Consider the following 108022-nt stretch of genomic DNA (forward strand, 5'->3'; position numbering starts at 1 on the left):
CACCTCGGGCATCGGCCTGGCCATCGCCCATGCGCTCGCGGCGGACGGCTGCAACGTCGTCGTCAATTCCTTTTCCGATACTGCCGACGACCGTGCCATCACCGATGCGATCGCCAAACATCACGGCGTGAAGACCGTCTATATCAAGGCAGACATGTCGAAGCCGGCCGAATGCCGGGCTTTGATCGAGAAAGCAGCCGAGACGTTCGGCTCGGTCGACATCCTGGTCAACAATGCCGGCATCCAGCATGTCGCGCCGGTGGAAGAATTTCCCATCGAGAAATGGGACGCGATCATTGCCATCAATCTATCGTCGGCCTTCCACACCATCGCTGCCGCGATCCCGCGGATGAAACAAGCCGGCGGCGGCAGGATCGTCAACATCGCCTCGGCCCACGGGCTGGTCGCCTCGCCGTTCAAGTCGGCCTATGTCTCGGCCAAGCACGGCATCATGGGGCTGACCAAGACGGTCGCTTTGGAACTGGCGCGCGACAAGATCACCTGCAACGCCATCTGCCCCGGCTATGTGCTGACGCCGCTGGTCGAGGCGCAGATCCCCGACCAGATGAAGGCCAACATGATGGACCGCGACACTGTGGTCCGCGAGATCATGCTCGAAAAGCAGCCGACCAAGGAGTTCGTCACGGTCGAGCAGGTTGCCGCTGCCGCGGTGTTCCTGTGTTCGGATGCGGCAGCGCAGATCAACGGCACGCATATTTCGGTCGACGGCGGCTGGACCGCCCAGTGAATTTCGGCGCGCGAAGCAAAGCTGGCCGACAAATCAAGGACAACGCCATGACGACAAACGGCAAGGCGGAGGAGCCAAAGAAGATCAATGTCGCGCTGCAGGGCGGCGGCTCACACGGCGCCTTTTCTTGGGGCGTGCTCGACCAGCTGCTGGAGGATGGGCGGCTCGACATCGCGGCGGTTTCGGGCACCAGCGCCGGCGCCATGAACGCAGTGGCGCTGGCCGACGGCTTCGTCCGCGGCGGCGTCGAAGGTGCGCGGCGGAAGCTCGACGATTTCTGGCGCGCGGTGGCGCTGAAGGGCCGGTTCAGCCCGGTGCAGCGCATGCCGTGGGACGTGGCCTGGGGCAACTGGTCGATCGAGAATACGCCGGGCTATCTCTTTTTCGACACCATGTCGCGGGTGTTTTCGCCCTATGTCGCCAACCCGCTCGGCCTCAACCCGCTGCGTGAGGTGATCGAACAGGAGATCGATTTCGGCAATGTGCGCGCCTGCAAGGCGATGGAACTGTTCATCTCCGCGACCAATGTCGAGACCGGGCAATTGCGCGTCTTTTCCGATGGCGAGATCGACATCGACACGGTGATGGCGTCGGCTTGCCTGCCGCAGCTGTTCCGCGCCGTCGAGATTAAGGGCGTGCCCTACTGGGATGGCGGCTATGGCGGCAATCCGGCGCTGTTCCCGTTTTTCAAGACGGCTGCCACCGAGGACGTGCTGTTGGTGCAGATCAATCCGGTGGTCCGCGAAGGGACGCCGAAGAGCGCCAACGAAATCCAGAACCGCATCGACGAGATCACCTTCAACGCCGGACTCTTGCGCGAATTCCGCTCGATCGCCTTCATCAAGGAGCTGATTGCAGCCGGCCGGCTGCCGCATGGAGAATACCGCGACATCCGAATGCACCGCATCGATGCCGACGAGGCATTCAAGGACCTGTCGGCATCGTCCAAGGTCAATGCCGAATGGGCGTTCCTGACCTATCTGCGCGACCTTGGCCGCACCGCCGCCAGCGACTGGCTGGAGGAGAATTACGACGCCGTCGGCAAGCGGCCGACGCTTGATCTCTCAGGCGAACTCGACGACGGCTTCAAGCCGGTGCGTGGTCCGGCACCGGGCCGGCGGGTCAAGGAGTTCCTCGCGGCACGCAAGAAGCCCGAGGCAGCGCGTCGCCGAGCCTGAGGCGTTTTGTTTGTCAGCTTTTTTGCAAGGCTAGATCGATCACCTTGATCAGCGCGGCCGCAGCCCGACTCTGCTCGTCCGGATCGCTGATGCGCATCTTCATGCCTTCCAGCCCGTCGAGCAGCATGTCGGCCAGAAATTTTGCCGACAAGCCCTTGGCGGTGAGATCGACGCCATTGCGTCCGGCCTCGCTCTGGATCGCTGCGGCGACATGCTCGGCAAACCGGCTGCGCCAGCAGCCGATCAGGTCGGCGAGGCTCGACTTCATGTCAAGGAGCTCGGCGCCATGTGGCGAGGCGTGGACGGTGCGCGTCATCGAGATCAGCGCTTCGTCGATGGCCCGCATCGTGCGCTCGGCAAATGGTTCTTCGCCGGCGAGTGCCGTTTTCGCCTGCTCGAGCGAGCGGGAAAGCAGCATCAACGCGATGGCGCGATAAATACCGGTCTTGTTCTTGAACTGGAGATAAAGCGCCGGCCGCGACATGTCGGCGGTACGCGCAATGTCGTCCATGGTGGTGCGGGCGAAACCATAGGCCAGAAACACCTTCATCGCGCTGTCCAGAATGCGGGCGCGCTTGGGGTCGGTGGCGATGTCCTCGATCTCGATCATGGCGCAACTTTATCCTGTAAAAGCTCTGTTGACAAAATGACGTAATTTGTCAAGATGTATGAGGACGAAATGGCCGACCGGCCTTTTGCCTCGGGCTGTGGACGACAACAAAGGGTATCCCCATGCGCCTCACCGTCGACGGGCAGGCATTCGACGTCAATGCCGATCCCGAAATGCCGCTGCTGTGGGCGCTGCGCGATCTCATGGGCAAGACCGGGCCGAAGTTCGGCTGCGGCATCGCCGCCTGCGGCGCCTGCACCGTGCATGTCGACGGCCAGCCGGTGCGCTCCTGTTCATTGCCGGTCGGTGAGGTCACCGGCGCGGTCACCACGATCGAAGGGATCGGCACCGAAGGCAGACTGCATCCGGTACAGCAGGCTTGGCTGGAAGAGCAGGTCGCCCAATGCGGCTACTGCCAGGCCGGCCAGATCATGAGCGCGGTGGCGCTGCTCGACCAGGTTGCCGACCCGACCGATGCCGACATCGACGATGCTATGGGCGGCAATCTCTGCCGCTGCGGCACCTACCCGAAGATCCATGCGGCGATCAAACGAGCGGTCGTCCTCAAGACGGCGGGGATTTGACCATGGCCAGTGTCGGAAAGATCGCCCGCCGCACGTTTCTCATCGGCGCGGCTGCCATCGCGGGCGGTGTCGCCGTCGGCTACTATTACTACCGCAAACCCTATCCGAATCCGCTGGAAGGCGATCTCGCCGCTGACGAAGCGACCTTCAACCCCTATGTGAAGATCGGCGCCGACAACACCATCACCATCATCGCGCCGCGTGCCGAGATGGGCCAAGGCATCTCGACGACGCTTGCCGCCATGGTTGCCGAAGAACTCGATGTCGACCTCGGCCAGGTCAAGGTCGAGCACGGCCCGGCCTCCTACGCCTATTACAACTCAGCGATCCTGGAAGAGGGCGGTCCGTTCGCCTTCTTCGACGAAAGCATGACGGCGGAAGTAGTGCGCGCCGGCATGGGCGTCGTCGGAAAATTCCTCGCTCTCCAAGGCACCGGAGGCTCGGCCTCGACGCGCGACGGTTTCGACAAGATGCGGCAGGCAGGCGCCGCCGCGCGGGAGATGCTGATTGCAGCGGCCGCGCAAAAGCTCGGTATAGCTGCTGCCGATCTGGAAACGGCCAATGGCTCGATCCTGCACAAGGCGTCGGGCAAGTCGCTGACCTATGGCGCGGTCGCCGCGACCGCTGCGACGATGGCGCCGCCCGCGGAAATCAGGCTCAAAGACAAAGCCGACTGGAAACTGCTCGGCAAACCGCAAAAACGCATCGACATGCTGGCCAAGGTCACCGGGGCGCCGATCTTCGGCATCGACGTGACGCTGCCGGACATGCTGTACGGCACGGTCAAGATGAGCCCGCGCTTCTGGGCCAAGCCGGTCAAGGCGGATTTCTCCAACGCCGAGAAAATGCCTGGCGTGATCAAGATCGTGCCGATCGACACGAATTACGGCCACGGCTTCGGCATCATAGCCGAAAACACCTGGGCGGCGTTCAAGGCGGCGGAGGCGATCGACACCGAATGGGCCGATCCCGAATATCCGCTGGATAGCGCCGGCATTTCAGAGGTGCTGAAGCAGGCGCTCGGCGCCAAAGGGTCGGTGATGCGCGACGATGGCGATGTCGATACCGCCTTCGCCGACGCGCCGCGCGAAAAGATCGTCGAGGCCGACTACGCGGTGCCTTATCTGGCACATGCGACGATGGAGCCGATGAACGCCACGGCGCGGTTGAAGGACGGCGTCCTCGACATCTGGTGCGGCAACCAGGCGCCGACCTTGGTGCGGCAGCTTTGCGCCAATGCTGTCGGCATCGAGCAGGACAAAGTCAGCGTCCACACCACCTTCATGGGCGGCGGCTTCGGCCGACGTGTCGAGGTGGATTATGCGCTCTGTGCCGCGCTGATGGCGAAAGAAACGGCAGGCCGGCCGGTCAAGGTGATCTGGACGCGCGAGGAAGACATGCGCCACGACGCCTACCGGCCGGCTTCCGTCGGCAAATTCCAGGCGCGGCTTGGCAACGACGGCATCCCGGTTGCCATCGACATGACGATCGCCTCGCCATCGATGATAGCCAGCACCTTGCGCCGGCTGTTTCCTTCGATATCGCCGCTCGGGCCCGACAAGTCCATCGTCGACGGAGCCCATAACCAGCCCTATACGATCCCGAATTACCGGGTGGCCGGCGTCGCCGCACCCGTCTCGATCCCCGTCGGCTCCTGGCGATCGGTCGGCAGTTCGATCAACGGTTTCTTCCATGAAGGATTTCTGGACGAGATCGCCGTCGCTGGGAAAACCGATCCGGTCGAATTGCGCAAGAAGCTGATGGCTGCCTATCCGGCAGCGGTGAAGGTGGTCGAGAAGGTCGCCGATATGGCGAAATGGGGCGAGGCGCTGCCCGCCGGCAAGGCCAAGGGCATCGCGTTCACGCTCTCCTTCGGCAGTTGGGTCGGCGAGATCGTCCAGGTCGCCGACACGCCGTCCGGAATTCGCATTGAGAAAGTATGGATCGCCGCCGATGTCGGCACCGCACTCGATCCTGATATCATCGAGGCGCAACTCATCTCCGCCGCCATCTATGGCCTGTCGGCGGCGATGGGTCAGGAGATTACTTTCGCCGGCGGCATGGTCGAACAGTCGAATTTTCACGATTACGATGCCATGCGCATCTTCCAGTGCCCGGCGTTCGAAGTCGCTATCCTGGAGAATTTTCACAAAATGGGCGGCGTCGGCGAAGTCGGCACGCCGCCGGCGGCACCGGCACTCGCCAACGCCATCTTCGCACTGACAGGCAGGCGCATCCGGACACTGCCCTTGTCGAAGGAGGTGACGTTTGCATGAAATATTCCCATCATGCTGACAGCTGCTGCCATGCTGTTTCGATGGCGCCTTTCGCCGCCGCACAGGAAAGCCAGGCAACGGCACCGATGACGGTCGATGCAGCCAAGGGTTTGTCCGAGGGACGCGGTCTAGCGGTTACTTTCGCATCCGCGCTGCGCCGACCGCCATGTCGCAGACGAACGGCTGCGCTGGTCCGGCTCGCCTCATGGCGGCGGGCGCGTCCTGCCCAGCGAAGTATTACCCATCAACTTTTCTGACTATATTGCGGTGCAACTTTGATGTAGAAGCTCGTTCGCCGATCACGGCAAGTTGAACACGGCCTTGCGCGCACCCATATCGGCGACGCGCCGAGTTAGAAGACGCGGCCTGGCCGAACCCCGCGCAATGGAAAAACGACGATGCCGAAATACAGGTTTCACAAGCTTGCAGCCATTGTTGTGCTTGTCGGGTTCGCTGCATGGATGGTGACGGGCGAGTTCTCGTCCGTCGGCAGCGCGGCCGCCGACAACGAACCCAAGGCGGGGGAGGTCGAGCAGCCAAAGGCGGCTGACGCTGGCAAGGCCAAGCCCAGTGAGGCAGAGCAGCCCAAGGCGCCGTTGCGCACCGTCGCGATCATAACCCCGCCTAGGCGTACCTATGCGCGCGCCATCCGCATTTCCGGACTGACCGAAGCCGACAAGCGCGCGGTGCTGGCGACCCGGGTCGACGGCATCATCGACAAGCTGCCGGTCAAGCAAGGACAGCACGTCAAGACGGGCGACCTCGTGCTGATGCTTGCCACCGAGGAAAAGCTTTCGGCGCTCAGCAATGCCAAGCAGCTTGTCGCGCAGCGTCAGGCCGAACTTGATGCGGCCTCGCGGCTGGCGAAAACCGGCAATCTGCCCAAGCTGCAGCTCGACAACGCTCGCTCCACCCTAACCTTAGCGCAGTCGATGCTGGAAGCCATGCAAGCCCAGCTTGATCGCAATGAGGTGAGGGCTCCGTTCGACGGCGTCATCGACCGGGTGCCGGTGGAGCTTGGCAGTTCGGTGATGCAGGGCGGCGAGGTGGCAACCATTCTGAGCCTAGACCCTGTGATCGCCCGCGGCGAGGTCAGCGAGCGTGATCTCGGCTATCTGAAGATCGGCGACAAGGCGAATGTACGGCTGGTCAGCGGCCAGATCGTCGAGGGCACTGTGCGCTACATCAGCCGCGACGCGTCGTCCGCCACCCGCACCTTCCGGGTCGAGATCGCAATCCCTAATCCTGAGGGCACCATTCCCGCCGGGATGACGGCCGAGATCGGGCTGAGCGCGCAGCCGACCGACGCCGTCATGCTGCCGCGCTCGGTGGTGACGCTCGGCGACAAGGGCGATCTCGGTATTCGCGCCGTCGACAAGGACGACAAGGTCGTGTTCTTCCCGATCGACCTGGTCGACGACACGCCAAACGGCCTGGTGCTTGGCGGCATCCCGGCCGATGCACGTGTCATCGTCGCCGGCCAGGAACTGGTGACGGAAGGCGAAGTGGTCAAGCCGGTCGAGGCCGACCAGGCCACCATCCAGAAGCTCTTGGGCGAAGCGGCGGCCGGGACGCAGTAATCATGGATATCGTCAAGCTTGCAATCAACAATGCCCGCCTGACCATTTCGGTGCTGGTCTTCCTTCTGCTTGCTGGCTGGGTCGCCTATCAGTCGACGCCGAAGGAAGCGGAACCCGACGTTCCGATTCCGATGATGTATGTCAGCCTGATCTATCGGGGGATATCGCCTGAGGATTCGGAGCGCCTGCTGCTGCGGCCGATGGAAGCCAAGCTGAAGAGTCTCAAGGGCCTCAAGGAGATGCGCTCGGCCGCCTTCCAGGGCGGCGGCTATGTGCTGGTCGAATTCCACCCGCAGACGGATCTGGCGACGGCGCTGCAGGACACACGCAGCAAGGTCCAGGACGGCAAGGCCGACCTGCCGCAGGCAGCCGAGGAGCCTGTGGTCTCCGAAGTCAACGTCTCCGAGTTCCCCGTCCTTGTCGTGACGCTGTCGGGCGAGGTGCCCGAGCGCATGCTCACGGCGGCGGCGCGCGAGTTGCGCGACCGCATCGAGGAAGTGCCGGGCGTGCTGGAAGGCGCGCTGCAAGGTGCGCGCGACGATCTCGTCGAAGTCGTCATCGATCCGATGAAACTATCTTCCTACGGGCTGCAGCTCGAGCAGCTGATCGGTGCGGTCGGCGATTCCAACAGTCTTGTCGCCGCCGGCAACATCGAAGGGTCCGAGGGCAAATACGCGGTCAAGGTGCCGTCGCTGATCGAGACGCCGGAGGACGTGGCGGCGCTTCCGATCGTCGCCGGCCCCAATGCCGTGGTGCAGGCCAAGGATATCGCCACCGTCCGCTCCACCTTCAAGGACGCCGAGACGGTGACCCGTCTCGACGGCAAGCCGGCGATCGCCATCGAGGTGAAGAAGCGCATCGGCTCCAACCTGATCGACACGATCGCCCAGGTGAGGACCGTGTCCGATGCCTTCATAAAGACCATGCCGGAAGGCATGCACGTCACCTACACGCAGGACAAGTCGGTCTTCGTCAACCAATTGCTCGGCGATCTGCAGAACCACGTCATGATCGCCGTGATCCTGGTGTTCATCGTCATTCTCTACGCGCTGTCGGGCCGTGCCTCGCTGCTGATTGGCCTCGCCATTCCATCGTCCTTCCTGATCGGCATCCTGCTGTTGGCCATGATGGGCTACACGATCAACATGATCGTGCTGTTCAGCCTCATCCTGGCGGTCGGCATGCTCGTCGACGACGCCATCATCGTCACCGAATTGGCCGAGCGGCGGATGAGCGAAGGCATGCCGAAGGCAGAGGCCTTCGCGCTTGCCGCCAAGCGCATGGCGGGGCCGGTTATCGCCGCGACGATGACGCGCATCGCCGCCTTTTCGCCGCTGTTGTTCTGGCCAGGCATCATCGGCGATTTCATGAAATACATGCCGATCACGCTGATCGTCACGCTCTCGGCCTCGATGCTCTATGCGCTGGTCTTTGCGCCGGCGCTGGGCGCCTTGTTCGCCAAGGCGCCGCCGCATCACGAGAATGACAACCGCGACGGCTGGTATATGGCCGTGGTCAAGCAGGCGGTGCGCTTTCCCATTACCGTGCTTCTGCTCACCGTCGGCCTTTTGTTCGGTGTCGGCCTTGCCTATTCGAAATACGGCGCCGGCGTCGAGTTCTTCCCGAATGTCGAGCCTGACTACGGCCTGCTCTATGTGCACGCCCGCGGCAACCTTTCGCTCGCCGAAATGGATGCCGCCACGAAGACCGCGGAAAACCGGCTTCTCGGCTGGCCAGGCGTGAAGTCGGTCTATACCCGTGTCGGCAAGACGCAAGGCGGCGGCCAGGACATTCCTGAAGACGTGGTCGGCGTGATCCAGTACGAGTTCGTCGACTGGCGCGAGCGCAAATCGGCGAACGCGATCCTGGACGAACTGCGCGGCGTCATGGCCGGCATTCCCGGCGTCGACGTCGAGGTTCGCGTGCCTGAGGCCGGCCCGCCCACCGGCAAGCCGATCCAGATCAGGCTTTCGGCCGTCGACCCGCAAGGTCTCGACGACAAGGCGCGCGCCGTCGCCGCGCGCATTGCCAAGGTGCCCGGTGTTATCGATATTTCCGACGGCCTGCCGCCGCCCGGCGTCGACTGGGCGCTCGACGTCGATCGCGCCAAGGCGGCACAATACGGCATCAGCCCGACCTCGGTCGGAACGGTTGTGCAACTGGTGACGAACGGGCTGAAGCTCAGTGAATACCGGCCAGCCGGTGCTGACGACGCCGTCGACATCAGGCTGCGTCTGCCCGAGGACCGGCGCACGCTGTCGACACTCGACGACCTCAGGGTGCAGACTTCGCAAGGGTCGGTGCCGATCTCGAATTTCGTCGTGCGCAAGCCCGAGCCGACCGTCGGTATCCTCAACCGCATCGATGGCGCGCGCACGGTGGTCGTCCAGGCCAATGTCGCCGCCGGCGAGCAAGTCGCTTCTGTCCAGCAGCAGGTCAGCCAGGCTGTCGTCGATATGGATCTCGGCAGCGGCATACGCTGGAAGCTTGCCGGCTCGAACGAGGACAGCGCCGAGGCCAGCGCCTTCCTCAGCAAAGCCTTCGGTGCCGCGATCTTCCTGATCTTCCTCGTGCTTCTGATGCAGTTCAACAAGTTCACCAGCGTCTGGCTGGTGCTGTCCTGCGTGGTCATGGCGACGGTCGGGGTGTTCCTGGGATTGCTGTTGACAGGAGAGGCGTTCGGCATCGTCATGTCGGGCATCGGCGTGATCGCGCTGGCCGGCGTGGTGGTGAACAACAACATCGTGCTGATCGACACCTATGACCGGCTGCGCGAAGAAGGCTGGGACAAGATGGACGCGGTGCTGCAGACCTGTCGCGAACGTGCCCGACCGGTCGTGCTGACGGCGGTGTCGGCGATCCTCGGCGTGCTGCCGATCGCTTTCGGCCTCGGTCTCGAAATCTTCCATCACGAGACGACGATCAACGCGCCGTCGACGCAATGGTGGATATCGCTGTCGTCGGCGATCGTCTTCGGCCTGTCCTTCGCCACCTTGCTGACGCTGGTGGTGACACCGTCGATGCTGATGGTGTTCACGCGTAGTAAGAACAGCCGCTTCTATGCATTCTTCCGTCGGGTGTTCCGGCGCGGCAAGACAGTCGGTGCGACTGTAGAGACCTCCGCAAGACCGGGCTCGCTTGGCGAGCCGGCGATCGCCTTCCCGAAGGCCGCCGAATAGGCCAATTTTGCTTGGAGTGCCGCGCGTATTTTGACCGCGCAAAGAAAAGGCCGCCGGGAACAACCCAGCGGCCTTTTGCATTGTCCTGTCATGCGACACCTCAAAGCGGGGAGTTTCTCATGACGCTCAGCACCATTCTCGTCATAATTCTGATCCTCATTCTGATCGGCGCGGTGCCGACATGGCCTCATTCGCGTTCCTGGGGTTATGGTCCCTCCGGCATCGTCGGCGTCATCCTGATCGTACTGCTGGTGTTGCTGCTGATGGGCAGGATTTGACCGGAGTTTGGTCGACAAAGTGCAGCGCTGCGCGCCTTTTGAGGGCGTAGCGCTGTAGCATTTGATTTTGCGCAGGGCCTTTCCGAGCCTTCGGTTCGTATCATACGCTGGGTAACGGCCGTTTCAGGCAGCTTCCGAAACGCCATCAATCGTGGCGACACCGATGTCATCGAGAGCCTTTGCCACCGCCCTGTCCAGCCGCGTATGCGGGATCGTGCCGATGATGCCTTCCAGCCTAGCCGAGGCCAGCTGGTGTGGCTCGAAGCGAAGATAGGACATCGAGACGAGCTCGCGCCACATCGCCACGAACGGGCTGCCGGCGCGCAGCACCCACCACGGCATCGACGTCAGTTTCAGCGTGCGCCCGAGCGCCTGCTCCGCGGCGGCCTTGATCTCCAGATCGGTAACGGCGTGGCCGGGAAAGTTCAGCGCCTCGTAGGCGCCGAGCTTGTCGAGATTCTCAGTCAGTCCGACGAAAGCCTTGGCCAGGTCCGGCAGATAGGCCCATTCATGCACGAGATCGGCCGGCCCGGGGGCGGTATAGACGCCTTTGTTCATCTTGGCGGCCACCATCAGATCGAACCACGAGCCGGTGCCGGTGCCGCCGAAAAAATCGCCGGCCCGCAGCAGAATGGTGCGCACTCGGCCCGCTTCGGCTTCGCGGCGAAAGAGGCCTTCCATGGCGACGCGGATGCGGCCCTTTTCGGTCGTCGGGTGGAATGGCGTGTCTTCGGTGATGACCGCCGGCATCGGCGAGCCGTAATTGTAAACATTGCCTGGAGCGAGGTGCAATGCGTGGTTCGCCCGGCACGCGGCCATGACGTTCTCGGCCATCGGCAGGCACTTGCCCCAGTCGGTGTAGATCGGGTTGAGGCCGTTGAAGATGATGTCGACGCCTTCGGTGGCGCGGATAAGCGCTTCGCGATCGAGGCCGTCGCCGGCGACGGCGGTGGCGCCGGTGAGTTCTGCCGGTATCTTGCCGCTGCGGGTGATGGCGCGGACATCGTAGCCAGCGTCGATGAAGGCCTTGGCCACCACGCGGCCGAGCCGGCCATTGGCACCCAGAATTGCGATCTTGGTCATTTTTCGTCTCCGTGTTTGCGTTACGGTCACAATATGATCCGCCCGAACACGAATGGAAATTGACTGAGCTTGGCGATATGATATTCGATTTTGAATGGAAATTGACTGGAACCTGATCAAGAGCTTCGTCACCGTGGCGGAAACCGGCAGCCTGTCCGCCGCCGCGCGCAAGCTGGCCGCAAGCCAGCCGACGCTCGGCCGTCATATCGCCGAGCTGGAGCAGGCGCTCGGCGTCACTCTGTTCCGGCGCGGGCGGCGCGGCTATGCGCTGACGGAAGCCGGCAGCACGCTCTATGAACGCGGCCGGGCGGTGAGCGAGCAGGCGAGCGCCTTTTCGCTATTGGCGCTGGGATCGGTCGAGGCGATCGAGGGCACGGTGCGCATTGCCGCCAGCGAGGTGGTGGCGGCCTATGTCCTGCCCGAGATGACGGCTCGGCTGGGCGCCGAGGAACCCGGCATCGAGGTCGAGATCGTCGCGTCGAACCAGGTCGAGAACCTTTTGCGCCGCGATGCCGACATCGCCATCCGCATGGTCAAGCCGGCGCAGAACGAACTGGTGGCGCGCAAGGTGACAGACATTCCGCTCCGCGCCTGCGCGGCAAAATCCTATCTCGACCGGCGTGGCCGTCCGCGCGAACCCGGCGATCTTGCCGGCCACGATCTGATCGGCTTCGACCGCAGCGATGAGATCATTCGCGGCTTTGCCCAATTCGGTGTCCCGCTCACCCGCAATGCCTTCCGCTTCAGGACCGATAACCAAATCGTGCTGTGGGAGGCGGTGCGGGCGGGAAACGGCATCGGCTTTGGCCAGGAACCGCTGGTCGACCGCGATCCGCTGGTGGAGACAGTGCTGCCGGGCCTCGCGCTGCCGACGCTGCCGGTATGGCTGGCCATGCACCGCGACGTGCGCACCAGCGTGCGCATCCGCCGTGTCGCGGATTTCCTCTATGAGGAGTTGAAGCGCTATTCGGCTGGTGCGGCGTCGGGAGCGAATTCGGCGCGGTGAGCGAGCCCGGCCATCAAAAATACGACGACCAGCAGCCCCGACAAAGCGACGAAGATCGGACCGAAGCTTGAGTGCTCGGCGATGAAGCCGATTGCCGAGGGCGCCACCAGAATGCCGGAATAGCCCATGGTGGTGACGACGCTCATGCCGGTGCCGGACGACATGCCTTCCTGGTTGCCGCCGGCCGAAAACAGGATCGGCACCATATTGGCGATGCCGAAGCCGCAAAAGGCAAAAGCTGAGATGGCGAGCCAGGGCGAGGGTGCCAGCCCGGCCACCAGCATCCCGGCAGCGGCGACAAGGGCCGAGATGCGCAGGGTCGTCACGGCACCGAAACGGTTGCGGACCCCGTCGCCAGCGAAGCGCATGACGGCCATGACGCCGGAAAAAGCGGCGTACGCCAAACCAGCTATGGCAAGGTCGGTGCCGAGTTCCTGTTGCAGGTAAAGCGCCGCCCAGTCGAGCACCGCACCCTCGGAGATCATCGTCAGCAGCGCCATCAGTCCGACCAGATAGACCAGCGGATTTCCAGGCAGCGCGAATTTGTGATGCTCGGTCACCTGAGGCTTGTCCTCGGCGACCAGGTAGCGGACTGCCACTGCAATCACGGCGAAAGCGAGAGCCGTCACGACCATCGCATGGGCGAGATGACCGTAGTTCTGGATGGCGAAGCCGCCGAGAGCGCCGCCGGCGAAACCGCCAAGGCTCCAGAAGCCGTGCGAGGACGACATGATGGCGCGAGACAAGCGCCGTTCCACCGTGACCGCATTGGCGTTCATGGCGACATCCATGCCGCCGATCGAACCGCCGAAGATGAACATGGCGATGGCCGCCAGCGGCACGTTGGGGGCCAGCGCCACAACCAGCAAGCCGAAGCTGCCGATGAGGCCGAACCAGCGCAGCACGGTGCGCGAACCATGCCTGGAGATCAGGTGGCCGCACCAGGTCATGGCTGTGACCGCGCCGGCGCCGAACAGCAGGATCAGCAGGCCGAGCGTAAACTTGCTGATATCCAGCCGGGTCAGGACCACCGGGATCTGCGGCGCCCAGGCGCCGGTCAGAAAACCATTGGCCAGGAAGATGGCCGCCACGGCCCATCGTCCACGAATGGCGGTCTGCATGATTTTTAGCGTGTCCATCGTCTAGAGTCCGGTGCGAAAATAGCTTCGCGCGGCAAATTAGATCGATTCAATCTTCAGTCAAGCGCTCGCTCTTGGAAGTGCTTGGGCCAAGCGGCTCGCTTGAATCCGAGGTTGATGAGAGCCGATCGGGACAGGGCTTTTTGTTCGACCATGATCTTATCCGAAAACCGGATTCCACTTTTCGGGATCGTGGTCTTAATGATCCCTGGGGCGTCTTGCCTCGAACTCCGCCTTCTTGGCATCGGAGGCCTCGGTCTGGTTGAGCGCCTGCCATTCGGCATAAGGCATGCCATAGATGATCTCGCGCGACTGGTCCTTGCTGAGATCGACGCCCTCGGCCTCCGCGGCGTCGCGATACCAGTTGGAGAGGCAGTTGCGGCAGAAGCCGGCGAGGTTCATCAGGTCGATGTTCTGCACGTCCGTGCGTTCGCGCAGATGCGCAAGCAGTCGGCGGAAGGCGGCGGCTTCGAAATCGCGTTTTTGCTCGTCGCTGAGTTCGGTCATCGAAACCTCCTTACGGCGGCCCGGTGCGCGAGCCGAATCGTTTGACCTGATGTATATCGGGACGGCGGTTGATAGCGTCAACGACCGGCGCCAGCCGTTCGGCCCAGGCGACCGCATCTTTCCGACCGGCGATCAGGTCCTGACGGATTTCGATCAGCGCATGGGCAAAGCCGTTGATGATGGCATGCCTGAACATGGTGTCGCCGCGCAATGCGCCGTCATAGGGCTCGTTGTCGCCGACGATAAGGCTTTTGTCCTCGGCGAGCATGTCGATCAACGGTCGCGCCACCCGGTCGTCGCGATCCCACAGGATACCAACATGCCAAGGGCGCACGAATCCCTGCATGAAAGGGGTGAAGGAATGTATCGACAAGATGAAGGGTGCGCCTGCAGAAGCCTGCGCCACTGAGGCGATCATGGCGCCGACGGCATCGTGATAGGGCCGATAGAAGCGGTCGAGCCGCCTTTCACGTTCTTTCAAGGCAAGTGGATAATTTCCCGAAATGACGGTGCCGTCATAGAGTTGGCGGATCAGCGTCGGATCGTCTTCGCCGCGATTGGGATCGATCAGAAGTCGCGAAAAATTGGCGAGTACCGCCGGCACGCCGAGCAAAGCCGCCAATTCGCGCGTCACCGTCTCGACACCGATGTCGTAGGCGATATGGCGGTCGAATTCCGCCGCCGGCAAGCCGAGGCTGCCATACTCTTCCGGCACGTCGCGACGGGCGTGATCGGCCAAAAGCACGATGCCTCGCTTGCGGTCGCCCTCGACGACGTCGAAAGGCGCGAAAACTGTGGATCGGGTCATCGGCGGGAAATGGTCTGTTCGCTGGCTTCCAGGGAGGATGGTATCGTCTTTCCACGAAGGGGACGATTACGCAATGCCGTCGTTTGGCCACGGTTTCTGCGGAAATCTGGCAGAAGGCGACAGACCGTGCGCCGAAGCCTTTCTAAATCGATTGGAATTGAGCAAAAGGGCGCGTTGACATGCGCCCGGACTTTTCCGAAAAGGGGCGTTGAGAGATGCAAATGTGGTTCTTGAGGGATTTCAGGATGGGTTCCGCCGGCAGGCCGCGCGTGCGCTATGCCTTCGCTATACCGCTCCTGACCCTTGCTGTGGGCCTCGCCGCGATGCTTGCTGCCTCGCCGGCGCGCGCCGATTTCCGTGTCTGCAACGCCACGCAGAACCTGGTCGGCGTCGGCATCGGCTATCGCGCCAAGGCCGGCTGGATCACCGAAGGCTGGTGGCACATCGAAGGATCGAGCTGCAAGACGTTGATCGAAGGGCCGCTGTCATCAAGGTTTTACTATCTTTATGCAGAAGACGCCGAGCGCGGCGGGCGCTGGGATGGCCCGATCAACATGTGCGTGGCCGAAAAAGAGTTCAAGATCGCCGGCGTTGCCGATTGCGTCGCCCGGGGCTTCCAGCGCGCCGGATTCCAGGAATATGACACGGGCGAGCAGGCAAGCTGGATGGTCCAGCTGACCGATGACCCCGCAACGGGGGGCGTTCCAGCCGCCCCGGGAACAAACAGTCAATGAGACGCAGCCGCAAGGTCAAGATACTCGCCACCATCGGTCCGGCCTCCTCCTCCGAGGAGATGCTGAAGAAGCTCTTCGAAGCCGGCGCCGACGTGTTTCGCATCAATATGAGCCACACCGATCATGAATTGATGCACACACTTGTCGGTCGCATCCGCGCTGTCGAGAAAGCAGTCGGCCGGCCGATCGGTATTCTCGCCGACTTGCAGGGGCCTAAGCTGCGCGTTGGCAAATTCGTCAGCGGCAAGGAGGCGCTGACACTCGGCCAGACTTTCACGCTCGACGACAATCCCGAGCCCGGCAATTCGACCAGGGTCTATTTGCCCCACCCCGAAATCCTGAGATCGGTCGAGGCCGGTGACCGCCTTTTGATCGACGACGGCAAGCTCGAGCTGAAGGCGGTGAAGAGCGACGGCAAGGCGATCGTCTGCACCGTCGTCGCCGGCACCACCATCTCCGACAAGAAGGGCGTCAGCCTGCCCGACACCGACCTGCCGGTCGGCGCGCTGACCGAAAAGGACCGCAGGGACCTCGATGCGGTGCTGGCCACCGGTGTCGACTGGGTGGCGCTGTCGTTTGTGCAGCGGCCGGAGGATCTGGCGGAAGCGCGCAAGATCGCGCGCGGGCGGGCGCTCATCATGGCCAAGATCGAAAAGCCGCAAGCCGTCGCCCGGCTGGCCGAGATCATCGAACTTTCGGATGCCTTGATGGTCGCCCGCGGCGATCTCGGCGTCGAAATGCCGCTCGAAGCCGTGCCCGGCATCCAGAAGCAGATCACCCGCGCCGCGCGCCGCGCCGGCAAGCCGGTGGTGATCGCCACGCAGATGCTGGAATCGATGATCACAGCGCCGGTGCCGACCCGCGCCGAGGTGTCGGACGTCTCGATCGCCGTGTTCGAAGGCGCCGATGCCATCATGCTCTCGGCGGAGTCCGCGGCCGGCGCCTACCCGGTCGAAGCGGTGGCGATGATGGACCGCATCGCCAGCAAGGTCGAAACCGACCCGACCTATGCCGGCATCATCAATGCGCAGCGCTCGGAGCCGGAAGCGACCGGCGCCGACGCCATCTCGCTCGCCGCCCGCGAAATCGCCGAGACGCTGAAACTGTCGGCGATCATCACCTACACGGCGTCCGGCACGACCGGCCTGCGCGCCGCGCGCGAGCGGCCGCAGGTGCCGATCGTCGCGCTGTCGCCGATCGTCAACACGGCGCGGCGGCTGTCGCTTTTGTGGGGCACGCATTGCGTTGTCTCGCCCGATGCCATCGACCTCGACGATATGGTCGACCGCGCCTGCCGCATCGCTCTGGACGAGGGATTCGGCAAGCCGGGCGACCGGGTCATCATCACTGCCGGCGTGCCGCTGAGGACGCCGGGCTCCACCAACATGCTGCGCATCGCCTATGTCGGGTCGGAGGTGCAGGCCCGCCGCTAGGCCGCTCACACTGGGCGGATTCGCGGCAGGGAGAGGTCCTGTTCTCCGTGTCGCGACCATTGGAGGCCACATGAGCAAAGACCATGCGGGCGTCTGGACCCGCACGTCGAGGGTCATCGAAGTCCGGCCCGAAGACCCCTACGCGGCCTTCACGGATCCCGACCGCGCTCGTCGCCTGGCTGCCGCCGGCTGAGATGACGGGCGTCATCCACGAATTCGACGCGCCTCGGCGAGGTTGCTCTAAATCGGCGCGAGGTCGGCTTCCGGCGCTTTGATGTCGGCGCATTTGCCGGCGCCGTAGGTGTCGTTGGCGACCCTGACTTCCACGGCCTTCGCCATTGCCTGAAGGTCCACCTCCTTGCCGGCGACCTTTTCGATCGCGCCGACGACGAGATCGGGCGCGATCCAGTCCGGCTTGTGGCCGAGATTGTGGACCCAGACCAGCTCGGCGCCGGCGATGTCGCGGACGAGGCCGACCGAATGGATCGTTGCATAGACCACCTTGTCGCGGTCGCCGGAGATGACCACAGTCGGCGCCTTGATATCGCGGTAGTACGGCGCGGCATCGAGCGTGTGGCGATAAAGCCCGGCGACATCGGTGGCGTTGGCACGAAAGGCGTTCGGCCGAAGCACCAGCGGGATCGAGACCTCGGCGACATAGCCGTCCGGCACCTTGTTGGGGGCAAAGACGCAGGCGGTGGCGGTATTCATCTGCAGCGCTCCCGACGGATAGGCCAGCGTTTCGGAAAACAGCCGGCCGACAATCGGAATGGTCGTCAAATTGTAGTACCAAGCGGTCGCGCCGCCCGGCCAGGGATGGGTGGCGGGCGCCACGAACACCAGGCCGAGCGTCTTGTCGGGATGCTCGCGGCCGAAGGCGGTGGTCACCGAGCCGCCGAAGGAATGGCCGGCGATAATGGCTTTCCCGATGCCGAGATGGTCCATCAGAGCGGCGATGGTGCTGGCCTGTGCCGATGGGGTCTCGTTGTTGCCGGGGCCGCGCCCCGACCAGCCTGCACCCGGGCGGTCGAAGAACAGCATCTCGGCACGGCCTTCCAGCAAGGGCCTCAGCGGCAGCATCTGATCTCTGAGATTGGCACTGGCGCCGTGGATGAAGACGATCGGCGGCAGTTCGGCGTTTTTCCGCGCCGGAACGTGAACGTAGTGGATGCGGGCACCGTTTATATCCGCTAAGTCGCCGATCGGCGGATTGCGGCGCTCGATCAGCCATGAACCGGCGCGGGTGACACCTGTAAGGGTGAACACAAGCGCCATGAGGAAGGCGAGCGCGGCGTAGATCGGGTTCATGGGGAGAGATACGGACCAGAGCGAAATTAGTTCACAGTCTAGCTAAAAAGACTTTCACTCAAGTGGAATTGTCCGCCAACCTCAAATCCCTTCGCCGGCAAGTTCTTCCGAGAGCGAGCCGACCTGATCCTGGGCGCTGCGCATCATCGGATAGATGCTGAGCACGCGCTGCCAGGCTTCCAGCGCCGACTGCTTGTGGCCGGTTACCGCCATGATCTGCGCCAGGCCGGACAGTGCACCAAAATGGCGCGGCTCGAGCTGCAGCGTGCGGTCGATGTCCGCCATCGATTTCCCAAAGTTATTCATCATGAAATGTACGGTGGCGCGCCGGTTCCAGCCTTCGGCATAGGCCGGTTGCAACGTCACCACCTGGTCGAGGAAGTCGAGCGCCACGTCGAACTTCTTGTCTTCGGCCGCTTTTTGCGACCATTGCATCATCAGGTCGATCGAGGCGCTGCCGGATTGCGACCACTCGTGCGAGATGCGCGCCGCGATGCGCTCGGCGGCTTTTTCATTGCGCTCGCGCTTCAGGTCGACAAACAGCTGGTCGAGCCTTGCCTCCCTGGTCGTGGCAACCGGAGGGGTGACCGGGTCTTCCGCTTGAGCCGGAAGCGGGGCGAAACCGAAAAGAAAAAGCGCCGCGAAGAATGCAAAAAGAATCCGCATGACCGGAATCTAACCCCGGACAGCGGATCGTCAAACTGAATTTAGCGTGAGAGGGCCGGCAGGCCGGCAAATCATGCAAGCGCGGAGGCAGGCGCCCCCACGCGAAAAGACTCAGCCCTGGCGCGCCTTGTAGCGCGGAGCGGTCTTGTTGATGATGTACACACGGCCCTTGCGGCGAACCAGCTGGTTGTCGCGGTGACGCGCCTTGAGCGCCTTGAGCGAATTCTTGATCTTCATGGTCTTGCCCGTCGGTCTGGGCCCGCTTGGGCCGAATTATTAAGGCGCGCTCGGAAAGCGCGCCTCTCAACTTGTGCGTGGCTCATAAACGAGGAGCCTTGCCCGTGTCAACCAAGCATGTGGCGGAGTTTGAGTTTCTGCCCTATCGACGGCATTGGAGCGGCGCCGTCCAATAGCCTCAACGGTGGCGGCCCATTCGCGTAAAATGGCCCATCTTGCGGCCGGGGCGTGCCTCGGCCTTGCCATAGACATGCAGCATCAGATCGGGCTCGGCGAGCAGAGCCGGGATGCTTAGGACGTCGTCGCCGATCAGGTTTTCCATGACGCAGTCAAAATGGCGGCCGGGATTTCCCAGCGGCAGGCCGGCGACGGCGCGAATGTGCTGCTCGAACTGCGAGACGATGCAGGCGGCTTCCGTCCAGTGGCCGGAATTGTGAACGCGCGGCGCGATCTCATTGGCCAGCAACGCGCCGTCGGCAAGGACAAAGAACTCGATGCCGATGACGCCGACATAGTCGAGCGCGGCAAGTATCTTTGCCGCCGCCGCCTGCGCTGCAGCGGCGGTTTCGGACCCTATCCTGGCCGGCAGGGTCGAGCTGTGCAGGATGCCGTTGCGGTGGACGTTTTCTGCCGGATCGTAGGCGGCGAGCGAACCGTCCATGCCGCGCGCCGCGATCACCGAAATCTCGCGTTCGAAGGCGACGAAGGATTCGAGGATCAGCGGCACGTTGCCCATTGCCTCGCAGGTGCCGGCAAAGCCCCCTGTTTCCATGTTGCGGAACACGCGCTGGCCCTTGCCGTCATAGCCCATGCGCCGCGTCTTCAATATGCCGCTGCCGTCGAACTTTTTCAGCGCCGCCGTCAATTCGTCGTCATTGTCGACGGGGCAGAAATCCGCGGTGGGAATGCCGATGCCGTTGAGAAATTTCTTCTCCGCCACCCGGTCCTGCGCCACTTCAAGTGCGCGCGCCGGCGGATAGACCGGCACCGTGACGGCAAGCGCGCTGGCAGCCATGACCGGCACGTTCTCGAACTCGTAGGTGACGACGGCGCTGACTGCAGCCAGTTCGGCGAGCGCAGCCGTGTCGTCATAGGCGGCGGTGATCTGCCGGTTTGCGACCTGTGCCGCCGGGCAATCCGGCTGCGGTTCCAGCACGACCGTGCGGTAGCCGAGGCGGGCCGCGGCCATGGCCAGCATGCGGCCGAGCTGGCCGCCGCCGATGATGCCGATGGTCGATTCCGCGGGCAGGCTCATGGCGTGTCCGTGGGCTCGGCAGCGACCCTGGCGGTCTGGGCGGCGCGCCACGCATCGAGCCGGGTAGCGAGCTTTTCGTCGGTTAGCGCCAGCACGGCCGCAGCCAGAAGGGCGGCATTGGTGGCGCCCGCCTTGCCGATGGCCAGCGTGCCGACCGGAATGCCGGCCGGCATCTGCACGATGGAGAGCAGCGAGTCCTGTCCGGAAAGCGCCTTCGATTCCACCGGCACGCCAAAAACCGGGAGCGGCGTCATCGCCGCCGTCATGCCGGGCAGGTGCGCCGCACCGCCGGCGCCGGCGATGATCACCCGAAAGCCGGCCGCCTTGGCGCCCTTGGCAAAGTCATAGAGCCGGTCGGGAGTGCGATGAGCCGAGACGATCAGCCGCTTGTGCGGAATGCCCAGTGCCTCCAGCGTTTCGGCGGCGTGGCGCATCGTCGCCCAGTCGGACTGGCTGCCCATGATGACGGCGACGTCGGCGCGGTGATCGTCCAAGCTTCTGCTCCCGGCGGCAAAGGCGCGCATTAGCGGAATTCGGGATCGACGGCAAGGATGTGGTGCCTCTGCGCAGCATTCGGGCGCGAGGCACCATCATTACCTAATCCGGCCAGCGCAAGGCGCCGGCGCTATCCTTGCGGGCGGACTTCATCGCATCCGCCGGACGCTCGGCCGCGCTCAACACGGCCCGCAGGCGTTCGGCGACGATCTCCGCCTCGCCAGGATGAAGATTGCACGGGTCGAGGAAGAAGTGACCGCGCTCGACCTCGTGGTTGCGGACGATAATAGGGGGCGAACCGGCCGCCAGCGCCGACGCAAGGCCGGCGGCGGTGAACCTGCTTTCAGGCGTAACAAACACCTGCAGGCGGTCGAGCGGATTGCCGGTCGGATCGGGAATGATATGCGCGGCGATACCGGGCAGGCCTAGCAATGCGTCCTTCCACAGATGCAGAGCGGCTTCTTCCCGCTTGCGGATGCCGGCATGGTCGCGCCACTCCCAGGCCTCCAGCGCGGCCATGGTTCCGGCGATGCTTTCCTTGCCGACCTTCATCGCCCGCGCAACGCCACGATTCTGCAGATAGGCGGCCTGCACCAGATCCTTGCGCCCCGTCACGATGCCGCTTGTCGGTCCGCTGAGGAATTTGTGCCCACTATAGACGACGATGTCGGCGCCGCGTGCGAGAAAGCCGCGCAGATCGTATTCGGAGGCGGCGTCGACGATCACCGGGACACCCCTGGCGTGGCAGATCTCGCAGAATTCCTCGAGCGAGAGCATGCCGTATTGCACCGTGTGATGGGCAACGACATAGAGGCCTGCCGCGGTGCGGTCGCGGATCGCCTCGCGCACGTGATAATCCTGTGTCACGCTGACCGTGCCGGCCGGTATGGTCCTGGCCCCGGCAAGCCGGATCGACTGGTCGATCGGCGCGCCGTAGTTGACGATATGGCCGAGCTGGACGATGACCTCCGACTTGAGGCCCTCGGTGTCGTCCGGCAGCCGCTCGATCGCCAGAAGGTTGGTGCCGGTCATTGTGCCGGCAATCGCCATGGTGATGCCGCTGGCGCAGCAAGCCGTGACGAAACCGGCCTCGCCTCCTGTGAGGCGCGCGACGACCGTGCTTGCGGCGCGTTGCAGGTCGTCCATCTCCACCCACTGCGAAGCGATCTCCGACATCGCGGCGATCGCTTCCGGGACGATGATCGAGGCGCCGAGCGCCGTCATCGTGCCGGAAACATTGATGATCGGGCGAAGGCCGAGCCGTTCGCGGATTGTCGTGTTGGAGCCGTTTGCGGAATAGTTTTTCATCTCTAGAGATCCCATTGGTAGATGTCAGGCGGCGATCTCGACGACCGCCTCGATTTCGACCGTAATGTTTCCCGGCAAGGAACCAACACCGATCGCCGAGCGGGCGTGCCCGCCGATACCATCGAAGACTTCGGCGAAAAGATCGGAACAGCCATTCACCACCTGCGGATGGTCGCTGAAGGTCGGAATGGCGTTGACGAAGCCAAGCAGCTTGACGACGCGCACGATACGGCCGAGGTCGCCTGCCGCGGCGTGCATGACGGCGAGCAGGTTCAGGCCGGTGAGACGGGCATGCTTATAGGCCTCTTCAACCGTGACGTCCTCGCCCACCTTGCCGGTGCAAAGCGTGCCATCGGCGCGCAGCGGCCCTTGGCCGGAGAGGAAGATCAGCCGCCCGCTTTCGGCGTGGGTGACGAAATTGGCGATCGGCGTCGGCGGCTCGGGCAGCGTCAGGCCCAATTCGGCGAGCCGGATGTAAGGCGTCATGAAAAGGCTCCTTGCGACAGCTTTCGCCGCCCGGTGTCAGAAATGCGAGGCACGAAACCGCGCCAGGAAGCTGCGAAGACGCTCATTGTCGATCTCGGTGCCCAGAATCTCGGCAGGCGGACCCGCGGCGCTGACACCGCCATCCGCCATGAAGACGATGCGGCTCGACGCGTCGCGCGCAAAGGCCATCTCGTGCGTGACCATCACCATCGTCATGCCGTCCTCGGCCAGGCTGCGCACGACCTCGAGCACCTCGCCGACGAGTTCCGGGTCGAGCGCGGACGTTATCTCGTCGAGCAGCAGGATTTTCGGCTCCATCGCCACCGCCCGGGCGATGCCGACGCGCTGCTGCTGGCCACCGGAAAGCTCGGCGGGCAGGCTGTCGGCCTTGTGGGCAAGTCCGACCCGGCCCAGCCAGTGCTCGGCAATGGCACGGGCCTCGGCGCTGCTCTTGCCGCGCACCTTGCGCAGGCCAAGCATGATGTTGCCGGCCGCCGTCAGATGCGGAAACAGGTTGAAACTCTGGAACACCATTCCGGTTTCGGCGCGCATCTTCGCCAGGTCGCGCTCGCTGCGGCGCTGGCGTGTTCCCGTGTCGCGGAAGCCGACCTCCTTGCCGTCGATGCGGATGGAGCCGATGTCGTAGCTCTCCAGGAAGTTGACGCAGCGCAGCAGCGTGGTCTTGCCGCTGCCGGAAGGTCCGATGACAGTCACCACTTCGCCGCGTGTCACCTGCAGGCTGACGGAGCGCAGGACCTCGACGGATCCAAAGGATTTGGAAACGTCGGAGATGTCGAGAAGCGCCGGATTGGCGGGCGGGGAGATGGACATCTTGCTATTCCCGGATGAAGGAGAAACGCCGCTCCAACCGTCGGCTGGCTAGGGAGAGGGCGTAATTGACGACGAAGTAGATGACCGCACCGAGGATGTAGAGCGGCATCGCTTCGTAGGTGCGGCCGATGACCTGGTTGATGGCGTGCATCAGGTCGGTGATGCCGAGCAGCGAGACCAGCGCGCTGCCCTTCACCGCATCGGTGACGCCATTGATCCAAGGCGGCAGGAAGCGCCTGAACGCTTGCGGGAAGATGACGTAAGCCAGTCGCTGGCGAAAGGTCAGCCCGATCGCCATCGCCGCTTCGGACTGCCCCTTCGGTATGGAACCGACCGCACCGCGCAGATACTCGATGACCTGTGCCGTCTTGAACAGGGTGAGCGCCAGCACGGCTGCCCAGAAGGATTCCAGATGGACGCCGACGGCAGGCAGGCCGTAATAGACGAAGAAGATGAGCACCAGGATCGGAATGCCGCGAATGGTGTCGCTGAAAATGCGCACTGCCCAGCGCAGCGGAGCCGGGCCATAGACAAGGCCGACGCCCATCATCACACCGGCGATGAGCGACAATACCACGACCAGCAGCGACACCCACAGTGTCACGGCAAAACCCTGGGCCAGGAAGGGCAAGGCATAGGCGATCTGGCCAAGCATCCTAGTGCGCCGCCCTGAACCGGCGCTCGACAAGCCGAAGCGCATAAAGAAGCGCGTAGCCCGTCAAGAGGTACATCGCCGTCACCACAAGGTAGACCTCGACGATCCGGAAGGTGTTGAAGTTGATCCACTGGGCGCCGTAGGTGAGCTCGGGCACCGAAATGACCGAAGCAACGGACGTGTCCTTGAAGAGCGATAGGAACGTGTTGGAAAGCGCGGGCAGCGTTATGCGCAGCATCGTCGGCAGGCGCACATGGAGCAGCCTTTGCCATGGCGTCAGGCCAATCGCCTTGCCGGCGTCGAGCTGCCCGCGCGGAACCGCTTCGAGCCCCGAGCGGAACACCTCGACCAGATACGCGCCGCTATAGAGCGACAGCGTGGCAATGAATGAGGTCTGCGCGCTGTAGGCGATGTCGACCACCGTCGGCAGGCCGTAGAAGACGAGATAGACGAGCAGGATCAGCGGTACGTTGCGGATGAATTCGACATAGGCGGCGATGGCGGTCCGGACCAGCCGCCCGGCCGATACGTACCAGACCGCCAGAAGCAGCCCGATGACGATGCCGATCGCGATGGAGATCACGGCCAGCTCGAGGCTGAGCAGCAGCCCGCCCCAGAGCTTGTCGAAATGCCGCCAGATCAGGTTGAAGTTTAGTGTATAGCCCATGTGTCCCTGTCATATCGAGGGCTGTCGACGAGAAGGAGGCGGAAGGGCGCGGCCCTTCCGCCGGCTTGCATCAGATGACCGGGAAGCCGGGATGGCGCGCCGGCGGCTCCTGTCCGAAATAGTCCTTGAATGCAGCGTCATAGAGCGCCGTCTCATGGCCGAACATGGCGGTGGTGAAGGTCGTGTTAACGAAGGTCAGCCAGTCGGGGTCGCCTTGCCGAAGTGCGGCGCCGTAAAGCATCGAGAACCAGCTCTTGCCGGCATCGAAGTATTTGTCCGGATTACGTGAGGCGAGCCAGCGGACCGTCGACAGATCGACGGCGGCGGCGTCGACGCGCTTCGATTCCAGTGCCTGCAGCACGTTGGCCTGCGTGTCAATCTGCATCACCTGCGCTTCCGGCAGGACGATGTGCACATTTGCCTCGGCATCGACGTTTTGCAGGATGGAAATCCGTGTCGCCGAACCGCTGGCAAGCAGCTTGTCGAAGGTCTTGTTTTCGGCGTTCGGAAGGGTCAGCAAGGCGATGCCTTCGACGTAATAAGGCCGGGAGAAGTGGATCAGCTGCGAGCGCTGGGCGGTCATGGTCATGAACTGGATCGAGATGTCGACCTTGTTGGTGGTCACGTTCGGAATGCGCTGGGCCGGATCCTGCATGACGAATTCGACCTTGGTCGGATCGTCGAAAAGCCCCTTGGCAAGAATGCGCCCCATGGTGATGTCCATGCCGACCAGTTCGCCGGCATCGTTTTCGAAGTGCCATGGCGCGTTGGTGCTGCCGGTGCCGACGATCACCTTGCCGCGCTCGAGAACGGTGCGCAGCAGGCTGTCCGGTGCCGCTTGCGCCGCCGCCTTCTGAACATCGACCGTTGCTGCCGCGCCCACCACTCCGGCCGTTGCGAGCCCGGCCATTCCCAGTTTCAGAAATTCACGTCTTTTGGATGTGTCGTTCACGGCGACCTCCTTTTCGTGTTGTGTTCCCCTTTGCCGATACATGCATCAGTGATCTGCTGGATTGTCTCTTACAAAAGACACATGTATCCTGTACAAGACAGATACTAACATCAGGAACAAGTAATGCAAGATGGCAATGCCTTGGCAGTTCGGCCGGACGCTGGTCCGGACGAAGACAGGAATTCGGGCTCTCGCGAGAAGGGTCTCAACCGGGTGCTCCATATCCTGGAGTTTCTTCACGCGAACCAGCGTGCGATCGGGATTGGTGATCTCGCCAAGGGAGTGAATGCGCCGCGCTCGACGATCTATACGCTCGTGCGCTCGCTCGTGGATGCGGGCCTGCTGGAAATGGCCGGCGACGGTAATCGGGTCTATTTCGGGAAGAAGCTTTATCTCTACGGAATGGACTATGTGCGCGGCAACGACCTGCTCAGGCGAGGGCGTCAGGAAGTCGACAACCTGTCGCGCGAAACAGGCGAGACCTCCGAATTGTGCATGCTGCAAAGCGGCCGCTACACGATTGTCCATTCCAGTCCAGGCACTAGGCCGTTCCGGATCAGTTCGGCCACAGGTCTGCAGATCCCGCTTCCCTGGACCGCTTCCGGGCGGTTGCTTCTCGCCGGTTTCGAAAGGGCGGTGATCGAAGACATGGTGTCCGAAGATGATCTCGTCCTGCCAGACGGCCGCAGATTGCTGCTGGACGACTTCATAGCCGATATCGCTACGGCTGGGGCTGCCGGCTACTGTGTAACCTCAGGTCTTGTCGACGCCTATACAAAATGCCTTGCCGCGCCGGTCTTTTCAGCTGCCGGCAAGGTCGAGGCGACGATATGCCTGGTGGTTCCCATCGATACTTCCGAGGAGAAGACCGGCAATCTCATCGCCCTGCTGCGCGAACGCGCCGCGAGGCTTTCGATCACGGGATGAGCAGAATTTGTCGCGACGGTAAGTGGGATTCGCTCACGCGATGATGTCGGGAATGATCCGGTCTTCCAGCGCCATCAGCCGGTCCTTCAGGAAAAGTTTTTTCTTCTTCATGCGCTGGATCTGCAGAGGGTCGCAGTTCATGGCGATCATCGCGTTGATGGCCGCGTCGAAATCGGCGTGCTCCTGCTTCAGCCGAGAATATTCGAGGCGGATATCAGCCTGTTCCTGTTCGGACATTATCTACCGTCTGCACGTCTGCGGCGCCCAAAAATGGGCCTGATTGGGCGAGGCCGGAGGTATCTTGCACCGGCGCGCAGCCAATACCACATTTCGTATTGTCGTGGAATGCTACCACGCAGCATTCGACATCGATGCCCGATAGTGGCACACTGTCATTATGCCGTTACAGAAGCGAACTTGCGGTGGACGCGCCTTGACGGCTGCAATCGAGGAAACCATGAAAGGGAGAACCAATCATGTCTCTTGCATCCCATCTTGATGAGCTGCAGCGGAAACACGGCGACATCGAACGCGAAATCGATGATGCGATGAACCATCCATCGGTCGACGACCTCGAAATCGTGAATCTCAAGCGGCGCAAGCTGGCACTCAAGGACGAGATTGAAAAACTGAAGGCGAAACCGACCAAGCACTGACGCTCTTCTACAGCGCCGCGCGTCCTTTGGATGCGCAAAGGAAGTACTCCTGATTTGGCGCATGATCCCCAGCGAAAATCGATTCCGATTTTCGGGCATGCGCAGGGATAACTGCGACGCTTTGGCGCGCGAGCATCTTTTCCGGTGGCAACCAATGCCGCCGGAGCGTTCCTTTATTTTGTTGCAGCGACATGGACAGGAAAGATGGCTTGCCACCGTCTTCCTGTTACCGATTTGGCAGATCTGCCTGCCTGTCGCCATTGACAAGCCATCTTTGCTCCTCCACCTCATGCCCGGACCTTCTACAGCGCCGCGCGTCCTTTCGGACGCGTAAACGACGCTGTATTTTGATTTTTGCGCATCATTCTTTCCGGAATTCGGGGTGATGGGCTAACAAGGGGCAACCGGCCATGACCGGATATTTTTCCTCTCCCTTCCCGCGCCGCACGTCGGTCGGTGTCGATGTCGGCGGCGTGATGGTCGGCGGGGGTGCCCCTGTCGTCGTCCAGTCGATGACCAACACCGATACCGCCGATGTCGACCAGACAGTCGCTCAAGTTGCGGCGCTGCATCGCGCCGGCTCCGAGATCGTGCGCATCACCGTCGACCGCGACGAGAGTGCTGCCGCCGTGCCCGCCATCCGCGAGCGGCTCGAACGGCTCGGCATCAACGTGCCGCTGGTCGGCGATTTCCACTATATCGGCCACAAGCTGCTTGCCGACCATCCGGCTTGCGCCGAGGCGCTGGCCAAATACCGCATCAATCCCGGCAATGTCGGCTTCAAGGACAAGAAGGACCGGCAGTTCGCGGCGATCGTCGAGATGGCGATCCGGTACGACAAGCCGGTGCGAATCGGCGTCAACTGGGGGTCGCTCGACCAGGAGCTTCTGACCCGGCTGATGGACGACAACCAGCGGCAGGGCTTTCCGCTGACCGCGCAGGAAGTAACGCGCGAGGCGATCGTGCAGTCGGCGATCCTATCGGCCGAAATGGCCGAGGAGATCGGCCTTGGCCGCGAGAAGATCATCCTGTCGGCCAAGGTCAGTGGCGTGCAGGATCTGATCGCGGTCTACACCGAGCTTGCCACCCGCTCCAACCACGCGCTGCATCTCGGCCTCACCGAGGCCGGCATGGGTTCGAAAGGCATCGTCGCCTCGTCCGCGGCGATGGGCATCCTGCTCCAGCAAGGCATTGGCGACACGATCCGCATCTCGCTGACACCGGAGCCGAACGGCGACCGCACGCGCGAGGTGCAGGTATCGCAAGAACTCCTGCAGACCATGGGGTTCCGGCAGTTCGTGCCGATCGTCGCCGCCTGCCCCGGCTGTGGTCGCACGACCTCTACCGTGTTCCAGGAACTCGCCCAGAATATCCAGGCGGATCTGCGCAAGAACATGCCGGTGTGGCGTGAAAAATACCCCGGCGTCGAGAACCTCAAGGTCGCGGTGATGGGTTGCATCGTCAACGGTCCGGGTGAATCCAAGCATGCCGATATCGGCATTTCGCTGCCCGGTACCGGCGAGACGCCGACGGCGCCGGTGTTCGTCGACGGCAGCAAGGCGGCGACGCTGCGCGGCCCTTCGATTGCCGCCGACTTCGAAAAAATGGTCGCCGATTATATCGAGCAGCGGTTTGGGCAACCTGGCAAGGCTGCGGCGGAGTAGGTCGATGCGGCGCTTCCCCTGGGCGACGCCGATTTTGCTTGGTGGATTGGTTTTGCTTGGTGGGCTGGGCTGGGCGACAGCCGCCCACGCCGATCCGCCGCGCCCCGCTAAGCAGCGGCTGCTCGACCGTGTTTGCAACTTGATCGAGGCCCATGCGGATCAAAACGGCCTGCCCAAGGATTTCTTTGCCCGGCTGATCTGGAAGGAAAGCCGCTTCGATCCCAATGCGGTCAGTCCGGTGGGCGCCGAAGGCATAGCCCAGTTCATGCCGGGCACCGCCAAGATACGCGGTCTCGCCAATTCCTTCGATATCGGGCAGGCCATCCCCGCCTCGGCAAAATATCTCGCCGAAATGAAAACCGGCTTCGGCAATCTGGGCCTGGCGGCCGCCGCCTACAATGCCGGTGAAAGCCGGGTATCGCGCTGGCTGAGTTCCGGTGGCTTCCTGCCGATGGAGACCGAAAACTACGTTCTGGATATCATGGGCGAGCCGGCCGACAGGTTCACCGACACCGCCTATGCCGGCACCATCCAGCCGCTCGACAAGAAAGCGAGTTTCGCGGTCGCCTGCCGCAAGCTGCCGGTGATCAAGTCCCAAACCGTGGCCATGGCGTCGATCAACATCAAGCCGTGGGGCGTGCAGGTGGCCGGCAATTTCCGCCGCGTCGCCGCGCTCAATCAATGGAATGGTGTGAAGCGCCGGTTTCCGGCCTTGCTTGGCGGGCATAATCCGGTGGTCAGCCGGGTGCGCTCGCCGATCGGCAGGCGCGGCATCTATGCGGTCCGGATCGGCGCCGACTCCAAAGCCAAGGCCGACAACATCTGCCAGAAACTGCAAAGCGTCGGCGGTGCATGCATTGTGGTGCGGAATCGGTAGGGGCATCGACTGATTGGCCGCCAACCGCCGAAGCTGTGCTTTCATTTCACGAATTCTGCTGATCCATGGCTCGAGCTATAGGCCCACGATGACCGACCGTCTCTACAGCGATCCCGATCTCGTCCAGTTCTACGATATCGAGAACGAAGGCGGCGTGGACTTCTACTATTGCGTCGGCTTTGCCAAGCATGCGGGCTGCGTTCTCGACCTCGGCTGCGGCACCGGACAATTGGCCGCCGCGCTCGCCGACCGGCGCAGCGTGACCGGTGTCGATCCGGCGCCGGCGATGCTCGATATCGCCCGCCGCAGAGCCGGCGGGCAGAGGGTCGACTGGGTCGAGGCCGATGCGCGAAACGTCCGGCTCGGACGACGCTTCGATCTGGTGCTTTTGACCGGGCACGCCTTCCAGGTGTTCCTCACGCCAGAAGATCGAGAGGCGGTGCTTCGCACGATCGCTGCTCATCTGGCTCCCGATGGGCGCTTCATCTTCGACACGCGAAATCCAGCCGCGGAGGAATGGCTCGAGTGGACGCCGGAACGGTCCGAACGGGAACTGAGTCATCCCGGATTGGGCACGGTAAGAGCGTGGAACGATTTCCGGCACGATCCCGCTACCGGTGTCGTCACTTACTCCACCCATTACCAAATTCCCGACAGCGGACGGGTGCTCAGCGCCGAATCGAAAATCGCCTTCCCGACAAAGGAAAGCCTTGCGCAGATGCTGGACCAGACCGGGCTGGTCGTCGAAGAATGGCTCGGCAGCTGGCGTGGCGAGCCATACGCTCCGACATCGCCCGAAATCATTCCGATCGGCCGGCTGCGCTAGCCCGGACGTTGCTCCTTGAGCGGTTCCTCATCTTTGCCGTGACCGAATGAGCACGCGGACGATCCGAAGGCATAACCGGCCAATTGCGGCGCTGCGCTGGCGACGTACCCACCGATGCAGTTCGTGAGCATCGCGAAATGGAATAGATGACATGGACCGGCAAGAAACGATGGGTGTGTTCCTGTCGGTTGTCGAGGAAGGCGACTTCTCGGCGGCGGCGCGCCGGCTGCGGATGACCCCCTCGGCCGTCAGCAAAATCGTAGGTCGCCTTGAATCCCGTCTCGGCGTACGCTTGCTGCAACGCTCGACGCGGCGCATCAGCTTGACGGCGGAAGGCAGCACCTATGCCGACAGCGCTCGCCGTATCCTGAACGACATCAAAGAGGCTGAAATCGCGATTCAACCCGGCGCAGAGCCGCGCGGCCGGCTGCGCGTCAGTCTTCCGAGCGCCTTCGGCCATCGTTTGATCGTGCCGTTGTTGCCGGCTTTCATCGACCGTTATCCGGCCATTGAGCTCGAGCTGATGTTTACAGATGCGATTGTTGACCTACTGGCTGAGGAGACGGACGTCGCCGTGCGTGTTGCCGCCCAGAGCGATTCCAGGCTGGTGGTGCGGCGGCTGGCGCCCAATCACCGTGTCATTTGCGCGTCAGCTCGGTATCTCGAAAAACACGGCACACCGATGACGCCAGGCGACCTTCAACATCATACATGTCTCGGCATCACATCACGCGGCGGCCTCAACATCTGGGAATTCGATGGCCCGGAAGGTCCGCAAAGCATGCGTATCCGCAGCCCAATAGAGGCCAACAGCACCGAAGCCCTGCGCCGGCTGGCGCTCGCCGGTGTCGGCATCATCCGCATGTCGGAGATATTGGTCGGGCCGGATATCAGGGTAGGCAGGCTGACCGCATTGCTCACCGAATACAATCATCATGACGGACCGCCAATCTGCGCTGTTTATCCGCCTGGTCGAATTCTGTCGCCGCGTGTGCGCGTGTTCGTGGATTTTCTGGCCGAACAGTTCACCAACCCTCCTTGGCTACACGGCGCGCCGTAAGACGTCGGGAGTGCAGTTGGAACAGCGTCAGCTGTTGCGGGCCGCCACGAATTTCGCTGCCTGCTTCAGAAGCACGGCGTCTTCGCCATAGGGATGAAGCAAGGCGTGGGCCTGGTCGACGAGGCCTTGAAGCTGGTCCCGCGCCCAGTTGGCGCCGTGCAGTGCCACCAGCGTCGCCTTGCCGGCGGCGGCATCCTTGCCGGTCGCCTTGCCCATCTGGTGCGCATCCGCCGTCAGATCGAGCAGGTCGTCGGCAAGTTGAAAAGCAAGCCCGATCGCCGAGCCGAACTCCGCCAGTCTTTCACGGTCGGCCGCTGGTGCGCCGGCAAGGATTGCGCCCGCCTCGCAGGCGAAGCGGATCAACGCGCCGGTCTTCATCGCCTGAAGCCGGATGATGCCGGCTTCGTCCGGCCTGATACGCTCGGCTTCGAGATCGAGCATCTGGCCGCCGACCATGCCGCCGGCTCCGGCGGCGCGGGCCAGCGCCAGCACCAGCGCCGCCCGTCGCTCGGCCGGCAGCATCGTCGCTTCGTCGGCAATGATGTCGAAGGCGAGCGCCAGCAAGGCGTCGCCGGCGAGGATGGCGGTCGCCTCGTCGAAGGCCTTGTGCACGGTCGGCTGGCCGCGGCGCAAATCGTCGTCGTCCATGGCCGGCAGATCGTCATGGATCAGCGAATAGCAATGCACGCATTCGAGCGCGGCCGCCACGCGCAGCGCCGCCTCGCCGTCGGCGGAAAACAGCGCGGCGCTTTCCATGACCAGGAAAGGGCGCAGGCGCTTGCCGCCGTTCAGTACGCCGTGGCGCATCGCCTCCATCAGACGCTGCGGCCGCTCGATCTCGCCTGAAAGCGGGCGGTCGCCGAGCAGCCGCCTGAGCAGCGCCTCGATCGGCCCTGTGCGTGCGACAAGCGCTGCCTCGAACGGTATTTGATCGTCTTTCGTCATGCCGGGGACGGGTAGCCGACACTCAGACGTTGCGCAAGAAGCCAAGCGCCATTATGCCGGGGCAGGGAGCAGCATGGATTGAGCGGCTTGGCGGAACCGATCGTCGATCACGAAACCGAAGGGCTGGACATGGTGAGGCCGAAACGCGGCAACCGCATCGGTCTCAAACGTTGGCCCCGGCACTGGGTCCGGCGCGGTATCACCGTCGCCGTCGTGCTGGCGCTGATGCCGGTGGTGTTGACCTTTCTGTATCTGCCGCCGTTCGTGCATCCGGTATCGACACTGATGCTGAAGGATCTGGCGACGTTTTCCGGCTATGACCGGCGCTGGGTCTCGATCGACGATGTGGCGCCGGCGCTTGCGAATTCGGTCATCATGTCGGAGGACGGGCAGTTCTGTTTCCATCGCGGCATCGACCTTGGCGAGTTGAGGGGCGTCGTCGACGACGCGCTGGCCGGCGAGATGACGCGCGGCGCATCGACCATTACCATGCAGACCGTGAAGAACCTTTATCTGTGGTCGCGGCCGCTGGGCTCGGTCCGGAAAGTCGTCGAACTGCCGCTGGCCGTCTATGTCGACATGGTGATGTCGAAACGGCGCATCATGGAAATCTATCTCAATATCGCCGAATGGGGGCCGGGCATCTATGGCATCGAGGCCGCCGCCCAGCACCATTTCGGGGTTTCGGCAAAACGATTGTCGCGTCGCCAGGCGGCGCTGCTTGCCGTCACCTTGCCGAACCCGATCGCACGCAACCCGGCGAAGCCCGGACCGGGGCTGAGACGGCTGGCGGCGCTGATCGAGCGGCGCGCAGGCCGGTCCGGCGCCTATGTCGGCTGTCTGCGTTAGCTTAAAAAAATTTGCGGCAGCGCTGGCCAAAACGGCGCAGGGCGTGTATAGGCACCCGACTTTCTCAGATTCCGGCCCCTGACGCGGCCCTTTCACGAGGGCAGCCGGGGCATTTTGACCATGTAGCGGAGCATATCCATGGCCGTACCGAAACGAAAAACCTCTCCGTCGAAGCGCGGCATGCGCCGTTCGGCCGACGCCTTGAAGGCCCCGACCTATGTCGAGGACAAGAATTCCGGCGAGATGCGCCGCCCGCACCATATCGACATGAAGACCGGTATGTATCGCGGTCGCCAGGTTCTGGAGCCGAAGGAAAGCTGAGAACGCTTTCGACGGTTTTGTGACTCCCGAAGACCGGCCATTGCGCCGGTCTTTTTGCATTTGGCTCAGATGATCGCCCACCGAACCATTTCAGGCAGCCCAGCAGCCGTATCGGATGGCAGCCGGGCCGGCTGGCACTGTTATTTCGCACGGTCTTTGTCCGTGTTCGCGGTCACGTACGAAATTTCTTGACGGCGAACGCCGAGCGCATACTAGAGAAGGCTGTCCAACCGGAGCCGCCTGATGTTCGGTGCCATCCCGCTGCTGATCGTGCCCTTCGTCCTCTATAATCTCGGGCTTCTGGGAATATTCGGCGGCGGCGACGACCCCTGGGCAAGCGAAATGTTCTCGATCCGCATGATGTCGGGCGGGGTGTTCTCGATGACGCTCGGCGATCTGATCGTGCTGATCGGGCTGATCCTCTTTTTCATCGAAATCGTGAAATCGACGCGCACGTCAAACGCTTCGGTCATGGACCACCTGTTGTCGACCTTCGTCTTCGTGGCGTTCCTGGTCGAGTTCCTGCTGGTGAAGGGTGCGGCGCACTCGGTCTTCTTCACGCTGATGGTCATCGCACTGGTCGACGTCCTGGCCGGTTTCTCGGTGTCGATGCGGGCGGCCACTCGTGACATAAACGTGAACTAGAGGCCCGGCCTGAGCCCGGATCGGCGGTGAAGCCAGCCGTCTTGATGCCTGCGGTGGCGGCTGCGTTGAATCAGCGCGTGATCTTTTCCGGAAACCGATTCCGGTTTCCAGCGTCATGCGCAAGGAACCAGCTCTATTTTTTCTTGGCGCGCGGCTTCTTTGCCGGAGCAGCCGGCGCATTGGCGAGATCTTCCGCTTCCTTGGCGAGGCGCAGCGCCCTCAGTTTGCTGGTCTTTATCTGGCGGGCGTCGCTCTCGGCGACATATTCCGCCATCGCCTTCTGACGAACCGTGGCTGCCTCTTCCTGCTTCTTGAAACGCAAATCGGCCCGCGCGCGAGCAGTATCCTTAGAGTTCTCAACCAAGGGCTTTTTCCAATCCCGTAAATTATAGCTTTCAATCTCTTTAATAGCAGAGCCGGTCTGCGATGGGGAAAATAAGTTGGTCAGGCGTCAGGATCGCACCCGGCGCCCGGCGCCTTTCGGGCGACAACCGCCTCGTATCCAGCCTGCAAACTCGCACGCACGGTGGCATCCGGCGGCGTATCGGAAGGCGTGCCCAGATGTTCATGGCGCAGTTCGTCCATGAACTTTTCCCACATCGGCGGGCCGCCCTTTTCCAGAAGCTCGGAGCGGATCGAGAGTTCCTCGCTGACCGGCAGCCAGACGCGACCCCAGGCGCCGAGATGCGCCAGGATCGGCACCAGCGTTATCGCCATTTCGGTCAGGCTGTAGATCGCCTTCTGCTTGTGAGTGGGATCGTCGGCCCTGGTCAGCATGCCGAGCTCCATCAGCCGCTTCAGCCGATCGGCGAGGATGTTGGAAGCGATGCGTTCCAGCGATCCGTTGAGCAGGTCGCGAAAGTGGCGTTTGCCGCCGAAAATCATGTCGCGAAGAATGATCAGGCTCCACCGGTCGCCAAACACTTCAAGCGACAGGTTGATCGGGCACCCAGACCGGCGATCGATGCTCATGCGATTCTCCGAAAGAAACCGGTTGCATTATCATATCAGTTTTATTATCGTGCAACTGATTGCAAAATGCAATCAGTTTATAGAGAGGAGACTGCGATCATGATGAAGGCTGCGGAACCCGAAATCGCGTCCCAGACATTTGGCGACCCCGCGCACCCATCGGTGCTGCTGATCATGGGCGCCATGGCTTCTATGCTCTGGTGGCCGGAGGCGTTCTGCCGGACACTGGCCGGCAAGGGCCTGTTCGTGATCCGCTATGACAATCGCGATACCGGCCGTTCGATCAAATATGCGGCGGGCGAGCCGCCGTACAAATTCGACGACATGGCGGACGACGCCATCCGCGTTCTCGACGGCCATGGCGTCGCGAAAGCTCATGTGGTCGGCATGTCGATGGGCGGCATGATCGCGCAGCTTGTGGCGCTGAAATATCCATCGCGGGTCGCCTCGCTTACGGCGATCAGCACTTCTCCTGTAGGAATCGACACGTCGCATCTGCCTGGCACGACCGAGGCCTATACGAAGCATTCGGCCGAAGGCGCGAAGGTCGACTGGTCTGACCGAGCCCAGGTGGTCGACTTCATCGTCAAGGACGCGCATGCGATCGCAGGCACCGCGCATCCCTTCGACGAGAAGCGAACGAGGGCTTTCGTCGAACAGGACTACGACCGGTCCGGCGGTTTTCTAAGCGCGACCAATCATTTCATGCTCAAGGGCGGGGAGGACTGGAAGGGGCGGCTGGGTCAAATGACGGCGCCGCTCCTCGTTATCCACGGCACCGAGGATCCGATCTTTCCGGTCGAGCATGGCGCCGCTCTGGCCGAAGCAGTTGCCGGCGCGAGGCTTGTCCGCATTGAAGGCGGCGGCCACGAACTCCATCCCGACGATTGGGCCGCAATCGTTGATGCCATCGTCGCCCATAGCCAAGCCCAGATAAGCGCGGAGCCGGACCTTGACACACCATCGGCAATAGTTAAGTAATCGCTTCAGTGTTGAGCTCTGTAAACCATGCAGCGGCGAACCACCAAAGGAACGAGCAAAACAATGTCCTTGACGATGCATCTCCATCCGCTGGCCTCCTTCTGCTGGAAGCCGCTGATCGCGCTCTATGAGAACGGCACGCCGTTCACGTCGGTCGTCGTCGATCTCGGCAATGAACAGTCGCGCGCGGCTTTCCTGAAATTGTCGCCGGCGGGCAAGATGCCGGTGCTGCGCGATGAAGCGCTGGACCGGACGGTGCCGGAATCGACGATCGTCATCGAATATCTCAACGCGTATTATCCCGGACCGGTCGAGCTGATCCCTGCCGATATCGATCTCGCCCGCCAGACCCGCCTCGCCGACCGCTTCTATGACTTTTACGTGCAGCACCCGATGCAGAAGATCGTCGGCGACCGCCTGCGGCCGGAAGGCAAGACCGATCCGTTCGGCGTCGAGGAGGCGCGCGCCCAGCTGCGCAGCGCCTACGCCATCATCGAACAGGACATGCAGTCGAGGACATGGGCGATGGGCGAGGCCTTCACGATGGCCGATTGCGCCGCCGCCCCGGCATTGTTCTATGCCAACAAGGTCGAGCCGTTCGGCGACAAATATCCGGCGGTGAGACGCTACCACGACCGGTTGCTGCAACGCCCGTCTGTCGCCCGCGTGATCGAGGAAGCGCAGCCCTATTTCAAGCTCTTCCCCTACAACAACGGCTAAGCCCGATGCTGCAGGATACCGCCCAGCTCGACCTGATGTTCCAGGCGCTCGCCGACCCGGCGCGGCGGCACATGGTGGAGCGGCTGTCGTGCGGCCCCGCTTCGGTAAGCCAGTTGGCCGAGCCGCTGGCGATGTCGCTGTCGGCAGTCGTCCAGCACCTGAACGTGCTCGAGGCGAGCGGTCTCGTCCGCACCGAAAAGCTCGGCCGGGTGCGCACCTGCCAGATCGAGCCGAAGGCGCTGAGGACCGCCGAACACTGGATCAAGGAACGGCGCCTGGCTTGGGAACAGCGGCTCGACCGACTCGGCGCCTTTCTCGCGGAAACCAAGGACGAAACCGAAGGAAACTGAGGAGGCCAACATGAGCGAACGCTCCGTCGTCCATTCGACCATAGTGCTCGAACGCAGCTACGACGCTTCGCCGGCGCGGGTGTTCGCCGCCTGGTCCGATCCCGCCGCATTGCAGCGCTGGGGCTCGCCCGGCGAGGGGTGGGAAAGCAGCATTGACTGCTTCGAGTTCCAGGTGGGCGGCATTGCGCTCAGCGGACCCAAGGGTGGCGAGAGTTATGTGAACGAGACGCGCTACCTCGACATAGTGCGCGACCAGCGCATCGTCTCGGCTGGTGGCATGACCAGCAGCGGCCAGCGATTGTTTGTCGGCCTGCTGACGGTTGAATTCAGTCCAGAAGGCACAGGCTGCCGGCTGGTGATGACCGAGCAAGGCGCCTTTCTTGACGGCCATGATCAGCCCGAAAACCATCAGGCTGGCTTGAGCCAGATGCTCGACAACCTGCGGGTGGAATGCGCGTGAGCGCCGCAGCCTGAGCCAAAGACCAGCAGAATCGGGAGGATAGTATGAAACTCTACTGCGGCATTGGTCCGAATTCCTACCGCGTTCGCATCTTCATGGCTGAGAAAGGCATCGACGTTCCGCGGGTTGAAGTCGACCTGACAAAAGGCGAGCACAAGGCGCCGCAATTCCTTGAGCTCAACTCACTAGGCCAGATTCCCGTGCTCGTGCTCGATCACGGGACGGTGATCACCGAAAGCATCGCCATCTGCCGCTATCTGGAGGCGCTTCATCCAACGCCGGCACTGTTCGGCTCAGACGCGGTCAGGCAAGGCAAGGTCGAGATGTGGAACCGCCGCGCCGAGATCGAGATCTTCGGAACGATTGGCAGCATTGCCCAGCATTCCGATCCCATGTTTGCGGAGCGTCTCGTGCAGTTCCCGGCTTTCGCCGAAACGCAGCGCGAAGCCGTTCCGGCAAAGTGGGCGTGGCTTGACCGCGAGATCGCCGATGGCCGCCCGTTCATCGCCGGCGACCAGTACTCCGTCGCCGACATCACCGCCGCCGTCGCAGCGTGGCTTGGCGCCTTCTTCGGAGCCGACATCCCGGACTCGCTCGTCAACGTCCATCATTGGCTCGACCGTGTTCAGAAACGTCCAAGCTGGAACGCTTAGGCCGAGGCCCGAGACTGTTTCAATGGGACGATATGCGGCTCAACGCCAAGCAGCTGAATCCTAAGGAGCTTTCGCCATGCCTGTCAAAAGCAGATCGGACCTGATCCGCAGTTACTTCGCCGCCTACCGGGCCAACGACCGCAGCGTCATCGAGGCGGTGCTGACAGGCGATTTCACCTTCACCAGCCCCTATGACGACGCCATCGGCCGCGCGACCTACTTTGCGCGCTGCTGGCCGAACAGCACGCTGTTCAAGTCGATCGCCGTCGAGAGGATTTGCGAGGACGGCAACGGTGCTTTCGTTCTCTATCGCTGCGAAACGCTCGACGGCAAGGTCTTCCGCAACACCGAATTGCATTCGTTCCAGGACGGTAGGCTGCACAGCGTCGAGGTCTATTTCGGCGCTACCTACAAGGACGGCGTTTTCGTCCCGCAACAACCATTGAGCTAGCTCATCGGCCTGCCGAGGAGGTATGACGGAGCAGTGTGCCTTTCTCGACAGCCATGATGATCTCGGCACCCGCAAGCAGCATGGCACGGGCGAGCTGCTCGACGCGCCTGGTGCGCTACTGGCAAAGATGCGACGGCGCATCTCAGTTTCCGGGCGAGCCAAGCTGCTCTGCATCCCAGAACTGGTCGAGCCAGATGTTGAGCTTCAGGAAGCCGGCATTGCTGACCGTATAGACGCGCTTTGTCCCTTCCGGCTTGGCGTTGACCAGTCCGGCATCGAGCAGCACCTTTAGATGCTGCGAAACAGCCGGGCGCGAGACCGGCAACCCGGCGGCCAGTTCGTTGACGGTCTTCGGGCCGCGCCGGAGCTCTTCCAAAAGATGGCGCCGGTTGGGATCGGCAATCGCCATGAAGGCGTCAGAAAACATCATGCCTTATTTGTGGGGCAAAGTTTTCTAAATCTCAACCGTTGGTTTCAGGCTTTCTGCGCGGATCGAGCCGCAATGCTTCCGGCGTGATCGAGCGCTCGGCCGGTTGCGTCTTGAAGGCGTCGCGGTCTTCGATCGGCACCGGCGCGCGCCGGCTGATGCGCAGCAGCGTATAGCCCGCCAGGCAAAGATGCGCGAATGCCGTCGCAAGGAACAGGCCTTCCGGCCGCATCCAGCCCATCAGGCCGGCGGCCAGCAGCGGCCCGATCATCGTGCCGAAACCATAGAGCAGCAGCAGGCCGCCCGACACCTTGACGAAATCCTCCGCCCGGGCGTGGTCGTTGGCATGGGCAACGGCGATCGAATACAGCGTATAGGCAAAAGCGCCGTAGGCGGCGGTGCAGACGATGACGAAGACGCCGGAGCGCGGCTCGAACAGGAAGACCGCGACGGCGAACAGCGCCGCGCCGAAGGCCAGGCCCGCCAGCACAAAGCGGCGGTCGGTCTTGTCGGAGAGACGCCCGGCCGGAAGTTGCATGGCGGCGCCGGCGACGACCACCAGACTCATCATCAGCGCGATCTCGGCCGTGGAAATGCCGATACGGGCGCCATAGACGGCACCAAGCGTGCCCCAGGCGCCGTTAGCGATGCCGATCAAAACGCAGGCGATCGCCGACACCGGCGAATTGACATAGAGCCCCTTGACGTCGAGCGAGACGTCCTGCAGCGGCTTGGGGTGCGAAGCCGTCGATACTGCGGTCGGAATGAGCGACAGGCAGAACAGGATACCGGTGATCATGAACAGCGAGGCCGACTTCACGTCGCCGCCGGCAACGATCATCTGGCCGCCCATGATCGAGGCATAGGTGACCATCATGTAAAGGCCGAAGACGGTGCCGCGGTTCTCGTTGGTGGACTTCTCGTTCAGCCAGCTTTCGATGACCATGAAGGCGCCGGCCATGGTGAAGCCGGTGAAGGCGCGCAGCAGGATCCAGACATATTCGTCGATGATCAGGCCGGTGAGCAGTGCGACGATGGCTCCCGATGCCGCAAAGGCGCCGAAAGCGCGTACGTGACCGGCGCGACGCACGAGGCGCGGCGCAAAGAAGCAGCCGGTGACGAAGCCGCCGGCCCAGGCCGTGCCCATCAGGCCGAGCGATGCGGTGGAGAAGCCTTCCAACTGGCCGCGCAGCGGCAACAGCAGCCCGTGCAGTCCGGTTGCCGCTAGCAGGAAAGCGGTGCCGCGAAGCAGCGAGAGGATCGGTCGGTAGCTTGCAAACATTTAGCTGATCCGGCTGGAATTTAGGGAGGGGTCTGAAGACAGTCGCATTCGGGCTTTTCGGCGGCGGACGCTTCGGCTGGAAACTATCCGCGGCGGAACAGCGCCTCGGCCGCCGACTTGGTGGTGCCCTTGGCCTTGAGTTCGGCTTCTAGCCGAGCGATCTCGTCGCGCAAGATGCCGATCCGCTCGGACAGTTCGTCGACGGAAAGCAGCGACAGATCCTGCCCGATCTCATGCGGGCGCGCTTTCTTTTTGGGTTCGTCGTCGAAGATCGCCATCGTCGCTCCTCGCTCATGCGCAAAAATTAAACTGCTACAGCGTCCTTTGCGCGTCCAATCGGACGCCCGGCGCTGTAGTGGCCATTTGCCTGATTTGGCAATCAGCATACATAGGGCAAGGGCATGGATGCAAATAGCCGGCAAGAGACTGGCAGCCGGCAAGAAACTGGCGAAGCGAGACGGGAAAATTCATGGCGAGTGGACAGAATAAAATTCCGGCGAAGATGACGGCCATTGCGATCTCGGAACCCGGCGGACCGCGGGTGCTGAAACCGGAAACGCGCGACGTGCCCGTGCCGGGTCCCGGCGAAATCCTGATCCGGGTGCGCGCCGCCGGTATCAACCGGCCGGATGTGCAGCAGCGCAAGGGCGCCTATCCGCCGCCGCCCGGTGCGTCGGACCTGCCGGGTCTCGAAGTGTCGGGCGAAGTTGCGGCTCTTGGCGACGAGATCTCGCGCTGGCGCGTCGGCGACCGGGTCTGCGCGCTGACGCCCGGCGGCGGCTACGCCGAATATGTCAAGGTTCATGCCGGCAGCGTGTTGCCGCTGCCCGCCGGCTTTACCCACACCGAAGCGGCGGCGGTGCCAGAAAACTACTTCACCGTCTGGCACAATGTCTTCGAGCGCGGGGCCTTAAAGAGCGGCGAGACGCTGCTCGTGCATGGCGGCTCGTCCGGTATCGGCACCACGGCGATCCAGCTTGCCTCGGCCTTCGGCGCCTATGTCGTCACCACCGCCGGCAACCAGGAGAAATGCGACGCCTGCCTGAAGCTCGGCGCCGACCGGGCGATCAACTACCATGAGGAGGATTTCGTCGCAGCGGTCAAGGAAGCGACAGGTGGCAAGGGCGCCAACATCATCCTCGACATGGTCGGCGGCGACTATGTGGCGCGAAACTACGAGGCCGCGGCGGTGGAAGGCCGTATCGTCCAGATCGCCACGCAGAGCGGGGCGGTGGCAAGCGCCGATTTCTCGAAGATCATGGTCAAGCGACTCACCCACACCGGCTCGACGCTGCGGCCGCGCACCGTCGAATTCAAGGCGGCGATCGCCGCGGCGCTGGAGGCGCAGGTGTGGCCGCTGCTCGGCACCCGCAAGGTAGCACCCGTCATGGACATGATCTTCCCGCTCAAGGAAGCGTGGCGGGCGCATGAGCGGATGGAGGATGGCGAGCATATCGGCAAGATCGTGCTCGATGTCGGCTGACGCATCGGGCCGAAAATCGGAATCGATTTTGCTGCGCTGACCTCCGGTTCGGAAAGCACGATGCGCGGCTCAAAGCGTTGGAGCAAGCTTTGTGCGTTGGCGGGGACGCACGTCGCTCCAACAAGCTGAACAAATGCTTAATTGTGCAATGCAACAAACGCATTGCGGCCATGCAAAAGCGTCTGTTCAATTTTTCATCGACGATGCCTATTTGAGCGGCATCGAAACGATGGAGGACTACCATGAACCCGATCCGCGCTTTCCGTAACTGGCGCATGTACAATGAAACCGTGCGCGAACTGAACAAGCTGAACGCTCGTCAGCTCAACGATCTCGGCATCAACCGTGGCGACATCGAGAGGATCGCCCGCAAGGCGCTTTGATCTCGAACGTGATTTCGCCCGAAACCATCAAGCCGCTTTTTCGCGACGTGGCGCCTAGGTCCGAGATCATGCTTTAGAAGCCAGAGCCGCAGCAGACGGATTTCCCGTCGCCGGTTCCGAGCCCGCTGGACCCTGTCCGGCGGGTTTTGTCGTTTTGGAGTCTGGGCAACAGCGGCGGCTGCGACGATTGAACGGTTGCCGCGAAACGGCCGGCAAGATGCTAACTGCGAAAAAAGCTTCACGTCCCCGAGCCTACCATCCTTAACCAGGTTAGCCGGTCGGTGGAGCGCCGGGGTATCTTTCTCAATAACCAAGCGCGGCAAAGCCGAGCGCCACCAGGGCTCCTCCCAGCACGATGTCCGCATGCTTTCGGAAACGACTGTAAAATCGCCGCGTGGCCGGTTGGGAAATGGAAAGGCCGAGAAGACCAAACCAGGCGATCGCAATGGCAAACACCAATGCGACCACGGATAGGTGAGTTGCCCCGCGAGCATTTAAATTCAGCGTCGAGGATGCGAAAAACAGTGCGGTGGCAGGATTTGCCACTGCCGTGACAAAGCCCGGCCGGAAGTATCGAACGATTGGAACCGGCTTCGGCTCGTTGACGCCAGTCTTGATCGACAGCGCCCGCCGCATCGAATTCCAGCCAATGAAGACCAGCATTGCGCCGTAAAGGCTGGCGGCCATCTGGTGTGCAATGCCCCCCGGCCGCAGCGCGCCGGCTCCCGTCGCGACGACCGCCGCCAGCGAACTCGCGCCAAGGGCAATGCCGGCGGCAGCCGAAAGCGCCGTAGCACGCGAAGCGGTTAGCCCGGCCTGCGCGACGACAGCAAAATTGGCGCCCGGCAGCATTGCGACCAGCGCATAGGAAATGGCGAACGGAAACAACCCCGCAGCGACAGCGTGCCCGGTTTCCAACATCGATCAGCCCACATCGGCGGCGGGCTGCTCTCCCAAGGGCAGGTCGCCGCTGCCGAAGGCGAAATGTGGATGAAACACTTCCTCTCTAACAGTCGGCAAATGCCGACAGGAGGACGTTTTGTTGCCGGTTTACCGGCCGCGCCCGCTGAGCGGCTCACCGAAGGAGCGGTGCTGAATCCAAAAGGGCTGCTTTGACAGGTTCGATAATCTTCCGCCACCCTCGCGGCGCCTCCCAAAAACATTGCGAAATGGCGAGAGAGCGGTTATACAGACCGCGAATTTCCCATTTTGGTGGCTCTAAAACCACCGCCCGCGCGGGAACGCGGGCGAACGAGAAGGATATTTTGCAATGGCCAATACGCTGCTGATGCCCAAGGCGACCGCCGTCTGGCTGGTCGACAACACCGCGCTCTCCTTCGAGCAGATCGCGCAGTTCTGCGGGCTGCATCCGCTCGAGGTCAAGGCGATCGCCGATGGCGAGTCGGCGCAAGGCATCAAGGGCATGGACCCGATCATGACCGGCCAGCTGACCCGCGACGAGATCGCGCGCGCCGAGAAGGACCCGAACCATCGGCTGAAGCTGTCCGACCCTAAGGTGCGGGTGCCGGAATCCAAGCGCAAGGGTCCGCGCTACACGCCGCTGTCGAAGCGCCAGGACCGGCCCAACGCCATCCTCTGGCTGGTGCGCAACCATCCCGAGTTGAAGGACGCGCAGATCGCGCGCCTCGTCGGCACGACCAAGTCGACGATCGACCAGATCCGCGACAGAAAGCACTGGAACTCGGCCAATCTGCAGCCGATGGATCCGGTGACGCTGGGTCTCGCTTCCCAGATCGACCTCGACATGGAAGTCAACCGCGCCTCGCGTGGCCGCGAGCAGGCACAGCCGGCCGGCGACACGCTGCTGCCGGCGGCATTGACCGAGCGCCTGGTGCCGGCGCCGGAGAAGCCAAAGGACGAGGATGCGGAGCTCGACGCCAACGCCGTCTTCGCCAAGCTTTCGGCGCTGAAGTCGAAGGACGAGGATAAGGACGACGAGGAGTAGGTGAGGCGCCTGTCTTCTCCCCTTGTGGGAGAAGGTGGCCGAGCGAAGCTCGGTCGGATGAGGGGTGTTCCAGCTTGGCACCAACAGCGCTCAAGCTAGCACCCCTCAACCGTCTTGGCGCTGCGCGCCAATCCACCTTCTCCCACAAGGGGAGAAGGTAAGAGCGTCAGGTTCGCGCGGCCCGGTCCGGTGCCATGCCGTAATCCTCGCTGCGCTCAACCGCACGATAGAAATCGGCGAGCTGCTTGCCGCGCTCCGGCTTGAAAACGCGGCCGGCGATGACAACCGAAGCGATGCGGTCAATGCGGAAAGCGCGAAAATCGTCTCGCATCTCGCACCAGGCAACCAGCGTCCACACCTTGCCCCAGAACCACAGGCCCAATGGCCGGATGTCGCGCGCGGTGCTGCGGCCTGCTTCGTCGGAGTAGTCGATGGTCAGCACCTGGCGTTTTTCCACCGCGCGCTCGATCAAGTCGATTGCTTCGCGGGCGGCGTCGCTCACCACCCACATCGGCGTGTGGATTTCGGTGCGGGCGATGCGGTCCTTTTCGGCATCGGGCAGCACGGCGCCGATCTTGACCAGCGCCTCGTCGGCTGCCCGCGCCATGGCAGCGCCGCCAAACGCACGCACCATGCGGGCGCCGGCGACCAGCGCGACGATCTCGTCACGCGTGAACATCAGCGGCGGAAGGTCGAAACCCTCCCTCATCATGTAGCCGACGCCGGCCTCGCCGTCGATCGGCACACCGGTCGACTGCAGGTCGGCGATGTCGCGGTAGATGGTTCGCTCGGAAACCTCGAGCCACGTGCCCAGCTTCTGGGCGGTGACCAGACGGCCACCGCGCAGATGCTGCACGATCTGGAAGAGCCTGTCGGCGCGGCGCATCGTATGGTCCCTCGATGTTGTTTTTATGCATGTCGTTGTCCCAAAACCGGTTCCCACTTTTGGGCGACATGCATTATGGTTCGAGTCCTTCGCGCTTGCGCTGCACGGCGACGAATGCCGCGCCGAAGGACAACTTCCCTGTTGTCGGCGTCTTTGCATCCAGCACCCGCCAGAACGGCGCGATGTCGCTCAGCGTCATGCCGCGTTCCAGATCCTCGTTGGCTGCCTCGGCGACAGTGCGCAGATGATAGCCGATGGTGACCGGACATGTCACTTCGGCGCCGTGCTCGATGGCGAGCGCAGTGCGCAATGCGCGGACATCCATGGCCACGCCCTTTGGAATGGAGCGGATGAAATCATCAACCTGCCGTGCCGTCGGCACCAGCATCGGCTGGCCCTCGACGACGTCGCCAACAGTGCGCGGCGTCGCCTTGATACCGTTGATGCCTGGCGTGTTCAGCCTGTCGTTCCAGCTCTTTACCATGCGTCACCTAGACGAAGAGCCCAAAGCTGTTGCCGTCCGGGTCGAGGCAATAGGCGAATGTGCCCGCCGGAATGGAGATCACAGGCGAGACGACCTGACCGCCGTTCTGCCTCACCCGTTCGATGGCATCCTCGATCGGCGCGGCAACCGACAGATGGATGGTCGGGCCGGTTCCCGGTGCTGCGGGTTTCCCGGGGTAGACGTGCCCGGATGCCATTCGGTCCTGCGCGGCGAACATGGCCATCGGGTTCGGGCCGCTCTCCTCCAGGATGAGATCATTCTGAAGCACCGACCCATAGAAGGCGCGCGCCCGATCCATGTCGGTGACCGGGATCTCGAACCATGCCGAGGCTTTTGCCGGGACGAAGGCCATGTCTGTCTCCTGATACTGTCGCACTATTGCACGCCGCTCCTGACACCATACTGTCAGGAGGCTTCAGCATGTTCCCCTTCGGCATACTCCTTGGCGAACAGCGTACGCATCTGTGCGAGATCGCTGCTTCTCTGGGGATAGAGCGTCTTCAAATAGGCAAGAGCGAAGGTGCCGGGAGCCGAACCCGGCGCAGACACGATGCGGCCGTCGGCGACGGCGTAGGGCACATCCAGATAGTTCTGAGCGCCCGGATAGCCCGGTTCCTTTTCATTGATCCAGTCACGACCATTGCTGGTGTGTTTGGCTTTATCGAACAGGCCGGCACGCGCCAGTGCCAGCGTGCCGGCGCAGATGCCGCCGACCACGCCGCCGCGCGTCGCAATTGCCGTCAGCAGTCCGGAGATATCAGGCGGTGCATCGACCCACTGGTCGGAGCCGACGACCGCGACGGCGTCGAGATCGGTGTTTTCATCAACCTCGGCGGAGCGATCGGGCGTCAGCACAAATCCGCTGGCCGAGGTCACCGGCTTGCCGTTCGGCGTCAGCGACACCGCGCGCGCACCGAACCATTCGACCGCCGAAGCCGCCAGCAAGCCGTATTCCCAGTCGGCGAAGCGATTGATGAATAGGACGCCGATGGTCTTCTGTTCGGACATTTCCTGCTCCGTCTTTCGGCCCGCCGGACTTATTTATCTGGGCGCCGTGGCGTCCGCATCCAAACTGCTGCCGCGAAAAAATCGCCTCAATGGCCGCGGCCGTGGCGGCCTTCGTAATTATCCGGCCAACCGATGTCCTTGCGGATGCTCTGCGGCAAGCCATTCATGAAACGCCGGGTGCGGATCTCGTTGCGCATCGTCCTGATCTTGCCGACATAGTGCTGCACGCTGCGCAGAATGGTAAAACCGTTCATAGCTGGTCTCCTCTCTTTCGATGGAGACACTATCGCACACCCCTCCTGACAGCAGTCTGTCAGGAGGTTTGATGGCCTTGGTGATGCTGCCGGTTGTCTTCCCGATCTCGCCGGTGCGAGGCACGCCGGCCTGTTCATCGCATGTCCCTGTCAGGGTTGAGATCGTTCAGCTTGCGGCGACGGACTGTCGGAATTCGCATCCTTCTGCGATAGGGTCGGCGTTCTGATATTGAAGGAGAAAAATTTTCCAGAGATCAGGGAGGACGACCATGGGCCTGCAACTGACGGGAATTCACCATCTAACCGCTATCACCGCGAATGCGCCGGGAAACCTTCGTTTCTACACCGGTACTTTGGGGCTGCGGCTGGTCAAGAAGACGGTCAATCAGGACGACACGTCAGCCTATCACCTTTTCTATGCCGACGCCGAGGCGACGCCTGGCACCGATCTTACCTTCTTCGATTGGCCGGTCGGACGCGAACGGCGCGGCACCAACAGCATCGTGCGGACCAGCCTGAGGGTCGCCAGCCCCGAAAGCCTTGCCTGGTGGAAGGAGCGCCTGGCCGGCAAGACCGTCGCAACGGGAGAGATCGGCGATGTTGGCGGCTACCCGTCGCTGGATTTCGAAGACCCAGAAGGCCAGCGCCTGCGTCTCGTCAGCGATGGCGGCAAGGGCGACAGTCATCCCTGGGCTCAAAGCCCGGTCCCAGTCGAGCACCAGATACGCGGGCTCGGGCCTATCGTCATCAGCGTTCCCGACATCACCAACACTGAAACCGTGCTGACCAGAGTGATGAACATGCACAAGGCGCGGGACTATGCCTCGCCGGATGGTCAGGGCCAGGTCCATGTCTTCGAAATGGGAGCAGGCGGGCCGGCGGCGGAGCTTCATGTCGCGGTGCAGCCGGGCCTTGCGCCGGCAAGGCAGGGCGCCGGTGCGGTCCACCATGTGGCATTCAGGGCGCCGGATCAGGAGACCTTGCACCAATGGACCGCGCGGCTGGCCGAGTTTCGTCTGCCGTCAAGCGGCGAGGTCGAGCGATACTACTTCCGCTCGCTCTATTTCCGTGAGCCGAACGGCATATTGTTCGAGATTGCCACCGACGGCCCAGGGTTCACGGCCGACGAGCCGCTGGAGACGCTGGGCGAAAGGCTGGCCTTGCCACCATTCCTGGAACCGAACCGGGCGGCGATCGAGGCCGGCCTCAAGCCGCTGGCATAGCGCATCTCAGCGCTGTGGCGACCCGGCGCGAGCGGAGCGCTTTGACAGCCGACCGCGATGCTGGTCAAAGGCGGCATGTCGAAACTTCTCGCGCTCGTCATCGTCGCCATGATGGTCATTCAGCTGATCAAGCCGCTCGGCTGGCCGGGGCTGAAGCGGCGCAGCGATTTTTGGAAGCTGGCGGTATTGGCGATGGCGGCGATTTCGATAACAGCGGCGCTGGGGCATTGGACGTAGGGCTGGCGGCCCGCTATGCGAGGCGTGGTTCATTGGCCAGCACCAGGCCGACGAGATGTTCCGCCCAGGCCCGGTAGCCGGCTTCCGAGGCATGAAATCCGTCGGAGGCAAAACCGGCTTCGGCATCGGTGATCGGCAGGCGCGGCGCCGGCACCGCGCCGCGTTCGAGGCAGAGGCGCTCGCCCATCCGGTTCATCTCGGCGGCGCGGATCTCCAGGATTTTTCCGAGCAGCGGCGGCATTGCCGGTGCCCGGGTGAATTCCAGCACCGGCGACCACACCACGCGCGCCTCCGGCCATTTAGCGCGCAACGCGTAGAGCAGGCCGCCAAAATCGCTCTTGAAGCGTGGCACCGAGTGGAAGTTCTTGGTGTCGTTGGTGCCGATGGCAAGCACGATATGCGTCCAGGGATCGGCCGACAGGTTGGGCAGCACGTGGTCGCGGATCTGGCCCGAGGTCGCCGAGTTGAAGCCGGCTGCCCGCCAGCGCACCGCACGGCCAGTGCGTTTCGAGATTAGCTCGGCCAGTTGCGCGGCCAGCCCGTACTCGGAATTGCCGATGCCGACCGAGACCGCGGAAGAATCGCCAAGCATCAGAAGCGAGACCGCCGGAGCCTGGCCTGATATCTCGTGCATGACCGGACCTTGCGCCGGCAGCATGCGGGTGGTGCGGCGGCGCACGCCGAGCCCCTGCCAGACATAGACCGGAAAGGCGAGCCAGGTGAGGAGGGCAAGAAAGCGCTGCATCGCAAACCGTTAATGGGGCAAGTCCGTTAAAGGCATAGCGAGCAGCACTTAGCGCATATCGGGCTAGAGGCGAAAGACCTTGCGTCGACTGCCCGTCGTCAATGGCAACAGGCGTCCTGCATCTCGGGCATGTCTGCATATTCATCGTGCAGCCGCACCCAGTCCATCAGGCTGTGGTAGGGACCTGTCTCGTTGCGGCCCTTCGGCGTCAGGTCGAGATAGTGATAGGCACCGATCAGCGGATCACCGCCCCTCGATCGCGACATGAAGGTCAGGAAGATGTCGCCGTTCTCATCCCTGTAGAACACGCTGGTGCCGGGAAGGTCTTTCGATTTCAGCGCGCGCTGCTCGAAATTGTAGGTCGTGTAGCCGGATGCGATCTGCTTGTCGGTGAAGGAAACCTGCATGTCGAAGTTGAAGTCCGAGGCGTAGGACGACACCCAGTCGAATTTCCAGCCCATGCGCTGTTTGTAGGGCAGAAATTCAGCCAACGGCGCCCGCGAGATCACGATCAGCGACACATCGTGGTGCTTGAGGTGCTGGTTGGCGCCGTCGATGTGGTCGGCAAGTAAGGAACACCTTCGCAACGGTAGTCGGCGCCCGGCCCGAACATGAAGTGGTAGACGATCAGCTGGCTTGCGCCGGCGAATAGGTCAGCCAGGTTCTTCGGCCCTTGTTCGGTCTCGAAGACATAGTCCTTCCGGATCTTCAACCAAGGCAATTCCCGCCGTTCGGCGGCGATGCGGTCGCGAAATCGCGTCAATTCCTTCTCACGCGCCAGATGCGCCTTGTGCGCCTGGAACCAGTCTTCCCGTGAAACGATCTTGTTGTTTGGCATCAGCCTGCTCCTCTTTGAGCCCTAAGGACGTTTGGGCTCAACGCGAGCCGACACGGCCCTCGCTTTTTCTGGAGCAAGTGGAACCCGGGCAGATGGCCCGGGTTCGAAAAATCCGGTCAGGCGGCCTGTTCCAGTTCCGGCTGCCATTTTCCAAGCGCGGCCAGATGGTTCATGTGGGCGCGGTGGGCGAAGGCGGCCTGGGCAGCGGCGACGTTGGCCGCCTTGCCGCTCCACGCCTTCTGTGGCGCCGCCTGCAAGGCGCGGCCGTAGGAGAAAGTCAATTTCCATGGATGCGGGCCGATGGCATTGATGGCATTGAGGTTGGCGGTCGCCTCCTCGTCCGATTGCCCGCCGGAGAGAAAGGCGATCCCCCCAATCGCGGCCGGCACCGTTTCGCGGAACAGTTTTATGGTCTTTTCGGCGACTTCCTCGGGGCTGCTGGTCTTGCCCGACTTCTTGCCGGCGAGAACCATGTTCGGCTTCAGGATGGTGCCTTCGAGGACGACGCGGGCCGCGTAGAGCTCGGTGTAGAGTTTTGTCAGCGTTGCCTTGCTGATCTCGTAGCAGGTGCCGATGTCATGGGCGCCGTCCATCAGCACCTCCGGCTCGACGATCGGCACGATGCCGGCCTCCTGGCAAAGCGCCGCATAGCGGGCGAGCGCATGCGCGTTCGAGCCGATCGACGTGGCGGAAGGCACGCCTTTGGCGACGTCGATGTCGATCACCGCACGCCATTTGGCGAAACGGGCGCCGAGCTTGTAATAGTCGGCGAGCCGCTCGCGCAAGCCGTCGAGGCCTTCGGTGATCGTATCGCCGGGGTACCCAGCCAGGGGCTTGGCGCCGGCATCGACCTTGATGCCTGGGATGGCGCCGGTCGCCTTGATGATGTCGACGAGCGGCGTGCCGTCCGCGGCCTTCTGGCGGATGGTCTCGTCATAGAGGATGACGCCGGAAATGTATCTGGTCATCGCCTCCTTGGCGCGGAACATCATCTCGCGATAGTCGCGGCGGCTGTCGGCGGTCGATTCGACGCCGATCACGTCGAAGCGCTTCTTGATGGTGCCGGAGCTTTCGTCGGCGGCCAAAAGACCCTTGCCGTCGGCCACCATCGCGGCGGCAATGTCCTCGAGACGTTCGCTCATGATGCATCCTCCTGAAACGGTTGTTTCAAGCTAGCAGACCACTAGAGCAAGGCAGGTTCAAGTCGAACCATTGCAAGCGGAAAGCTCGAATCGATTGAAACGCGCCAACGCCCCTCGTTCGCCTGTCGCCTCAGGGCCTCAGCGCTTCAGCACATCGACACCGGGCAGCGGCTTGCCCTCCATCCATTCCAGAAAGGCGCCGCCGGCGGTCGAGACGTAGGTGAAATCGTCGGCGACGCCGGCATGGTTGAGTGCTGCAACCGTGTCACCGCCGCCAGCCACCGAGACCAGTTTGCCGGCCTTGGTGCGGGCCGCGGCGTGCCTGGCTGCCGCCACCGTCGCCCGGTCGAACGGCTCGATCTCGAAGGCGCCGAGCGGACCGTTCCAGACCAGGGTCGCGGCGCGGTCGATCCAGTCGGCAACGGTCTTCACCGTCTTTTCGCCGACATCGAGGATCATGGCGTCGGCCGGCATCTCTGATATGGCGACGGTTTCGCTGGCGGCGCCCGCCTTGAATTCCCTGGCGACGACACCGTCGATCGGCAGGATGACGGCGCAGCCGGCTTCGGCCGCCTCGATCATGATCTGCTTGGCGGTCTTGGCGAGGTCGTGCTCGCACAGTGATTTTCCGACATCGGTGCCGCGCGCGGCCAGGAAGGTGTTGGCCATGCCGCCGCCGATGACCAGCGCGTCGACCTTCTTCACCAGATTCATCAGCAGGTCGATCTTGCTCGAGACCTTGGCGCCGCCGACGATGGCGACGACAGGGCGCGCGGGATTGCCGAGGCCCTTTTCCAGCGCGTCAAGTTCGGCCTGCATGGTACGGCCGGCGAAAGCCGGCAGCAGGTGCGCAAGCCCTTCCGTCGACGAATGGGCACGGTGGGCGGCGGAAAAGGCGTCGTTGACGAAGATGTCGCCATTGGCGGCGAGCTTTTCGGTGAAGTCCGGGTCGTTCTTCTCCTCGCTCTTGTAGAAGCGGGTGTTTTCGAGCAGCAGCACGTCGCCGTTGCCCATCGCGGCGACGGCGCTCGCGGCCTTGTCGCCGATGCAATCGGCCGCGAAGCCGACAGGGCGGCTGAGCACCTCCGCGGTCGCCTTGGCGATCGGCTCAAGCGAGAATTCGGGCGACGGTCCATCCTTGGGCCGGCCGAAATGGGCAAGCAGGATGACCTTGGCGCCCTTGCCGGAAAGCTCGGCGATGGTCGGCGCGATGCGCTCGATGCGGGTGGCGTCGGTGACCTTGCCGTCGGCGACGGGAACGTTGAGGTCGACGCGCACCAGCACGCGCTTGCCGTCGATGTTGCCGATGTCGTCCAGTGTCTTGAAGCCGGCCATGCTGTTCCCTTTCGCGAAAAATCGCGGGGACCTTACCCCGCACCAACGACGATGCAAGACCTGCAATGGTGCTACGCGGAAAATACGACCACGGCCTGTGTCGGAAGCCGTCAGCCCCCGTCGGTTGCCTTTTCCACCAGCGGCTGTGGAGCGGGTTCCGCGTCCGCCGGCGGCTCGGCACTCCGCTTTTTGATCCGCTTGCGCCAATTGCGCACAAAGGCAACGATGCGGTCGGCGATTTCGCCGGCACTCAGGAACACCGGCACCCGTGCCACCGGCGCGGTCGGCTCGAGGGAAAGACCGAGACCAGTAATCTTGCCCTTGTCGTCGACGTCGCGGACGATCAGTTCGATCGGACCAATCAGCACGCGGTCGGCATATTCGGCATGGCCGCCGAGCCGCTCCGTCACCAGGTCACCGACGGTCAGCTTGCGTTCCTCCTCGGTCAGGCCCGGCGCGTAAGCGGCTTCCAGTTCCGCGGCGGAGCGCGCCGGATCGACGGCGAAGGCGCCGAAGAAGTCCGCATCCTCGGGATCGACCACGGCGCGGCTGGCGAACAGCTTGTCGAGCAAGGCCGGATAGCGATCCGGCACGAAGATGTAGACATGGTCGCCGGCGGCGAGCCTGCCCATGTCCTGGAAGCGCATCGAGCGCCCGTCGCGCAGCACCAGCGACGGCCGCGCCCAGCGCGGAATGCGCTCGCCGCGCGCCACCGGGCTGCCAGGTGCTACGCGATAGGCGAGAAGCTCGTGATGGGCGGAGCCAGGCAATTCGAGTTCGACCTTGTCCAGCGGACCCAGGCGGGCCGGCACGATCAGGCCGAGGCGGCGCGCCAGCGGTCCGACGGTCCATCCCTGGATGACCAGTGACACCAGCACGACGATGAAGGCGGTGTTGAAGATGAGGCGGCCGTTCTCAAGGCCGCCAAGCAGGGGCGTGATGGCGAGCAGGATCGACACGGCGCCACGCAGGCCCACCCATGAGACGAAGGCGACTTCCGGGCGCGGCAGACGGAACGGCATCAGGCAAAGCCAGACGGCGATCGGCCGTGCCACGAATATCAGGAACAGGCCCAGCAGCACCGCCGGCAGCAGGATCGCCGGAAATTGCGAGGGCGTCGCGAACAGGCCGAGGATCAGGAACATGATGATCTGTGCCAGCCACGACATGCCGTCCTGGAAGCGCTTGAGGATGGTGACGGCGCGGATGTCGGAATTGCCGGCGATGAGGCCGGCAAGATAGACCGCCAGAAACCCGGAGCCGCCAATGGCGCCGGCAGCGGCGAACACCATCAGCGACAGCGTCAGCACGAAGATCGGCAGCAGCCCGTGGTCGAGATTGAGCCGGTCGACAAGGCGCACGATGGCGAGGCCGCCGAAAATGCCGACAATGGCGCCAAGCCCCATGTTGAGAAGGAAGCCGAGTACGAGGTCGGTAACCAGCACCCTGGCCTCGGGATTGGCATTAGCGGCGATGATCTCGACCAGGCTGATGGTCAGAAAGATGGCGATCGGATCATTGGTGCCGGATTCCACCTCGAGCGTCGAACGCACGCGTTCGCGCAAATTGATCTCGCCGGCGCGCAACAGGAAGAACACGGCTGCCGCGTCGGTCGACGCGACAGCGGCCCCGAGCAGGAAGGATTCCAGCCAGCTGAGATCGAGCAGATAGTGGGCGACGACGCCGAACAGGCCAGTGGTCAAAAGGACGCCGATAGTCGCCAGCGACAGTGCCGGTCCGGCCGCCTGCCGCAAAGCGTTGAGCGGCGTTCCGAAACCGGAATCGAACAGGATGACCGCCAGGGCCAGTGAGCCGGCAAAATAAGCCAGCCGCGCATTGTCGAACTGGATGCCGAGGCCGTCGGTTCCCGTGGCCAGGCCAATGCAGAGAAACAGCAGCAAGAGAGGGGCGCCGAAGCGGAAGGCGATCAGGCTCGAAAACGCGGCGGCAACGACCAGTGCGGCGCCGACCAGTGTCACGAGATAGATCGCATGCTCCATCCGCCAATCGCCCCTCGAATTCGTGTTCCTCTCGCTTTACGAGAGAGTGAGGCGAAGACATGACCGGTGCAAGGCGGGAGGGTGGTTTTTTGCCCTATGCCGCTGATTATTGAGTGTTTTGGCGCTCAAGGCGCGGTCTTGCCAATCAAACCGTCAGAGCGCCGTTTGCGCATCCAAAGGGCGCTGGGCGCTCTCATGAAAACGCCCGGACAGAGCCTGGCGTTTTCAAGTCGCAATAACATGGTTCTGCGATCAGGCGATGGTCTTGCCGAACGCGACGGCGGTGTCGGCCATGCGGTTGGAAAAACCCCATTCATTGTCGTACCAGGACAGCACCGAAACGAAGTTGCCGTCCATGACCTTGGTCTGGTCGAGCGCCATGATCGAGGAATGCGGATCGTGGTTGAAGTCGATCGATACGTTCGGGTGATGGGTGACGGCGAGAATGCCCTTCAGCTTGCCGTTGGAGGCGGCGATCACCGCCTCGTTGATCTCCTGTACGGTCGTCGGCCGCTTGGCGATGAACTTGAAATCGACGACCGAGACGTTCGGCGTCGGTACGCGGATGGAGATGCCGTCGAGCTTGCCCTTGAGGTCGGGCAGCACCAGGCCGATCGCCTTGGCCGCGCCGGTCGAGGTCGGGATCTGCGACAGGGCCGCGGCGCGGGCGCGGTAGAGATCCTTATGCATGGTGTCCAGCGTCGGCTGGTCGCCGGTGTAGGAGTGGATCGTCGTCATCATGCCCTTCTCGATGCCGACGGCCTCATGCAGCACGGCTGCCAGCGGCGCCAGGCAGTTGGTGGTGCAGGAGGCGTTCGAGATGACGATGTGGTCCTTGGTCAGCTTGTCATGGTTGATGCCATAAACGACGGTGAGGTCGGCGCCCTCTGCAGGCGCCGAGACGAGCACGCGCTTGGCGCCGGCGGTCAGATGCGCGGCGGCCTTGTCGCGGGCGGTGAAGATGCCGGTGCATTCGAGCGCGATGTCGATGCCGAGTTCCTTCCACGGCAGCTGCGTCGGGTCCTTGATCGCGGTGACCTTGAATTTTTCGGTGCCGACGGTGATCTGGTCACCGTCAACCGTCACTTCATGCGGGAAGCGGCCATGCACGCTGTCGAAGCGCAGCAGATGCGCGTTGGTTTCGACCGGGCCGAGGTCGTTGACGGCGACGACGTCGATGTCCTTGCGGCCGGATTCGTGGATGGCGCGCAGGATGTTGCGGCCGATGCGGCCGAATCCGTTGATGGCAACTCTGACGGTCATTATTCTCTCCCTGGGAGTTGGAGGCCGAAGATCAAGTCCGCAGCTTCATAACGGCGGGCTGTCAAAGAATCCAGCCGTCGATGGGTTGGATTTAAGTCCACCAGACTGAGGCTGCCAGCAAAACCGCCATGCGCGGTCTCGCGGGTGTCTGGCTTTACTCGCCGTGCAGGCGGGCTTCCGCCGCCTTCACCGTCGCTTCCGCGGTGATGCCGAAATGCGGATAGAGCTGTTCGATCGTGCCAGAGGCGCCGAAGCCGGTCATGCCGATGAAGATGCCGTCGGTGCCGATGAAATGATCCCAGCCCTGGCGGATGCCGGCTTCGATGGCAATCTTGATCGGTGCGTTGCCGATCGTCTTGTTGCGATAATCGGCGCTCTGCTTGTCGAACAATTCGAAGCACGGCACCGAGACGACGCGGGTCGGATGGCCGTGCTTCTCCAGTGCCTCGCGCGCAGCCAGCGCGATCTCGACCTCGGAGCCCGAAGCGAAGATCGTCACCGCCGCATCGCCACTGGCGGCGGCCAGCTCATAGGCGCCCTGGCGGCTGAGGTTTTCCGCAACGAAGTCGTTGCGCACCGCCGGCAGGTTCTGCCGGGTCAGCGCCAGCGTCGAAGGCGTCTTTTCCTGTTCGATGGCCAGTTGCCAGCATTCGGCGGTCTCGACCGCGTCCGCCGGGCGGAAGACATTGTGGTTCGGAATGGCGCGCAGTGCGGCCAGATGCTCGACCGGCTGATGGGTCGGGCCGTCTTCGCCGAGACCGATGGAATCATGGGTCATGACGAAGATCGAGCGGATGCCCATCAGCGAGGCGAGCCGCATCGACGGACGGGCGTAGTCGGAAAAGCACATGAAGGTGCCGCCATAGGCGATGATGCCGCCATGCAGCGTCAGTCCGTTGAGCGCGGCCGCCATGCCGTGCTCGCGGACGCCGTAGTGAACGTAGCGCTGGCCATAGTCGTCGGCAGTGATGTTCTTGGTCTGGCTGGTCTTGGTGTTGTTGGAGCCGGTCAGGTCGGCTGAGCCGCCGATGGTCTCCGGCACCGCGCCGTTGATGATTTCGAGCGCCATTTCCGACGATTTGCGGGTGGCGACCTTCGGCTTGTCCGTGCTGAGCTTCTTCTTGTAGTCGGTGATGACGGCGTCGAAATTCGCCGGCAGCGTGCCACTGATGCGACGCTCGAATTCGCTGCGCAATTGGGCGTCGGCGTTGGCAAGGCGGCCTTCCCAGTCGGTGCGTGCCTTGACGCCCGTCTTGCCGGCGTCGCGCCAGGCATCGAGAATATCGGCAGGAACCTCGAAGGGCGGATAGTCCCAACCGAAGAACTTCCTGGCGCCGGCGATTTCATCCACGCCGAGCGGCGAACCGTGTGCCTTGTTGGTGCCGGCCTTGGTCGGCGCGCCGAAGCCGATCGTCGTCTTGCAGGCGATCATCGTCGGTTTGTCGGAATGGCGGGCAGCCTCGATGGCATAGGCGATCGCTTCCGGATCCTGGCCGTCGATGTGGCTGGCGTTCCAGCCGGACGCCTGGAAGCGAGCGACCTGATCGGTGTTGTCGGCCAGCGACACCGGGCCGTCGATCGAGATGTTGTTGTTGTCCCAAAAGACGATCAGCTTGTTCAACTTGAGATGTCCGGCAAGTGCGATGGCCTCCTGCGAGACGCCCTCCATCAGGCAGCCGTCACCGGCCAGTACATAGGTGTAATGGCCGACGAGGTCGTTGCCGAAGGCGGCATTCATGATGCGCTCGCCGAGTGCGAAGCCGACCGAGTTGGCAAGGCCCTGGCCGAGCGGGCCGGTTGTCGTCTCGATGCCGGCGGCATGGCCATATTCGGGATGGCCTGCCGTCCTCGACCCCACTTGGCGAAAATGCTTGATCTGGTCGAGAGTGATGTCCTCGTAGCCGGTCAGATAAAGCAGCGAATAAAGCAGCATCGAACCGTGGCCGGCCGACAGGATGAAACGGTCGCGATCGGGCCAATGCGGGTTCTTCGCATCGTATTTCAGGAAACGCGTGAACAGCACCGTAGCGATGTCGGCGCAGCCCATGGGCAGGCCGGGGTGGCCGGACTGGGCCTTCTCGACGGCGTCCATGGAAAGAAAACGGATCGCATTGGCCATCCGGTCATGTTGTTCACGCGAGGTCATGCTTCCTCCAGTGTGGGGGTTTGGGGCCTTGGGAGAGCCCTGGAAAAGGGTGCGCGACACATAGCAGGCGCGGCTTTTTAGTCAACAAACCGGCGCGCTTTTGCCGATCTTGTTAGTCAATAAACCGGCGCTTTTGCCGGTCCTGTGATGGTGCCAGAAGGGCCTTGGGGGCTCTACATTAGCGTTAGCAGGGGACAGTCGCGAGAGCTTTGTTGACGTTGGCTTCACACGGCGGGTAATGTTTCAGACATAACGCGTTCTGAACGTGGATGATTCGGTGATGGGCAGGGCGCAGGACGAAAGCCATGACCGGGGAAACGACACTCAAAGAAGTCATCGCCAGGCTGGGTAAGGCCATCGAGGGGCTGGAAAATGCCGTCGCGGCCAAGCTCGAGCACGAGCGCGACTATACGGAAGCCGAGGCGGAGGTGCAGCGCATGAACGCCGACCGCTCGCGGCTGGCGCAGGAACTCGACAATTCCGAAGCGCGCGCCGAACGGCTGGAAGACGCCAACAAGGAAGTGTCGCGTCGGCTGGTGACCGCCATGGAAACCATCCGCGCCGTGTTGGACAGGTAGGGGCTGGACAGGTAAGGCCAATGGCACAAGTCACGGTTTCCATCGACGGCAAGCAGTATCGCATGGCTTGCGACGAGGGCCAGGAAGAACATCTGATCGACCTTGCCGAGCGCTTCGACCGCTATGTCTCGCATCTGAAGGATTCGTTCGGCGAGATCGGCGACCAGCGGTTGACGGTGATGGCCGGCATCATGGTCATGGACGAGCTTTCGGAATTGCAAAAACGCGTCAAGGGCATGGAAAGCGAAGTGCTGACGCTGCGCAAGACGCGTGACGACGCGCTGACCAAGGCCGATAAGAACGATACCGTGCTGACCCATGCGCTTGGCGCGCTCGCCCAGCGCATGGAAGATCTGGCGACGACGCTGGCGGTGAACAAGGCCTGAGCCAGCGCAGCGGAAATTCCTGCTGCCTTTGCCGAGAAGCAATGAAAATATTTTCGCAGCCGGCCTTGATGCCGGCGCAACAGGCGTTTGAAGGATGACGCCGGAGTGGTAGAAAGGCAAAAGCAGCGCCGGTCAATGCCGGCTGCAATCTGCACTCACAGGGTAGGGACACGTCATGAGCCTCCGTATCAACGATACCGCGCCGGATTTCACGGCCGAAACCACGCAAGGGACGATCAGCTTCCACGACTGGATCGGTGACGGCTGGGCGGTGCTTTTCAGCCATCCGAAGAATTTCACGCCGGTCTGCACGACCGAACTCGGCACGATGGCCGGCCTGGAAGGCGAGTTCAAGAAGCGCAACGTCAAGATCATCGGCATTTCCGTCGACCCGGTCGAAAGCCATGGCAAATGGCAGGATGATATCAAGAAGGCGACCGGCCAATCGGTGAACTATCCGCTGATCGGCGACAAGGATCTCAAGGTCGCCAAGCTTTACGAGATGCTGCCGGCGGGTGCCGGCGAAACCTCGGAAGGGCGCACGCCCGCAGACAACGCGACGGTGCGTTCGGTCTACGTCATCGGCCCCGACAAGAAGATCAAGCTGGTTCTCACCTATCCGATGACCACCGGCCGCAACTTCGATGAGATCCTGCGCGCGATCGATTCCATACAGTTGACCGCCAAGCACCAGGTGGCGACGCCGGCGAACTGGAAGCAGGGCGAAGACGTCATCATCACCGCCGCTGTTTCCAATGAGGACGCGATCAAGCGTTTCGGCGCCTACGAGACGATCCTGCCGTATCTCCGGAAGACCAAGCAGCCCTCCGCCTGAGCGGCCAGGGCGGCACGGAAGGATTTTCGGCCTTTTTGCTTCGGCGAAGCATGGGGTGCTTGACGGCGTGGCGCTGGCGAATGACCATGCTCTTCTTTTACCCCGGCAGGGAAAACCATTCCTGCCGGGTGGGAGTTGAGGGAGCCGGGATTGGACGCGACATCGGCCAAGCTGCAGGTGGCAGGCTTTTACGACAAGCCGAGCGGGTCCATCCAGTATGTCGTTGCCGACCCGCAGACGCGACGATGCGCAATCATCGATCCGGTCCTAGATTTCGACGAGAAGTCCGGCGCCACTGCGACGAAAAATGCCGACGCCCTGCTCGATTTCATCAGGGAAAACGGGCTGGAGGTCGAGTGGATCCTCGATACGCACCCGCATGCCGACCATTTCTCGGCAGCACACTATCTCGGCACGAAGACAGGAGCGCCCACCGCGATCGGCGAGAAGGTGGTCGGCGTCCAGAAATTGTGGAAGGCGATCTACAACTGGCCGGATTTCCCTGCCGACGGCTCGCAATGGGACAAGCTATTCGCGGCCGGCGAGGTCTTTTCGGTTGGCAACATTCCAGCAAGAGTGCTTTTTTCGCCAGGCCACACGCTGGCCTCGATCACCTATGTGATCGGTGACGCCGCCTTCATCCATGATACGCTGTTCATGCCGGACAGCGGCACGGCGAGAGCGGATTTTCCCGGCGGCAGTGCCGCGCGGCTCTGGCGCTCGATCCAGGATATCCTCGCGCTGCCGGACGAGACACGTCTGTTCGTCGGTCATGACTACCAGACGGAAGGGCGCGAACCCCTGTGGGAGAGCACGGTCGCGGAACAGAAATCCAAGAACGCCCATGTTGCCGCCTGCAGGACAGAGGCCGATTTCGTGGCGTTGCGCGAGGCACGTGACAGAACGCTGCCGATGCCGAGGCTGATCCTGCACGCGCTGCAGGTCAACATGAATGGCGGGCGCCTGCCGGAACCGGAAGCCAACGGCCGCCGCTATCTGAAGTTTCCGCTCGATTGCCTTTGATGAGAGGGGTCGCTGGCACTACAACTCTATTGCAAACTCGGCGCCGCCCCTCATCGCCCTGCCGGGCACTTCTCCCCGTATAGTGACGGGGAGAAGGATGCTTTCGCTGACGATTTAGCCAATTTTCGACGTTGCAAGAGTGCCGGCGGTGCGATCTGCCTCTTCTCCCGTCACTATACGGGGAGAAGGTGGCGGGAGCCGGATGAGGAGCGGCGCAGACGCCAGCTAGTCTAGCTTCACGGTTTTGTTCGACGGGCTAAATGTTCATACGTGATTTGCCAAGGGTCGCTCTCGGAAGATCTTTCCTCGCCGATCCAATGGAAGCTGTTGGCAGTGATCTCAGTGAAACGCCATCGAGTTTTCAGACCGCGCGAGTCAGTGCCGAGCTGGACAATGTCCTTACCCTCGGCCCGCCCGATCTGGCGCGAGTGATCTCGGTTGAGCGGGTCGTTCCATATGATCTGCCAGCCATCGATCCCAGGATCGAAGATGCGCAAAGTCGTGCCATACATCGTGGACGGCGCAGGGCGCTTGGGCCGGATCCAAACGTCCTGAATCGCGCGGCCTTCGAGCACCCAGCCGAAATGGCATTCTCCATTCCACTTCTGGATTGTGCCGTCGTCGAGGTAGTGGACCGTGTCCATTTCCCAGCTTCCAATTAGCCATCCATAAAGGTCCATGTCTTTCGCTCGGTCGGCTGGGGGACCTTCGGATCCGAGAGCGGTGAGAAACGAAGAAATCGTCATCGTCATACTGCCTTTGGTTTCCAAACAGGCGAGCTCAACTGCCCAGCGCAGCCGCGGCGCTCATTGTCGCGGCCGCCTGCGGCAAGCGCCGCCTTGTGGAATTTCGCGACGGAAGCCCGTGTCGGCGCCGGAACATTGCCGCCACAATTTGCAGCGTTGCGGTTTCCAGGGCTTGGGGAAAATTGCTATAATGCCGCCATGAGCCGGCCAGGCTGATCACACCGATGATTGAGCGGTTTATGGCGACGGATCGGGCGTTCGCGAAGGCGCGGCGGAACCGGCAACCCTAGCTGGAATATGGCACCAAGCGACAGTTCTTCCGGCAGTCCGAGGACCCATAAAAAGGCGGCGCCAGTTGCCTGACGCCGCCGTTATTTGTTTCCGTCGGAAGCTTTACGCCGCCGGCTGCGCCTCGATGGTGCGCAGCGCCTGCATCTGGCGCTTGGCCGCGGCCTTGACCGCGTCCTGCACCTTCTCGAAGGCGCGCACCTCGATCTGGCGCACGCGCTCGCGGCTGATGTCGAACTCGGCCGACAGCTCTTCCAGCGTCAGCGGCTCCTCGGCCAGGCGGCGCGCCTCGAAGATGCGCCGCTCGCGCTCATTGAGCACGGCCAGAGCGCCCGACAGCATGCCGCGCCGGTTTTCCAGCTCGTCCTGCTCGATCAGCGCCTCTTCCTGGCTTTCGTGGTCGTCGACGAGCCAGTCCTGCCATTCACCGGATTCACCTTCGCTCGCCCGGATCGGTGCGTTGAGCGAGGCGTCGCCCGACAGGCGGCGGTTCATCGACACCACCTCCGCTTCGGACACGTTGAGGCGGGTGGCGATCTCGGTGATCTGGTCGGGCTTCAAATCGCCGTCGTCGAGCGCCTGGATCTTACCCTTCACCTTGCGCAGGTTGAAGAACAGGCGCTTCTGGTTGGCGGTCGTGCCCATCTTGACCAGGCTCCAGGAGCGCAGGATGTATTCCTGGATCGAGGCCTTGATCCACCACATGGCGTAGGTGGCTAGCCGGAAGCCGCGCTCCGGTTCGAATTTCTTGACGGCCTGCATCAGGCCGACATTGCCTTCTGAGATCACCTCGCCGATCGGCAGGCCGTAGCCGCGATAGCCCATGGCAATCTTGGCGACGAGCCGAAGGTGGCTGGTGACGAGCTTGTGCGCAGCCGTGGTGTCCTCATGCTCGGCGTAACGCTTGGCGAGCATGTACTCTTCCTGCGGCTGAAGCATCGGAAAGCGACGGATTTCTTCCAGGTAGCGGCTGAGGCCGCCTTCGCCGGAAACGATACTGGGTAATGACTGGGCCATGATAGCGCCCCTCTCTCTTGGAGTGGTGCCCCCGAAACGTGGCGGGCATATATCGCGAACGCCAAAGGCTCGTTCGCGACAACCGGTGTATATAGGAACAAAACCAGAAAGGACAGCATTGGTTCAACACGAAACAGTGTGTCACGCCAAAGTGAACAACGCCGGTCAGGTTTTTGCCGATCAGGTTTTGAATGGATGGAGGGCGGTTTAGAGTTTGCGAAAGCCGTCGACGAGTTCCTCCATATCCCTCGTTATAGGCGCCTCGAACCTCATCGTTAAATGGGTAGTCGGATGCCGAAATTCAAGCAGGCGGGCATGCAATGCCTGTCGCGGAAATGCCTTCACCCGGCCTTTCAGCGGCTCGGGCAGCCGGTTCGCCTTGGTGCGAAAGGCCTGGCCGTAATCGGGATCGCCGACGACCGGATGGCCGATATGAGCCATATGGACGCGGATCTGATGGGTGCGGCCGGTCTCGAGCCGGCATTCGACCAGGCTTGCCGTGGCAAATTCCTTTTGCTGCTCGCCAAAGCGCTCGACCACGGTGAAATGGGTGACGGCGTGGCGGGCATCGTCGCGGCCCTCCGGCACCACGGCGCGACGCACGCGGTCGGCGGCGCGGCCGAGCGGCTCGTCGACCGTGCCTGTCGGTCTCGTCGGTATGCCCCAGACCAGCGCCAGGTAGGCGCGTTTGAGATCGCCGGTCAGGCCATGGTCGGCAAAGGCCTCCGACAATGACTTGTGGGCGCGATCGGTCTTGGCGACGACCATGACGCCGCTGGTCTCCTTGTCAAGGCGGTGGACGATGCCCGGCCGCCGCACACCGCCGATGCCGGAAAGACTGTCGCCGCAATGGTGGATCAGCGCGTTGACCAGCGTGCCGGTCCAGTTGCCGGCGCCGGGATGGACGACCAGCCCCGGGGGCTTGTTGATGACGATCAATTCATTGTCTTCATAGAGGACGTCGAGCGCGATGTTCTCGCCTTGCGGCTCCGCCGGCTCCGGCTCCGGCATGTCGACCGATACGCGGTCACCGGCCGCCATCTTGCGCTTGGTCTCGTTGACCGGTTGGCCGCCGACCTTGACGGCGCCCTGTCTGATCAGCATCTGCACCCGGCTGCGCGACATGTCCGGGCCGAGCTTGCCCGCCAGCCATTGGTCGAGGCGCTGGCCGGCCGCATCGGGACCCGCTTCCAGCGCGATCGGTGCACCGTCTGGCGATCCGCCCTCCATCAATCCATCCCCTGTCAATCCATCCTCTATCAATATGGGGGCCTCTTCGTTATGAGCGCTCATCGAAAATCGTTCCGGAATGTTTTGCCATGGCTGCTGCCGACGAAGACGAGGAAAAGCCGCTCGACCCCGAAGTTGAAAAAGTGCGCAAGAAGCTCGTCCGCTTCGTCGCCATCAATCTCGGCCTGCTGTTCCTCGCCCTTATGGTGGTGATCGCGGCCCTTGTCTACAAAACGCGCACAGCGCCGCCGCCAGCGGGCTCGCCGCCCAATAGTCCATCCCTGGCCGGCGACATCCAGGTGCCGGCCGGCGAGCCGCTGACCGGCGACATCGTGCTGCCGGTCGGCGCCAAGGTGATGAGCCAGTCACTCTCCGGCAACCGCGTCTCCATCGATGCGGAGCTTGCCGACGGCAGCCGCGCCATCTTTGTCTACGACACCACTGAGCGGCGGATCATTGGCCGGTTTTCGATCCGCAACAAATGACTGGTTTCGCCGAAAATCGCCGCGTCGCCACCGTCGCGCTCGTCGTCAGAAACGATGACGAGGCGATCTCCTGGTATGTCGACAGGTTGGGCTTTTTGCTCACCGAGGACGTCGATCTTGGCGGCGGCAAACGCTGGGTTACGGTGGCGCCGGCGAACGGACAAGGCGCGAGGCTGCTGCTGGCCGAAGCGGCGGACGATATGCAAGCAAGCAGCATCGGCAACCAGACCGGCGGCCGCGTCTTTTTGTTCCTCGAAACCGACGATTTTGTCCGCGACCACGCGGCAATGCTCGAAAAGGGCGTCGAATTCCGAGAGGCGCCCCGCCACGAGGCCTATGCCACTGTGGCGGTTTTCGCCGATCTCCACGGAAATCTCTGGGACCTGATCGAACCAAAACGATAGGATTGCAACGGATATTTTCCCGGCACCATCGACTGTCCGAAGCCCAGTTGCTTTTTCCCAGCCGTCAGCCTATATCGCCGGTTCTTGAACGCGCCCATCGTCTAGCGGTCAGGACACCGCCCTCTCACGGCGGGAACAGGGGTTCGATTCCCCTTGGGCGTACCACTTAACTTACTGAAATAATTATATAATTTTTCGAGATGGTCACGGACCGTTTCGATGGAACAAATATCCAACCAAATATATAAATCGAGCGTGGCGCGCAGCTTTGATAGGGAATCAGGCCGATCCCAAGTCAACAGCCACTTTGGGTGGAAAGCGGAACATCAAGTCCGTTCATCCCGGAATGGGGGTACGAAATCCGTGCATATCACAAAGTGTTTTCGCGATGTCATCGACCTTTGGATTTTTATCCAAGGCCATTATCTGCATGGTTCCGTTGCGATTTTCGGCGAAAAATAGAACCGCCGACGAAAAAATTCCTCCGTCCGTTAACCCGCAGAGATAAATGGTGCCGCTTTCTCCAATACGAGCTTGGGCGATCCATACGATCGGACTAGCCTCGATCACGAGGTGCCGTTGGATAGCGAGCTTCAACGGAGGCAGATCATCCAAGGTGGTAGGGTGCGGCGTCGTGTGTTCTGCCGCATAGGTTGGCAAAGCGGACCCCGAGCATGCCACGACAACGACCGTTACTGGGAGTAAAGAAAGACGCATCATTAGCCACCAGTACCTTGCAAAGGAGGAGCTCCCTCAGCCTGAAGACGGATGCACCGAGCGTAGCACATGCCTCCCCTGCCGCTATTCCCACCACACACGTTTGCAGGAGCATGGCCGCGATGCGCAACCCGCGCGGACATTCCACGCACATCGCCGATAACCCTGACATTTGCCTTGACCGTCTATTGTTTGCGTCAATGTTGCTACGGCGGCTAGAGGATGCGGGCCGACGGTAGCTGCGGTCTAGCGTTATGCTACGCAAAGTCACTATTGAATACTATAATCGCCTGCGACAGAATTGGAGCGTCTTAATCGGAGATGGCCCATGGAATATGTGTCGATCCCATTCCCGCGCGATCTCTACAATCTCATCGTCCTGCGATCCGGTGGGAAGCTGGACCCTGCGAACCTTGCCACAGAACAGGTGGAACAGTTCATCGAGCGAACCCGCGACGAGGCCCTTGTCTGGACTGAGCAGGGCGTCGCCCAGTTTGCGAAAGAGGAGGCCGAGAAGAGCCAGGACTTCGGCGACCCGTCACGCGGCCATCAGTGGAGCTTCGTCTTTCTGCCTAATGGCACCGAGCTCCGTATGAAGTACCTAGGCAAAAAGCAGTATGCCACGATCAAGTCAGAAAACGTCGTTAGCGGCACGACCATCTTCTCTTCGGTATCGCAATGGGTCAGAAGCGTCGCGCGCGGCACCTCGAGGAACGCATGGCATGACGTCTGGATCCGTTTTCCAACAGAGACCGAGTTCCGCTACAGCGACACCGTCAGGGAAGCGAAGCGGAAGGACCTTATCCGGAAGTTTTAGAGCCTGCTTATATCCTGTACCTCAGCGCCCGAACTTGAATTCAACGTTGCTGGCGTGGATACGGCGCTTCTGGCGCAGCGCCGCCGATTGAATTAGCATTGCGTCATGAACCTTGCGCCAAAGGCGCAAGGTGGCGCCCGCGCGGTCGGCGCCATGGAAAGCGTCAATTGCAGCGAATGCGGGTCCGACTCGTCCAGAAGAGGCGAGGGGATCGAAGGGAGGAACCGATGCAGAAATTGCAATCGCAGGGCGTCCATCATATCACGCTGGTCGGCGCCGGGCGCCAGACTTCGATCGACTTCTGGGAAGGCGTGCTTGGCATGCCTTTCATCTTCGAGCAGCCCAACCTCGACAAGGCCAGCGAAAGCCACCTCTATTTCGATCCGGGCGACGGCCGGCTGATCACCATCTTCACCGACGAGAGCCGCACGCCGGTCATGCGGCGCACGCCGACAGATGCGGGCTGCGTCCATCACATCGCCTTTGCGGTGTCGCGCGTCACCTTCCTGCAGGCGGTCGCCCGGCTCGACGAGCGCGCCATCAAGCACAGCGGCGTTAAGGATCGCGGCTTTATGGATTCGATCTATTTCGAGGATCCGCTCGGCCTGCTGATCGAACTCGCTTCCTACCGTTTCGAGCCGCCGGCGGGCTTCACCCATGCCGACGTGCTGATGCAAGCGCACAAGCTTCGCGTCTCGCGCGGCGACTACGCAATCGCCGAAGTGCATCTTGCTGACGCAATTCAGGCGCTGGTCGAGCGCTCCCGCGCGACTTTGTCGGAGGACCGCGCGCCGAAAAATCCATACTGACGACAGCCAACCCCGAGGGAGGACCACAATGGCCAAGACGACAACGAAGAGTGCGAAGAAGCCGGCCGCCAAGGCCGCCACGAAACCGGCTGCCAAGGCCGCGACAAAGCCTGCCGCCAGCGCGTCCAAAGCTTCCGCCAAGTCGACAGTGAAAGCCGCCACAAAACCTGCGGGCAAGGCCTCCGCGAAGTCCGCGCGAAAGGCCGTAGCGAAGTCAGCGAAAAAACCGGCGCTGACGCTCAGCATGCTGAAGCCGAGCGTCAACAATATGAGCGTACGGGTGTTTGCGCGCGCGGCCGGGCTCGACCATTCCGAGACCGACGTATGGGGCCACACGCGCTCGCCCGAATATATGGCGCGAAACCCAGCCCATCTGACGCCGATGATCGAGGATAAGGGCCTGCCGCGAGGCGTCTTGTGGGAAAGCTGCGCCATCATGCAGTATCTCGCCAACAAGCATGGGCTGGAGAAATTATATCCCAAGGCGCCCGCCAAGCGGGCAATGATCGACAGCGCCATGTTCTACCTGATCGGAACGCTCTACCCCTATGTGGCGCGCGCCACCTATCCTGCGCTGAACTTCCCGCAATATGCCGGCGAGGTCGGTCACAGCGACGCCCATCCCGACAGGAAATCGGAAGCCCAGAAGGCCGCGGCGGCCGCGATTGCCGAACCGCTGGAGGTCTTTCACAGCTTCTTCAGGAACGGCAAGCCGTTCATCGGCGGCAAGAACCCATCGATCGCCGACATCCGCCTGGCGGCGACGCTCGAATTCCTCGCCGTCATCGACTACGCGCTGCCGCAATGGGCAAAGGAGTACATGGCGGCGATCGAGAAAAAGCTCGGCAAGGCCTATGCCGAGCCGGCCGCCGACGTGCGCGGCTATATCGCCTATGTGAAGTCGCAGGCTGCGGCGTGAGGCTTTCGCTCCCCGGTTGACTTCCCAGGCCGACTTAAACCGAGGCCGAAGGCCCGCCGCGGCGTGATTGATGTTGCGCTTGTCGTTCAGGGACCGAACATCACAAGCTCGGTGAACGTCAGATCTCCAAGCGAGGGTGGTCTGGGACCCCTAAAGTATTTCAGGCCCCTGTTGGGGCGGTACCACCCGAACAGGCCTGCAATCGGCTCCTTGGCGTCGACGACGCAAAGCAGGATGCCGCTTCGCAGGAGAAAGCGCCCCATGGCAGCGGCGCACCGGCTCAAATCCGCGAGAGAGCGGCAATAGACGACCTGATAGGATGGGATAAGACCGCGCAATATTCGGCGCGGCATCAACACGAAAGGAAACGCCACTCCGTCGCAAATGCAAATCAACGACAGGCAGCCCAGCGCGGCGTGTTCCGAGAGTATGTATCTCTCACTGTCGGGCAGCATCGCCATTTCCGCAAGATCGGGACGAGCTTCGAGCACACGACATGACCGCTGCACCGAGCTAAAAGCCGGCAAGAAGGCAAATTGTCCGCTGGAAAAGAGGCGAAAGCCGAGCGCCAAGTTGTGCTTTAATGTCGCGGGCGCCGGCGAAACGTTCGTGTAGGTCACGTCTCTTTGCTTGAGAACCGCCGCAATCAGCTTGATGGCATAGGGGCGGAATTCTGCGTCGACGGACCAGCTTGAAAGGTTGCAGCGGGTCTCGTCGCCTTCCTGCCGGCGATAACGGGTATAAAGGGTCAGCACAACGCCGACGATCCGACCAGCCTTCTCCAAAGCAAAGCCGTATTTTTGGAATTCGGCGACGGCAGGCCGCTGCGACAAACGGGTCAGCGCCTGTATCCAGTAACGCCGGTCACGCTCCGGAAAGCCCCTGCACAGGCAGTCGACCACTCCTTCCCAATCAGCTTCACGAATTGGTCGACAGCGAACGTCCGGTGGGAGAGCGCCAAGTACGGCCATAAATCGACTTCCGGAATACAATATTTACTTAGATATGCCACACGCCAACATGTTGGTGCACATCGATTAATAGTCCGTGCCGCTTTTAAAAACGACTTTCCGCATTCCTCACGAAAACACAGATCGGATTGGCCAAGACGCATCGACGGGCTTCTTCCCGTCAGCTAAGGAATCGTTAACCAAAGCCCTGTCTACTGATCGGCAATTCACCTCCAACCCGTGACCACGGATGTACTGGCGCGGTCGAGGTGGAAAGGAAAGGTCGGCCATGTGCCCGCCTTTTGCTTTCAAGGGATATTGTTCCCGGGAAACTGCGGCCTGACTTCGCAATTGTCGTCGGGCATCTAGCCTTTGCAAAACATCAGGGTGGCGTCATCTCAAGCGATTGGATCCGAATCCCGGTTCACGAGATGTCAGTGTTGCCCGCGTCTCGCATTGACATGGCGTGCCAATTCCGGCGTCTCAAAGACGTAGTCGTTCCACGCCGATTCCGGAATCTGACCGGCCAGATAGCATTCCAGCAAAAGACTTTGCTCAGGACTGAGAGGTCCCGGCGCGCGCTCATGATCCAGTCTCAGCGAGTGAAACAGATTTCTGGGCGAGTGAAACAGATTTCTGGTCAGGTCCGAGACGGTAAAGTGAATCGCCATTTGCGGTCTCCTTTGACTATCCACCGCATGACCTCAATATCGGGATCGATCGTTGCTACGCTGCCCTTCGGTTGGGATAGGCCCATGCGCCAAATCAAACGGCACAGCGTACTGCATCCAAACGGACGCCAGGCGCCGTAATGGCCGTTAACGCCGCAAGCAGCACAAGGTTTCAGCGTGGAGTTGGCGGTAACGCCGAATTGATCGTGGTCGCCGGATCGATCGAGCAGCCCGAAACCCACCGTTTGAGGACGGATATTTTGGCTGCCGTCGTTTGAATGCCGGCCGGCTATTCGCAGACCATGCGGACCCGTTTTCCGGGTTGGCTGACGTTCCTGCAGGTGAGCGGTTTTGCCGGTTCGGATGACGGCGTCGGCGGAGCTTTGGAAATCCTGGTGATTTGCCTTCTCGGCGCCACGGGGGCGTTGATTCTGCGGGCCGCCGCGCCGTTCGGCGTTTCGGGCGCCGCAGGAAAGACATCGGTCTGCAGCAGCTGCGGCTGTTCGGCTTGCGCCTGCTGCGGCGGCCTGTCCCAGAACCGCCGGACATCGAGCGGCCTTGGAATGACGACGGTACCGTCGTAGCTGCGCGAGCAGCCGCTCCCCAACAGCAGCATCGGGCACAGCAAAAAAGGCAGGATCCGTCCCAACATCGGCAACACCCTTGCGGGATTTATAACGCGGCTTCGGCTCTGCCGACAACCGTCGGAATACACCGCGGGCAAGGCTAGCGCATGACCCGGAGAATCGGAATCGATTTCGCTGGGGATCATGCGCAAAATCAAAGTGCCGCAATGTCCCTAGTGTTCCGTCTCTAACGAAAGGATTCCCTTTAGCTCTCTGATGTGCGAGTCAGAGGGCATGTCAACTGAATCGGGCATCCGGTTGTCTCCTGAGGATCGGGCGACGCTGGAAGGTTGGGTGGCGGACCGCAACTCGCCACAGAAATGGGTTTGGCGGGCGCGGATCGTGCTGATGTGGGCGGACGGCGACGGCGTCACCGCGATTGTACGGGCGACCGGCAAAACCAAGCGAACCGCCTATCGCTGGCGTGATCGTTACGTTGCGTGCGGCATTGAGGGGCTGAAGCGGGATGCCAGCCGGCCGAGCCGCAAGCCGCCGCTTTCGGCCGAGGTGATCAAGCGTGTGGTGGATATGACGCTGCATCAGAAGCCGCCGGCGAGCACCCATTGGTCGGTGCGCAAGCTCGCCAAGGTGGTGGGGCTCAGCCCGTCGAGCGTGCAGCGCATCTGGGCAGCGCACGGGCTGAAGCCGCATCTGATCAAAAAATTCAAGCTGTCCAATGACAAGGCGTTCGTCGAGAAGGTCCAGGACGTCGTCGGCCTTTATCTCAACCCGCCGGACAAAGCCCTGGTGCTTTGCGTCGACGAGAAGAGCCAAATCCAGGCGCTCGACCGCACGCAGCCGGGGCTGCCCATCAAGAAGGGGCGGGCCGGCACGATGACCCATGACTACAAGCGCAACGGCACCACGACACTGTTTGCCGCCCTCGACGTGGCCACCGGCAAGGTCATCGGCGAATGCATGCCGCGACACCGCCACCAGGAGTTCCTGCGCTTCCTGCGCACGATCGATCGCAACACGCCCAAGCACTTCGCCCTGGATTTGGTGGTCGACAACTACGCCACCCACAAGCATCCCAAGGTCAAAGCCTGGCTTGCCCGGCATAAGCGCTTCCGCCTCCACTTCACGCCGACCTCTGGCTCCTGGCTGAACCAGGTCGAGCGCTTCTTCGGGCTCATCACCGACGACGCCATCCGCCGCGGCGTCTTCCGCAGCGTGACCGACCTGACGATCGCGATCGAGGCCTACCTGGAGCATCACAATGCCGACCCCAAACCCTTCATCTGGGCCGCCAAGGCTGCTGACATCCTTGAAAAGGTCGCACGAGGGCGTCGAGTGTTAGAGTCACAACACTAGCGCATCCGAAAGAACGCGCCGCGCTGTGGCTCGGCGCGGACGGAAAATCCAGCGCAACGCGGGATTGGCATCAGCGTCAGGCTGTAGAGCTCAGCCGAGATTCGGCGACGTTGTTGCGGATAAGACTATGGTGCGATCGCACCATACCAAAGCGTGCGTCCGGTTGGGACAATAAGCGCATTCGAGTTCCGCTCCTCCAGTTACGGGCGGGAGCAGCGACCGCCGGCAAGAAGCAGGGTCAGATTTACCCCAACGGACCTGTTTCGGCGATGGCGCGGCCATGACCTCCTTTGGCCGCATGCAACGCGCTCCCGCCCGGATTTTCTTTTTCGGCGCCAATTGTCTCGCCTGTCGAGGGCAAATGCCGGCCGGAAATCGCGCAAGCTGCTGATTCCAGCGGCAAACCACGGCTGTGCCGGCGAGACCCGCGGCGCTTCCATTTCGACACGGCACTGCGGCGTTACCGGGCTGACATCAAACTGTCATGTGACTGTAATAATCGGGGGCTATTGGCCTCAGCGGGCGCCGCAGGAATGGCGCCGACAGACCATTTTCCGAACAGGAGCAGGCCACATGAAGAAATTCCTCCTTACGGCGTCGGCCGCGGCGCTTGCGCTCGCCGCGTCGGCTGGTTATGCCGCCGCGCGCGACCAGATTCAAATCGTCGGTTCGTCCACAGTGTTCCCCTTCACGACGGCTGTCGCCGAAAAGCTCGGCCAGGGCGGAAAGATCAAGACCCCGGTCGTCGAATCGACTGGCACCGGCGGCGGCATGAAGCTGTTTTGCCAGGGCGTCGGCGAAAATACCGCTGACTTCACCAATGCCTCGCGCGCCATCAAGGACAGCGAACTTGAAACCTGCAAGGCAAACGGCGTGACGCCGGTCGAGATCAAGGTCGGCTTCGACGGCATCGTACTGGCCAACTCGAAGGCAGGGGCTGTCGTTGATCTGACCAAGGAACAGGTTTTCAAGGCGCTCGCCAAGAACGTCGCTGTTGACGGCAAGGTCGTCCCCAATCCCTACAAGAACTGGTCGGATGTCGACGCGTCGCTTCCCGCGACAAAGATCGAGGTGCTTGGCCCACCGCCCACGTCTGGCACGCGCGATGCGTTCGTTGAACTCGTCATGGATGCGGCCTGCCAGGAAGAAGTGAAGGCGGCTAATGAAAAGGGCTGCGGCGAGATCCGCGAGGACGGCGCTTTTGTCGAGGCCGGCGAAAACGACAATCTGATCGTCCAGAAGCTGGAAGCCAACCCCAATGCCTTCGGCATCTTTGGTTTCTCGTTCCTTGACCAGAACGCCGACAAGCTGCAGGGCCACAAGGTCGACGGCGTCGAGCCGACCTTCGAGAACATCGCATCCGGCGATTACGGCGTTTCCCGCTCGCTCTATGTCTATGCCAAGAAAGAGCATGTCGGCGTCATCCCCGGCATGCAGGAGTTCATCGCCGAGTACACCTCGGAGGGTGCATGGGGTCCTGATGGTTATCTGGCCGACAAGGGCCTGATCCCGCTTCCGGACGCCGAGCGCGCCAAGTGGGCCGAAAACGCCAAGGCCCTGAAGGGCATGGGCTCTTGATGTTTCGGGGTCCGGGCGTATATCCGCTCTGACCCCTCATGCTCTAAAAGCCCAAAGCGCGGGACCAAAGGTCCCGTGCTTTGAGCCGGTGAATGACCGGCGGTCGAGGGGACGTCCTGAATGGTCGGTTATCTCGTTGTTCTACTGTTAGTTCTGGCCGCTGCGGCCTATTGGATCGGCCGGACACGCGCAATTGCCAGTGTCAATGGCGACGTCGCGCGATTGCATTCGCTGCCTGGCCAACATGGCATGTTTCTGACGCTTTTTGCTGCCGGTCCCGCGCTGCTTGCGATCGTGTTGTGGTCGCTGGTGACGCCGGGAATTGAATCGTCGATCATTGCCGACCGCTTCGCCTCCGAGTTGTCGGGAATGGGCGTTCCGCAGGTCGAAGCTTTCATCCGTGACGCTCGCGCGATGGCCTTTGGCGGGCTTGTCGGCTTCGCCGATCCGACGAAAGAGGCAGCCGCGGCCGTCTACAAATCGATCCATACGACCAGCACCTGGATCATCTGGGCCGTCGCGCTCGTGCTTTCCGCGTCCGGATTTTACTGGGCCTATTCGCGCATCGCCCGAGCCTACCGGGCGCGCCACGTGGTCGAGCGCGTTCTTCGCGCATTCTTGATCGCCTGTTCGGTGGTCGCAATCCTGACGACGATCGGTATCGTCCTGTCGCTTATCTTCGAATCCCTGCGGTTCTTCCAACAGGTGCCGTTCTATAAGTTCCTGTTCGGCACGCACTGGTCGCCGCAGAGCGCCTTCACCGGTGCGGGGACGGAAGCCGGGGCGGTCAACCAGGACATTTTTGGCGCGGTGCCGCTCTTTGCCGGCACGTTGCTCATCACCTTCATCGCTATGCTGGTGGCCGCACCTATCGGGCTGATGGCTGCGATCTACCTTTCGGATTACGCCTCCAAAAGCGTCCGCGCGGTGGCAAAGCCGGTACTGGAAATCCTCGCCGGCATTCCGACCGTCGTCTACGGCTTCTTCGCCGCGCTGACGGTTGCGCCCTACTTCCGCGGTATGGGCGAAAGCCTGGGCCTCAGCGTCGCGTCCGAATCCGCGCTCGCCGCAGGCGTGGTCATGGGTATCATGATCATTCCCTTCGTTTCCTCGCTTTCCGATGATGTGATCAATGCCGTTCCGCAATCCCTGCGAGACGGTTCCGCCGGCCTCGGCGCGACCAAGTCGGAAACCATCCGCAAGGTGGTGCTTCCTGCTGCCCTTCCGGGCATCGTTTCGGCGATGCTGCTCGCCGTCAGCCGCGCAATCGGCGAAACAATGATCGTGGTCATGGCGGCGGGGCTGGCGGCAAACCTCACGGCCAACCCGCTCGAAGCGGTCACGACAGTGACCGTGCAGATCGTGACGCTGCTTGTGGGCGATCAGGAGTTCGATAGCGCCAAGACGCTTGCAGCCTTCGCACTCGGCCTGGTGCTGTTCTGCATCACGCTTACCCTCAACATCGTCGCTTTGCGCGTCGTCCAGAAATACCGAGAGCAATATGACTGATGCGATCGCGTCATTCGGCGCCGGCGGACGGCCGGTCAGCATTCATACCGACGATGCCGCGAAGGTGCGGCTGAAGGGTCGTTACCGCACGGAAACATGGTTCAAATGGCTAGGCGCCGCAGCCGTCGCGTTGGCCGGCTTATTCCTTGTGCTGCTCCTGTCGACGATCGTCACGCAGGCGATCCCGGCGCTGCGGCAGAACTATCTGACGCTGCCGATCGATCTTTCGGCGGCCAAGGTCGACCCGGCGAAACTCGACGCCGCCAACTACGACGCCATCGCTCAGGAAGCGCTTACGGCAAAATTTCCTGATGTGACGAGCCGTCAGGACAAGCGCCTGCTGCGCGGACTGATTTCCACCGGCACAGGCGTCTTCCTGCGCAAAGATATTGCGGCTGATCCGGGGATGCTCGGAGGAACGGTGGACTATGCGGTTCCACTTGACGATTTTGCCGACCTTTATCTCAAGGGGTTGCTTGCCGACGTCGGTTCGGACGAAGCGATTTCGACAAGCGTCACGCCTTCGGAAACCAGCGGCGACATCGATCTTACCTTCGGCGACGACGCCATGCTGACGCTGGCGCGTGGCCATGGTGCGACCGAGGGCGAAAACGGTATGCTCACGCTGACGAGCGGCGCATCGTCGCTGCTGGTCGCGTTCAATGGCGGTACGGTCAAGCTGACCGCGCTGTCGCCTGGGGCCAACGGGACGGCGGTCGCAAAGGGCACGGTGATCGAGGCGCTGGACAGCACGGCGCCCGCAGCGAGCGGCCAGGCATTCCTGCGCGTCATCGACACGCCGGAAGCATCGCGAAAGATTTCCGACAAGATGATCGTCTGGCTCGACACGCTGAAGAGCGCCGGCCTGATCGAAAGCCGGTTCAACTCGATCTTCTTCTTCACCGGCGCAAGCCGCGAGCCGGAACTGGCCGGTGTCTGGGGCGCGGTCGTCGGATCGTTCCTGACCATGATCGTTACGCTCGCCATCGCCTTCCCGATCGGCGTTTCGGCGGCGATCTATCTTGAGGAATTTGCCCCCAAGAACCGGCTGACGACGATCATCGAAGTGAATATCAACAATCTGGCGGCGGTGCCTTCGATCGTCTTCGGCCTGCTTGGACTTGCCGTATTCCTGAATTTCTTCGGCATGCCGCGCTCAGCCCCGGTGGTCGGCGGCATGGTGCTGGCGCTGATGACCCTGCCGATCATCATTATCGCCTCGCGCGCTTCGTTGCGCGCCGTGCCACCGTCGATCCGGGAGGCGGCGCTTGGCATCGGAGCGTCCAAGGTCCAGACCGTATTCCATCACGTCCTGCCGCTGGCGATGCCGGGTATCATGACCGGCACCATCCTCGGAATGGCGCATGCGCTGGGTGAAACCGCGCCGCTGCTGATGATCGGCATGGTCGCCTTCATCGTCGACATTCCCGGCGGCTTCACCGATCCCGCGACGATCCTGCCGGTGCAGATATTCATGTGGGCCGATTTCCCGGAAGCCGGGTTCCAGCAGAAGACTTCGGCGGCGATTTTGATTTTGCTGCTGTTTTTGGTCATCATGAATGCCATCGCGGTGATACTGCGCAGGCGCTTCGAGCGGCGCTGGTAAGGAGTAGAGGATATGAACATCATGACGGAAGCCGGCGTCGAACAGAAACTGAGTAGCGGAACCAACGCCCCTTCGATCAAGATGAAGGGCGACAAGGTCTCTGTTCATTACGGCGAGAAGCGAGCTCTGTTCGACGTGGATCTCGATGTCCGCGAGAACCAGGTGACGGCGTTGATCGGCCCATCGGGCTGTGGCAAGTCGACCTTCCTGCGTTGCCTGAACCGAATGAACGACACCATCGATATCGCGCGAGTGAGCGGCAAGATCACACTCGACGGCGAGGATGTCTACGACCCGAAAATCGATGTCGTCGAGCTGCGAGCTCGCGTCGGCATGGTATTCCAGAAGCCGAACCCGTTTCCCAAGTCGATCTATGAAAACGTCGCTTACGGTCCGCGCATTCACGGCCTCGCCAGGAGCAAGGCCGAGTTGGACGGCATCGTTGAATCGAGCCTGAAGAACGCCGGTCTGTTCAACGAGGTCAAGGATCGCCTGCTCGAGTCGGGCACCGGTCTCTCCGGCGGACAGCAGCAGCGCCTGTGCATCGCGCGCGCCATCGCCGTGTCGCCGGAAGTGATCCTGATGGACGAGCCCTGTTCGGCGCTCGATCCGATCGCCACCGCCCGCGTCGAGGAACTGATTGACGAACTGCGCCAGAACTACACGATCGTCATCGTCACTCATTCGATGCAGCAGGCAGCGCGCGTGTCGCAACGCACGGCGATGTTCCATCTCGGCTATCTGGTCGAGGAGGGCGCGACCGACAAGATGTTCACCAACCCCGACGACAAGCGCACCCAGGACTACATCACCGGCCGGTTCGGCTGAGCGGTCCGGCGGCGAATTTCGAACACGAGGACAGTATCATGGGTGAACACACCGTCGCGTCTTTCGACGAGGAACTGGAGCACATCGACAGGCTGATCCGCGATATGGACGAGCTCGCCGCCGCGATGGTCGCAGCCTCGATCCGCGCGTTGCTTGCATCAGACAATGCGATGGCGCAGCGCGTCGTCTCGGACGACGCCATCATGGATGCCCGGCAGCGCGAACTCGACGATAGTGCGATCACGCTGATCGCCAAGCGGCAGCCGATGGCGCAAGATCTGCGCGCAGTGGTTGGCGCAATCCGCATGGCCGGCGATCTCGAGCGCATCGGCGACCTGGCCAAGAACATAGCCAAGCGGGTCAGCGCAGTCGGGCAGAGCGCCACGCCGCGTAATCTCTCGCACGGTATCGACGCGATGGCGGATCTCGTTCTTGTGCAGCTTCGCGGCGTGGTCGAGCACTATGTGTCGCGTAATGCCGGCGCGTTGAAAGAACTGCGCGCCGACGACCAGAAGATCGACGTGAAATACACGGCGGTTTTTCGCGAACTCCTGACCTACATGATGGAGGATCCGCGCAACATCACCGCCTGCACGCATCTTCTGTTCTGCGCCAAGAATCTCGAGCGTATCGGCGATCATGTCACCAACATCGCCGAAAACGCCTACTTTGTCGTGACCGGGCAGCAATTGCCGGCGGATCGCCCGAAGCTAGACGAAACGACGATGTCGGCGCCGGCGACATGACAGGAGTGACCGGCCGATGATCGCGCCGCGCATCATGGTGGTGGAGGATGAAGAGCCGCTGGGCGTCCTCCTCCGTTACAATCTGGAATCCGAAGGTTATCAGGTCGAGGTGGTGACGCGCGGCGACGAGGCCGAAATCCGGCTGCAGGAAAACGTGCCCGATCTCCTGGTGCTCGACTGGATGGTGCCGGCGGTTTCCGGCATCGAACTTTGCAGGCGCCTTCGGGTGCGTCCCGAAACTGAGCGGCTGCCGATCATCATGCTTACCGCGCGCGGTGAGGAGAGCGACCGGGTGCGCGGCCTTTCCACCGGAGCCGACGACTATCTGGTCAAGCCGTTCTCGACGCCGGAATTCATGGCCAGGGTCAAGGCGCTGCTGCGCCGCGCCAAGCCCGAAGTGCTGTCCAGCGTGCTTAAGGTCGGCGACATCGTGCTCGATCGCGAATCGCACAGGGTCTATCGCAAGAAGAGCGAGATCCGGCTCGGGCCGACCGAATTCCGGCTGCTCGAATTCATGATGCGGCACCCGGGTCGGGTCTTCTCGCGCAGCCAGTTGCTCGACAATGTCTGGGGCGAGACGATCTACATCGACGAGCGCACGGTGGACGTCCATGTCGGACGGTTGCGCAAGGCGGTCAACAATGGTCGCATGCCCGATGTCATCCGCACCATCCGCGGCGCGGGCTATGCGATCAGGGAAGACTAGGGATGTGCTGATATTCGGGTGATGCCGGCCTGCGAATGGCGATTTCCTGCGCTTCCGGTACTCACGTACCCAAAGTACGCTCCGTTCCGGTTTTCGGAACCCGCCCAGTCCGGTCGCTTCGCGCCCGTCTTCGAGCCCGGCGCGGACTGACCTGAATCTCAAGACATCCCCAAGTCGCAATCCGCCTTTGTTCCTTGCCTTTCGGACTCAGGCCACGTCCTTCCTGATCGTGCCGGACCTTCCTTGCGCGCCCGGCGCGAAAATCTCCTGGTCGACGAAGCTCAGCGCCCGCATCGCGCAGCCTTCGCGGATCAGCGGCAGCTCGTTTGGCTCGGTGTCGAAGGAAATCGAACCCGAATGCTGGCCGCCGGCGGTCTGGGCTATGGCCTCGCGCAGGGCCGGCTCGATCAGGTCGAAGGCGGCAGCGCTGGCGCCGACCATGGCGACCGGCGCCGGATCGATCAGCGCGAACAGGCTGCCGAGCCCGAAGCCGAGCGCTTCGCCGGCCTTGCGGTAGGCTTCGCGTTCCGGTCCGTCCGTCTCGCGCGCCCGGGCCGCCAGTGCCCGCATCTCGGCGTCGCTGACGTCGGCGACCGGCTCGGCGTTCTCGCTCAATTGCCTTGCGTTGCGCCAGATAGCATAGTTGCCGGCATAGGCCTCGACGCAGCCGCGCCGCCCGCAGCGACAGAGCGCGCCGCCCGGCCGATGGATCATGTGGCCGAATTCGCCGCCCGAGGAATGGGTGCCGGTGAACAGTTCGCCTTTCAGCACCAGCCCCATACCGATGCCGTGCGAGAGCAGGATGGCGATGAAATCGTCGCGGTAACGATCCGGGTCGCGCCAGCGCAGCGCCACGGCCATCATGTTGCAGTCGTTCTCCATGATGGCCGGAATGCCGAACTCGCGTTCCAGAATGTCGGCGAAGGCGATGTTCGTCTGCGGCGTGATCGGCGACCACAACATGGCGCGCGCATGGGAATCGGTGATCCCCTGGATCGCCAGCGCGATGCGGGCGACGCTTTGGACATCGAGGTCGGGGTCTTCGAGCCGGCGCCGGACAATGGCGACACATTCGTCGATCAGCTCGTCGCGCGACATGGTCAGCGTGTCCAGCCGGCGCTGTTCCTCGGCGACCACCTGTCCGGCATAATCGATGACGGCGACCGACAGGAAATTCAGCGACAACACGACGGCCAACACCGCAGCGGCTTCCGGATTGAGGCTGAGCCCGACCTGCGGCCGGCCGCGTTTCAGCGAAGTGGTCTCGCTGGCCTTGCTCTCGGTTAGGATGCCTTCTTGGATCAGGTCGGAAGAGATCGCCGATATGGTCGAATGGCTGAGGCCGGTGGTCGCGGCGATCTCGGTCCGCGACGGCTGGCCTGCGCGCCGTATGGCCGAAATCACCATCGCCCGGTTGCGCCGGCGCAAATCGTCATGACGAATTCCAACCGACATTCTTTTGCTTCCTCCCTATTGCCGCGGCCGCTCATGAATCGGAAGCCGTCGGTAATATCAGACAAATACTGGCAGAAGCAGAAGGCCCTGTCATTGTTTATTCCGAGGCTCGAAAAAATTCGGCAGGAGCATCAAAATCCATCAGAATTGATGTTGACAGCGCTTCGGCGTTGGACCAGTATTTTTTCGGGGCTCGAAAAAATAGGGCCTCTTGTGCCGGCCTTCGGGCCAGTGTGGGCGCGCCGTACGCGGCGCAGGGAGGAAAATCATGAAGAGATTCGCAGCCGCCATTCTGGCGGGGGTAGCCATGTCGCTGACGCTCGCATCGGCCGCGCAGGCCAAGGACAAGGTCATTGGCGTTTCGTGGTCGAACTTCCAGGAAGAGCGTTGGAAGACCGACGAAGCCGCCATGAGGACGGCGATCGAGGCCGCCGGCGACAAGTATATTTCCGCCGATGCACAGTCCAATCCCGGCAAGCAGCTGACCGATGTCGAGAGCCTGATCTCGCAGGGCGCCAACGCGCTGATCATCCTTGCGCAGGATGCCTCGGCCATTGGGCCGGCGGTGCAGAAAGCGCTGGACGAAGGCATTCCGGTCGTCGGCTATGACCGGCTGATCGAGAACAAGGACGTGTTCTATCTGACCTTCGACAACCAGGAAGTCGGCCGCATGCAGGCCCGTGAAGTGTTCAAGGTGGCGCCGGAAGGCAATTACGTCTTCATCAAGGGCTCGGGCGCCGATCCGAATGCCGATTTCCTGTTCGCCGGCTCGATGGAAGTGCTCAAGGATGCGATCGACAGCGGCAAGATCAAGAATGTCGGCGAGGCCTATACGGACGGCTGGCTTCCCGCCAACGCCCAGAAGAACATGGAACAGTTCCTGACCGCCAACGACAACAAGGTCGACGCGGTGGTTGCCGCCAATGACGGCACCGCCGGTGGCGTTGTCGCGGCGCTGACGGCGCAAGGCTTGGCCGGATCCGTCCCGGTGTCCGGCCAGGACGGCGACCATGCCGCGCTGAACCGCATCGCGCTCGGCACACAGACCGTCTCGGTATGGAAGGACGCGCGCGAGCTTGGCAAGAGCGCTGCCGAGATCGCCTCGCAGCTTGCCGACGGCAAGCCGATGGCCGACATTGCGGGCGTCAAGGACTTCACCACGCCGGGCGGCAATGTCGTCAAGTCGCTGTTCCTGACGCCGATTGCCATCACCAAGGACAATCTCAACGTCGTCATCGACGCCGGCTGGATCAAGAAGGAAGAGGTCTGCGCCGGCGTGGCGGCGGCGGGCACTGTCCCGGTCTGCAACTGATCCGACCTTCGCAAGAAGCCTGAAACGCCGCGGCTTCACGCCGCGGCGTTTTTTCAAAAAGAACTGTTTTTCCGCTTCTCGCGGAAAACTTCTAAGCTGCTTCCGGCATCCGCGGCAGACGGCAACCCGGTGGGAGGACATCATGACCGACACGACTTCCAACACGCCGGCCGCCGATACCGCTGCCGATCGGGCGCGTGAATCCGAGCTCAGCCCCGTCGGCCGCTTCCTCAAGGCAACCGAGCTCGACATACGCATGCTCGGCATGGTCGGCGCGCTGCTGGTCATCTGGGTTGGAATCCACATCCTGTCGGGCGGGCTCTTCCTTACGCCGCGCAATCTCTGGAACCTGTCGGTGCAGACCTCCTCGGTCGCGATCATGGCGACCGGCATGGTGCTGGTCATCGTGATGCGCAACATCGATCTTTCGGTCGGCTCCGTCGAAGGTGTGATCGGCATGGTGATGGGCGTCGCGCAGGCCGAATTCCTCATCCGGGTCATGGGCTTCCAGCTTGGAAATCCCTGGATATGGATCATCGCACTGGCTGCCGGCGTAGCGCTCGGCCTCATGATCGGCGCACTCCAGGGCTTCATCATCGCCTATCTCGAGGTTCCGGCCTTCATCGTGACGCTGGGCGGCCTGCTGATCTGGCGCGGCATGGCGTGGCTGATGACGAGCGGGCGCACCGTCGCGCCGCTCGACGCCACATTCCAGCTCATGGGTGGCGGGCCGCGTGGCTCGATCGGGGCAACCGCAAGCTGGATCGTCGGCATTCTCGCCTGTGTGGCCGTCGCCTTGATGCTGCTCAACGGCCGGTCACAGCGCAAGCGGTTCAAATTTCCGCTGCGCCCGGTCTGGGCGGAGAGCTTGCTTGGTGTTGTCGCCTGCGCCGCCATCCTTGGCGCCGTCTGGATCGCCAATTCCTATCCCTGGCCGATCGGCATCGTTCGCCAGTACGCTCAGCGGACCGGCATCACCGTTCCCGAAGGCGGCCTGTTCATCGCCCATGGCATCGCCATACCGGTGCTGATCGCGGTCGCAGTCGGCATCGTTATGACCTTCATCACCAGGCGCACCCGTTTCGGCCGCTATGTCTTCGCCATTGGCGGCAATCCGGAAGCGGCGGAACTCGCCGGCATCAACACGCGCTGGGTGACCATGAAGGTGTTCATGATCATGGGCGTGCTGGCCGCGATCAGCGCGGCGATTGCGTCGGCCCGCCTCAATGCGTCGACCAATGCGCTGGGTACGCTGGACGAGCTCTTGGTCATCGCGGCTGCGGTCATTGGAGGCACATCGCTGGCCGGCGGCTCCGGCACGGTGCTCGGCGCCATGCTGGGCGCACTTCTGATGCAGTCGTTGCAGTCGGGCATGGTGTTGCTCGGCATCGATTCACCACTTCAGAGCGTCGTTGTCGGCGCCGTGCTGGTCGTCGCCGTCTGGCTCGACACCGTCTACCGCAAGCGGGTCTGAGCATGATCCCGAGCCGAAGCTCCGCGTCAGCGAAAATTGGACGCCGGTTTCGACAAGACCATGCTCAAGCAAAAACCATAGGGAGGAACGATCATGGCTGACACAACTGCTCCCACGCCACTGATCGATATGCGCAACATCTCGATTGCCTTTGGCGGCATTCGCGCTGTCGACGATGCGTCGATCGACCTTTTCCCGGGCGAGGTCGTGGCACTGCTTGGCCACAACGGCGCCGGCAAGTCGACGCTGATCAAGATCCTGTCCGGCGCCTACAAGCGCGATTCGGGCCAGATCTTCGTCAATGGCGAAGAGGCTTCGATCTCCAATCCGCGCGACGCCAAGAAATACGGCATCGAGACGATCTACCAGACGCTGGCGCTCGCCGACAATGTCGACGCCGCCGCCAACCTCTTCCTCGGACGCGAGCTGATGACCGGCTGGGGCACGCTCGACGATGGCGCCATGGAGGCCGAGGCGCGCAAGGTGATGGGCAGGCTCAATCCCCGCTTCCAGCGCTTCAAGGAGCCGGTGGTCAAGCTTTCGGGCGGCCAGCGGCAGTCGGTGGCTATCGCGCGCGCCATCCTGTTCAACGCCCGCATCCTGATCATGGATGAGCCGACGGCGGCACTGGGACCGCAGGAAACGGCGCAGGTCGGCGAACTGGTCATGCAGCTCAAGGCCGACGGTATCGGCATCTTCCTGATCAGCCATGACATCCACGATGTGTTCGAGCTTGCCGACCGCGTCTGCGTGATGAAGAATGGTCGGGTCGTTGGCACGGCGCGCACCAGCGACGTGACCCAGGACGAGGTGCTCGGCATGATCATCCTGGGCAAGTGCCCGCCCGGTGCCATTCCGGGGCCAGGTGCGCTGAAAATCGCTGCCTGAAGCTTCAAATAAGCCGGCTAAATACCTGTCATGTGATAGGCCAGCCGTCATGATGGTTTGGCCGTGCCATTGTGTTGGCGCGGGGATTTGCCCATAAGATGGGGAACCATGGGCCGCAGCAGCAATTTGAAGAAGTTCTTTCCGATTGTCGCTTTCATCGCCGTCGCGCTGATCAGCCTGACGATGGCGGGATTCGCCTATTTCGCCACGCAGGAAGCGGCGCGCATCAAGTTCGAGGCGACGGCGGACGATGCGCTCAACCGGATCGATAGCCGCATCGACCTGCATCTGTCGCTGCTGCGATCGACCCATGCGCTGTTCGAGGCGCGCAATGGTGGCATTTCGCGGGGCGAGTTCAAGGCGTTCTTCGAAGCGCTTGGTATCAACGACAATTTTACCGGCCTGCGCGGTATCGGCTTTCTCCGGCTGGTGAGAGCCGGCGACGAGGCAGCTGTCGAGCGTGCCATCCTGCACGACTATGGCGCCAGCCATGCGATCTATCCGGCTACGACAACGCTGCCATGGCGTACGCCCATCACGCTGTTCGAGCCGCTGGATCCTTCCAATCAATCCAGCATCGGCTACGACATGTTCACCGAACCGGTGCGGCGCGAGGCGATCGAAAGGGCGATGGCCGACAACCAGCAGCACGCGAGCGGCCGCGTGCAGCTAGGCCAGGAAACAGGTGCTGCGCAGACCTTCACCGGCTTCCTGGTCTTCGTGCGGCTCAACGTCGAAACCGCCCAGGACGGCATCGATGGGTCCAGCTCCTCGACATCAGGCTTTCTTTATGCGGCCTTCCGCGCCCGCGATCTGTTCCAGACCGCGCTCAGCCGAACGCCGCTGCTGCCGGTCAACATCGAAATCTATGACGGCAAGGTGGATGCCGACCATCTTTTGTTCCAGTCGGAAACGCCGCCGGCGTCGACCTTGGGCGACAGGCTGCTGGTTTCTCGTGAGATCACCATCGCCGGACGTCCATGGACCGTCCTGTTCAGGCCGACAAGCGCCTTCTCGCAACCCTCCTCGCGCGCCATTCCGGTGATGCTCGGCCTGTTCGGGCTGCTGCTCGCAGGAACGATCGCGCTGGTGGCACGCTATCAGGAGCGGGCCTATGACGCGGTCTCGCTGCTTCACGAAACGACGGAAAAAAGCCTGCTCGAAAAAGACCTGATGCTGCAGGAGATGAAGCACCGCATCAAGAACTCGATCACGCGGGTGCTGGCGATCGCGCGCCAGACGGCGTCGCACGCCACCGACGTCCACGAGTTCTCGTCCTCTTTTTCGGCCCGGCTGCAAGCGATGGCGGCTTCCCAGGACATGCTGACGCGCTCGCGCTGGCAGAAGGCCGATCTCGGCGATCTCTTGCGCATCGAGCTTGGCCAGGTGTTCGGCAAGGAGCTTCCCGAGGGGATATTGTCGGGGCCAGAGGTGTTGCTCGACGAGACGACGACGCAAGCGCTCGGCCTGACCTTTCACGAACTGGCAACGAACGCGCTGAAATATGGCGAAACCGGCAATTCGGTGAATGCTAGAACGGGCGAGTGGTCACTCAAGGTCGACTGGTCGGTCGAGGGCCGCAGGAGCGACCGGACGCTGGTCCTCAACTGGCGCGAAGCCGGCCAGAAGAAGCTCGAACCACCTGTCAAAACCGGTTTTGGCACCAAGCTGATCGATCTGAACGTCACGCGCGAATTGCGCGGTACGATCAATCGCGATTTTCACGATGGCGGGTTGAGCGTGGAAATCAGGATCCCACTGTTGGACTGAAACGCTGCCGCAAACCGACCGTTTTCGAAGGCGCAAGTAAACAGAGACCGGCTCGTCCGGTCTCCGCTTCTATTGCTTCATGCGTTTGAAACGGATCAACAGCGAGCCGTAAAGAGACGGCCACGGTTGTCGCGGTACTGGCAATAGCCGTTGCGAAGGTTGCGCACCAGCAGGCCGGAACCGGCACCGATGGCTGCGCCCACCAGCGCACCCTTGCCGCCGTCAATCAGGCCGCCGGCCAGAGCGCCGACACCGGCGCCGACGGCGACATCCTTCTCAGTGGTGCTGCAACCGCTGACCGCGATCACGGCAACCATGGCAATAATCATCTTCCGCATAGGGTCACTCCTCGCCTTTTTGTCCCACTTGTAGCTCTACCCGTCATTTATCATGCGAAAAAGCGTTTTGCCTGCTCGATTTCATTGTTGGCTAAGAGAATCTTTTTTGGCGCGCGCGCCGTTCGAGGCAACCTCAAGGTTGGAAATCTCCACCGAAGCGTCGAGCGTGCCGTCCGGACGCACATTCCAGACGATCTGGTCGTAATCATCCTCAAGTGCCGGATCGACGGAAAGGCATTTGGCAATTATGCGCGGAGCCTGACCCTGCACATCGCTCAAGGCAAACGGCCGCGCGGCGGTGCATTCCTGAGCGGTTTCGAAAACGCTCACCGATACGGGCAGTTCGCGACACTCGGTCATCGCGTTCGAACAGCCAATGACCAGCAAGACGGCAGCGATGTGTTCCATGACGACGGTCCTCCCGCCATAAGAACGGGCCACATTCATCAAAGTTCCTGCGATGCAGGCTGGCGCGCGACTGATTGGAGAACAGGTCGACATGAGGCAAGCACAAGCCGCCGGCCACTTTGGGTCCGACGCTTTAAATTTTTATGCATGTCGTTATCGCAAAACCGCTGCACACCCTCGGGTCAGGCCCGAGGGCATGCTTTTGCGCTACATGCATTAGATCAACTGGAACGCGGCGGCCAGGACGACCACTGCGGCCAGCCCGATTGCGGCGAGGCCGGGGGTCGGGAGGGAAGCACGGGGCGACGGCATCGCGGATGCTTCGAGATCCTGAAACCCGCCCATCGAAACGCGTGCGGCCTGTTCCAGCCTGTTGATGTCGGCAACCGTCAAAGCCATTCCTCCCGTACTGCGCAGCAGACTGCGATCGAAAACGTCATGCTGTGCCTGGAAAAAACAGCATCGGACTTTATGGTGAACAGATGGTTAAGCCGGCGCGGCCGGTATCGATCCCCAGCCCTCTTGGCCCCTGCTCTCTTGGGCTCGGCTGCTGTCCGTTCAATCCGTCTCGAAATTGCCGCGAGGAACGACAAGACGATATTCGAGGCGGTCCCCGGTGATTTCAAGTGTCGCCGTACCGTTCAACGACGCAGGCACGACGCGCTCGAGCGCGACGCTGCCAAAACGCTTCTCACTGGGCTGATTGTCATTGGCTCCGATGGCTTCGGCCCATGTCAGCGATAGGGCGGTCTCGCCAGCGGAAGCGGCCGTCAGATCGGCCGTCACTTCGACGAATCCGTCGGCTCGCGACAGAGCGCCGTAGCTGACCGAATTGACGGCAAGCTCATGCATGGCCAAGCCGATATGCAGGGCGGCATTGGGGTTGAGGTACGGATTCGCACCCTGGAAACGCAAGCTGCGGACGGGGTCGGCTCCATAGCGGCCGACCTGGCCGGACACGAGTTCGCGCAGTGCCGCTCCCCGCCAGTTCGACGAGGTCACCAGGTCCTGGGATGAGGCAAGCGACTGCAGCCGGCCGCGAAAGCGTGTCAGGAAATCACCGAGCGTGTCCGAATAACGGCTGGTCTGGGTGGCGATGCTCTGGATGATTGCCAAAAGGTTCTTTGAGCGGTGGCTGACCTCGCGCAGCAGCGTCTTCAGGGTCTGCTCGCGACGTTTCTGCTCGGTCGTTTCGACCATGGTGGTGACGATGCCCTGTACGGCGCCGCCGCCGTCGCGATCCGCGTCTACCCATACCTGAAACCAGCGGACGCCATCGTCGGCGGGAATGCTGAGCTCAAGATGTTCCGGATTGCCGGATGCGACGACGTTGCGTTTGGCTGCACCAATACGCTCCGCCTGCGCCAGCGGCAGGATGCCGTTGCTGTCGGCCGTATCGGAAGCCCATGGCGGGCGCATGTTGCGGGCCCAGACGGTTTTCATCTCGCGATCCTGATAGAGAACCGAAATGCCGGCATTGTGCAGCGCATGGAGAAGGGCCCGGCCAAGCTGCATTCCACTCTCAGCGGACTGCAAAGCGATGATCTCATCGCTCCGTCCGCTGTCTTTCATGTCTCCGGCTCTGGATTGCATCGTTCACTTCACCCGCCCAATGCAGGCTGAACGGCTGACGGAAAAATGGGTTCCCAAAAGAGGTCCGCCGAGCGACGTCCCGTAAGGACTCCGCCCGGCGGTAGCTGGAAACCGCTTGAGGGGTGCGGCTCCCAGTGTTCGATCGCAGTTCACGACGCGCGTTTGAACAAGCCCGCGATAAGCGAAATGATCAGGAAAGCGAGAAAGATGAAAAACAGTATCTGCGCTATACCGGCCGAGGTGCCGGCGATACCGCCGAAACCAAGAGCGCCTGCAATGATCGCGACGACGAGAAATACGAGCGCCCAGTAAAGCATGATCCATCTCCTTCAAATGGTACGGCAAAAACGTCTTTCGCTACCGTTTGTTCCACCATTTCCCGAAAAAGACGATCCCTGGAAATCTTTCCGGCCCGAATTGAATCGTCATGCGCAGGGGGAAGTTCGAGGCGCAAGTGACGTTTGCCAGCCGCAAGCGGCCAGCATCATTCGATCAGTGGGAAAACGGGCGATCCGTGGAACGGGGCAGCGCGAGGCTGGGCCTGCCCGGTCCTATGCAGCGGCTTTCGCATGCCGGTCGAAGAACAGCGCCTGGCTGATCAGGGCCTTGACCATATCCGGATTGAACGGCTTGGTGACGAGGAAGGCCGGCTCCGGCCGCTCGCCGGTCAGGAGGCGCTCGGGAAAGGCGGTGATGAAGATCACCGGCACCGGCGTGGACGACAGGATCTCGTTCACCGCTTCGATGCCCGAGCTGCCGTCGGCAAGCTGGATGTCGGCCAGCACCATCTTCGGCCGCGTCTTTGTGAACATCGCCACCGCCTCGGCGTGGGTACGCGCAGTTCCGACAACGCGATGGCCCAGGCTTTCGACCATTTGCTCGATGTCCATGGCGATCAGCGGCTCGTCCTCGATGATCAGCACATCGGTTGCCACCTGGCGGGAAATCTCGTTGCTGGCCTCGGCGAGAAGTTCGGAGAACTCCTGATCGTCGACGTCGAGAATCTCCGCCGCCTCGTCTTCGCTGAAACCTTCGACGGCGACCAGCAGGAAGGCTTGGCGGGGACGGGGTGAGATCGCGTTCAGATTGGCGGCAGCGCGCTGTTCCCACGCCGACTGCGGGTGTTCTTGCGGAACGCGGATGGCGACCGAGGTGAACAGCCTGGCGAAGACCTTGTAGAGCGCGATGCGGTCGTTCGACGCGTCCGGAAAGATGTCGATGTCGGCGATGATTGCTTCGAGCATCGCGGCGACCAGCGCGTCGCCACTCTCCTGCGATCCGGAAACGGCCCGCGAGAAGCGGCGCAGGAACGGCAGGTGCGGAGCGATGGTTGCGGATAGGCTCATGATGGACGTCTCCCTCTGACGTGATTGCATAAATTGCAGGCCAAGCTAATCACACCCCCCGAAAATAAGCCCTGGAAACCTAAACGCCGGCTTTCCGAAAAAGTTCCGATGGTTTGGAACTAATATAAGAGGACGGCGTTTGAGGTCGGGACGGGCAACCAGACGAGGGGACCGCCTGCCTTGCGTCGTGTATTGAAGGGCGGCAGGGGTACTGGGAACAAAGGGCGAAATGAAGACATGACGAAAGATACCACGGCTGGTGCTGCAAACAGGCGCCGGGCTGCTTCCGGCGACCCGCTCGGGCCAAACTCGGAAATCGGCCGCAAACTCAAACAATATTACGACGAGCTGATCTCCGACAACGTGCCGGATCGCTTCGCCCAATTGCTTAGCCAGTTGGAACAGGCCCAACCTGCACGGAAAAAGGACTGAGGCATGGCCGCCGTCTCCCAGAGCTTCAAGACGGATCTGCTCGGCTCGATTCCGAGCCTGCGGGCCTTTGCCGTGTCATTGACGCAAAACGCCGACAAGGCCGACGATCTGGTGCAGGAAACGCTGGTGAAGGCCTGGGACAAGCATGAAAGCTTCGAGCCAGGCACCAATCTCAAGGCATGGCTGTTCACCATCCTGCGCAATGAATTCTATTCGCAGATGCGCAAGCGCGGCCGCGAGGTGCAGGACAGCGACGGCATCATGACGGCCAGGCTAGCCGTCCATCCGGCCCAGCACGGCCAGCTCGACCTCAAGGACTTTCGCAGCGCGCTCGAGCAATTGCCCGAGGACCAGCGCGAAGCCATCATCCTTATCGGTGCGTCGGGCTTTTCCTACGAGGAAGCCGCCGAGATCTGCGGCTGCGCGGTCGGAACGATCAAGAGCCGCGTCAGCCGCGCCCGCACGCGGCTGCAGGAAATCCTGAAGATTTCCGGCGATGACGAGTTTGGCCCGGATGCAATCTCGGCTCAGGTGACGGGGTCGAACGCCGCCTGAATACGGATCACCGGTAATATGGGCCCCGGTAGTACCGGCGCCGGTCTTCGGACATCAAACAAGAGGGCCGCGCCCGCACGCCGCCGCCACTGCCTGCACGAGATCGTCTCCCGAATAAGGCTTGGTGACCAATCTGATATCCGGAAAGGACACCTTGATTTCGTCCATGTCGGAATAGCCCGAGGCGAAGACGAAAGGCACGCCCGATTCGCGCAGCCGCGAAGCGAAATCGAGCGTCGAAGCGCCGCCCAGCATGAGGTCGACGATGGCTGCGTCGAATTGCGAGGCAACGCTCTTCCGATCGATCTCACCCAGATCGCGGGCGATGATCACGTCGCCGGCGCCATAGTCGCGGCAAAGCTGCTCGACATCCATGGCGATGAGGAATTCATCCTCCAAAACAAGAATCCGCAATCCGTCAAGCAAGGGTGGCACGTGGCAATGTCTCCGTGGAGCGCGGGGAAAGGGGAAGCGCAGGGAACAGAGGAGTCATGACCTCTATTTGGCTTCCTGTCATCTAAAGTTATTTGGCATCCTGTCATCTAAAAAAGACATGCCCGTCGCGGACGACGGAATTTCGATCCTTCAACGAGACGATCCGAAAGCTCAACCCGCTGGGAGGGTTGAGCGAGGGTCGCCGGCCGCTGATCTGGCGCCGGTCCCGGGATGTTTGGGTCGGGCTGGACTCATACGCGGAAACACCCTTTCATGGACCTCATTCCGATTTCGGAACCTTGGCGTGTATCGAGCGTTTGGAGCCAAGCAAGCAAGGAGTTGAGCAATGGCGACTGCCGCAGGAAAGGCCGCGAATGCAAGCCGGGCGGATTCGGATCTCGAGGCCGACATCAGGCAATTGAAAGCCGATATTGAAAAACTCACCAAGCAATTGGCCAAGACCGGTGAGCATGGTTACGGGACGGCCCGCCGCGCCGCGACCGAAGGTGTCGAGCAATTGCGCGCCCAGGGCGAAGCAGCCTTCGACACCCTGCGCAGCAACGCCAAGGACATCGAAGCGCAAGTGGCGGCGAGCGTGCGCGAAAAGCCGGTGACGTCGCTGGCAATCGCGGCAGGCGTCGGCTTTCTGTTCGCGCTTCTCGCGCGCCGCTAGCCTCAGCCCAGATGGGAATGCTGGCATCGTTGATCTCGGGCCTCGCCTCGGGTGAAGCCGTTGCAGCCGTGCGGCGCGCGCGCACGGCTGCAATCGTCTATGCGCTCGCAGCACTTGCCGCACTGTGCGGCGTCGGTTTCCTCGTCGGAGCCGCCTATGTCTGGGTGGCGGGTCACTACGGGCCGATAGCAGCCTGCCTTGGTTTCGGGCTCGGTTTCCTGGTGATCGCAGGGCTCCTCCTGCTCATCCATCAGCTGTCGGCCGGCGCGCGCGCCCGACGCCGGGCGCGGAGGCGCCAAGCAGATATGAAAGCGGTCGGCATCACGGCCGCGCTCGCCGTGCTGCCGGCGCTACTCAAGGGGAAAGGCGGCCTGGGCACCCTACTCGGCCCAGCGATCGCACTCGCTGCCTATGCCATCTACCGCGAGAACGTGAAGCCGGGCGCGGGCGATCCGGACGCGGGCGAATCGAAGTGAGTTGAAGCGAAATGAGCCTGGCGGCCGTCACTTCGGCAGATCCTCCAGCGGCATCGATATTTCGGCGAACACGCCTTCCGGCCGGAATTCGTGGGTCACTTCGCTGGAGATGACCTTGGCCAGGCTGCGGCGGATCAGGATCGAGCCGAAGCCGTGGCGTTCGGGCGAGGCAACTTCAGGCCCGCCGCTTTCGCGCCAGGTCAGCACCAGGCGCCGTGCGCCTTTCCCGCCCTGTGCCTTCCAGTCGAGATCGACCTTGCCCGAAGCCGCCGACAGCGCTCCGTATTGCAGCGCGTTGCTCCCCAGTTCATGCAAGATCAGGCCGAGCCCGACTGCCTGGTCGGGCGAAAGCAGCAGATCGGCGCCCGAGATCGTCATGCGCGGCTGTCCGGCGGTGTCGAACGGCTTGACTTCGATCTGCACGAGTTCGCGAATGCCGATGCCGCGCCACTCGCGGTCGGACAGCAGGCTGTGAGCGGCGCCCAACGCCTGAAGCCTGGCGCTGAAGGCTTCGAGGAAATCGCTCGGCTGGCGGGCATGGCGAACGGTCTGCGTCGCCAACGCCTGCACGGTCGCCAGCGTGTTCTTGACGCGATGGTTCAGCTCGCGCAGCAGGAGCCGTTGCCGCTCGTCGCCGAGCTTGCGTTCGGTGATGTCGTAATTGACGCCGAAGATCAGCGTCGGCTTGCCGTCGGCATCGCGCTCGATGACACGGCCGCGCGTAGCGAGCCAGCGCGGCGGACTGAAGCCCTTGACGCGGTATTCGCCAAAATAGTCGTCGCCGCCGGTCAGCGCGTCGCGAAAGCGCGTCTCGGTCTGGTAGACATCGCGCGGGTCGATGGCGGCAAGGATATCGCGCGCCCTCAGCCGGTTTGAGCGCGGCAGATCGAACAGCTCCGACAACCGGACATCGCATTCGATCGTGTCGGTGTGGATGTCCCATGCCCAACTGGCGAGCGAGGCGGCATCGAGCGCGATGCCGCGCCGCTTTTCCTCGCGCGCCAGCGCCGCTGCGGCGCTGGCGCCGTTGCGGGTGGCGTCCTTCAATGCGAACAGGCTGGCGGCGAGGATGGCGAGCGCCGTCAATTGTTCGAGCTGGGCGGCAGACGGGGACGCGCGCGGCTTCCGGTCGAGCACGCAGAGTGTGCCGATGCGGGCGCCGGCCACCACAATCGCCGCACCCGCATAGAAACGGACATGGTGCTGGCCAGTGACCAGGGGGCTGGCGCTGAAACGTGGATCCGCGATCGCATCGTTCACCACCATCGGCTCGTCGCCGGCGGCAATGGCGTGGGCGCAGAAAGACGTATCGGTCGCCGCCTCGGTCTCATCCAGGCCGACACTGGATTTGTACCATTGCCGCTCGACGTCGAGCAGCGTGACGAGCGCGATAGGCGCCTGCATCACCGCGGCGGCAAGAGCACTGATATGGTCGAAGTCGGGATCGGCTGCCGTGCCGAGTGCATCGAGACCGTGGAGTACGGCAAGCCGATCCTGCGCCCTTACCACGCCAAGGACATCGACCGGCAGATTCGGCTTTATCTCTACCCTGCTATCCACAAGCCCCCCAAAATGCATCGGCTTGCAGCCCTTCGCGCTAGGCCAGTTGCCTGGCTCCGAAACCGGAACCTTCGCCTTGAGGAACCGTTACCCAACCACGTTTTGCCAGCCGCGCCCGTCGGCGCCAAACGATATGGAGGCTGATCATGCCCAAGATCGTTCCTGAAAACAAAGCCCGCCAGGGACGCTGGGGGTGGCACACTTTCCGTATCTTGATCGCGGCGCTGCTGTTGGCGTTTATCGCCTGGGGCATCGCGGAGATTTACGGCAACATGATAGACAAGACGTCGACAACCGAACAGGGCGAGCTTCCCAGGAACGAACAGGGCGAGATTCCCAAAGGCTAAAGCCTTCCGATCGACTGTGCCGGGATGCATCAAGCGGCCTTTGCTTGGACAGCGCGCGCCGGGACGAGAACGTTCAGCGCGCCAGGGTGGATTTCAATTGTCGTTTCGCGGTCAAGCCCGACCAGTTCGCCATCCATGACGGCGCGGAATTTCTTCGCTGCCGAGTGGACTTTCAAAACGGCCCGGTCGGCCTGGTGAATTTCCACGTGCTCACTGTCGCGCCATTTGCCGCGTGCCATGTCGAAGAGGACCCTGACCAGTTCGCCACGCCGCCGCGCCACCGTGACATAGATGCCGAGCACGCCGCCGGCGGGATTGTCGGCATAGGGCAGATGACCCTCACCGAACAGATTGTTGGTGATGCCGATGCCGGTGGTGCGCGTCACGATCTCGGCTTCGCCGATGGTCAGCGTCACCTTCATTGCCGACGGGTTGTTGATCGCTGCCCAGGCAGCCTTCACTGAAGCCCGCATCTTTCCCAACCGCGAGCCAAATTCCATGGCCTGGCGAAGCTGAACCATCCTGGCATGCATGCCGATCGAGAACTGATGCACGAATGGCCTGCCGTTGGCGGTTGCCATATCGACTGCGATCACCTCGCCGTCGGCAAAGGATTCCACGGCCGCGTCCAGGGTCTGTGGGATGCCGAGCCCGCGCGCGAACAGGTTCATCGTGCCAGCCGGCAAAATGGCAAGTGCCTTCTTCCTGCCCATCAACCGAGCCGCTGCGGCCGAAATGGTGCCGTCGCCGCCGCCGGCCAGCACAATGTCGACGCTGTGCTTCGAAGCGATGCGGTCCAGCGTTGCGACGATGTCCTTGCCGGCAACGATGTCGATATCGATGGAGTGACCTGCTGCCTCCAACGTCTGGCGCATCCGGTCCGTGAAGGCGGAAAGATCAATCGTACGCAGGGTGCCGCCCTCCTGGTTCAGCACCGCCGCAAATCGCATCCCCCCGCTCCGTTTTTTCTTGCCAACCATTTGGATAATCATCGGCCAGGACAGACCCAGCCCGAGGCTGGAACGGGGCGGCTGAAAAAAAGTTCCGCAGCTCTGACGAAAATACAGGAGCGAATCTCACCGGCCGAACGCATGATTGAGCGCGATTCGGGTGGTTTTTTCACGATGCTCGCCGTGGTGTCGGAACAACGGCGCGGTCACGACGTTGTGAATATGTAACGCCGCGACCAATCTCCCACCCGGTGGCTCGTGGCGTGAACGAAATAACGCTCGAGGAGGATTATGATGATCCGCACCCTTTTAACCACCACCGCACTGGCAGCGTTGATTGCGACCGGTGCGTATGCGCAGGAGGCCACAACCCCGGCGCCGACGCAGGACCCGGCAGTTCAGGATACAGCTCCGGCAGCTCCCGTTGCGCGCGCCGAGGGCAGCTTGGTAACCAACATCGTCGGTGAATCTGTCTATAATGGCACAGGCGACGATGCCGAGAACATCGGTAATGTCAGTGATGTCGTCTTCGATGAAAACGGTCAGGCGAAATCCGTCGTTATCGGTGTCGGCGGCTTTCTTGGCGTCGGCGCCAAGAATGTCACTTTCGACTACAGCAAGTTGGAATGGGCCGAACGGAATGGCGACCGCTGGCTGATTGCCAAAACCACAAAGGATGAGTTGACGGCTCAGCCGGACTTCGACCGCAAGCCCTATGATCCGGCTCCTGCGGCCACCGACACCACGGCTACGGCTCCTCCAGCCCCTTCTGGCACGACCGATACCACCGCACAGAACGCTCCGGCGGCTCCGGTCGAACCGGTTCCGGCCGAACCCGTGAAGCGTGCCGACGGTAACCTTGCCACCAATATCATCGGCGAAAACGTCTACAACGGCACTGGCGACGACGCTCAAAACATCGGTGACGTGAACGACATCGTCCTGGCCAAGGATGGCAAGGCCGAGTCGCTGATCATTGGCGTCGGCGGCTTCCTTGAGATTGGCGAAAAGAATGTCGCCTATCAGTTCGACAAGGCCAAGTGGGCGGAGAGGGATGGCGATCGCTGGCTAGTGGCCGAGACCACGAGAGAGGATCTGGAGGCGCTGCCGGAGTTCGACCGCAGGCCCTATGATCCCGCCCCGGCGACTACCGCATCGACTGACGCGGCGACGCCGGCGCCGGTGACCACGACCCCTGCTGTCACTCCAACCCCGGCGGAGAAGACCGCGGAAGCTCCGGCGGCAACGCCTGAACCCGCTGCTCCGGCACCGGCGGACAAGACCGCGGAAGCCCCTGCGGCAACGCCTGACACCGCTGCTCCGGCTCCAATGGACAAGACAGCCGAGGCTCCGGCTGCAGCAACGCCTGACGCAACACCCGACCAGACACAGACCGCGGCGATCGACAAGTCGGCGCTGACCGAAATGCCGGTCGACAAAATCCGGTCCGAGGATTTGGTTGGAACCACCGTCTATGGCGCTAATGATGTCAACGTCGGTGAGATTGGTGACGTCGTGCTGACGGGCGACAAGAAGGTCGATGCCGTCATCATCGACGTCGGCGGTTTCCTTGGCGTTGGCGAGAAGGAGGTGGCGATCGGCATGGATAACCTGAAATTCATGACCGACAAGGATGGCAAGCGCTATCTCTACACGAGCTTCACCAAGGAGCAGTTCGAGGCGCAGGCGCCTTATGACAAGGGCACATATACGCAAAACCGCGACACACAGCGCATGATCATGCGGTAGTTTGCTCCAACGACGAAAGAGGCCCGTGCCGGCAAAGGCGCGGGCCTTTTTTCATGACTGGAAAGGTGGCAGGCCTGCGACGTGGCCGGCAACGCCATCCTCGGTCAGTTCGGCAAGCGCCAGCGACTGGTCGAGATGTTCGGCCCGCCAGGCAAGCAGCCTTTCGGCAAGCTCCAGCCGGATCGGCAGATAGGCCGGGTCGGCAGCGACATTGGTTAGTTCGTCTCGATCCTTCTCCAAGTCGAACAGCAGCGGCGGCAGGCCGCCGCCGAAATGTACATATTTGAATTGCTTCGTGCGGATGACGGCGAGATTGCATTGGCGCGGACCGATGCCGAAATGGCGCTCGGCATGACCGTCGGCAACCGAACGGAAATCGAACTCCCAATGCGCGGCCTCGCGCCAGTTGTCCGGCTCCCTGGCATCCAGGAACGGCTTCAGCGATTGTCCGTCGAGATGCGGCGGCGTTTTCTCGCCAAGCAGATCGAGCAAGGTCGGCGCTATGTCCACCGCCTCGGTGAAGCGGTCGACGCTGGCGCCGGCCGCTTTGTGGCGACGCGGGTCGCGGATGATCAGCGGAATATGATAACTGCCGTCGAAGAAGCCGCCCTTGCCCAGCATGTAATGGTCGCCCATCATTTCGGCATGGTCGGAGGTCAGCACGACGATGGTGTCATCCCAGGCATCCGCTGCCTTGACTGCCTGCCAGATGCGGCCAAGCTGCGCGTCGACTTCGGAGATCATGCCGTAATACAGCGCGCGGATGCGGCCAAAATCGTAGTCGCCCCAGTCGCGCACCTTGCCCTCGGCGCCGGGGCGGAAATTCGAACGCTCCTGCAGGTCAACGTTGTAGGCAAGGTAGGGATGGCTTTCTGCCTCGGCCTGCCAGCTCACGGCGCGGTGGAAAGCCGGTCCCTCGGTAGGATCATACATGCTGTTGTAGGGTTCCGGCACGATGAACGGCGGATGCGGGCTGAGGAAGGAAAGATGCGCGAACCACGGTGTATCGCGCTCCTGTTCGCCAAGCCAGCGGAGGAATTCGCCGGTCAGGAACGCGGCTGGGGTTTCGTCCTTCGAGTAGACGGGCGGCGCGTTGGTGACCGCGCCTTCCACCCTGCCGCCATCGATCTGGTCCGCTGGGCGATGGATGTCGGGAAAGCCGGCGCCGCTATCGATGCCGCGCGCCTTGAGCCACGACAGCCACGGTTTCTGGTGCTCCGGCAGGAGTTGGCGCACGGTGAAGCCCGGCAGCACGCCTTCGTAGCTTTTCAGCCGCGGGTCGCCCGGCGCCAGCGTGCGCGGATCGGGCGATACGTCGGTATAGCCGAACAGCGTCGGATCATAGCCGAGGCTGCGCGCCGAGAGCGCGATGTTGCCGTGGCGGGCGTCGAGCGGCGTGCCGTTGCGGCAAACGCGGTTGTTCATCTGGTAAAGGCCGGTGTAGAGGCAGGCGCGTGCCGGCGAGCACGGCGCCGCCCCGCCATAGTGCTGTCGAAACAGCACACCCTCGGCGGCGAGCGCGTCGGCATTCGGCGTTCGCACCACCTTGTGGCCTGCCGCCGACAGGCAGTCCCCCCGCCACTGGTCGCAGGTGATCAGGAGAACATTCGGGCGTCTGTCTTTTCTGACCAATGCTGTATCCTTCATTGAAAACGTGCCGCTCATGGAGCCGAATTTTTGTGGCGACGCAAGCCCGAGGTGTTCGCCGAATGGTGAACAAAAGTCGCCTTATTGTTCACTCATAGAGCACAGTCCATTCTGTGTTTGCGGCCTTTGCCGCCGGCTGGCGGGTCCTCATATTGGCGTAGACGCGGCATGGGCCGCACAGGACAAGGGAAGGAGCAGGAAAAATGCTCGACCAGATCAAAGGCCTGCATCACGTCACCTCGATGGCCAGGGATGCGCGCCAGAACAATGAGTTCTTCACCAAAAAGCTCGGCCTGCGCCGGGTCAAGAAAACCGTCAATTTCGACGCGCCGGATGTCTACCATCTCTATTATGCCGACGAGCTCGGCACGCCCGGTTCGGTGATGACCTATTTTCCGTTTCCCAATATCGGCAAGGGCCGCCACGGCGTTGGCGAGGTCGGCACTACGGTCTATTCGGTTCCCGAGGGCACGCTCGCCTATTGGGAAAGGCGTTTTGCCGATAAGGGCGTCGCCGGCCTGTCGCGCGAAGAGAGCTTCGGCGAGAAGCGCCTTGGCTTCGCCGGTCCCGATGGTGACGGGTTTGCGCTGGTCGAGAACAACGCCGACACCCGTACGCCGTGGGCGAAGGGCGATGTTCCCTCCGACGAGGCGACCCGCGGTTTTCACTCGGTGTCGCTCAGGCTGAAGGATGGCGGCGCCACAGAAGAGCTGCTGAAATTCATGGGCTATGAGGAAGTCGACACGTCCGGCACTGTAAAAAGGCTGGCGGTGAGGAACGGCAATGGCGCCAATATCGTCGATATCGAATCGCTGCCGGGCGCCGCTTTTGCCGATCTCGGCGCCGGCTCGGTCCACCACGTCGCCTTCGCTGTCGAAAACCGCGCCAAGCAGCTCGAAGTGCGCAAGGCGCTGATGGATACGGGTTACCAGGTGACGCCGGTGATCGATCGTGACTATTTCTGGGCGATCTATTTCCGCACGCCGGGCGGCGTGCTGTTCGAAGTCGCCACCAACGAGCCGGGCTTCGACCGCGACGAGGACGCCGCCCATCTCGGCGAGGCGCTGAAGCTGCCGTCGCAGCACCAGCATCTGAGGCTCTATCTCGAGCAACATCTGCAAAAGCTGGAAGACTGAGGACAAGGCCATGAGCAAGGACGCTTACATCTACAAGACACTGCCCGGTTCGCCTGGTGGATCGCTGCTCTTCGTCTTCCACGGGACCGGGGCCGACGAGAGCCAGCTTCTGTCGCTCGGGCGCGATCTCGCGCCGCAGGCGACTATCGTTTCGCCGCGCGGCGATGTCTCGGAACACGGTGCTGCGCGCTTCTTTCACCGCACCGGCGAAGGCGTCTACGACATGGACGACCTGGCGCGGGCGACGGACAAGATGGTTGGCTTCGTCAAGGCGCATGTCGAGGCGTCAAAGGCCTCGTCGGTGCTTGGCCTCGGCTATTCCAACGGCGCCAACATCCTGGCCTCGGTGGTGTTCGCGGCGCCCTCTCTGTTCGACGCGGCGGTGCTGATGCATCCGCTGATTCCGTTCGAGCCGGAGATCGAGGGAAGTCTCGCCGGCCGCCGCATCCTGGTCACAGCAGGCAGGCGCGATCCGATCTGTCCGCCCAACCTGACGTCGCGGCTGGAGGCCTATTTGCGCGCCGATGGCGCCGATGTCACAGTGGAGTGGCACGACGGCGGCCATGAGGTGCAGTCGAACGAGATCGAGGCGGCGCGGCGGTTCCTGTCCGCTACGCCGATAGAAGGAGCGTAGCAATGCTTGACCAATTGCCGGAGATCGAACTGGAAGATCGCGGTTCCAAGGGCCGTTATCTCTTGCGCGGGCCTGATGGCGCCGAGGCGGAGATGACCTTCACCAAGATCGGCGAGCACCAGATCATCATCGACCACACCGAAGTGCCGGATGCGTTTCGCGGCCAGGGCGCGGGGCTTCGCCTCGTTACCCGCGCCGTCGAGGACGCGCGCGCGGCGGGCAAGAAGATCATCCCGCTCTGCCCGTTCGCCAACGCCCAGTTCCGACGTCACCAGGAATGGGCCGACGTGCTGAAGCAATAGCGTTGATCCTAGCCGCAGGCCTCGGCGCACGATGACGGTTGAGGGGGGCAGCCACAAGCGCACGCATCGCTGTGGCATTTGCGCAGATCGCCTGTCTTGCCTAGTGGGTTGTCTTGCCTAGTGGGTATTGCCTTGCCTAAGTAGGTATATTGCCGCCCGACCAATCGAACCGAATGATCCCTTGATGACCGAAACCGATCTTGTTCCCGTCTTCGACGGCCACAACGATACGCTGCTCAGGCTCCATCAGTCGAAGGACGCGGATGTCAAAAAGCTGTTCATCGAGGGAACATCGGGTGGCCACATCGACCTGCCACGTGCGAAAAAGGGCGGCTTTGCCGGCGGTATGTTCGCGATCTTTCCGCCGCCGGTCGAGAAATCCAAGCGCAGTGCGGTTCCACCCGCGCCGAGCGATACCGAGCCCTTGCCGCCCGAGCTTCCGCGCGCTGACGCGCTCGCCTCCACCATCGCCATGGCCTCGATTCTGTTCCGGCTGGAGCGGGCTTCGGCGCTCACCGTCTGCCGCAGCGCCGTCGACGTGCGAAACGCGATGGCGCAAGGGTCGATCGCGGCGGTGTTCCATATAGAAGGCGTTGAGGCGATCGACCCCGAACTGACGATGCTCGACGTGCTGCATGCGGCCGGCTTGCGCTCGCTCGGCATCGTCTGGAGCCGCCCGAACGCTTTTGGCCACGGCGTGCCGTTCCGGTTCCCGTCGACGCCCGACACCGGACCTGGCCTGACCGATGCCGGCAAGGCACTGGTCAAGGCCTGTAACCAGCTCGGCATCATGGTCGATCTTTCGCACCTCAACGAAAAGGGGTTTCGCGACGTCGCCGAGATCAGCGACGCACCATTGGTCGCGACCCATTCCAATGTCCACACGATCTGCGGCCATTCCCGCAACCTCACCGACTGGCAGCTCGGCGCGATCCGCGAGTCGGGTGGCATGGTCGGGCTGAATTTCGCCACCGGGTTTTTGCGCGAGGACGGTAGGATGAATGCCGATACCAGTCTCGACATCATGGTGCGCCATGTCGATTCACTGCTGCAGGCGCTGGGCGAAGACGGCGTCGGCCTCGGGTCCGATTTCGACGGCGCCATGATCCCGGCTGTGATCGGCGACGTCACCGGCCTGCCGAAGCTGCTCGATGCGTTCGCCGAGCGCGGCTTCGGTCGCGCGCTGATCGAGAAAATCGCCTATCGCAACTGGATCAGTATGCTGGAAAAGACCATCGGCTAAAGCGTGTCGCCCGGCAGAGTAGCCAGCGACCTGCAATATATCGATCGAGCGGGGTTTTGATGATCTCGACAAGACCCTTGTCTCCGGAGCTCAAGCCGCGGATGATTGCGGACTTCGAGAACTTCAGGGCCGGCTCTTGAAGCGCCAGACCGATGTCGCCATCGTCGGCGCCGGCTTTACCGGCCTGTCAGCCGCGCATGAATTGAACAGGGCCGGCATTGATTTTGTGCTGCTCGAGGCGCGCGGCCGCGTCGGCGGGCGGGTCGAGTCCAAGTGGAATGGGCTTGCCGAGCTGATCGACAGCGGCGGTCAGTTCCTGTGCGAAGACATGCCGGAACTGATGGCCCTGGTGCGAACGCGCGGTAAGACGTTGGTCGAGACCTATGTTAAGGGCAAAGTCATTGCCCAGCCGCTGACGGGCGAAAAGGAAGCCGAGCGAATCTACTACGCCTCGATGGCGATCCGCGACCGCATGAACGCGATTGCACCGGCCGATCCGACTATTGCCGGCTTGACCGTCGCCGCATGGCTCGATCGCCAGAACGATCCCGGTGAGGCCAAGGCGGCTTTTCGCTCGATGATCGAGGGCCTGTGGTGCCAAGCGCTCGAAAAACTGCCGCTTTGGCACCTCATCGACAATGACCGCCGTATTACCAATGAGGTGTCGGAACTGCAGTATTTCGTGCACGAAACCATGCAGTCTCTGGCGGACGATCTGGCTGGCGATCTCGGCGACCGCCTGCGATTGAACACGCCGGTCAGAACGATCGAGCGCAGACTGGGAGGAGTTCGTCTCACGTCGACGACGGGCTCGATCACGGCGCGAACGGCGCTGATCGCCATGCCGCCGATGATGGCTTCGAAGCTGGATTTCGCGCCGCCGCTGCCGGTTGCCTTGGATAAGGCCCTCGGTGTCTGGCAAAGCGGCGCGGTGATCAAAATGCAGGTGCGCTACCCCACAGCCTTTTGGCGCGCCAAGGGCTTGAGCGGCATGGTGATGTGGCGCGATCCGCCGGCACTTTTTGCCTGTGACGTCAGCAAGGATGGCGGCCACCCTGCGTTGGTCGTCTTCGTCGGCGGGCCGCTTGCCCTACGCTGGCGGGAACTGGGAGATGCCGCGTTGCGCGCCGAGGTTACGGCGCGGCTGAAGGAGGCGCTCGGCACGGACGCAGACAACTTCACCGATTTCAGCTGTCGCGACTGGACCGATGATCGCTGGAGCGGCGGCGGCTACAGCGATCTCATCATCGATACGAGTGCCACCGACGCCGAACAAACCATCCTGGCCGGCGCGGCGCCAGTGTATTTCGCATCCTCGGAATTGTCGCCGTCATTTCCGGGCTATGTCGAAGGCGCAATCGTGGCTGGGCGCATTGCTGCACAGAAAATCCTCTCGGAATTTAATCCGCAATAGTCACAAGCGCCTCATGGTCGCAGGCGAGGCGTCTCAAGGTGGCGACCGGACGTCGCCGGGCCAGAGCGGCGGCGTGATTTGATCCCGTGAACACGCGGCTGCATGAAACAGTTCGGCAAACGAACTCCCTCGCCCTCGCATGACCGCATATGCCCGGTACTGCCCGAATTCCCGTTTCAAATCTGTTACACGGTCAGTTTGCGTGCGTCGTTCGTCCGTTACAAGGTGCGGCTAAGTTCGTTTCAACAGAAAAAGAAGATCAACGAAGGGAATGGCGATGTATGCGAAAATCCAGACTGCCTACGGTGGCCGCCTGCAGGCGGAGCGCAACGATCGGCGGCCGAAGCTGGCGCTGCGCCGGCGCGCCAACGATCATCCGATGGCGCTGTTCGTGGTGCTGGGCGCCGCCGCGTTCGTCGGCATGGCCTTCGCGCCGACGGTTGGTCCAGCCTTTGCTTCACTGAACCCGCCGGCAAACATCGTCGACGGCGCGCCGACCACGACAAAGACCGCGCGCCTGCCGATGCCGGAGATCGATTTTGTCTGCAAGGGGCAGGCCTGGGGCGCCGAAAGTGCGGACTGCCTGCGCGTCATCGCCGAGCAATCCGGCATTCACAAGGCTCGCGCGGTCCGCGTGATCGCCAATGCCGCGCCGCTGACCGATACGCCGAACGTTTTTTGATGCCCCCGAGCGACCCTCCAGCGCTCCAGGCAGGCTCCCGCCGCATCCTCGGCCGGGAGTCTTTTTTCTCTGGACTCTAGCCCTTTGTTTGAGCATCGGATTTTTCAAAAACCGATTTCCACCAGTCCGAAGTTCTAGCTGCCCAATGCGGCCTGCTCGGCAATGGCCGACAGCACGCCGCGCACGTCGAGCGTGCTGAACGGCTTTTCCAGGATCTGCGGACGCTGCGGCGCGGGCAACGCCTCGATTTCGGCCTTCGCGCCGATCAGGTCGCCGGTGACCAGAACGAAGCGCCGCGCCAGGTCAGGCTTTTCGGCGAGCAGTTCGCGATAGATTGATATGCCGCTGGTGCCGGGCATGCGCAGATCGGAAAAGACGATGTCCGGTGGCATATGGCCGGACAAAGTCGCGGCGGCCGATCCCCAGGCCGGCACGATCCGCGACTTGATGCCCATCAACTCCAGAATGTCGGACAGCGAGGCGGCGACATCCGGCTCGTCGTCGATGATCAGCGCGTGACGCAATCCGCTCGATCGCGCCGGGCTTTCGCCGGCGGCGGCCGCGCCGGCGGCGATCGCCGGCAACTGGACGACGAAACGGGCGCCCCTCGGCAGAACTTCCTCGAACCAGACATCGCCATTGTGCCGTTCGATGATCGATTTCGAGATCGACAGGCCGATGCCGGTGCCGACGCCGACCGGCTTGGTGGTGAAGTAGGATTCGAAGATGCGGGAGCGTATCGCTTCCGGCACGCCCAGCCCGTTGTCCTCGACCGAGAAACAGGGATTGCCGCGATCGCTGCGAAACGTACGGACCTTGATCAGCCGGTCGCCGCCGATGCCGGCCAGAGCGTGCTGGCTGTTGATGAGGAAGTTGGCAGCCACTTGCGTCACATGGTCGGCGTCGGCCATGGCCAGCAGCGGGCCGCTGGCGAAATCGGTATCGATAATGATGCCGGTCGACCTGGCGCCGTAGGCAGTCACTTCGAGTGCCGCGCGGACCACCTGGTTGAGGTCGGTCTCGGCCTGTGACGCCGGATGCAGGCGCACCATGGAGAGGAAGCTCTTGACGATGCGGCCGCAGCGCTCTGCGGCGGCGCGCACCTTTTCAGCGCGCACCTTGGTCTGCGGGTCTGAAGCGAACTCGTGCAACAGCGTCGATTGGGCGACGACTACGGCAAGCGGGTTGTTGAGCTCGTGTGACACGCCGGCAAGCAGTGAGCCCATCGCCGCCATCTTCTCGTTCTGGTGCAGCTTTTCGCGCTGGCGGCCGATCTCTTCCTCGGCGCGCAATTTGTCGCGCAGGTCGCGGATCGAGCCGAAGATCAGGCGGCGATCGGCGACCCGCATCTCGGTCGCCGTCAGTTCGATCGGAAAGACCTCACCGGCCGCATTCTGGGTGACGGTCTCGATCCGCTGGCCGACCATCGGCGCGCCGCGGCCCGACATGTATTCGGCGCCCGACACATAGCCCTTGCGATAATATTCCGGAACGACGGTGTCGAGCAGGTCCTTGCCGAGGATGTTGCTGCGCTGGTAGCCGAACATCTTTTCGGCGGCCGGATTGAATTCGATGATCGAACCGGTCTCGTCGATGACGATGATGGCGTCGAGCGAGGCCTGCAGCATGGTGCGGCGGATGACTTCGCTGGCATGGGCATCGGAAAGCGATCGTTCAATGGCGTCGCCGATGGCCAGCGCCACGATGTGCAGCGTTGCCTCTTCCTCGTCGGTCCATTCGCGCTCGTTCACGCAGTCGTTGACCGCCAGCGTGCCCCACAGATGGCCATGCGCAAAGACCGACACCGACAGGAACGACTTGATGTGCTGCTTTTCGAAGTCGGTTCTCAGAAAGCCTTCGAGGTCGCGCGTGTGTCCCGCGAAGATCTTGCCTTGCCGCTCGTCCTCCGCCAACCGTTCCAGCAGCGGGTCCGAATTGACAACCGACTGCATGATCACCGTTGGCGACGCCAGTTCGCCGCCAAAACGGGGGTTGATCCAGTAAGCCGAGACCGACTGGGCAAAGCCCTGGCCGGGCAGCTCGCGCAGCCGAAACAGGATGCCGCGCTGGCAATCCATGGCCGCGCAGAGCGTTTCAAGGATGCTGTCCATCTCGCGCTGCCAGTCGCCGGCTTCGCGAAGCCGGCGAACGACATGGACAGCCGCCATCGCCGCGCCCTGCCTGACGCCGTGCCTATCGCTGCGTGCTGCTTCAGCCGTCATGGTCAGCCGTCATTTTCACAGTCGTGCCACCGAGAGTGGTTACCAGTGGTCGCGCCGCTCAGTTGCCTTCGCCGGTCGGCAGCGAAAAGATATAGCCTTCGCCGCGGACTGTGCGCAGGAATTTCGGATTGGCCGGGTCCGCCTCGATCTTCTTTCTCAGCCGCATGATGCGGATATCGACGGCGCGTGAGGATTCAGGATCTTCCACGAAGCCGATCGCCTCGGAGATCGCCGCACGCGTCAGCAAACGGTTGGCACGCGTCAGGAAGACCTCCAGCACGTCGAACTCGCTCTTGGCCATGTCGATAACCGTCCCATTGGTGCCGGTGACGAACCGGCCGTCGAGATCGGCATGGAAAGGGCCGAAGCTCATGAAACGGCGGTTGGCAGTTGTTTCGGCCTTGGCGCCCTGTGGTTCGGCCGGCTGCGGCACGCGGCGCAGCACGCTGCGGACCCTCGCCAGCACCTCGCGCAATTCGTAAGGCTTGACGATGTAGTCGTCGGCGCCGAGTTCCAGCCCGACGATGCGATCGAGCGCGGTGCCGGCGGCAGTGGCGTAGATGATGCCGATAGGCATTTTCGAGCGCAGCCAGCGGCCGAGCGACAGGCCGTCCTCGCCTGGCATGGCGATGTCGAGGATGGCCAGATGAAACGACTGCGTTTCCAGCAAGGTTCGCGCGGCGCTGGCGCTCTCGGCCGTCGCGACATCGTAGCCGCTGGCGCCGAGATACTCGGCGACCGCGTCCCTCAGATCCGGCTCGTCCTCGACGATGACAATTCGTGCCCGCACTATGCTCTCGCTCCCGCTTTCAGCGGAAAGTAGATTGGGTATAAACATCATGTCCAGCACTCATCTTGGGTTGCCGGTTGCAGGGTGGAAAAAAATGGCTGCACGATCCGTCATCGCGCTTGTTTCGGTCGCCGAAGTGGTCGCGACCGATCTCGCCGACCATCTCGAACGGCGTGGCCATGACGTGCGCGCGGTGCGGCAGCCGTGGGAGGCCGAATCCTTGCTTTCCGGAAAGGGCATCGATGTCGTCGTCGTCGGCGACAGCCTCAGCCAGGCGGAAGGGCGTGATCTGCTCAGGCGCCATGGCGGCGAGGGCGGGCCGGATTTCATCCTGATCTGCCGGCCGGCCGATCTCGTCGACAAGGTGCTGGCGCTCGAACTCGGCGCCGCCGACGTCGTCGAGAGCCCGCTCAACGTCAGGGAACTCGCCGCCCGTATCGGCGGCCTGCTGGCACGGCGCGGCAGGAACGCCGGGGAATTGGTCGTGCTGGAGAACGCGACGGTCGACCTCCGGTCGGCCATGGTCATGCATCGGTCCGGCACGGAAGAACAATTGTCGCCAGGTCAGGTGGCGCTGCTCAGATTGTTCCTGGCCAGTCCGCGCAAGGTCTTGACGCGCGACGACATCATTGCCGCCGCGCCCGCCGAAAATGCCGATGCCTTCGATCGCTCGATCGATTCGCGCATCGTGCGGCTGCGCCGCAAGCTCGACACCGAAACCATCACCACCATAAGGGGTGCGGGCTACCGGTTCGATCCGCCGACGCAGTTCGCCGACTGAGGCCGGGGCCCTCACCGTACTGTCCACAGGCCCAGGCGCTCAGCGCACCACGAGAAGCGACGGACCTGACGGCATTTCGCTGGCCGCGACGAATTCGCTCGCATGGGCACGATCCCTAAGAAGCACGGTGGCGAGGCCG

General features: G+C 62.5%; 121 protein-coding genes, 1 tRNA gene and 2 pseudogenes (2 of these 124 only partly in view). 67 read left to right on the top strand and 57 right to left on the bottom strand.

All coding sequences use genetic code 11. The features are described 5' to 3' along the window. Together IHQ72_RS06260 and IHQ72_RS06265 are read left to right on the top strand one after the other, a co-directional pair. A protein-coding gene (locus IHQ72_RS06260) for a 3-hydroxybutyrate dehydrogenase (protein ID WP_258121640.1) crosses the window boundary here: on the top strand, positions 1-748 show its 3' portion. Its footprint begins 35 nt before the window's first position; the window shows 748 of its 783 coding nt (coding positions 36-783); the start codon falls outside the window, past its left edge; the stop codon is at positions 746-748. A 47-nt stretch (positions 749-795) separates the two neighbouring features. Beyond that, positions 796-1926 (top strand): patatin-like phospholipase family protein, encoded by a 1131-nt coding sequence (locus IHQ72_RS06265; protein ID WP_258121641.1) that lies wholly within the window; start codon positions 796-798, stop codon positions 1924-1926. Positions 1927-1939: 13 nt separating this feature from the next. Here IHQ72_RS06265 and IHQ72_RS06270 read toward each other — a convergent pair whose 3' ends face one another. Continuing rightward, positions 1940-2536 carry a TetR/AcrR family transcriptional regulator gene (locus IHQ72_RS06270; RefSeq protein ID WP_258121642.1) on the bottom strand — a complete coding sequence of 199 codons (597 nt, stop codon included), beginning with the start codon at positions 2534-2536 and terminating at the stop codon, positions 1940-1942. 122 nt (positions 2537-2658) lie between these two features. Between IHQ72_RS06270 and IHQ72_RS06275 the strand changes: the two genes are divergently transcribed. The 5 genes from IHQ72_RS06275 (at position 2659) to IHQ72_RS06295 (ending at position 10433) form a co-directional block, all read left to right on the top strand. After that, a complete protein-coding gene (locus tag IHQ72_RS06275; protein ID WP_258121643.1) occupies positions 2659-3120 on the top strand; it encodes a (2Fe-2S)-binding protein in 462 nt (153 codons plus the stop codon). Positions 3121-3122: 2 nt separating this feature from the next. Then, positions 3123-5396 (top strand): xanthine dehydrogenase family protein molybdopterin-binding subunit, encoded by a 2274-nt coding sequence (locus IHQ72_RS06280; protein ID WP_258121644.1) that lies wholly within the window; start codon positions 3123-3125, stop codon positions 5394-5396. 398 nt (positions 5397-5794) lie between these two features. Continuing rightward, positions 5795-6976 (top strand): efflux RND transporter periplasmic adaptor subunit, encoded by a 1182-nt coding sequence (locus IHQ72_RS06285; RefSeq protein WP_258121645.1) that lies wholly within the window; start codon positions 5795-5797, stop codon positions 6974-6976. A gap of 2 nt (positions 6977-6978) precedes the next feature. Beyond that, entirely contained in the window at positions 6979-10155 is a 3177-nt protein-coding gene (locus IHQ72_RS06290) for an efflux RND transporter permease subunit (protein WP_258121646.1), read from the top strand. A gap of 119 nt (positions 10156-10274) precedes the next feature. Further along, complete coding sequence (locus IHQ72_RS06295) at positions 10275-10433, top strand: DUF3309 family protein (RefSeq protein WP_258121647.1); 159 nt, start codon at positions 10275-10277, stop codon at positions 10431-10433. 123 nt (positions 10434-10556) lie between these two features. Here the strand turns inward: IHQ72_RS06295 and IHQ72_RS06300 are convergent, their stop codons facing one another. Next, on the bottom strand, positions 10557-11516 hold the full coding sequence (locus IHQ72_RS06300; RefSeq protein WP_258121648.1) for an NAD-dependent epimerase/dehydratase family protein: 960 nt from the start codon (positions 11514-11516) through the stop codon (positions 10557-10559). Positions 11517-11610: 94 nt separating this feature from the next. On the opposite strand from IHQ72_RS06300, the gene IHQ72_RS06305 reads away from it, so the two are divergent. After that, positions 11611-12522: a LysR family transcriptional regulator gene (locus IHQ72_RS06305; RefSeq protein WP_258121649.1), complete on the top strand. Its 912-nt coding sequence runs from the start codon at positions 11611-11613 to the stop codon at positions 12520-12522. Here the strand turns inward: IHQ72_RS06305 and IHQ72_RS06310 are convergent. The 3 genes from IHQ72_RS06310 to IHQ72_RS06320 form a co-directional block, all read right to left on the bottom strand. After that, positions 12480-13661 carry an MFS transporter gene (locus IHQ72_RS06310; RefSeq protein ID WP_258121650.1) on the bottom strand — a complete coding sequence of 394 codons (1182 nt, stop codon included), beginning with the start codon at positions 13659-13661 and terminating at the stop codon, positions 12480-12482. The genes IHQ72_RS06305 and IHQ72_RS06310 overlap by 43 nt on opposite strands. A gap of 198 nt (positions 13662-13859) precedes the next feature. Next, the gene (locus tag IHQ72_RS06315; RefSeq protein WP_258121651.1) at positions 13860-14168 is read right to left on the bottom strand and encodes a DUF1244 domain-containing protein; all 309 of its coding nucleotides are present in this window, start codon (positions 14166-14168) and stop codon (positions 13860-13862) included. Positions 14169-14178: 10 nt separating this feature from the next. Continuing rightward, positions 14179-14976, bottom strand: a complete 798-nt coding sequence (locus IHQ72_RS06320) for an N-formylglutamate amidohydrolase (protein ID WP_258121652.1) — start codon at positions 14974-14976, stop codon at positions 14179-14181. 323 nt (positions 14977-15299) lie between these two features. On the opposite strand from IHQ72_RS06320, the gene IHQ72_RS06325 reads away from it, so the two are divergent. The 3 genes from IHQ72_RS06325 to IHQ72_RS06335 all read left to right on the top strand — a co-directional run bounded on the left by IHQ72_RS06325 (position 15300) and on the right by IHQ72_RS06335 (position 17336). Then, a complete protein-coding gene (locus IHQ72_RS06325; protein WP_258123753.1) occupies positions 15300-15710 on the top strand; it encodes a DUF1036 domain-containing protein in 411 nt (136 codons plus the stop codon). Next, on the top strand, positions 15707-17143 hold the full coding sequence (pyk, locus tag IHQ72_RS06330) for a pyruvate kinase (RefSeq protein WP_258121653.1): 1437 nt from the start codon (positions 15707-15709) through the stop codon (positions 17141-17143). Before IHQ72_RS06325 ends, pyk begins: the two co-directional genes overlap by 4 nt. Before the next feature lie 70 nt (positions 17144-17213). After that, on the top strand, positions 17214-17336 hold the full coding sequence (locus IHQ72_RS06335) for a hypothetical protein (protein WP_258121654.1): 123 nt from the start codon (positions 17214-17216) through the stop codon (positions 17334-17336). A 47-nt stretch (positions 17337-17383) separates the two neighbouring features. On the opposite strand, the gene IHQ72_RS06340 is transcribed toward IHQ72_RS06335, so the two are convergent. The 11 genes from IHQ72_RS06340 to IHQ72_RS06390 all read right to left on the bottom strand — a co-directional run bounded on the left by IHQ72_RS06340 (position 17384) and on the right by IHQ72_RS06390 (position 26003). Continuing rightward, positions 17384-18451 (bottom strand): alpha/beta fold hydrolase, encoded by a 1068-nt coding sequence (locus IHQ72_RS06340; protein ID WP_258121655.1) that lies wholly within the window; start codon positions 18449-18451, stop codon positions 17384-17386. Positions 18452-18532: 81 nt separating this feature from the next. Further along, positions 18533-19117, bottom strand: a complete 585-nt coding sequence (locus tag IHQ72_RS06345) for a tetratricopeptide repeat protein (protein ID WP_258121656.1) — start codon at positions 19115-19117, stop codon at positions 18533-18535. A gap of 111 nt (positions 19118-19228) precedes the next feature. Then, positions 19229-19354, bottom strand: coding sequence for a type B 50S ribosomal protein L36 (gene ykgO, locus IHQ72_RS06350; RefSeq protein WP_006327841.1), 126 nt, complete (start codon positions 19352-19354; stop codon positions 19229-19231). Positions 19355-19532: 178 nt separating this feature from the next. Beyond that, a complete protein-coding gene (locus IHQ72_RS06355) occupies positions 19533-20609 on the bottom strand; it encodes a 5-(carboxyamino)imidazole ribonucleotide synthase (RefSeq protein ID WP_258121657.1) in 1077 nt (358 codons plus the stop codon). Further along, on the bottom strand, positions 20606-21103 hold the full coding sequence (gene purE, locus IHQ72_RS06360) for a 5-(carboxyamino)imidazole ribonucleotide mutase (protein WP_095495328.1): 498 nt from the start codon (positions 21101-21103) through the stop codon (positions 20606-20608). The genes IHQ72_RS06355 and purE overlap by 4 nt, the downstream gene beginning before the upstream one ends. 103 nt (positions 21104-21206) lie before the next feature. Continuing rightward, a complete protein-coding gene (locus IHQ72_RS06365; protein WP_258121658.1) occupies positions 21207-22412 on the bottom strand; it encodes an aminotransferase class V-fold PLP-dependent enzyme in 1206 nt (401 codons plus the stop codon). A gap of 24 nt (positions 22413-22436) precedes the next feature. Then, entirely contained in the window at positions 22437-22898 is a 462-nt protein-coding gene (locus IHQ72_RS06370; protein ID WP_258121659.1) for a RidA family protein, read from the bottom strand. A 36-nt stretch (positions 22899-22934) separates the two neighbouring features. Further along, positions 22935-23729 carry an amino acid ABC transporter ATP-binding protein gene (locus IHQ72_RS06375; RefSeq protein WP_258121660.1) on the bottom strand — a complete coding sequence of 265 codons (795 nt, stop codon included), beginning with the start codon at positions 23727-23729 and terminating at the stop codon, positions 22935-22937. 4 nt (positions 23730-23733) lie between these two features. Then, positions 23734-24384: an amino acid ABC transporter permease gene (locus IHQ72_RS06380; protein ID WP_258121661.1), complete on the bottom strand. Its 651-nt coding sequence runs from the start codon at positions 24382-24384 to the stop codon at positions 23734-23736. A 1-nt stretch (position 24385) separates the two neighbouring features. Continuing rightward, complete coding sequence (locus IHQ72_RS06385) at positions 24386-25051, bottom strand: amino acid ABC transporter permease (protein ID WP_258121662.1); 666 nt, start codon at positions 25049-25051, stop codon at positions 24386-24388. A gap of 70 nt (positions 25052-25121) precedes the next feature. Beyond that, positions 25122-26003: a transporter substrate-binding protein gene (locus IHQ72_RS06390; protein ID WP_258121663.1), complete on the bottom strand. Its 882-nt coding sequence runs from the start codon at positions 26001-26003 to the stop codon at positions 25122-25124. A gap of 123 nt (positions 26004-26126) precedes the next feature. Here IHQ72_RS06390 and IHQ72_RS06395 point away from each other — a divergent pair, with 123 nt between their 5' ends. Further along, positions 26127-26930, top strand: coding sequence for an IclR family transcriptional regulator (locus IHQ72_RS06395; protein WP_258121664.1), 804 nt, complete (start codon positions 26127-26129; stop codon positions 26928-26930). 33 nt (positions 26931-26963) lie between these two features. On the opposite strand, the gene IHQ72_RS06400 is transcribed toward IHQ72_RS06395, so the two are convergent. Next, positions 26964-27167 carry a YdcH family protein gene (locus tag IHQ72_RS06400; protein WP_077380473.1) on the bottom strand — a complete coding sequence of 68 codons (204 nt, stop codon included), beginning with the start codon at positions 27165-27167 and terminating at the stop codon, positions 26964-26966. A gap of 239 nt (positions 27168-27406) precedes the next feature. Between IHQ72_RS06400 and IHQ72_RS06405 the strand changes: the two genes are divergently transcribed. From IHQ72_RS06405 to IHQ72_RS06425, 5 genes are all read left to right on the top strand, one after another. Continuing rightward, positions 27407-27586 (top strand): YdcH family protein, encoded by a 180-nt coding sequence (locus IHQ72_RS06405; RefSeq protein WP_095495322.1) that lies wholly within the window; start codon positions 27407-27409, stop codon positions 27584-27586. Between the two features lie 410 nt (positions 27587-27996). Beyond that, a complete protein-coding gene (ispG, locus tag IHQ72_RS06410; protein WP_258121665.1) occupies positions 27997-29250 on the top strand; it encodes a flavodoxin-dependent (E)-4-hydroxy-3-methylbut-2-enyl-diphosphate synthase in 1254 nt (417 codons plus the stop codon). A gap of 4 nt (positions 29251-29254) precedes the next feature. Then, entirely contained in the window at positions 29255-30127 is an 873-nt protein-coding gene (locus tag IHQ72_RS06415; RefSeq protein WP_258121666.1) for a lytic transglycosylase domain-containing protein, read from the top strand. Positions 30128-30215: 88 nt separating this feature from the next. Further along, on the top strand, positions 30216-30953 hold the full coding sequence (locus IHQ72_RS06420; protein WP_258121667.1) for a class I SAM-dependent methyltransferase: 738 nt from the start codon (positions 30216-30218) through the stop codon (positions 30951-30953). Positions 30954-31122: 169 nt separating this feature from the next. Then, entirely contained in the window at positions 31123-32013 is an 891-nt protein-coding gene (locus IHQ72_RS06425) for a LysR family transcriptional regulator (protein ID WP_258121668.1), read from the top strand. 27 nt (positions 32014-32040) lie between these two features. Here the strand turns inward: IHQ72_RS06425 and IHQ72_RS06430 are convergent, their stop codons facing one another. Continuing rightward, positions 32041-32958 carry a polyprenyl synthetase family protein gene (locus IHQ72_RS06430; RefSeq protein WP_258121669.1) on the bottom strand — a complete coding sequence of 306 codons (918 nt, stop codon included), beginning with the start codon at positions 32956-32958 and terminating at the stop codon, positions 32041-32043. A gap of 78 nt (positions 32959-33036) precedes the next feature. On the opposite strand from IHQ72_RS06430, the gene IHQ72_RS06435 reads away from it, so the two are divergent. The 3 genes from IHQ72_RS06435 to IHQ72_RS06445 all read left to right on the top strand — a co-directional run bounded on the left by IHQ72_RS06435 (position 33037) and on the right by IHQ72_RS06445 (position 34773). Beyond that, positions 33037-33807: a biosynthetic peptidoglycan transglycosylase gene (locus IHQ72_RS06435; RefSeq protein WP_029348752.1), complete on the top strand. Its 771-nt coding sequence runs from the start codon at positions 33037-33039 to the stop codon at positions 33805-33807. 138 nt (positions 33808-33945) lie between these two features. After that, a complete protein-coding gene (gene rpmF, locus IHQ72_RS06440) occupies positions 33946-34128 on the top strand; it encodes a 50S ribosomal protein L32 (protein ID WP_029348751.1) in 183 nt (60 codons plus the stop codon). A 243-nt stretch (positions 34129-34371) separates the two neighbouring features. After that, a complete protein-coding gene (locus IHQ72_RS06445; RefSeq protein WP_095495317.1) occupies positions 34372-34773 on the top strand; it encodes a hypothetical protein in 402 nt (133 codons plus the stop codon). Between the two features lie 133 nt (positions 34774-34906). On the opposite strand, the gene IHQ72_RS06450 is transcribed toward IHQ72_RS06445, so the two are convergent. Both IHQ72_RS06450 and IHQ72_RS06455 read right to left on the bottom strand, forming a co-directional pair. Beyond that, on the bottom strand, positions 34907-35137 hold the full coding sequence (locus tag IHQ72_RS06450; RefSeq protein ID WP_258121670.1) for a hypothetical protein: 231 nt from the start codon (positions 35135-35137) through the stop codon (positions 34907-34909). An 80-nt stretch (positions 35138-35217) separates the two neighbouring features. Then, positions 35218-35745, bottom strand: coding sequence for a winged helix-turn-helix transcriptional regulator (locus IHQ72_RS06455; RefSeq protein ID WP_258121671.1), 528 nt, complete (start codon positions 35743-35745; stop codon positions 35218-35220). 99 nt (positions 35746-35844) lie between these two features. Between IHQ72_RS06455 and IHQ72_RS06460 the strand changes: the two genes are divergently transcribed. The 6 genes from IHQ72_RS06460 to IHQ72_RS06485 all read left to right on the top strand — a co-directional run bounded on the left by IHQ72_RS06460 (position 35845) and on the right by IHQ72_RS06485 (position 39360). Beyond that, positions 35845-36726, top strand: a complete 882-nt coding sequence (locus tag IHQ72_RS06460) for an alpha/beta fold hydrolase (protein WP_258121672.1) — start codon at positions 35845-35847, stop codon at positions 36724-36726. A gap of 63 nt (positions 36727-36789) precedes the next feature. Next, positions 36790-37446, top strand: a complete 657-nt coding sequence (locus IHQ72_RS06465) for a glutathione S-transferase family protein (protein ID WP_258121673.1) — start codon at positions 36790-36792, stop codon at positions 37444-37446. Between the two features lie 5 nt (positions 37447-37451). After that, complete coding sequence (locus IHQ72_RS06470; RefSeq protein ID WP_258121674.1) at positions 37452-37796, top strand: ArsR/SmtB family transcription factor; 345 nt, start codon at positions 37452-37454, stop codon at positions 37794-37796. 10 nt (positions 37797-37806) lie between these two features. After that, positions 37807-38256: an SRPBCC family protein gene (locus tag IHQ72_RS06475; RefSeq protein WP_258121675.1), complete on the top strand. Its 450-nt coding sequence runs from the start codon at positions 37807-37809 to the stop codon at positions 38254-38256. Between the two features lie 44 nt (positions 38257-38300). Next, positions 38301-38909 (top strand): glutathione S-transferase family protein, encoded by a 609-nt coding sequence (locus tag IHQ72_RS06480; protein WP_258121676.1) that lies wholly within the window; start codon positions 38301-38303, stop codon positions 38907-38909. 76 nt (positions 38910-38985) lie between these two features. Beyond that, a complete protein-coding gene (locus tag IHQ72_RS06485; RefSeq protein ID WP_258121677.1) occupies positions 38986-39360 on the top strand; it encodes a nuclear transport factor 2 family protein in 375 nt (124 codons plus the stop codon). 142 nt (positions 39361-39502) lie between these two features. Here IHQ72_RS06485 and IHQ72_RS06490 read toward each other — a convergent pair whose 3' ends face one another. The 3 genes from IHQ72_RS06490 to IHQ72_RS06500 form a co-directional block, all read right to left on the bottom strand. After that, positions 39503-39790: an ArsR/SmtB family transcription factor gene (locus IHQ72_RS06490; RefSeq protein WP_258121679.1), complete on the bottom strand. Its 288-nt coding sequence runs from the start codon at positions 39788-39790 to the stop codon at positions 39503-39505. Positions 39791-39821: 31 nt separating this feature from the next. After that, on the bottom strand, positions 39822-41069 hold the full coding sequence (locus tag IHQ72_RS06495) for an MFS transporter (protein WP_095495307.1): 1248 nt from the start codon (positions 41067-41069) through the stop codon (positions 39822-39824). 83 nt (positions 41070-41152) lie between these two features. Next, the gene (locus tag IHQ72_RS06500) at positions 41153-41347 is read right to left on the bottom strand and encodes a DUF1192 domain-containing protein (RefSeq protein ID WP_145711298.1); all 195 of its coding nucleotides are present in this window, start codon (positions 41345-41347) and stop codon (positions 41153-41155) included. Between the two features lie 191 nt (positions 41348-41538). Here IHQ72_RS06500 and IHQ72_RS06505 point away from each other — a divergent pair, with 191 nt between their 5' ends. Then, positions 41539-42552, top strand: coding sequence for an NAD(P)H-quinone oxidoreductase (locus IHQ72_RS06505; RefSeq protein WP_258121683.1), 1014 nt, complete (start codon positions 41539-41541; stop codon positions 42550-42552). A 242-nt stretch (positions 42553-42794) separates the two neighbouring features. Further along, complete coding sequence (locus IHQ72_RS06510; protein ID WP_258121684.1) at positions 42795-42935, top strand: DUF1127 domain-containing protein; 141 nt, start codon at positions 42795-42797, stop codon at positions 42933-42935. Between the two features lie 303 nt (positions 42936-43238). Here the strand turns inward: IHQ72_RS06510 and IHQ72_RS06515 are convergent, their stop codons facing one another. Then, entirely contained in the window at positions 43239-43856 is a 618-nt protein-coding gene (locus tag IHQ72_RS06515; protein ID WP_258121685.1) for a LysE family transporter, read from the bottom strand. A 69-nt stretch (positions 43857-43925) separates the two neighbouring features. Between IHQ72_RS06515 and IHQ72_RS06520 the strand changes: the two genes are divergently transcribed. Next, complete coding sequence (locus tag IHQ72_RS06520) at positions 43926-44051, top strand: hypothetical protein (RefSeq protein WP_258121686.1); 126 nt, start codon at positions 43926-43928, stop codon at positions 44049-44051. Between the two features lie 154 nt (positions 44052-44205). Continuing rightward, positions 44206-44901, top strand: coding sequence for a DUF1013 domain-containing protein (locus tag IHQ72_RS06525; protein ID WP_095495304.1), 696 nt, complete (start codon positions 44206-44208; stop codon positions 44899-44901). A gap of 166 nt (positions 44902-45067) precedes the next feature. On the opposite strand, the gene IHQ72_RS06530 is transcribed toward IHQ72_RS06525, so the two are convergent. From IHQ72_RS06530 to IHQ72_RS06550, 5 genes are all read right to left on the bottom strand, one after another. Continuing rightward, positions 45068-45787 (bottom strand): helix-turn-helix transcriptional regulator, encoded by a 720-nt coding sequence (locus IHQ72_RS06530; RefSeq protein WP_095487267.1) that lies wholly within the window; start codon positions 45785-45787, stop codon positions 45068-45070. Positions 45788-45860: 73 nt separating this feature from the next. Further along, positions 45861-46271, bottom strand: coding sequence for a hypothetical protein (locus tag IHQ72_RS06535; RefSeq protein ID WP_258121687.1), 411 nt, complete (start codon positions 46269-46271; stop codon positions 45861-45863). Positions 46272-46278: 7 nt separating this feature from the next. Further along, positions 46279-46644, bottom strand: coding sequence for a VOC family protein (locus IHQ72_RS06540; RefSeq protein WP_258121688.1), 366 nt, complete (start codon positions 46642-46644; stop codon positions 46279-46281). A 53-nt stretch (positions 46645-46697) separates the two neighbouring features. Beyond that, a complete protein-coding gene (locus tag IHQ72_RS06545; protein WP_258121689.1) occupies positions 46698-47300 on the bottom strand; it encodes a DJ-1/PfpI family protein in 603 nt (200 codons plus the stop codon). Positions 47301-47386: 86 nt separating this feature from the next. Then, positions 47387-47554 carry a hypothetical protein gene (locus IHQ72_RS06550; RefSeq protein WP_082982284.1) on the bottom strand — a complete coding sequence of 56 codons (168 nt, stop codon included), beginning with the start codon at positions 47552-47554 and terminating at the stop codon, positions 47387-47389. 269 nt (positions 47555-47823) lie between these two features. Between IHQ72_RS06550 and IHQ72_RS06555 the strand changes: the two genes are divergently transcribed. After that, positions 47824-48777 carry a ring-cleaving dioxygenase gene (locus IHQ72_RS06555; RefSeq protein WP_258121690.1) on the top strand — a complete coding sequence of 318 codons (954 nt, stop codon included), beginning with the start codon at positions 47824-47826 and terminating at the stop codon, positions 48775-48777. Between the two features lie 75 nt (positions 48778-48852). After that, complete coding sequence (locus IHQ72_RS06560) at positions 48853-49014, top strand: hypothetical protein (RefSeq protein ID WP_023797063.1); 162 nt, start codon at positions 48853-48855, stop codon at positions 49012-49014. A 13-nt stretch (positions 49015-49027) separates the two neighbouring features. Here IHQ72_RS06560 and IHQ72_RS06565 read toward each other — a convergent pair whose 3' ends face one another. From IHQ72_RS06565 to tkt, 7 genes and pseudogenes are all read right to left on the bottom strand, one after another. Beyond that, complete coding sequence (locus IHQ72_RS06565; protein ID WP_258121691.1) at positions 49028-49759, bottom strand: SGNH/GDSL hydrolase family protein; 732 nt, start codon at positions 49757-49759, stop codon at positions 49028-49030. A 98-nt stretch (positions 49760-49857) separates the two neighbouring features. Continuing rightward, positions 49858-50597, bottom strand: a pseudogene (locus tag IHQ72_RS06570) (DUF899 domain-containing protein). A gap of 116 nt (positions 50598-50713) precedes the next feature. After that, positions 50714-51739, bottom strand: a complete 1026-nt coding sequence (locus tag IHQ72_RS06575) for a class I fructose-bisphosphate aldolase (RefSeq protein WP_095495297.1) — start codon at positions 51737-51739, stop codon at positions 50714-50716. Between the two features lie 138 nt (positions 51740-51877). After that, complete coding sequence (locus IHQ72_RS06580) at positions 51878-53074, bottom strand: phosphoglycerate kinase (RefSeq protein WP_258121692.1); 1197 nt, start codon at positions 53072-53074, stop codon at positions 51878-51880. A gap of 110 nt (positions 53075-53184) precedes the next feature. Beyond that, positions 53185-55074 (bottom strand): potassium/proton antiporter, encoded by a 1890-nt coding sequence (locus IHQ72_RS06585; protein ID WP_258121693.1) that lies wholly within the window; start codon positions 55072-55074, stop codon positions 53185-53187. A gap of 252 nt (positions 55075-55326) precedes the next feature. After that, positions 55327-56337 (bottom strand): type I glyceraldehyde-3-phosphate dehydrogenase, encoded by a 1011-nt coding sequence (gap, locus tag IHQ72_RS06590; RefSeq protein ID WP_127208478.1) that lies wholly within the window; start codon positions 56335-56337, stop codon positions 55327-55329. 154 nt (positions 56338-56491) lie between these two features. Beyond that, the gene (gene tkt, locus IHQ72_RS06595) at positions 56492-58483 is read right to left on the bottom strand and encodes a transketolase (protein ID WP_258121694.1); all 1992 of its coding nucleotides are present in this window, start codon (positions 58481-58483) and stop codon (positions 56492-56494) included. A 305-nt stretch (positions 58484-58788) separates the two neighbouring features. Here tkt and IHQ72_RS06600 point away from each other — a divergent pair, with 305 nt between their 5' ends. The 4 genes from IHQ72_RS06600 to IHQ72_RS06615 all read left to right on the top strand — a co-directional run bounded on the left by IHQ72_RS06600 (position 58789) and on the right by IHQ72_RS06615 (position 61305). Further along, entirely contained in the window at positions 58789-59061 is a 273-nt protein-coding gene (locus tag IHQ72_RS06600; protein ID WP_023797069.1) for a DUF4164 domain-containing protein, read from the top strand. Positions 59062-59081: 20 nt separating this feature from the next. After that, the gene (locus IHQ72_RS06605) at positions 59082-59447 is read left to right on the top strand and encodes a cell division protein ZapA (protein WP_258121695.1); all 366 of its coding nucleotides are present in this window, start codon (positions 59082-59084) and stop codon (positions 59445-59447) included. 175 nt (positions 59448-59622) lie between these two features. Further along, entirely contained in the window at positions 59623-60282 is a 660-nt protein-coding gene (locus IHQ72_RS06610) for a peroxiredoxin (protein WP_258121696.1), read from the top strand. A gap of 150 nt (positions 60283-60432) precedes the next feature. After that, complete coding sequence (locus IHQ72_RS06615) at positions 60433-61305, top strand: MBL fold metallo-hydrolase (protein WP_258121697.1); 873 nt, start codon at positions 60433-60435, stop codon at positions 61303-61305. A 236-nt stretch (positions 61306-61541) separates the two neighbouring features. On the opposite strand, the gene IHQ72_RS06620 is transcribed toward IHQ72_RS06615, so the two are convergent. Then, positions 61542-61949 (bottom strand): hypothetical protein, encoded by a 408-nt coding sequence (locus tag IHQ72_RS06620; RefSeq protein ID WP_258121698.1) that lies wholly within the window; start codon positions 61947-61949, stop codon positions 61542-61544. Between the two features lie 302 nt (positions 61950-62251). On the opposite strand from IHQ72_RS06620, the pseudogene IHQ72_RS06625 reads away from it, so the two are divergent. After that, positions 62252-62341: pseudogene (locus IHQ72_RS06625) on the top strand (DUF2274 domain-containing protein); the annotation flags it as partial. A gap of 103 nt (positions 62342-62444) precedes the next feature. On the opposite strand, the gene rpoH reads toward IHQ72_RS06625, so the two are convergent. Beyond that, on the bottom strand, positions 62445-63356 hold the full coding sequence (rpoH, locus tag IHQ72_RS06630; RefSeq protein WP_029348727.1) for an RNA polymerase sigma factor RpoH: 912 nt from the start codon (positions 63354-63356) through the stop codon (positions 62445-62447). A 207-nt stretch (positions 63357-63563) separates the two neighbouring features. Continuing rightward, on the bottom strand, positions 63564-64649 hold the full coding sequence (locus tag IHQ72_RS06635) for an RluA family pseudouridine synthase (protein WP_258121700.1): 1086 nt from the start codon (positions 64647-64649) through the stop codon (positions 63564-63566). A 26-nt stretch (positions 64650-64675) separates the two neighbouring features. Between IHQ72_RS06635 and IHQ72_RS06640 the strand changes: the two genes are divergently transcribed. The 3 genes from IHQ72_RS06640 (at position 64676) to IHQ72_RS06650 (ending at position 65640) form a co-directional block, all read left to right on the top strand. After that, the gene (locus tag IHQ72_RS06640; protein WP_258121701.1) at positions 64676-65071 is read left to right on the top strand and encodes a fimbrial protein; all 396 of its coding nucleotides are present in this window, start codon (positions 64676-64678) and stop codon (positions 65069-65071) included. Beyond that, positions 65068-65475 carry a VOC family protein gene (locus IHQ72_RS06645; protein WP_258121702.1) on the top strand — a complete coding sequence of 136 codons (408 nt, stop codon included), beginning with the start codon at positions 65068-65070 and terminating at the stop codon, positions 65473-65475. The genes IHQ72_RS06640 and IHQ72_RS06645 overlap by 4 nt, the downstream gene beginning before the upstream one ends. A 90-nt stretch (positions 65476-65565) precedes the next feature. Beyond that, positions 65566-65640: transfer RNA gene (locus IHQ72_RS06650), tRNA-Glu, on the top strand. Positions 65641-65811: 171 nt separating this feature from the next. On the opposite strand, the gene IHQ72_RS06655 is transcribed toward IHQ72_RS06650, so the two are convergent. After that, complete coding sequence (locus tag IHQ72_RS06655) at positions 65812-66135, bottom strand: hypothetical protein (RefSeq protein ID WP_258121703.1); 324 nt, start codon at positions 66133-66135, stop codon at positions 65812-65814. Between the two features lie 385 nt (positions 66136-66520). Between IHQ72_RS06655 and IHQ72_RS06660 the strand changes: the two genes are divergently transcribed. The 3 genes from IHQ72_RS06660 (at position 66521) to IHQ72_RS06670 (ending at position 68737) form a co-directional block, all read left to right on the top strand. Then, entirely contained in the window at positions 66521-67009 is a 489-nt protein-coding gene (locus IHQ72_RS06660) for a hypothetical protein (protein ID WP_258121704.1), read from the top strand. A gap of 227 nt (positions 67010-67236) precedes the next feature. After that, complete coding sequence (locus IHQ72_RS06665) at positions 67237-67818, top strand: VOC family protein (protein ID WP_258121705.1); 582 nt, start codon at positions 67237-67239, stop codon at positions 67816-67818. Positions 67819-67846: 28 nt separating this feature from the next. Further along, positions 67847-68737 (top strand): glutathione S-transferase family protein, encoded by an 891-nt coding sequence (locus IHQ72_RS06670; RefSeq protein WP_258121706.1) that lies wholly within the window; start codon positions 67847-67849, stop codon positions 68735-68737. Between the two features lie 86 nt (positions 68738-68823). On the opposite strand, the gene IHQ72_RS06675 is transcribed toward IHQ72_RS06670, so the two are convergent. The 3 genes from IHQ72_RS06675 to IHQ72_RS06685 all read right to left on the bottom strand — a co-directional run bounded on the left by IHQ72_RS06675 (position 68824) and on the right by IHQ72_RS06685 (position 71130). Further along, entirely contained in the window at positions 68824-69708 is an 885-nt protein-coding gene (locus IHQ72_RS06675; protein ID WP_258121708.1) for a hypothetical protein, read from the bottom strand. A gap of 413 nt (positions 69709-70121) precedes the next feature. After that, positions 70122-70358 (bottom strand): hypothetical protein, encoded by a 237-nt coding sequence (locus IHQ72_RS06680; RefSeq protein WP_258121709.1) that lies wholly within the window; start codon positions 70356-70358, stop codon positions 70122-70124. A 289-nt stretch (positions 70359-70647) separates the two neighbouring features. Next, the gene (locus IHQ72_RS06685; RefSeq protein WP_258121711.1) at positions 70648-71130 is read right to left on the bottom strand and encodes a hypothetical protein; all 483 of its coding nucleotides are present in this window, start codon (positions 71128-71130) and stop codon (positions 70648-70650) included. A gap of 88 nt (positions 71131-71218) precedes the next feature. Here IHQ72_RS06685 and IHQ72_RS06690 point away from each other — a divergent pair, with 88 nt between their 5' ends. From IHQ72_RS06690 to phoB, 7 genes are all read left to right on the top strand, one after another. After that, positions 71219-72298 (top strand): IS630 family transposase, encoded by a 1080-nt coding sequence (locus IHQ72_RS06690; RefSeq protein WP_258116586.1) that lies wholly within the window; start codon positions 71219-71221, stop codon positions 72296-72298. Positions 72299-72871: 573 nt separating this feature from the next. Further along, entirely contained in the window at positions 72872-73876 is a 1005-nt protein-coding gene (locus IHQ72_RS06695) for a PstS family phosphate ABC transporter substrate-binding protein (protein WP_258121712.1), read from the top strand. Between the two features lie 120 nt (positions 73877-73996). Beyond that, positions 73997-75385 (top strand): phosphate ABC transporter permease subunit PstC, encoded by a 1389-nt coding sequence (gene pstC / locus IHQ72_RS06700; RefSeq protein ID WP_258121713.1) that lies wholly within the window; start codon positions 73997-73999, stop codon positions 75383-75385. Continuing rightward, the gene (pstA, locus tag IHQ72_RS06705) at positions 75378-76991 is read left to right on the top strand and encodes a phosphate ABC transporter permease PstA (protein WP_258121714.1); all 1614 of its coding nucleotides are present in this window, start codon (positions 75378-75380) and stop codon (positions 76989-76991) included. Before pstC ends, pstA begins: the two co-directional genes overlap by 8 nt. A 12-nt stretch (positions 76992-77003) precedes the next feature. After that, positions 77004-77819 carry a phosphate ABC transporter ATP-binding protein PstB gene (pstB, locus tag IHQ72_RS06710; RefSeq protein WP_258121715.1) on the top strand — a complete coding sequence of 272 codons (816 nt, stop codon included), beginning with the start codon at positions 77004-77006 and terminating at the stop codon, positions 77817-77819. 38 nt (positions 77820-77857) lie between these two features. Further along, positions 77858-78565: a phosphate signaling complex protein PhoU gene (gene phoU / locus IHQ72_RS06715; protein WP_029348715.1), complete on the top strand. Its 708-nt coding sequence runs from the start codon at positions 77858-77860 to the stop codon at positions 78563-78565. 16 nt (positions 78566-78581) lie between these two features. After that, positions 78582-79271: a phosphate regulon transcriptional regulator PhoB gene (gene phoB / locus IHQ72_RS06720; RefSeq protein WP_023822590.1), complete on the top strand. Its 690-nt coding sequence runs from the start codon at positions 78582-78584 to the stop codon at positions 79269-79271. 207 nt (positions 79272-79478) lie between these two features. Here phoB and IHQ72_RS06725 read toward each other — a convergent pair whose 3' ends face one another. Beyond that, positions 79479-80726, bottom strand: coding sequence for an ROK family protein (locus tag IHQ72_RS06725; protein WP_258121716.1), 1248 nt, complete (start codon positions 80724-80726; stop codon positions 79479-79481). A 268-nt stretch (positions 80727-80994) separates the two neighbouring features. On the opposite strand from IHQ72_RS06725, the gene xylF reads away from it, so the two are divergent. From xylF to IHQ72_RS06745, 4 genes are all read left to right on the top strand, one after another. After that, positions 80995-82038 carry a D-xylose ABC transporter substrate-binding protein gene (gene xylF / locus IHQ72_RS06730; protein WP_258121717.1) on the top strand — a complete coding sequence of 348 codons (1044 nt, stop codon included), beginning with the start codon at positions 80995-80997 and terminating at the stop codon, positions 82036-82038. A gap of 142 nt (positions 82039-82180) precedes the next feature. Then, positions 82181-83512 (top strand): sugar ABC transporter permease, encoded by a 1332-nt coding sequence (locus IHQ72_RS06735; RefSeq protein ID WP_258121718.1) that lies wholly within the window; start codon positions 82181-82183, stop codon positions 83510-83512. 93 nt (positions 83513-83605) lie between these two features. After that, positions 83606-84400: an ATP-binding cassette domain-containing protein gene (locus IHQ72_RS06740; RefSeq protein WP_065007457.1), complete on the top strand. Its 795-nt coding sequence runs from the start codon at positions 83606-83608 to the stop codon at positions 84398-84400. Between the two features lie 126 nt (positions 84401-84526). After that, positions 84527-86170 (top strand): CHASE domain-containing protein, encoded by a 1644-nt coding sequence (locus IHQ72_RS06745; RefSeq protein ID WP_258123755.1) that lies wholly within the window; start codon positions 84527-84529, stop codon positions 86168-86170. Between the two features lie 95 nt (positions 86171-86265). On the opposite strand, the gene IHQ72_RS06750 is transcribed toward IHQ72_RS06745, so the two are convergent. From IHQ72_RS06750 to IHQ72_RS06775, 6 genes are all read right to left on the bottom strand, one after another. After that, positions 86266-86508, bottom strand: coding sequence for a YMGG-like glycine zipper-containing protein (locus tag IHQ72_RS06750; RefSeq protein ID WP_258121719.1), 243 nt, complete (start codon positions 86506-86508; stop codon positions 86266-86268). A gap of 81 nt (positions 86509-86589) precedes the next feature. Then, positions 86590-86916 carry a hypothetical protein gene (locus IHQ72_RS06755; RefSeq protein WP_258121720.1) on the bottom strand — a complete coding sequence of 109 codons (327 nt, stop codon included), beginning with the start codon at positions 86914-86916 and terminating at the stop codon, positions 86590-86592. A 216-nt stretch (positions 86917-87132) separates the two neighbouring features. Beyond that, on the bottom strand, positions 87133-87315 hold the full coding sequence (locus IHQ72_RS06760) for a hypothetical protein (RefSeq protein ID WP_095494382.1): 183 nt from the start codon (positions 87313-87315) through the stop codon (positions 87133-87135). Between the two features lie 159 nt (positions 87316-87474). Next, positions 87475-88509 carry a sensor histidine kinase gene (locus IHQ72_RS06765; RefSeq protein ID WP_258121721.1) on the bottom strand — a complete coding sequence of 345 codons (1035 nt, stop codon included), beginning with the start codon at positions 88507-88509 and terminating at the stop codon, positions 87475-87477. A gap of 149 nt (positions 88510-88658) precedes the next feature. Continuing rightward, positions 88659-88826 carry a DUF1328 domain-containing protein gene (locus IHQ72_RS06770; protein WP_023797107.1) on the bottom strand — a complete coding sequence of 56 codons (168 nt, stop codon included), beginning with the start codon at positions 88824-88826 and terminating at the stop codon, positions 88659-88661. A gap of 234 nt (positions 88827-89060) precedes the next feature. Beyond that, positions 89061-89855, bottom strand: a complete 795-nt coding sequence (locus tag IHQ72_RS06775; protein WP_258121726.1) for a response regulator — start codon at positions 89853-89855, stop codon at positions 89061-89063. Between the two features lie 237 nt (positions 89856-90092). On the opposite strand from IHQ72_RS06775, the gene IHQ72_RS06780 reads away from it, so the two are divergent. Both IHQ72_RS06780 and IHQ72_RS06785 read left to right on the top strand, forming a co-directional pair. Beyond that, positions 90093-90287 carry a NepR family anti-sigma factor gene (locus IHQ72_RS06780; protein WP_258123757.1) on the top strand — a complete coding sequence of 65 codons (195 nt, stop codon included), beginning with the start codon at positions 90093-90095 and terminating at the stop codon, positions 90285-90287. 3 nt (positions 90288-90290) lie between these two features. Further along, entirely contained in the window at positions 90291-90842 is a 552-nt protein-coding gene (locus tag IHQ72_RS06785) for an RNA polymerase sigma factor (RefSeq protein ID WP_029348707.1), read from the top strand. A gap of 54 nt (positions 90843-90896) precedes the next feature. Here the strand turns inward: IHQ72_RS06785 and IHQ72_RS06790 are convergent, their stop codons facing one another. Beyond that, positions 90897-91217 carry a response regulator gene (locus tag IHQ72_RS06790; RefSeq protein ID WP_374120384.1) on the bottom strand — a complete coding sequence of 107 codons (321 nt, stop codon included), beginning with the start codon at positions 91215-91217 and terminating at the stop codon, positions 90897-90899. Positions 91218-91623: 406 nt separating this feature from the next. Here IHQ72_RS06790 and IHQ72_RS06795 point away from each other — a divergent pair, with 406 nt between their 5' ends. Next, complete coding sequence (locus IHQ72_RS06795) at positions 91624-91950, top strand: ElaB/YgaM/YqjD family protein (protein WP_258121730.1); 327 nt, start codon at positions 91624-91626, stop codon at positions 91948-91950. Between the two features lie 11 nt (positions 91951-91961). After that, complete coding sequence (locus IHQ72_RS06800) at positions 91962-92426, top strand: hypothetical protein (protein ID WP_258121731.1); 465 nt, start codon at positions 91962-91964, stop codon at positions 92424-92426. Positions 92427-92453: 27 nt separating this feature from the next. Here IHQ72_RS06800 and IHQ72_RS06805 read toward each other — a convergent pair whose 3' ends face one another. Next, positions 92454-93986: a sensor histidine kinase gene (locus tag IHQ72_RS06805; RefSeq protein WP_258121732.1), complete on the bottom strand. Its 1533-nt coding sequence runs from the start codon at positions 93984-93986 to the stop codon at positions 92454-92456. Between the two features lie 146 nt (positions 93987-94132). Here IHQ72_RS06805 and IHQ72_RS06810 point away from each other — a divergent pair, with 146 nt between their 5' ends. Further along, positions 94133-94333: a hypothetical protein gene (locus tag IHQ72_RS06810; protein ID WP_258121733.1), complete on the top strand. Its 201-nt coding sequence runs from the start codon at positions 94133-94135 to the stop codon at positions 94331-94333. Positions 94334-94362: 29 nt separating this feature from the next. Here the strand turns inward: IHQ72_RS06810 and IHQ72_RS06815 are convergent, their stop codons facing one another. Then, on the bottom strand, positions 94363-95283 hold the full coding sequence (locus IHQ72_RS06815) for a diacylglycerol/lipid kinase family protein (protein WP_258121734.1): 921 nt from the start codon (positions 95281-95283) through the stop codon (positions 94363-94365). A gap of 294 nt (positions 95284-95577) precedes the next feature. Here IHQ72_RS06815 and IHQ72_RS06820 point away from each other — a divergent pair, with 294 nt between their 5' ends. Further along, positions 95578-97032, top strand: coding sequence for a PRC-barrel domain-containing protein (locus tag IHQ72_RS06820; protein WP_258121735.1), 1455 nt, complete (start codon positions 95578-95580; stop codon positions 97030-97032). 51 nt (positions 97033-97083) lie between these two features. On the opposite strand, the gene IHQ72_RS06825 is transcribed toward IHQ72_RS06820, so the two are convergent. Next, positions 97084-98664: an alkaline phosphatase family protein gene (locus IHQ72_RS06825; protein ID WP_258121736.1), complete on the bottom strand. Its 1581-nt coding sequence runs from the start codon at positions 98662-98664 to the stop codon at positions 97084-97086. Between the two features lie 218 nt (positions 98665-98882). On the opposite strand from IHQ72_RS06825, the gene IHQ72_RS06830 reads away from it, so the two are divergent. The 6 genes from IHQ72_RS06830 to IHQ72_RS06855 all read left to right on the top strand — a co-directional run bounded on the left by IHQ72_RS06830 (position 98883) and on the right by IHQ72_RS06855 (position 104090). Continuing rightward, on the top strand, positions 98883-99815 hold the full coding sequence (locus tag IHQ72_RS06830; RefSeq protein WP_258121737.1) for a VOC family protein: 933 nt from the start codon (positions 98883-98885) through the stop codon (positions 99813-99815). Positions 99816-99825: 10 nt separating this feature from the next. Further along, positions 99826-100449: an alpha/beta hydrolase gene (locus IHQ72_RS06835; protein ID WP_258121738.1), complete on the top strand. Its 624-nt coding sequence runs from the start codon at positions 99826-99828 to the stop codon at positions 100447-100449. Between the two features lie 2 nt (positions 100450-100451). Beyond that, positions 100452-100751, top strand: a complete 300-nt coding sequence (locus tag IHQ72_RS06840) for a GNAT family N-acetyltransferase (RefSeq protein ID WP_258121739.1) — start codon at positions 100452-100454, stop codon at positions 100749-100751. A 184-nt stretch (positions 100752-100935) separates the two neighbouring features. Further along, on the top strand, positions 100936-101994 hold the full coding sequence (locus tag IHQ72_RS06845) for a dipeptidase (protein ID WP_258121740.1): 1059 nt from the start codon (positions 100936-100938) through the stop codon (positions 101992-101994). A 136-nt stretch (positions 101995-102130) separates the two neighbouring features. After that, positions 102131-103408, top strand: coding sequence for a flavin monoamine oxidase family protein (locus IHQ72_RS06850; RefSeq protein ID WP_258121741.1), 1278 nt, complete (start codon positions 102131-102133; stop codon positions 103406-103408). A gap of 277 nt (positions 103409-103685) precedes the next feature. Continuing rightward, positions 103686-104090 (top strand): hypothetical protein, encoded by a 405-nt coding sequence (locus IHQ72_RS06855; protein ID WP_258121742.1) that lies wholly within the window; start codon positions 103686-103688, stop codon positions 104088-104090. A 134-nt stretch (positions 104091-104224) separates the two neighbouring features. On the opposite strand, the gene IHQ72_RS06860 is transcribed toward IHQ72_RS06855, so the two are convergent. Both IHQ72_RS06860 and IHQ72_RS06865 read right to left on the bottom strand, forming a co-directional pair. Further along, entirely contained in the window at positions 104225-106312 is a 2088-nt protein-coding gene (locus IHQ72_RS06860) for a PAS domain S-box protein (RefSeq protein ID WP_258121743.1), read from the bottom strand. A 58-nt stretch (positions 106313-106370) separates the two neighbouring features. Next, a complete protein-coding gene (locus IHQ72_RS06865) occupies positions 106371-107150 on the bottom strand; it encodes a response regulator (protein ID WP_192362246.1) in 780 nt (259 codons plus the stop codon). A gap of 46 nt (positions 107151-107196) precedes the next feature. Here IHQ72_RS06865 and IHQ72_RS06870 point away from each other — a divergent pair, with 46 nt between their 5' ends. Continuing rightward, the gene (locus IHQ72_RS06870) at positions 107197-107883 is read left to right on the top strand and encodes a response regulator transcription factor (RefSeq protein ID WP_065007437.1); all 687 of its coding nucleotides are present in this window, start codon (positions 107197-107199) and stop codon (positions 107881-107883) included. A gap of 39 nt (positions 107884-107922) precedes the next feature. Here IHQ72_RS06870 and IHQ72_RS06875 read toward each other — a convergent pair whose 3' ends face one another. Further along, on the bottom strand, positions 107923-108022 hold the 3' portion of the coding sequence (locus tag IHQ72_RS06875; RefSeq protein ID WP_023797130.1) for a hypothetical protein. The gene runs 68 nt beyond the window's last position; only the last 100 of its 168 coding nucleotides appear in the window; its start codon lies off the right edge, out of view — the gene reads right to left on this strand; it ends in the stop codon at positions 107923-107925.

Origin of the sequence: Mesorhizobium onobrychidis (assembly GCF_024707545.1) — a bacterium.
GTDB lineage: Bacteria > Pseudomonadota > Alphaproteobacteria > Rhizobiales > Rhizobiaceae > Mesorhizobium > Mesorhizobium onobrychidis.

Excerpts from the sequence above, each read along its gene's own strand:
- IHQ72_RS06575 (WP_095495297.1), bottom strand. The coding sequence starts at position 51,739 with ATGAGCGAACGTCTCGAGGACATTGCCGCCGCGATGGTGGCCGACGGC.
- IHQ72_RS06800 (WP_258121731.1), top strand. The coding sequence starts at position 91,962 with ATGGGAATGCTGGCATCGTTGATCTCGGGCCTCGCCTCGGGTGAAGCC.
- IHQ72_RS06560 (WP_023797063.1), top strand. The coding sequence starts at position 48,853 with ATGTCGAAACTTCTCGCGCTCGTCATCGTCGCCATGATGGTCATTCAG.
- IHQ72_RS06795 (WP_258121730.1), top strand. The coding sequence starts at position 91,624 with ATGGCGACTGCCGCAGGAAAGGCCGCGAATGCAAGCCGGGCGGATTCG.
- ispG (WP_258121665.1), top strand. The coding sequence starts at position 27,997 with ATGACCGGATATTTTTCCTCTCCCTTCCCGCGCCGCACGTCGGTCGGT.
- IHQ72_RS06315 (WP_258121651.1), bottom strand. The coding sequence starts at position 14,168 with ATGACCGAACTCAGCGACGAGCAAAAACGCGATTTCGAAGCCGCCGCC.
- IHQ72_RS06300 (WP_258121648.1), bottom strand. The coding sequence starts at position 11,516 with ATGACCAAGATCGCAATTCTGGGTGCCAATGGCCGGCTCGGCCGCGTG.
- IHQ72_RS06505 (WP_258121683.1), top strand. The coding sequence starts at position 41,539 with ATGGCGAGTGGACAGAATAAAATTCCGGCGAAGATGACGGCCATTGCG.
- IHQ72_RS06400 (WP_077380473.1), bottom strand. The coding sequence starts at position 27,167 with ATGTCCGAACAGGAACAGGCTGATATCCGCCTCGAATATTCTCGGCTG.
- pstB (WP_258121715.1), top strand. The coding sequence starts at position 77,004 with ATGAACATCATGACGGAAGCCGGCGTCGAACAGAAACTGAGTAGCGGA.
- IHQ72_RS06480 (WP_258121676.1), top strand. The coding sequence starts at position 38,301 with ATGAAACTCTACTGCGGCATTGGTCCGAATTCCTACCGCGTTCGCATC.
- IHQ72_RS06335 (WP_258121654.1), top strand. The coding sequence starts at position 17,214 with ATGAGCAAAGACCATGCGGGCGTCTGGACCCGCACGTCGAGGGTCATC.
- IHQ72_RS06640 (WP_258121701.1), top strand. The coding sequence starts at position 64,676 with ATGGCTGCTGCCGACGAAGACGAGGAAAAGCCGCTCGACCCCGAAGTT.
- IHQ72_RS06565 (WP_258121691.1), bottom strand. The coding sequence starts at position 49,759 with ATGCAGCGCTTTCTTGCCCTCCTCACCTGGCTCGCCTTTCCGGTCTAT.
- IHQ72_RS06545 (WP_258121689.1), bottom strand. The coding sequence starts at position 47,300 with ATGTCCGAACAGAAGACCATCGGCGTCCTATTCATCAATCGCTTCGCC.
- IHQ72_RS06675 (WP_258121708.1), bottom strand. The coding sequence starts at position 69,708 with ATGGCCGTACTTGGCGCTCTCCCACCGGACGTTCGCTGTCGACCAATT.
- IHQ72_RS06645 (WP_258121702.1), top strand. The coding sequence starts at position 65,068 with ATGACTGGTTTCGCCGAAAATCGCCGCGTCGCCACCGTCGCGCTCGTC.
- IHQ72_RS06340 (WP_258121655.1), bottom strand. The coding sequence starts at position 18,451 with ATGAACCCGATCTACGCCGCGCTCGCCTTCCTCATGGCGCTTGTGTTC.
- IHQ72_RS06555 (WP_258121690.1), top strand. The coding sequence starts at position 47,824 with ATGGGCCTGCAACTGACGGGAATTCACCATCTAACCGCTATCACCGCG.
- IHQ72_RS06525 (WP_095495304.1), top strand. The coding sequence starts at position 44,206 with ATGGCCAATACGCTGCTGATGCCCAAGGCGACCGCCGTCTGGCTGGTC.
- IHQ72_RS06695 (WP_258121712.1), top strand. The coding sequence starts at position 72,872 with ATGAAGAAATTCCTCCTTACGGCGTCGGCCGCGGCGCTTGCGCTCGCC.
- IHQ72_RS06530 (WP_095487267.1), bottom strand. The coding sequence starts at position 45,787 with ATGCGCCGCGCCGACAGGCTCTTCCAGATCGTGCAGCATCTGCGCGGT.
- IHQ72_RS06855 (WP_258121742.1), top strand. The coding sequence starts at position 103,686 with ATGTATGCGAAAATCCAGACTGCCTACGGTGGCCGCCTGCAGGCGGAG.
- IHQ72_RS06865 (WP_192362246.1), bottom strand. The coding sequence starts at position 107,150 with ATGTTTATACCCAATCTACTTTCCGCTGAAAGCGGGAGCGAGAGCATA.
- IHQ72_RS06760 (WP_095494382.1), bottom strand. The coding sequence starts at position 87,315 with ATGGCTTTGACGGTTGCCGACATCAACAGGCTGGAACAGGCCGCACGC.
- IHQ72_RS06840 (WP_258121739.1), top strand. The coding sequence starts at position 100,452 with ATGCTTGACCAATTGCCGGAGATCGAACTGGAAGATCGCGGTTCCAAG.
- IHQ72_RS06765 (WP_258121721.1), bottom strand. The coding sequence starts at position 88,509 with ATGCAATCCAGAGCCGGAGACATGAAAGACAGCGGACGGAGCGATGAG.
- IHQ72_RS06605 (WP_258121695.1), top strand. The coding sequence starts at position 59,082 with ATGGCACAAGTCACGGTTTCCATCGACGGCAAGCAGTATCGCATGGCT.
- IHQ72_RS06365 (WP_258121658.1), bottom strand. The coding sequence starts at position 22,412 with ATGAAAAACTATTCCGCAAACGGCTCCAACACGACAATCCGCGAACGG.
- IHQ72_RS06275 (WP_258121643.1), top strand. The coding sequence starts at position 2,659 with ATGCGCCTCACCGTCGACGGGCAGGCATTCGACGTCAATGCCGATCCC.
- IHQ72_RS06670 (WP_258121706.1), top strand. The coding sequence starts at position 67,847 with ATGGCCAAGACGACAACGAAGAGTGCGAAGAAGCCGGCCGCCAAGGCC.
- IHQ72_RS06820 (WP_258121735.1), top strand. The coding sequence starts at position 95,578 with ATGATCCGCACCCTTTTAACCACCACCGCACTGGCAGCGTTGATTGCG.
- IHQ72_RS06320 (WP_258121652.1), bottom strand. The coding sequence starts at position 14,976 with ATGACCCGATCCACAGTTTTCGCGCCTTTCGACGTCGTCGAGGGCGAC.
- pstA (WP_258121714.1), top strand. The coding sequence starts at position 75,378 with ATGACTGATGCGATCGCGTCATTCGGCGCCGGCGGACGGCCGGTCAGC.
- IHQ72_RS06520 (WP_258121686.1), top strand. The coding sequence starts at position 43,926 with ATGAAACACTTCCTCTCTAACAGTCGGCAAATGCCGACAGGAGGACGT.
- IHQ72_RS06295 (WP_258121647.1), top strand. The coding sequence starts at position 10,275 with ATGACGCTCAGCACCATTCTCGTCATAATTCTGATCCTCATTCTGATC.
- IHQ72_RS06285 (WP_258121645.1), top strand. The coding sequence starts at position 5,795 with ATGCCGAAATACAGGTTTCACAAGCTTGCAGCCATTGTTGTGCTTGTC.
- IHQ72_RS06685 (WP_258121711.1), bottom strand. The coding sequence starts at position 71,130 with ATGATCCCCAGCGAAATCGATTCCGATTCTCCGGGTCATGCGCTAGCC.
- IHQ72_RS06515 (WP_258121685.1), bottom strand. The coding sequence starts at position 43,856 with ATGTTGGAAACCGGGCACGCTGTCGCTGCGGGGTTGTTTCCGTTCGCC.
- IHQ72_RS06780 (WP_258123757.1), top strand. The coding sequence starts at position 90,093 with ATGACGAAAGATACCACGGCTGGTGCTGCAAACAGGCGCCGGGCTGCT.
- rpmF (WP_029348751.1), top strand. The coding sequence starts at position 33,946 with ATGGCCGTACCGAAACGAAAAACCTCTCCGTCGAAGCGCGGCATGCGC.
- IHQ72_RS06845 (WP_258121740.1), top strand. The coding sequence starts at position 100,936 with ATGACCGAAACCGATCTTGTTCCCGTCTTCGACGGCCACAACGATACG.
- IHQ72_RS06775 (WP_258121726.1), bottom strand. The coding sequence starts at position 89,855 with ATGAGCCTATCCGCAACCATCGCTCCGCACCTGCCGTTCCTGCGCCGC.
- IHQ72_RS06510 (WP_258121684.1), top strand. The coding sequence starts at position 42,795 with ATGAACCCGATCCGCGCTTTCCGTAACTGGCGCATGTACAATGAAACC.
- IHQ72_RS06660 (WP_258121704.1), top strand. The coding sequence starts at position 66,521 with ATGGAATATGTGTCGATCCCATTCCCGCGCGATCTCTACAATCTCATC.
- IHQ72_RS06690 (WP_258116586.1), top strand. The coding sequence starts at position 71,219 with ATGTCAACTGAATCGGGCATCCGGTTGTCTCCTGAGGATCGGGCGACG.
- IHQ72_RS06355 (WP_258121657.1), bottom strand. The coding sequence starts at position 20,609 with ATGAGCCTGCCCGCGGAATCGACCATCGGCATCATCGGCGGCGGCCAG.
- IHQ72_RS06460 (WP_258121672.1), top strand. The coding sequence starts at position 35,845 with ATGATGAAGGCTGCGGAACCCGAAATCGCGTCCCAGACATTTGGCGAC.
- IHQ72_RS06535 (WP_258121687.1), bottom strand. The coding sequence starts at position 46,271 with ATGGTAAAGAGCTGGAACGACAGGCTGAACACGCCAGGCATCAACGGT.
- IHQ72_RS06585 (WP_258121693.1), bottom strand. The coding sequence starts at position 55,074 with ATGGAGCATGCGATCTATCTCGTGACACTGGTCGGCGCCGCACTGGTC.
- IHQ72_RS06455 (WP_258121671.1), bottom strand. The coding sequence starts at position 35,745 with ATGAGCATCGATCGCCGGTCTGGGTGCCCGATCAACCTGTCGCTTGAA.
- tkt (WP_258121694.1), bottom strand. The coding sequence starts at position 58,483 with ATGACCTCGCGTGAACAACATGACCGGATGGCCAATGCGATCCGTTTT.
- IHQ72_RS06620 (WP_258121698.1), bottom strand. The coding sequence starts at position 61,949 with ATGGACACGGTCCACTACCTCGACGACGGCACAATCCAGAAGTGGAAT.
- IHQ72_RS06290 (WP_258121646.1), top strand. The coding sequence starts at position 6,979 with ATGGATATCGTCAAGCTTGCAATCAACAATGCCCGCCTGACCATTTCG.
- IHQ72_RS06375 (WP_258121660.1), bottom strand. The coding sequence starts at position 23,729 with ATGTCCATCTCCCCGCCCGCCAATCCGGCGCTTCTCGACATCTCCGAC.
- IHQ72_RS06770 (WP_023797107.1), bottom strand. The coding sequence starts at position 88,826 with ATGCTTTACTGGGCGCTCGTATTTCTCGTCGTCGCGATCATTGCAGGC.
- IHQ72_RS06345 (WP_258121656.1), bottom strand. The coding sequence starts at position 19,117 with ATGCGGATTCTTTTTGCATTCTTCGCGGCGCTTTTTCTTTTCGGTTTC.
- IHQ72_RS06470 (WP_258121674.1), top strand. The coding sequence starts at position 37,452 with ATGCTGCAGGATACCGCCCAGCTCGACCTGATGTTCCAGGCGCTCGCC.
- phoB (WP_023822590.1), top strand. The coding sequence starts at position 78,582 with ATGATCGCGCCGCGCATCATGGTGGTGGAGGATGAAGAGCCGCTGGGC.
- IHQ72_RS06415 (WP_258121666.1), top strand. The coding sequence starts at position 29,255 with ATGCGGCGCTTCCCCTGGGCGACGCCGATTTTGCTTGGTGGATTGGTT.
- IHQ72_RS06325 (WP_258123753.1), top strand. The coding sequence starts at position 15,300 with ATGCTTGCTGCCTCGCCGGCGCGCGCCGATTTCCGTGTCTGCAACGCC.
- IHQ72_RS06790 (WP_374120384.1), bottom strand. The coding sequence starts at position 91,217 with ATGGATGTCGAGCAGCTTTGCCGCGACTATGGCGCCGGCGACGTGATC.
- IHQ72_RS06725 (WP_258121716.1), bottom strand. The coding sequence starts at position 80,726 with ATGTCGGTTGGAATTCGTCATGACGATTTGCGCCGGCGCAACCGGGCG.
- IHQ72_RS06830 (WP_258121737.1), top strand. The coding sequence starts at position 98,883 with ATGCTCGACCAGATCAAAGGCCTGCATCACGTCACCTCGATGGCCAGG.
- pyk (WP_258121653.1), top strand. The coding sequence starts at position 15,707 with ATGAGACGCAGCCGCAAGGTCAAGATACTCGCCACCATCGGTCCGGCC.
- gap (WP_127208478.1), bottom strand. The coding sequence starts at position 56,337 with ATGACCGTCAGAGTTGCCATCAACGGATTCGGCCGCATCGGCCGCAAC.
- phoU (WP_029348715.1), top strand. The coding sequence starts at position 77,858 with ATGGGTGAACACACCGTCGCGTCTTTCGACGAGGAACTGGAGCACATC.
- IHQ72_RS06405 (WP_095495322.1), top strand. The coding sequence starts at position 27,407 with ATGTCTCTTGCATCCCATCTTGATGAGCTGCAGCGGAAACACGGCGAC.
- ykgO (WP_006327841.1), bottom strand. The coding sequence starts at position 19,354 with ATGAAGATCAAGAATTCGCTCAAGGCGCTCAAGGCGCGTCACCGCGAC.
- IHQ72_RS06420 (WP_258121667.1), top strand. The coding sequence starts at position 30,216 with ATGACCGACCGTCTCTACAGCGATCCCGATCTCGTCCAGTTCTACGAT.
- IHQ72_RS06495 (WP_095495307.1), bottom strand. The coding sequence starts at position 41,069 with ATGTTTGCAAGCTACCGACCGATCCTCTCGCTGCTTCGCGGCACCGCT.
- pstC (WP_258121713.1), top strand. The coding sequence starts at position 73,997 with ATGGTCGGTTATCTCGTTGTTCTACTGTTAGTTCTGGCCGCTGCGGCC.
- IHQ72_RS06500 (WP_145711298.1), bottom strand. The coding sequence starts at position 41,347 with ATGGCGATCTTCGACGACGAACCCAAAAAGAAAGCGCGCCCGCATGAG.
- IHQ72_RS06265 (WP_258121641.1), top strand. The coding sequence starts at position 796 with ATGACGACAAACGGCAAGGCGGAGGAGCCAAAGAAGATCAATGTCGCG.
- IHQ72_RS06860 (WP_258121743.1), bottom strand. The coding sequence starts at position 106,312 with ATGACGGCTGAAGCAGCACGCAGCGATAGGCACGGCGTCAGGCAGGGC.
- IHQ72_RS06485 (WP_258121677.1), top strand. The coding sequence starts at position 38,986 with ATGCCTGTCAAAAGCAGATCGGACCTGATCCGCAGTTACTTCGCCGCC.
- IHQ72_RS06755 (WP_258121720.1), bottom strand. The coding sequence starts at position 86,916 with ATGGAACACATCGCTGCCGTCTTGCTGGTCATTGGCTGTTCGAACGCG.
- IHQ72_RS06835 (WP_258121738.1), top strand. The coding sequence starts at position 99,826 with ATGAGCAAGGACGCTTACATCTACAAGACACTGCCCGGTTCGCCTGGT.
- IHQ72_RS06740 (WP_065007457.1), top strand. The coding sequence starts at position 83,606 with ATGGCTGACACAACTGCTCCCACGCCACTGATCGATATGCGCAACATC.
- IHQ72_RS06465 (WP_258121673.1), top strand. The coding sequence starts at position 36,790 with ATGTCCTTGACGATGCATCTCCATCCGCTGGCCTCCTTCTGCTGGAAG.
- IHQ72_RS06310 (WP_258121650.1), bottom strand. The coding sequence starts at position 13,661 with ATGGACACGCTAAAAATCATGCAGACCGCCATTCGTGGACGATGGGCC.
- IHQ72_RS06425 (WP_258121668.1), top strand. The coding sequence starts at position 31,123 with ATGGGTGTGTTCCTGTCGGTTGTCGAGGAAGGCGACTTCTCGGCGGCG.
- IHQ72_RS06305 (WP_258121649.1), top strand. The coding sequence starts at position 11,611 with ATGGAAATTGACTGGAACCTGATCAAGAGCTTCGTCACCGTGGCGGAA.
- IHQ72_RS06445 (WP_095495317.1), top strand. The coding sequence starts at position 34,372 with ATGTTCGGTGCCATCCCGCTGCTGATCGTGCCCTTCGTCCTCTATAAT.
- IHQ72_RS06385 (WP_258121662.1), bottom strand. The coding sequence starts at position 25,051 with ATGGGCTATACACTAAACTTCAACCTGATCTGGCGGCATTTCGACAAG.
- IHQ72_RS06380 (WP_258121661.1), bottom strand. The coding sequence starts at position 24,384 with ATGCTTGGCCAGATCGCCTATGCCTTGCCCTTCCTGGCCCAGGGTTTT.
- rpoH (WP_029348727.1), bottom strand. The coding sequence starts at position 63,356 with ATGGCCCAGTCATTACCCAGTATCGTTTCCGGCGAAGGCGGCCTCAGC.
- IHQ72_RS06785 (WP_029348707.1), top strand. The coding sequence starts at position 90,291 with ATGGCCGCCGTCTCCCAGAGCTTCAAGACGGATCTGCTCGGCTCGATT.
- IHQ72_RS06580 (WP_258121692.1), bottom strand. The coding sequence starts at position 53,074 with ATGGCCGGCTTCAAGACACTGGACGACATCGGCAACATCGACGGCAAG.
- IHQ72_RS06870 (WP_065007437.1), top strand. The coding sequence starts at position 107,197 with ATGGCTGCACGATCCGTCATCGCGCTTGTTTCGGTCGCCGAAGTGGTC.
- IHQ72_RS06750 (WP_258121719.1), bottom strand. The coding sequence starts at position 86,508 with ATGCGGAAGATGATTATTGCCATGGTTGCCGTGATCGCGGTCAGCGGT.
- IHQ72_RS06370 (WP_258121659.1), bottom strand. The coding sequence starts at position 22,898 with ATGACGCCTTACATCCGGCTCGCCGAATTGGGCCTGACGCTGCCCGAG.
- IHQ72_RS06395 (WP_258121664.1), top strand. The coding sequence starts at position 26,127 with ATGCAAGATGGCAATGCCTTGGCAGTTCGGCCGGACGCTGGTCCGGAC.
- IHQ72_RS06270 (WP_258121642.1), bottom strand. The coding sequence starts at position 2,536 with ATGATCGAGATCGAGGACATCGCCACCGACCCCAAGCGCGCCCGCATT.
- IHQ72_RS06540 (WP_258121688.1), bottom strand. The coding sequence starts at position 46,644 with ATGGCCTTCGTCCCGGCAAAAGCCTCGGCATGGTTCGAGATCCCGGTC.
- IHQ72_RS06475 (WP_258121675.1), top strand. The coding sequence starts at position 37,807 with ATGAGCGAACGCTCCGTCGTCCATTCGACCATAGTGCTCGAACGCAGC.
- IHQ72_RS06600 (WP_023797069.1), top strand. The coding sequence starts at position 58,789 with ATGACCGGGGAAACGACACTCAAAGAAGTCATCGCCAGGCTGGGTAAG.
- IHQ72_RS06665 (WP_258121705.1), top strand. The coding sequence starts at position 67,237 with ATGCAGAAATTGCAATCGCAGGGCGTCCATCATATCACGCTGGTCGGC.
- IHQ72_RS06810 (WP_258121733.1), top strand. The coding sequence starts at position 94,133 with ATGCCCAAGATCGTTCCTGAAAACAAAGCCCGCCAGGGACGCTGGGGG.
- IHQ72_RS06430 (WP_258121669.1), bottom strand. The coding sequence starts at position 32,958 with ATGACGAAAGACGATCAAATACCGTTCGAGGCAGCGCTTGTCGCACGC.
- IHQ72_RS06490 (WP_258121679.1), bottom strand. The coding sequence starts at position 39,790 with ATGATGTTTTCTGACGCCTTCATGGCGATTGCCGATCCCAACCGGCGC.
- IHQ72_RS06550 (WP_082982284.1), bottom strand. The coding sequence starts at position 47,554 with ATGAACGGTTTTACCATTCTGCGCAGCGTGCAGCACTATGTCGGCAAG.
- IHQ72_RS06280 (WP_258121644.1), top strand. The coding sequence starts at position 3,123 with ATGGCCAGTGTCGGAAAGATCGCCCGCCGCACGTTTCTCATCGGCGCG.
- IHQ72_RS06610 (WP_258121696.1), top strand. The coding sequence starts at position 59,623 with ATGAGCCTCCGTATCAACGATACCGCGCCGGATTTCACGGCCGAAACC.
- IHQ72_RS06815 (WP_258121734.1), bottom strand. The coding sequence starts at position 95,283 with ATGCGATTTGCGGCGGTGCTGAACCAGGAGGGCGGCACCCTGCGTACG.
- IHQ72_RS06635 (WP_258121700.1), bottom strand. The coding sequence starts at position 64,649 with ATGAGCGCTCATAACGAAGAGGCCCCCATATTGATAGAGGATGGATTG.
- IHQ72_RS06735 (WP_258121718.1), top strand. The coding sequence starts at position 82,181 with ATGACCGACACGACTTCCAACACGCCGGCCGCCGATACCGCTGCCGAT.
- IHQ72_RS06680 (WP_258121709.1), bottom strand. The coding sequence starts at position 70,358 with ATGGCGATTCACTTTACCGTCTCGGACCTGACCAGAAATCTGTTTCAC.
- xylF (WP_258121717.1), top strand. The coding sequence starts at position 80,995 with ATGAAGAGATTCGCAGCCGCCATTCTGGCGGGGGTAGCCATGTCGCTG.